The following is a 98,496-nucleotide window of genomic DNA, read 5'->3' on the forward strand; positions in this document are numbered from 1 at the left end:
TGACGTCCTCCAGGCCGAGGCGGTCCGCGGCGGTGGTGGGCGGGAGCATCACGGCGGTGGACAGGCGCTGCTCGCGCCTGATGCCGCCGAGGATGCCGATGACGGTGTACGACTGGCCCTGGAAGAAGATCGCCGGGGAGTCCTGCACCCGGCTGATCCCGAGCAACCGTGCCGCCTGGTCGCCGAGGACCGCCACCTGGGCGTGCCGGGTGATGTCGCCGGCGTCGTAGAACCGTCCCGAGGTCATCGCGCCGCGTACCCCGGCGGGCAGGTCGGCCGAGGCGGCCACCACGGCAAGGGTCTGGCCGGAGACGTCGCCGGGGGCCTTCACGTCGTTGGACCGCACCTGGACGCTGTTGGTCAGCGGGGAGTCGGCGAGGGCGGCGGCCGAGTCCACTCCGGCCAGCCGCCGGACCGCGTCGGTCCCAGACCAGTCCACCAGCGGCTCGTCGTCCGAACCGGCTTCCACAGGCGGCACGGTCACGGTCACCGAGGTCGCGGTGAGCGCGTCGAACCGGCCGACGATCTGGTTGCCGGCCGTGGAGGCCACCCCGATGGTGATGACCAGCGTGGTGATGCCGAGTACGGTGCCGAGCGTGGTCAGGGCGGACCTGACGGGACGTGCCATGACGCCCGCGAGAGCTTCCGTCCACAGGTCACGGGGGTCCATCCAGGGGCGTTCGATGCGGGTCCCGGCCGGTGTCGCCTTCGCCCTCGTCCCCGCCCTCGTCAGCCCCCTCGTCGCGAGTTTCACTCGGTCTCCTGAGTGAGGCGGCCGTCGGTGATGCGGACACGCTGGCCCGCGCGGCGGCTGACCGTCTCGTCGTGGGTGATGAGCACCAGGGTCATGCCCTGGGCGCACAGGTCGTCGAAGAGTTCCAGTACGGCGAGGGTGTTCTCGCTGTCCAGGTTGCCGGTCGGTTCGTCGCAGAGGAGCAGCGCGGGATCGCTGATCAACGCCCGTGCGATGGCGACGCGTTGGCGTTCGCCGCCGGAGAGCCGGTCGGGCCTGAAGCCCGACCGGTGTCCGAGCCCGACCCGGTCCAGCGCCTCCCGGGCGCGGGCCAGCCGGGTACCGCGCCCGAGCCCCGGGCGCGGCCTGCGGTACGCCTCGGCCAGCATGACGTTCTCGTCGACGGTGCGGTACGGGAGGAGGTGGAAGGACTGGAACACGAACCCGATGCGGCTGCCGCGCAGCGCGGTGCGTTCGAGGTCGCCGAGCCCGGTGGTCTCTACGCCGTCGAGCCGGTAGGTACCGGAGGTGGGCCGGTCGAGCAGACCCAGCGTGTTGAGCAGCGTCGACTTCCCCGAGCCGGAAGGGCCGACGATCGAGAGGTGTTCGCCGCGCCGGACGGTCAGGTTCACGCCGCGCAGTGCGCGCACCGGGGGTTCGGAGTCAAAGGTCCGCTCCACACCGGTGAGTTCGATGACGGCGGACGCATCGGAGACGACGGGGATGGAGACGGTGGCGAGGTCGGGGACCGGGACAGGGTCGGGGGTCATTCGCCCACCACCACCTTGTCGCCCTGCTCCAGCGTGCCGCTGGTCGGCTTGACCTCGACGAGACCGGCCGCGGAGAGCCCGACGGTGACATGGACGTCGCTCAGTCTGCCGCCGCGCTCGACCTGCACCCGGACGTTTCCGTCGGACGAGGTGCGGATCGCGGCGAGCGGCACGACCAGCACCTTGCCGTCCGAGGCACCGATCTTGATGGTCACCCTCACCGCGGCTTCGGCCTCGTCGGCCAGTTCGCCGGAGTCGGGTACGGAGATCCGCAGCTGGACCGGGGCCGAGGAGTCGGTGGCGGAGGTGCCGGCGGATTCGCTCCCGGTGTCCCCCGACGTCGTACCGGTGGATCCCTCGCTGTCCCCGTCCGAGCCCGTCGCCGTGGTCGTCGAGGACGCGGCGTCGGCGCCAAGCGCCGACACGGTGCCCCTCGCCTTCTTGCCGTCCGTCGTCGTCATCTCGACGGCCATGCCCTTCCTCAGCAGTTCGGCGTCCGAGCCGGGGACGACCGCCTGTACCTCCAGGTCGGAGCTGGTCACGGTGCCGATCGGGCCGGACGCGGTGTCCCCCGTCTTCACCGTCACCTTGTTCAGCCGTACGGGCAGCTTCGGAAAGAAGACGACCTCGCCGGCCGGGACCTTCGTCCCGTAGGAGGCCTGGAAGGTGCTGAGCGCGGCGTTCGCCATGTTCAGCGCCTTCCTCGCGGAATCGAGCTGCAGTTGGTGGATCTGTGCGTCGGTGCTGGACTGCGGGTTCGGCGAGCTCGCACTGCCGCTCGCGCCCGCATCCGTCCCCGCCGCTGTCCCTGTCTCCGTTTCGTCGCCGCCGCTGCTGCTGCTCGCGCTGTTGGTCGTGAGCAGCGTCTGCTGGGCGGCGGACACCGCCTGCTGCAACTGGCCCAGTTGCTGCTCGTCGTCCGCGCTGGGCTTCTGGGCCTCGTACCCCTTGCTCGAGTACCAGCTGGTGACCGCCGCCGCGGTGCCCTGGCCGTAGTTGCCGCTGATCGATCCGGAAAAGAATCCGAGCCGGTGCAACGCTTTCTGGAGCTGCTTCACATCGTCGCCGGAGGCACCCGGGCCCAGCGCCCGGTACATCGGTACGGTTCCGCTCAGCGCGAGCACCGGACGGCCGTTGACCGTCATCAGTACGTCGCCCTCCTTGACCTTGGTGCCGGCGACCGGTGCCTTGGTGATCCGCTGCTCCGCGCCCTCGCCGGCCGCGGTCGCGGACGCCCCGGTGCCGACGGCGCCGGCCAGCGCGAGCGGACGCGGCGAGGCGAACTCGACGGACCCCGACGCCACCACGGTCGCGGTGAGGGACTGCCGCTGGACGGCCACGGTCACCGGGCCGGCCTTCGGCGCGGTGTGCGCGGCGGCGGCGTCGGCGGGCGAGCGCACCTGCGTGCCGGCGATCCAGCCGCCCGCACCGACCAGGACCACCGCGCCGACCAGCGCGCCCAGGTGCTTACGGCTGCTGAACCGGCTCATGCGTTGTCGCCGTAGTACGGGTGGGCCTTCTCCTTGGGGAAGTACGCGGCCCGGAACTTCTTGCCGCACTCCAGGTCCTTCAGGGAGAGGTCGATCTCCTTGGTGAGCAGCGGCAGCGCCTCCGCCTTGGACATGCTGAAGTGGTTCTCCGGCACGTTCTGCTCCATCCGCACCATGTCGGACATACCGGTCGGCTGGGTGGTGCTGACCGGGATGCCCTGTGCCTTCAGGCAGGTGGCGTACCCCTGGGCGAGCTGCACCAGTTGGGCGTCGCCGTTGAGCTCAAGACCGTTCGCGCGGTTCGCCTCCGCCTTGGCGTTCTCCGCCTTTTTCTGCTCGGCGGCGCTCAGCGCGTGTCCGTTCACGGCTATCGACGCCTTGAGTTCGCAGCCGCCGATCTTCTCGTCCGCCTTGGACTTGGCCTGGGGGCCCGTCAGCGCCTCCTCGTACGCCTTCTGCTGGGCGGGGGTGAACCCCTTCTCGTCGTCGTCGGCGACGCCGTCGGTCCGCTTTTCTCCCGCCTTCCCTCCGGGGTTGCTGAAGGGGGCATTGGGGTCGTTGGGGTAGACGGCGGCGGCGTAGTTGCCGAACCCGTACTTCTCCCGGGACTTCTTCGCCGCCGCGTAGTCCTCCGCGTCCAGCCCTACGTAGGCAGCGTCGCCGCCGGCCGCCGCCACGTGCGGTGTGTAGGTGAAGCCCTGCTTCTTCATGCAGGCCGCGAGGGTGTTCTGCTGGATGTACGTCTTCTTGGTCTCGGCGTCCGCGCCGTCCGGGACGGTGAGCTGCACTGCCCCGTCGGCGTTCGTCGTACTGTCGTTCGCCGCGTTCGCTCCGCCGGCCGTGGAGTCGGAGCTCGCGCCGGTCTTGTCGCTCGAACCGCCGCAGGCGGCCAGGAGCGGCAGCAGGCCGATCGCCAGGACGGTGGCCACGGAGACGCGGACCCTCTTCGGCATGTTCGTGTGTGCGCTCATGGTGGATGAGGCTGGACCCGCGGTGTGATGGGAACTGGCCCGGAGTGTGATCAAACGGCAACAGCCGATGGGCGGCGACAGGACGTCCGGTTCGCCCACCCGCCCGCGAGTATGTGATCGTCCGGTAACAGCAGCGGCCTGGCCTGGTGTTGTACGGATACTGAGCACATGCCACGTGTCCTGCTCATCGAAGACGATCGCGCTGTTCGTGAGGGTGTCCAACTCGCGCTGCGCCGCCAGGGGCACGACGTCGCCGCCGCCGGGACGGGTGAGGACGGGCTGGAACAGCTGCGGTCGTTCCGGCCGGACGTCGTCGTCCTCGATCTGATGCTGCCCGGCATGTCCGGGCTCGACGTGTGCCGCCGGATCCGCGGGGTCGAAGACCAGGTTCCGATCATCATGGCGACGGCCCGGGGCGACGACGTGGACATCGTGATCGGACTCGAAGCGGGAGCCGACGACTACGTCGTAAAGCCCGTCCAGGCACGCGTGCTCGAAGCCCGTATCCGTGCCGTCCTGCGACGGGTCGGCGGCACACCCTCCGACGGAACCACGCCGAAGACCGAAACCCATGGAGAACTGACCATCGACCGGGCCGCGTTGACCGTCACCCACCAAGGCGCACCGGTCGCCCTCGCTCCCTCCGAACTACGGCTCCTGCTGACCCTCTCCGCCTCGCCCGGTCAGGTGTTCAGCCGGCAGCAGCTCCTGGAAGCCGTCTGGGAACACAGCTACCACGGCGACTCACGGCTGGTGGACGCCTGCGTCAAACGGCTGCGCACCAAGATGGGCGAGCCTCCGGGACAGCCGCGCTACATACAGACCGTGCGCGGCTTCGGCTACCAGTTCCGGTCACGGTGAAGGCGCCCCCGCCGCTGCGCGGCCTGCGCGTCCGACTGCTGGTGGCCTTCCTGCTGGTCGCCGGCGTCGCCACCCTGACCACCGGCGCCCTGACGTTCCGGGAAGCGCGCACGGGGGTGCTCCAGCAGAGCCAGGACGGGGTGATCGCGCAGTTCCGCGACCATGTCGACTCCCTCGCCGCCGACCTCGACTTTCCCCCGGACCAGAACCAACTGAACCTGTTCGCACAGCAGTTGGCGCGCTCCGAACCGTCGAAGAACTGGCGCGTGCTGGCCACCTACGGCGGCCTGAGCGCCACCTCCTCACCGCAGGACCCGTTCGAGCAGCTGACGCCCGACCTGCGCAAGGCCGTGGCCTCCGGCGGGAACACCGTCTTCCAGCGGGTGACCAGACACAGCAGCCCCGCACTCGTCGTCGGCCTGCCGGTCACCTTCGGCACCGCGGAGCAGCCCACGTCCGACCCGTCCGGGCTCGCCGTCTTCCTGACGGTGCCGCAGACCACCGAACAGGCCTACGTCCAGGCCCTGGTCCCCGCCATCGAGCGAGCCACGGTTCCCGCGCTGGTCCTGGCCGTCCTGCTCGCACTGCTGGCCGCCCGTGGCGTACTGCGGCCGGTACGCGAGCTGCGCCGGGCCACCCGCAGCATCGCCGAGGGCCACCTCGACACCCGGCTCGCCGTCAACGGCTCCGACGAACTCGCCGACCTCTCCCACACCTTCAACGAAACCGCCGCCGCCCTGGAGGAGTCGGTCGCCGAACTGCGCCGCATGGAGGCACGCGCCCGCCGCTTCGCCGCCGACGTCTCCCACGAACTGCGCACCCCGCTGGCCGCCATGTCCGCGGTCACCGACATCCTCGACGAGGACGCGGCCCGGCTCGCCCCCGACACCGCCACCGCCGTACGACTCATCAGCGAGGAGACCGTCAAGCTGGCCCGCCTGGTCGAGGACCTGATGGAGATCTCCCGCTTCGACGCGGGCGCGGCCAGTCTGCACCTGGACGAGATAGACCTCGCGGACTCCATCCGGCGCACCCTCGCCTCCCGCGCCTGGCTGGAGACGGTCGAGGCACGGCTTCCACCGCCGGGCACACTCCGCGGCAGCCTCGACCCGCGCCGCCTCGACGTGATCGTCGCCAACCTGGTCGGGAACGCCCTCCGGCACGGCGGACGCCCCGTACGGCTGGACCTCTACGAGTGGGAACACCCGGACGACGGGCAGCGGGCGGTCATCGAGGTGCTGGACAGTGGACCGGGTATCCCCGAAAGCGTCCTGCCCCACGTCTTCGACCGCTTCTACAAATCGGATACGGCCCGCACCAGGACCGAGGGCAGCGGCCTCGGACTCGCCATCACCGCGGAGAACGTCCACCTGCACGGCGGCACCATCCAGGCGGCGAACGGCGCGCACGGCGGCGCCGTCTTCACCGTAGAGCTCCCGCTGCGACAGGACGAGCCACCACCAGTACCGGCCGAACCGGCCGAGGGGAGCCATCCGTGAGCCCTGTCCACCGGGCCGTCCGGCCCGCGCTGCTTCTTCTCGCGGGGGCGCTCCTGCTCGGCGCCTGCGGCATCCCCACGACCGGTGTGGTGGGCTCGGGGGAACCCGGCACCGGTGTCCGGTCGACCGTCACGCTCTACTTCACGGGCAAGGGCGGCCTGGTCGCGGTCCCCCGCAGGATCCCCCAGCGGCCCGGCGTCGAAGCGGCCGTACGACTGTTGTTCCAGGGCCCGACCAGACCCGAACTGAGCAGAGGCGTGGGCAGCCTGCTGCGGAAGCTGAAGAAGGATCCGACGGTCCGGGCCGATGGCGCCGAGGTGTCGATCGAGCTGCGCTTCGACGACCCGGCGGATTTCCCGGGCACCGTCAAGCCGCTGTTCGGGAACGCACTCGCTCAGGTGGTCTGCACCGCCGCCGGCGCCCTCCACGCCGAAGACCCGCACGTCGCATCGGTGGAGGTGGTCATCAAGGCCACCGTGGGAGGCGCCAAGTCCCGGTGGAGCGCCGAAGGGCGCGACGCGCGCTGCCCCGCATAGGCCCGGAGGTCTACAACCGCCTCCCGTTCCGGGGTCCGTGTCCACCGCGAGGAGGCAGAGGAGGCGCAGGCCGTCGTCCCGGTACTGCTCGTAGAGCGCAGCACACACGTCCCTGGACGTAACGATGCCCCGCCGACCGGCATGGTCGACGGGGCATCACCGGTGTGGCGTCGGAGTGCGTCAGCCGATGTAGCCGGCGACGTCCGCGATCACATTGGTCGTGCTGTTGGTGTAGAAGTCCACCTTGCCGTCGGAGCCGACCGGCGCGATCACCTGGTTGGAAATCGTCTTGCCCTGTACCCAGTTCAGGTTGGAGGCCGTCGGGCGGCTGCCGCCGTCGGCGAAGGCGGTGAGGTAGCCGCTGCCGGTGGTACCGGTGACGGTGACGGTGAGTACGACCGCCTTGACGCCGGCCGGGATGCCGTCGGCGCCGGAGATCTGCAGGGCCAGGGTCTTGCCCGAGCCCAGGGGTGTGGTCGTACGGGTGTCCAGCAGGCGCAACGGGGTGACCGTGTCGAAGGCCGAGCCGCTGGTGGAGAAGTAGCCGGAGACATCGGCGATGACGTGGCTGGTGCCGTGGACGTAGATGCTGACGTTGCCGTCGCTCGCGATCGGCACGACCACGAGGTTGGGGATGGTGGTCCCGGTGGCCGACCAGTTGACGTTGGAGGCGGTCGGGCGGGTGGCGCCTTCGGGATAGGCCTCCAGGTAGCCGCCGCCGACGGTCTGGGTCGCCGTCAGGTTGAGCACGACGGAGGTGGCGCCGGTCGGTACGCCGCCGTGGCCGCGGACCTTGAGGCTGACCACCGCGTTGGAGATCTTGGTGGTGGTGGAGATGCCGACCTTGGAGCGGGTGTCCAGCAGGCGGGCCGGGGCCAGCGCCGTGTACTTCGAGCCGGTGGTGCCGCTGGTGTAGTAGCCCTGGACATCGGCGATCAGGTGGGTGGTGCTGTTGGTGGAAAGGTCCACCACACCGTCACCGGCCACCTTGACGGTCGCCGAGGCCGCGATGGTCTGGCTCGCTCCGGTCCAGTTGAGGTTGCTGGTCGACGGCTTGGTGGTGCCGTCGGCCCAGGCCGTCACCGAACCGGCGCCGGTGGTGCCGGTGACCGTGAGGTTGAGCACGACACCGGTGACGCCGCTGCTCGGAATCCCTCCGACGCCCTCGACCTTGACCGGAGCGGTACCGCCCGCGACCAGGGGCTTGGTGGTCGGGATGGAACTGAGGCCCCAGCCGGTGCCGTTGCGGGTGTCCAGCAGGCGCTTGGGGCTGCTGAGCGGGTGGAAGGTCGAGGCTCCCGTGGCCGCCGTGCCCTTGGCCGCGCACAGTGCGGTTGTCAGGCCGGCCTCCTTGGGCGAGCCCAGGCCGGTGACCTCGTCGTAGCCGGCCGCCGACGTGAAGCCGGTGGCGTAGGTGGAGTTGTTGCCGCTGGTGACGTCCCAGAAGTTCGTCGGGTAGCTGCTCCGCGCGGCCTTGTAGAGGGCGTTGTTGAGGAAGCCGACCTGCCCGTTTGCCTGGCAGGCCGTGCCGGCGTTGGCCTGGACGATCGCGGCGGCCCAGGTCGGGGCCGCGCCGCTGGTGCCGCCGATGATGGCGGGGAGGGGGCTGGAGGACTGACTGTTGTCCTGGAGGTAGATCGGGTAGCCGTTGTGCGGGTCCGCCAGGGCGGAGACGTCCGGAACGGCACGCTTGGTGGTGGTGGCGACACCGCCCTGGTACACGACGGGAGCCCAGCGCGAGGAGACGCCGCCACCGGTACCGCCGGTGTCGTTGTTCCACGTCGTCTGGGTCGCGCTGCTGCCCGAACCGGTCATCGTCGTACCACCGACGCCGGTGACATAGGGCTGGCTCGCGGGGTCGTCGACGGCCTTGGCGGTGGAGCCGGTGGCGCGGTAGCAGTCGCTGGAGCCGTCGTCGCCCGAGGCGGCGACCACGCTCTGGCCCTGCGCGGCGGCCTCCGCGAAGACGGTGTTCTCGGCGTTCGCGGTCGCGCTGCTCTCGACCGCCTCGCACTCACCCCAACTGGTGGAGATGACCTGCGCCTGGTCGTCGGTGACCATCCGCTGGTAGACGTCGAGCACGTTCTGGTCGGTCGCGGACGCGGCGTCCGGGCCCTGGTAGTCGATGATGCTCGCGCCGGGCACCAGACCGATCAGGTCATCGATGTCGAGCGCGGACTCCACGCCGACCGATCCGTCGGTGGCCGGTGCGCCGGCCCCTGACGTCGTATCGACGTACACGGTGGAGACCGAGGTGCTGGTGCCGACGCAGGACTGGTACGCGGCGATACTGCCGGCGTCGACGTTCTCCAGCTCGAACACGGCCACGGTCTGCCCCGCACCCACGGTCGCGGAACTGGTCATCCCGTAGGTACCGGCCAGCTTGCCGGGGCTGTAGTAGTCGGTGCCGTCGACGAGGCCCGAGCCGGTGAAGTCGGCGCAGAGCGCCGGGCTGTACGCGTTGGCGGTCACCGTGCGCGAGCCGCGTCCGGAGACAGTGGTGGAGGCAGAGCCGGTCCTGCTCGCGCGACGCGCCGCAGTGTGGTGGCCGGCGACGGTGTTGACACTGCTCAGACCGACGACCCCGGTCACCGACGCCGCCACGTCCGCGGGCAGGGAGGGGGCCGACGTGTTGAGGTAGTCGGTGGTGCCGTCCTTGAGCCGGACGTTCCGGAAGCCGGTGGCGAAAGCGCGGGACGCCTGTGCGGCGGTGGCGGTGACCGGTATCGACAGGCCGTCCGGGCTGACCTTGCCGGGAGCGAGACCGGCCGCCTTCAACGCCCGTGAGACCCCGGCGATGGTGGCCCGCGTAGGACCGAAGACCGAGGCGAACTGCCCCTTGGCCAGGTAGTGGTGGTACTGGGCGTTCCCCGGTGTGGACACCGCGGTGACGAAGTCCGCCAGCGACTGCGGGTCACGCGGGGCCAGGTTCACACTGAGGTGCAGCGTGGTCCCCGACGCGGTCGCGCCGGTCACCGTCGCACCCGCGGGAACACGCGGAGCGGTCCCTATTCGCTTGGGTGCGTCCGATCCGGGCGTTCCCGTTTGGGCGACCGCGCCGTTGGCGGTCGCGGTGACGACGGTGAGGGCGACGGCAGCGGTGGACGCCGCCATGATCACCCTGGCCCGTCTGCCGGTCCTGACTGCCGCGGGTCCGGGACGTCCCGACGCGGCGTGGGCCTTCTTGGCCATGCAGAAATCTCCTAGAAACTGACGCACCATCACACCTGTGGCCGTGACGATGGCCGAAGCGTCACTCGGGCCGACGGGTGCATCCGTGTCACCAGGAGCGCAGGAGCTATCCCCCTTAACCGAAGTGTGCGCATTTCTTATCAGGACTGGACAGTTGCTGTCTCTGTTCGCCCGGGAACCATGAGCGGATCTTTACGCCACCGCCTCGGGGTGAGCGTGTGCGCCACGTCGTCGAGAGCCGCTGCCTGTCGTCGGACGATCTGGCCGCTGCTCTACGCGGACGCCCTGAACGAACGTCGCGAACGCGGACCGTCCCACGAGCAGCGCGCAGCCTCCCGCGGGACCTCGCTGTCGTGAACCGCTGTCCCGCCATACGCCGTTCCGGACAGGTCGCCGACCTCGACGCAGTTGTTGCCGGCGCCGTCGGAGTATGACGACTTGAACGAGCCCGCGCCGGCCGGTGAACTCGGGGGCCACTTGGGTACGGGAGGGTCATCGGCTGATCTCTCGCATGAGTTGCCGCAGGAACACCGGCGTGTCCTCCGGCGGCAACGCCGAAACCGTGAGGGTGTCGGGCTTTCCCGTCGCCGCTGCCACTGGCGAGCGTGTGTCCATCGGGGCGGAACGCCACCGATTCCACCCCACCGGTGCGCCCTGTCAGGCCGTGCCGGAGTGGGAGCCGACGGCAGCGAAGAGACTGGCGGTGGCTTCCGCTTCCCTGAAGAAAAAGGTTCAACCGAACCCAAGACGCCAGCCCCATTCATGAGGTCCGGGACCTACGAGACACCTTGCTCGACGGCGCTCATGACCCACACGCCACAACGCCTTGGGGGCGACTGGCCTTTCCTTTCCTTGGGTGATTTTGAAAGTCACGTAGGTGTCACCGGCCTTAACCGAGGCCGTGGAGCGCCAACTACCGCGCTGCCAGCGGGTTGCCGACCGCGCCCCCAGCCGGAGCACATTGATCGCGGGATTGCCCGGATACAACAACCCTGCAGCCCCGAGCAGGCCCCGTGACCGCACGACGGATCAGGACCCGCTTGCACGATCGCTGCACACTTGGCCACCACATGACCACCACGCCGAACCCGACAGGCCGACACCGATCGGCGATACAGAACAAGAGGGAAGGTCACAGCCCTGCGAGCCGAAACGCCCACTGGCCGTCGACCCCAGGACCTACGCATTGCGATGCGTGGACCACAGGTGCCCGATCAGCCCGGATCCCAAGGCCACCCGAAACAAGAAACCCCAGGTCAGATCCCTGACCTGGGGTTCACCTCGGAGCCGCCTTCGGGATTCGAACCCGAGACCTACGCATTACGAGACCGTGAGCGATCATGTCGCCTCGTGACAGCATATGACACAGCATGCCATCGTGCCCGATCAGACCACATGCCCCACGTTGAGCACGCGTAACTCATGCCGAACAGTCCACAGGCGTCCGGCCACCCCTTGGCCATCCCGGGCCCCACCTGCGCCACACCTCGGTAGTTACACATGGCAGTTGTCGGACATCGACAAACCAGTGGCAGGAGGCAACTTGCTGGGCTGCGCTTCACGGGGTGGGTTGGTCGAGCCAGTCCGCGTAAGTCGGTCCGGCAAGGGTCGCGTGCGGGCCGGGGAGCAGGCCGCCGTTCTCGAACAGGTCCCGGTCGGAGTTGGCCGGGTCACTCACTTCCTCGATGCGGGACGGGCTGCCCTGCCGAGCGGCCAGCAGGCGTGCCGCGTCGGCCAGGTTCTCCGCTCGGGGGCCGGCGATCTCCGGGTACGGCACACCCGTGGGCTCCTGATACGCATCGGTGGCGACCTCGACCAGTTTCTCGGCGACGGTACGGGCGGCGACGAGTTGGGTGCGCATCTTGGGCACATAGGCGACCTCGCCCTGGGTACCCCAGCCGACCAGTTGTTCAACGAACTCGTGGAACTGCGCGGCCCGCACAATCCGGGTGGGGAGCGGGCCGGCCAGCGCTGCTTTCTCGTGGGCCAGTTTGGCCGCGTTGTAGCCGGTGGTGGAGCCGTCGATGCCGATGATCGACACCACCACCATCCGGCGGACGCCGGTCTTGTGTCCGGCCTGGTGCAGGTTACGAGCGGTGGTGGTGAAGAACTCGGTGGCCACCGCCTGCTCGGGCGAGGGTGTGCTGGACACGTCGATGACCACTTCGACGCCGTGCAGGGCTTCGGCCAGGCCATCCCCGGTGACCACGTCCACGCCCAAGGAGCGTGAGATGGGCACGACTTGGTGGTCGCGTTCCTCAAGCACCCGCGCAACGTGCCTGCCGACACGGCCCGTCGCTCCGACGACTGCGATCCTGGTGGGCTTCTGCATGATGGCTGCCTTCCGTGGACAGTTCCGATGATGGGCTTTCAACTCGATGACGGAGCGCGGCGCGAGAACGTGACCAGCTCCGTCGGAGATGCTCGGCAACCTCCCCCCTTCCGACGCCGGGGCACCGGACTACTGGGCCGACAGCTTCATCCCGCCCCACACGCACCAAGGCCGCGCGATCGAACGCGGCCCCACCGTGGAGGGCAGGGAGCAAATCTCTGCGCCGATCAGCACCGATGAGACCGTCAACCTGTCCCCGACCGCACGCTCCGGCACTGGGCCCGGCCCGACATCACCTACCTGCCCCGGACTTGCTTGCGGTCATTGGGCTGGAGGGGGCGCGTAGCGGGGGTCGCGGTCGCCGGAGTAGGTGACAGCCATGGTCAGCCGAGCGGGACCGGGGCCGACGTTGCGGTAGACGTGGTCTCGATCGCCGCGCATGCGCAGGGCGTCGCCCGCTTCGAGGGTGAAGTCGGCGCCGCCGACCTCGACCTCCAGCCGCCCCTCGTAGAGGTGGAGCAGTTCTCGTGTTCCTGGCGGATGCGCGGGGGAGCTCATCTCATCGTGCTCGGCGATGAGAAAGTCCCAGAACTCGATGAACGGGGCCTGGCCGTCATTGACGAGCAGCCGCCCCACACTGTGCTGTCCAGCGCGGTGAACCTCGGCGTCGGCCGCGCGCACCACCTGGCCGAGTTCCTCGGGCGGCTCGACGAGACGGCCGATCGAGGTGCCCAGAGTGGCGCTGATCCGGGCGAGCGTGGCGACGCTGGGGTTGGTGCGGCAGGTCTCGATCTGCTGCAACATCCCCCGACTGACCCCCGACCGTGCAGCCAGGTCATCCAGCCGCCAGCCCCGCAACCGTCGCATCGCCCGCAGGTTCGCGGCCAGTGTCCGGCCCACGATCTCCGCTGGATCCTCCATTGACAGCACCCCTTCCAGCACTCAATATATCGGATCAGAAGAAAGTATATTGCCTCTGATTCTCGCAAGGAAGGCCCACGATGAAGACGATCTCCCACTCGATCGAGATCAACGCTCCGGCCGCGGAGGTCTGGGAAGTGCTCACTGACCTGGCCGCCTACTCGGACTGGAATCCCTTCATCCGCGAGGCGTCCGGCCACGTCACAGTCGGTCAGCGGCTCACGCTGAAGATGTTCCCCGCCGACGGGAAGCCGATGACGTTCCGCCCACGCGTCCTGGCTGCCGACCCCGGCGTGGAGCTGCGCTGGATCGGCCACTTCGTCCTGCCCGGCATCTTCGACGGCGAGCACCGCTTCACGCTCACCACCACCGCGACCGGCGGCACCGAGCTCCTGCAAACCGAGAAGTTCTCCGGCCTTCTGGTCCCCTTCACCGCCAAGACCATCTCCGCCACCCGGCAGAACTTCGCCGCCCTCAACCAGGCCCTCAAGACCCGCGCCGAAAGCCGATCGCAGCCACACCCCGCACCCGCGCCCACCGCGACCGACCAACCTCGGTAGCGTGAAGCTGATAGCCCCAGCTGGGTTGCATCCGTAGACGCCTGCGGTCGCGGAAGGTCTCGATGCAGGCGAAGAACTCGGTGAGCGCCGCCGGCCCGACCGGGCCGGCGGCGCTCACCGATCCGGACGAGACACTGAACGAAACCAGTTGACGGCGTCGGACCTCGACCCTCGGCAGGTCCAGATCGCCGGACAGCAATGGTTCATCGGCGAGGCCGTACGCGGGTGCCGGCACCGCGCGACCAGGCGCGGAGGCCCAGGACCACCCCGGGCCGGGGCAGGCCGGCAGGGAATGGTCAACTGGCCTGGGCGGTCGGCATGATGGTGACCTGCTGGCGGTTGGCCCTCGGCGGGAGGGACGCGACGAACCCGACGGTCCGCGCGATGTCCTCGGGCGCGAGCCACTCCATGGCTTCCTTCGATCCCTCCAGCCAGGCACGAGCGCCTTCGTCCCTGACGTGGCTCTGCAGCTCGATACCGACGATGCCGGGCTCGATCGCCGAGACACGCACCTTCTTCGCACCCAGCTCGACCCGCAGGTGCCGGGAGAGGTGGGTGACGCCACCAGAAGGGCGGCGGGGCTCGTTGCGCCGCCTAATGGGGCGGCGCCCAGGACGCGATGTGCTCGAACTCCACCTTGCAGGACAGCCACAACCACGGCGCGCGATTCGGCCTTCGCCAGCGACCCCGCAGCCTCTTTCCCTGCACCACCGCTGCACGGATGGCCACCCCTTGGCCACCCCGCGCGCAGCCCATGCTGACTCACACATCAGCTACTTTCCAGGACACCTCAGGTCAGGACCGGCACTCGGCCCCGGCTCCGCATTACCGACGCCAGACAGTGAACCTCCGACCTACACATTCCATGCACGGGCGGCGGAAGCGCCATGCCCACACATTTCAAGGCCAAGAAAACGAAGAAACCGCAAGTCAGAGGAATGACTTGCGGTTTCCCATGGAGCCGCCTTCGGGATTCAAACCCGAGACCTACGCATTACGAGGGCGACAGAGATCGTGATGGAGTGTGCCTCATGGTCGCATCAGATCCTGTTTTTGCAGATCAGAGCGACGATCATGGTCCTCCTGCTCGTATGCCGTGCTGCACTGTCCACAGGCGTCCGCGCTCCCCTTGCGCTCCCCACCCCTCGGCGAGATGAGACCTCCGCCCTGAGCAACTCCTCGTTAGCACCACGCTGGCACAGCTTGTCGAGATCGCACATACGAGATGATCGCCGTCATTCGCAGACCCCTCGCCCGCATTCTTCACGCCGATGAGCACAGCAGCAGCAACAGCAGCTCGACGAGGGACGGCCCATGTCCGTCTTGGGTGTCGCAGCCGTCAGCACTTCAATGCCTGCGGGCTCCGGTATGTCGATTTGGAGCAGCTTGAGCAGGTCGGCTGTGACGACTCGGTGGGCGTTGCCCAGACGCAGGACCGTGCACGGATACGGGCCACGCTTGGCGAGCTCGTACCCCGTGGTCCGGCTGAGGGACGGCGCACGGTTCGCCGTCTCCAGGTCCACGGCCACAGGCAGCGCGAGCAGTTCCTCACGCGTCAGCCCACGGGATGCGTCTTCACGCTTGGTGATCACAGAAGATCTGCACCCCGCGAGACAATCCGCCATCTGCCTCCAGGCAGGCCTTGAAGCCGCAGAATCGCCCACCCAATAACAAAAGTTTTGTTAAAGTGGCTCCATGGCGACTTCTCCCGACCCTGTTCCCGGCGAAGGCCCCGTCCGCCCGGTCTCCGTCTCCCTCCACGAAGGCACCATCGCCGCCCTCAAAGCCCGCACCGGCAAGCGCGGCATGTCCGCCTACGTCGAAGCCCTCATCCAGCGCCAACTCGAGCGGGACCGGCTGCGCGAACTCATCGAGGACGCGGAGACCGAGCACGGGCCGGTGGATCAGGCAGCGATCGAGGCCAAGCGGGCACTCCTGCGCGGCAACGCAGCCGGCTCGGCGGACGCCGCGTGAGCGGCACCCTCGTCCTGGACTGCGAAGGCCTGTCCAAACTCGTACGCCGCACACCCGAGCTCACCGAATGGCTGGCCGCAGCCGAGGCCGAGGACATCCGCGTCATCACCAGCTCCGTTACCCCCGTCGAAGCCCGCGACCCCAAGACCAACCAGGCCCGCTTCGACTACGCCGTCTCTCGCGTCAACATCATCCCGCCCACCGAAGTCATCGCCCGCCACGCCAGCAAACTCCTCGCCGCAGCCGGCCTGCACGGCCACAAATACGCCCTCGACGCCATCGTGGCCGCCACCGCGATGGCCTCCCCCTCACCCGTGACCATCCTGACGTCGGACCCCGAGGACCTCCTCTTGCTGTGCGGCCCCGACGTCCGCGTCATCAAGATCTGACCCGTACGATCCCCCATGCAGATCCACAAGAGCGTCGACGGTTTCCAAACGTGAGTTTCGGCAGTCAACTGAAACACGCCGTCAGGACGGCTCACGGGAGTGGGCGTGAGGGACGCCGATTCGTTGTTCAAGCTCAGCCAACATCGTCTCGAGTTCAACCATCTTCCGGTCGGATTCTTCCTCACGCAGATACTCGCAAAGGTCGTTGGCCCGCCGGTGCTGAGCGGCCGCTCCTGACGGATCGCCACACGCGGCCAGTGTGGCACCGTACACCGAAGCCAGGATTGCGGTCCGGTACTTGTCCAGCCACGTGGTCTCCGGAACGTACTTGTCCAGGATGGCCAGTGCCTCACGGGCGTGCTCACAGGCCTGTTTGGGCTTGCTCCCGGTCAGCTCCAGTTCAGCCAGCACACACAAGATCCGCGACTTGCTCTCGCGGCGGGCGTTCCTTTCCTCGGGGGCCATCAAGTCGTGCTGCCGGAGCGCCTGTTCGGCCCTCCGGATCCCGGGGTTGAGAGTCCGCTTGCTCGGACCACGCGCCAGAGCTTTGCCTAGATGGGCGGTGGCCAGATCGCGCAGCGCGTCGGCGTGCTGGGGGCGCTCGGCCTCCTGATACTGGTGTTCCAGTTCCTCGTACATCTGCAGAGCCTGGGACAGGGTCCTGATGCCCTCGTCCCACTGCCCGGCGTCGGTATAGCGACGGCCGAGTACGACCAGCGCTAGAGCATAGTCACGGTCCCATCGACCACTACGCTCCTTGATCAGGCCATGGAAGAGATCCCGGGCCCCGACAGCCGACCGGACCGCTTCGTCGAACTTCTGGACATCGCCCTGACGACGGGCCAGCACACGTAGGGCTATGGCCTTCGCCTCGGTGATCTCCCAGGAATGCAGCGGAGGTCCGGCGGATTCGGGCGGCAGATCGTCCGTCACCAGGTCCAGGGCGTCGACGGCGTACTGAAGAGCCTCACGCCACCGGCCGAGACGCGCCAGCGAGTTCGACAGGTTGCACATGGCCTGACTGAGGTACCGGTTGTGGGTGCGGTCGGGGCGATCGTGCCGCAACTGCTCATAGGCCTGGACGGCCTCACGGGCAGAATCCAGCGACTCGGTGAACCGCCCGACCTCGTAGTTGCGCACTCCGAGGTTGCTCAGCGCATGAGCCTTGTTCAACAGGCACTCGTGCGAGTCGTCGGAACGTGCCAGCGCATTGAACCACTGGACCGCCTGCCAGGCGTGGTTGTGCGCCTTGCGCCGCTGGCCGGCGTCGGCCAGCACTCTGGACAGAAGCCGGTTCTCGGTGCCCAGGTTGAACCGTGTCTCACGGCTGTGCGGTGCCGCGGCGGTGTAGAACTCCAGCGCCTTGCTGCGCAGGACGATAGTCATGGCCTGCAGTGCGTCTGGGCAGGCTTCCTCCAGTTCCTTGGCGGCCTCGGCCGCGAGCCGCTCCGCGGGGAGCTGCTGAAAGACCGTCTCCAGGGCGGCCGCGAGGGATCTTCCGGTCGGATTGTCCGTGGTCTCCAGAGCCTTCCTGACCAACCTGATCAGGGCGGGCGCGTGCTCCTGGAGCGCATCGTGCAGCGCCCGGTAGAGCACAGTGTCCGGCGACTGGTGCGTCTCCTCGCCGAAGACCGCGTAGTTCATCGTCCGCAGGGTGGACAACGCCTGCTGGGCCGCGTCGTCGGGCGAGCGGTCCGGATCCAGATCGAGCAACCGGGAGATCAGTTCCGGGAAGTCACAGACCATCTTTGACACGAGGTGCTGGGCCAGCCGCATCGGTCGCAGGGCGCGCAGCGCGCCGTACCCGGAGATCCGCTCCTGGAAGAAGCGTACGAAGCGGCGGCGGGTCTGTTCGGTGGCGTCCCCCAGGTCGGGCACCAAGCGCAGCAGGCGCGCGGCCTCGCTCTCTTGATGGCCCTCGGTGTCGCCGCCGGCGAACGCCAAGCTGGCCACAGCCACCACCCGGTCGAGCAGGACCGGGTCCGTCGGCAGGCCCGCCTTCTCCGCGTGTTTGATCCAGTCCTCTCGTTCCAGGTCGAGGGCCTGCTCGTAAAGGGCCTCCGCACGAGACGTCGTCCGGATCGTTCGGGGTGTGCCACGCCATTCCGGGTACCGGGTCCGGCGTACGTCGATCAGTGCCAGGATGAGGATGAACAGACAGTTGGCGAAGTCCGGATCGCTGAGGTCAGCGGAGGCCTCTCCGTCCGGTACGACGTCCGCCGCTTCCCCGTGGGCTTCGCGTTCCTTGAGCAGAAAGGCAGCGCGGGCCTGTTGGTAGATGCGCTTGCGGGCGCCGGGGTCCGGGTACCCGACCTGGAACGGATGTTCCTCGGCCAGTTCGGCGTAGCGGCGCCTGAAGGCGCTCCACCACTCGCCCTCGTGGCGGGCGAGTGCCAGCACCCGGATACGTCCCGAACCACCCCGGTGACGCAGCAAGGCGTCGAGCTGACCCACCTTGCCGTCCGAGTTGTCGACCACGACGAGCCGGTTCTCGTCCAGCCTCATCAGGCCCGACACGTCCTTCGCCGGCGGCGCCAGCAGACCCGCGACCCAGCCCTGGGCAACCATCCGAGCACAGAACTCACGGGCCAGCCGGGTCTTGCCGACAGCCGGGTCGCCGACGAGGAGCCGCACCGACAGCTTGGTGGCCCCGGAGGCCGGGACTGTGCACCAGTCCATCAACCGGCCCAACTCCTCCTCACGCCCGCAGAAGTCCACGACCTGGTACCGGGCACGCAGCAGGTCTGCCGCCGACCAACTCTCGGGCAGCGGGTCGTAGGCGGGTTCCAACACTTTCTGTCCCACCCACATCGGCTCGAACACCACAGGGCCCACGCCGTCCTCCGCCAGCAGGTCCAGAATGCCCTTCTGGCCCTCAAGCAGTTGAACGGGGATCACCTTGAGCCGTCCCTCCACGCTGTGGTGCCACTCGTCGAGCAGGCCGAGCAGATTCCCCTCCCCGAGCAGTGCCGCGCCCGAGGCACCGCGCCACAGAGCACCGCCCCCGACCCCGACGAGGGGGGTACCGCTCTCGACTTGGAAAGCATGGTGCCAACTGGGTTTCTCCTCACCGGTCACCGTTCCCGTCCAGGGGATCAGCTTTCCGTAGGCGTGTTCCAGATTGGCCTTGCCATCGGCGTCGGCCAGTTCAGGAAAACCGAGGACATCCGCTGGCAGTGGGTCAGTACCGGTCAGCCGCCCCCACCGCACCGGTTCGGCCGTCTTCAGCCCGAACGGGTCGTCCTCCTCTGTGCTCAGCAACGCGAAACCGTCGTCCCCGGCTCCTGAGAAGCCTTCGCTACGCGCCACTACGTGGAAGCACACGGGCTGACTCGCCCGCAGACGTCCCTGATGCGGCCCGGACTCGGGCACTCGCACTTCCACCGGCTCGGCGACCTCGCCTACACAGTGGGCGGCCGTGAGCACCAGTCGCGGCGCGACCAGATAGCCCGAGGACTGTGCCCGACCCGTCCGCAGGAACGCCGTCCGCCGCAACTCAGGGGAGATCATGGCGTGCTCCCTGGACATACGGGCGCGAAATCTTAAGGCTCGGATCGACCCCAAGCCGGAGCAACACACGCTGGACGGCGCAATGGCCCCGATCTATGCCCGTCTCCGCATTGACGACCCAGAACTTCACACCCCCCGAACCATGAAGGTCCCGGGTGGCCAGCACGGTCGCCTCGACCTCGATCTCCTCCACGCGGAACCGAGGCCCGCCTCTGCTGTCGCCGTCCCGCTGCGCAGTCTCCAGAGAGTCACGCAGCGCGGTGATCATCTGTGCCAGCGTTATGTCACGTGATTCCTGCTCCGACACAGGCCCTCCTCATACGACATACGTCGTCGCCCCCCAGGGAACGGCCGTTGACGTCTCAAACATCGTCCCGACCGCACCACATGTCCAGCAGCCGAACGTCCCGGCCGGACCGCCGAAGGTCCCGGTTTCGCCGCCGCCGGCCGGGACCGTCTGGAACCGCATCTGCCCGTCCAGCGGATTCGCCGCCCACTGAAAAAGGCCAGTTCACAGGCCTGGACTACCAAATCCGGATGCGCACCCCTTGCACTCCCCTCCCCCGGCAGCCACCCCACAAGCTGACCAACCATCAGGAGTGCTACGCAAAAGACCAGGTCAGAGTGCATCTGACCTGGTCTCAGCTGGAGCCGCCTTCGGGATTCGAACCCGAGACCTACGCATTACGAGACCGTGAGCGGTCGTGTTGCGTGGTGCCCGGTCGTGCTGCCCCGTGACGTTCTGCCTGATCAGAACACGTGCGGCTGATTGGTCTGTGTTACCTCGTATTACGCCGTCCAAAGGCGTCCGGCCACCGGGCGGCCACCGTAAGCGCCACGGCCGCGAACGCTGCCGCCTCATGCACCCGCCACACCGTTTGTGGCACCCCTACAAGCAACAGAGGATTCACACTCAGGCGCTCGGCCTTCGAATCCTTGCAGGGATCAGCATCGAGAGCGACGGCAGCAGCCGCGGAAGCGACAATATCCGCTCACCGCCGGGCACTGATCAGGAACGCGTTGTGGGCCCCTCAATCGAGGGGCCCACAACCTCAGGGTGACATCATCGGAGCGCAGGGACTATCGCTGCGGTCGATTCCGCCGGATCCCCGCGAGCAGCGCCACAGCCGCGATGACCATCAGCATTATGCGCGCGCTGATCGCGATATCCCCCATCTCGACAATCCGGTTCCGAAGAACCGGCAGTTGAGTAATGCAGAATATTCCGACACTCAACGCCCAAACGCCGAAATAGCGCGGTTTCTCGACAGCCTTGATTCGAGGTGGGTACCAACCGGTGAGGAGGACCACGCCTCCGAGCAGGCTGAGCGCACACCCTATGGCGAAGGCCACATAGTCCACGAGTTGATTCACACTCATTTCGTCATTCCGTGCCGACAGAGGGATAACCGAATTTGATCTTGAGCTTCGCGCCCTTGTGCGGATGGTTCGCCAGGTGCGTCTGGAGGATCGCACTGAGCTTCCAATAGTAGGCCGCAACAGCTTCCGCGAGGATGGCGGCAAGGGCTCCGTACCCCGTGTACCAGGCAACGCCGCCTATCGCCACGCCCACGAGTGCAGTCGTTGCCGAACGATCATTGAAATGGTTGACCAGCTTGGCCTCCCGCTGATGAGTCATGTCGATCTCGTAGCCCCACCAGTGCCAGTGATGCCCGTTGTAGTTGTGCTTGCTCAGACCCGAGAGGTCGAGGCACGTGACAGGGTTCCCGGAGCAGTATTCGTAGCCGTTCGCGTTTCCGCCGTAGACGGCGTCCCGACTCATGAAGCGACCGGTCGTCGGGTCGAAAAGGCGAACACCCATAACCAGGAAGCCACTGAGCGTCTGGCCTGATCGCTGATACGCGCCGAGCGATCCGTAGCCCGTGGCCTGGGTTTCGTCGAGTGCGTTTCCGTATTCGTCGTAGTTCTGGACCGTGCTGGCCTGGGTCGCGTCCAGAGGTTGCTGGACAATGACGTCGCCGTGGATGTCGGCGAGTTGCAGGACAGTGTCACCGGACACGGATGTCGTGGCCCCCAGGACGCCGGCCAGATCCTTGACGTCACGGCTGACGGTGCTGCCGGTGACGGTCCAGGTGGGGCTGTCGGATGTGTTGCCGTAGTGGTTGGTGGTGCTGCTCGACGTGGTCCAGGTGCCGTCGGTGCCCTGGGTCTGGGCGGTCTGGACGGCGAGGCGTCCGGCGGCATCCAGGTTCCAGGCGTTGCGGCTGGTGCCGACGGTCTCCGAGGCGACCAGGTCGTTCGTGTAGTACGTCAGGGTCGTGTCACCACTGGTGGTGGTGCGCCCGAAGGAGTCGTACGCGTAACCGGAGTTGACCAGGCGGTCGGCCGAGTCGTAGGTGTACGACGTGCTGGTGGCCGTGGTGTCGGAGGTGCTGCTGTCGCAGTCGTCCGAACTCGTGGTCAGAGCCGTGCGGTTGCTGTCCGTGTCGAAGGTGTAGGCGCGGGTGGTGCAGCCGGTGCCGGAGGTGTCGGCTGCCTTGGTGAGGCGGCCGACGGTGTCGTAGGTGTAGTCGGTCTGAGTGGTGGAGCCGGCGGTCTGGGTGTGGCCTGCCTGGCGGCCGGTGACCGTGTAGTCGGCGGTGTCGGAGGCGACGGTGGTGCCGTCCGAGGCGGTGTACTCGCGGCCTGTCTCCTGGCCGGCCGGGTCGGTGGTGACGGCGAGGGTGTAGTCGCCGGGCAGGGTCTGTGTCACCAGGGTGCCGTCGGCGTCGTAGGTGCCGGTGAAGGTGCCCGCGACCGAGTCGGTGAGGGTCTTCAGGTTGCCCGCGGTGCCGTAGGCGTAAGTGACCGTGGAGGGCGCCGAGTCGGTGGACTTCACCGGGCGGTCCAGGTTGTCGTACGCCGTGGTCGCGGTGTTGCCCGCGCCGTCGCCGTAGGAGGTCTGCCGCCCGAGCGTGTCATAGCCGTACGCGATGGTTTGGCCGTTCGACGTCTGGGTGGCGAGCTGCCCGTTGTCCTCGTCGTACGAGTACGTCGTGGTGGGGGTGTCCTCGCCGGTGCCGCCGGTGACGGCCGTCTTGGTCACCCGGCCCGCGCCGTCCACCGTGTTGGTGGTGGTGCGGGTCACGCTGTTCGCGGTCTCCGCCTTGGTCGCGACCTGGCCCCAGCGGTCGTAGGTGTAGATCGTGGTGACGGCCTCGGTCGGGTTGCTGCCGCCGCCGGTGATGGCGGCTGCGGGGGCGGTCTTGCAGAGCAGGCCGTCCCAGACGGCGGAGGCGCAGGCGCCCGACGCGCTCGCGCTGAAGTAGGTGTAGTCGAGCGTGTCCGCGTCCGAACCGGACGAGCCGACGGTGCGGGTGGTGGCCACCTGACCGGCATCATTGTAGGTGGTCACGGTGGTCGACGTCTGGGCGCCGTCGGTGGCCTTCTCCTGGCCGGTGGACCAGTCATAGGTCGTGGTCACCGTGGCGGTGTCGGCGTCCGTCGCGTAGCCGGGGATCGCCGCGCCGGTCACCTTGGAGGTGACCAGGTTGGAGACGGCCGCGTCCGACGGCTTGTTCTGGTCGTAGGTGTACGCCGTGTGCGCCCGAGCCGGGATCACCGTGCCGGCGGCCAACGTGGACTCAGCGGTGGAACCGGTCAGTTCCTCGGTCAGGGTGACCTCGTGGAGCGGGCCGTACTCGTCGATGAGGCGCTGCCCGTCCGCGGAGTACTCGGAGACCGTGGCCAACAACTGGGCGCGGTCGGCGGTGGACAGGCCGGTCAGGCCCAGTTCGGCCAGTTCGTCGGCGCCGCCGCTGAGCGCCAACTCGCGGTTCGCGGCAGTGAGTTCGGCGACCGTGTTGCCATATTCGTCGTACTCGGTCGTGGTGATGGCTCCGCCCGGCTTGGCGGTGTTGGTCTCCTCCCCGTTGGCGTTGATGTAGGTGATGGTGGCGCGGTCGTACGCCGTTGATGTCAGGTCGGTGCCGGTGCTGGAGGTGGGGACGCTGTCGGCCGGGAAGACGGCGGTGGCATCGGTGGGTGCCTCGTCCTGGGCCCAGGTGCCGACCGTGCTGGTGTCCATCTGGTAGGGCGCGGTGGTGCCGGAGAGCGGGACGTCGTAGACGACGGTGGTGGCCGCCGTGCCGGACGTAGTGCTCTCGCTGCCCTCGGCGAGGGCGGAGCGGGAGGCGCTGAGCAGCATCCCGGTACCCGCGGTGAGGGCGGAGCCGGCCGTGCCGTAGGTGAAGGTCCAGGGCAGCTGGCCCGGCTGGGTCAGGGTTTTGACACGGCCGTCGGAGTCGTAGGTGTACTCCGTCTTCAGCGCGGGGCTGATACGCGGGTCCCAGACCTGGCGGAGCTCGCCGTCGGAGGCGTACGCGTACGACGTGATGGTCTCGGCCGTGGCGGCGGAGGCGCCAGGGTCGGTGGCCCAGAGCTTGATGGACTTGACCTGGCCGGTGTAGTCGCCGAGGGCGGAGCTGGTGGCGGTGGTGCTGGTTGCGTAGACGTACTCCAGAACCCGGCAGCCCTTCGTGGACGGCGTCGCCTGGCAGGTGGCGGCCGTGACGGCGCCGGTCGGGGAGATCACGTACTTGGGACGGGCCAGGGTCTGGCTGCCCGAGGTGACAGTCTCGGAGACGGTGGTGACCGTGGTGTTGTCCACGGCGGTGGCGGAGGAGGACAGGGTCCAGGTCGTCGCCGCGCTCGCCGCCTTCGCGAACACCGCGGTGTCGGCGTCGGTGTCGGTCAGCGTGAACGTCGAGCCGGACAGGCTGCCGGTCAGGGTCAGATCCTCCGAACCGGCTTGCGGCTGCCAGCCGCCGCCCGACGTCGCGGTGAAGGCGACGGACGAGCCGTCCGCGCTCAGCAGCTCGACGGAGGTGCCGGAGGTCTTGCGGATCTGGGTGTAGTCAATCGCCTCGGCCGAGACCGAGGAGGTCCAGCCGGGACCGAAGATCTCCGCCTGGCCCTCGTCGTCGGTGTCGTTGGCGCGCGAGGAGTACGTGCGCTCCACATCGGCGTCGAAGGCCGAGGCGTCCGTGGCCGACAGGGTGTAGTCACCGGTGAGTTCGTTGACCTCACCCGGGCCGACCTGCGCGGTCGGGGCGGTTCCGGCGTCGCGGTCGAGGGTGACCTCGACGGTCTGGGAGTACCCGGTGGTGGTGCCGTCGGTGAAGGCGGCGCGCAGGTCGATCACGCCGTCCTCGGAAAGCGAGGAGACCGTGTTCCAGACCAGCTTGGCGGCGCTTCCGCTGGTGACGGCGACCGGCCAGGCGGAGACTGCCGTGCCGGAGGCGGTGACGTCACCGACCGGGACGGTGTGCCAGGAGTCCGTCTCGCCACGCCGGTACTGCCAGGTGACGCCGGTGTAGGTGGTCAGGCCCTTCGCCGACAGGGTGAGGCGGCGGGCGGTCGTGTCGCCAGCGGCCGGGGAGAGGATGGCCGCGCCGTCCGCGCCTACGCCGAAGGAGTAGGCGGTGGTGGCTGCAGAAAGGTTCCCTCCGGAGTCGACGGTGCGGACGTACAGCGTGTGCCAGCCGTCCGCCGGGTCGATGGAGACGGTGAGCGCGTCACCGCCGTTGCCGTTGTCGGTGTCCAGCTTCTTGTTCGCCAGACTGCTGTTGTCCAGGCCCCAGTAGTATCCGGCGCCATCGCTGGAGGAGGTGTCCAGGGTGCAGGTCACCGCGCTGTCGGCCTTGGCCGTCCAGCCGTTCTGCGTGTAGGTGTCACACGTGACGGTGGGCGCTGCCGGCTTGGCGACGTTCGGCACGAAGTAGATGTACGACGACCAGGCGCCGTAGTCGGTGCCGTCGTAGCCCCGCACCCGCATCCGCATGTGCTGTGCGGGCAGCGCGCTGGCGCTGGGCACGGCGTACGTGGCTGTGCCGCCTGAGGCGACGCTGGAGCTGGTGAAGGTCGTGGAGTACGCGCTCTCGCTGCTGTAGGCGGGGTCGTTGGTGACCTCGAACTGCCCCTTGACCGACGAGCCGTCGACGTCGGTGACCTTCGCGGAGAGGGTCGGGGTGTAGGTGGTGATGTACCGCTTGCCGCTGTACGCGTTCACCGAGCTCGGCGAGATCGCCAACGCGCCTGTCGTGGCGTATGAGTTGTAGGTGACTGTCAGGTGCGGCTCGACAGAGTTGTCGCCGGAGGCGTAGTTCGCCGAGCGGAACCGGCGCCAGGTCAGTGAGTCGCTCTCGTCCGCGCCGCGCACCTGAAGGCCGTAGTTGGTGGAACCGTCCGCCCAGGCCTGGACGATGGCGTCGATGTCGAAGTTCATCGTTCCGGCCGGGCAGTCGGTGCTGGAGTAGCCCTTGGCCGCCGTGTTGGTGATCGCACCGGTCGTGGTGGTGGAGGGCTGGGCGGACCAAGTAACGTCCGAGGACGACCAGGAGGAGGTGATCCGGCGTACCTGCGTGCCCGCGCCCGAGGTGGAGCAGGTCGAGGAGTAGTACAAGTACAGGGCGAGGTTGGTGTCGGTGATGTGCTTGCCGGCGAACTTCGACACGTCGAACTTCAGGTACGAGCGCGCCACGTCCGTGCCCGCGTCGTACGTGCCCGACTTCAACTCGGTCGAGGAGACCTGGGAGTCGGTGTAGTCCGGGGTCTGCACCCAGGTGTCCGTGGTCACCGCGAGGGTGGAAGTGGGGTCGACGGTGACCGGGTAGGTCAGGTCCTGGTCGAAGTAGTCCGCGTCGGGGGTGAGGACCAGGGTCTGGGAACCGTCGTCGGCCGTCTCGACCTTGGTGTCCACCTTGGCCTGGTGCTCGGACTCACCCGAGGTCTCGTCCTTGGACGAGTCCCACATCATCGGCGCCGGAGCCTCGGCGACCAGCTTGCCGTCGGTGTCCTTCAGCAACAGATGGCCGGAGTCGGCGATCGACAGCTTCAACCCGTCGAGCTTCAACGGGATCCGGTACGACGTGCCGTCCGCCGGAGCGGCGTCCAGCTGCAGGTTCTCCGAGAAGCCCTGGGCCAGTGCCGTCACCGACAGGGTCTGGCCGTCGCCCAGGGCGTAGGAGGCGGTGTTGTCCTTCACCGCAGGGGCGGGCAGTTTGCTCTCCCAGTCCAGCCCGAAGGACGTACCGTTCTTGCCCACGCTCGCCAGCGAGGTGTCACCGCCGTCGGAGACCGTGATGTCCGCCGCCGCGACCGCGGGTTCGAGCGCCGGGCCGGTGTCCGACAGATCGGTGTCGATGTCCTTCCAACTACCGTCCACCTGTTGCCGTATTGGCCCAGCGTAGGTGGAGGTCTGCAACTCCCCGGACGGCAGGGCGTACGTCGTCGAGGTCGCCGTACGCTCGGACGTCACCTCGATGTTCCGGTCCTGAAGCCGCGCCATCAACAGAGCCGCCGCCACCGAATCCGCCGACGAGGCCGCCGACTTGGAGGTGTCCGATGCGGCCGTCACGCTCGTGGTAGCCGCCGTGTCGGAAGCGAACGCCGCCCCCGTCTCCCACGACACCAGCGCGGTCTCCGCCGCGAGTACGGCGGCCACCACCCATGCCGTCCGTCTCAATCCCCCATGGGATGCCCACCCTTTGACAGCTGGGTGGACCTGTCTCCCCTTGAGTCTCATCACCACTCCTGACATCCACTCGTGGCACTCATTGCGCACGAGTGGACGAGATCAAATGTCAGGCCCTTGTGAAGCGGGTACTTGGGACGAATCAAGAGATCGTCAAGGTAAACCCATGGCGCTTTGTTGGCTCTTGACGTACGCGTGGCGACTGAACCTATTCCACCAGTTTCCTGTATCTCTCCCCTGCGGCGCCTGTCGAACAAATCCCACATGTGAGGCGAAGTCCGTCAAGCGCGACTGGCTTGAAAGGTGGCATTCCAGTGAAGATCGTTATTATTCTGTGACGCCTTCACAGGTGCGGCCCAGCCCGAAGTAAGTGGCAGCAAATCCCACCGTGTATGCCGTCACCGGCCCACCCCCGAAAATCTCCCCACTGCCCCGGTGACGCTGTGAAGTAGCAGGTCCCGGTGGTGTGGCCGCTGATGCTGTTGTGCGGGGAGAGCTATCTGGCCGGGTGTTGGGACGACACGCTGCGCTTCGCCGAGGCGGGCCTGGAACTCGTCGAGGCCTACGGGTACCTGGAGTTCGTCTGTTACCTGAAGTACAGCAAGGCCTTGGCCGCCGCCGCACTGGGCCAACCGAACGTGGCGGAGGAGCCGTTGGAGTGGATGCTGTTCTGGTCGCTCCCGCGCCAGGCCTTCATCGTGCCGCAGCACGTGTACCGGGTGCGGACGCTCGCCGCCATTGGCCGCGGCGACTACGAGACCGCGTACACCGAGGCGGTCGGAATAAGCCCACGCGGCGTGGAAGGCGGTACCGCCCAGCAGTTGCAACTGTTCGTGGTCTACGACCTGTTCGGTGCGGCCGCATCGAACAGGCCCGGGAATTCGTCGACGCGACGCTGCGCATGGACATCGCGAAGATCTCCTCGCGCTGGGCGCTGCTCGTGGCCGGGGCCCAGGGGCTGGTGTCCGAGGGGGAGGTGGCGAACACCCACTTCGAACGTGCTCTCGCGGCGGCGCCCGAGGATCTGTGGCCCTTCGAGCGTGCGCGGGTGCTGCTGGCCTACGGCGAGCACCTGCGCCGGGAGCGGGCCACCGTCGAGTCGCATGTACACCTGGTCGCCGTGCTGGCGCTGTTCGAGCGACTGCGGGCCGCACCGTGGGCCGAGCGCACCCGGAACGAACTGGGAACGACCGGCATGTCCCGGCGCCAGACAGGCTCGACGGACATCGGGCTCACTCCACAGGAACTTGCAGATCGCCGTACTCGCGGCCTCAGGGCTGACGAACAAGGGGATCGGCGAACGACTGCGCCTGTCCGCCCGCACGGCCGGCGGACACCTCTACAACGTGCTCCCGAAACTCGGCATCACCGCCCGCGCCGGCCTGCGCGACGCGCCCACTGCCCTCACGGCACATGAGGAGCTGCGGCCTTGGCATCTCACCAGACAAGTCCCGCCCCAAACCAGGCTCCGTCGAATCACGCCAAGACATGCGCACCTGTCCCATCAGGGCAGGCGAGAAGGCGGTCGATCCCGTCGTCGCCGACGGGATTGCGGCAGACCAGCACGACTGCGTGGCCGACGACATCGAACCGAATCCGGAAAGCAGGCCGAGCCTGGGCATCCAGCAGGATCTCGAACATAGCGCCAGTGTCGGCACCATCGTCGCCGAACCATTCAGGCGCTGGCCCGACTTCGCCGGAGGCGGGCCGGCAGAGGCCGAGAAGGCGGTTGACCAGAAGCCAGCCAGCTCCAGCAACGGCTCGCCAGGAACCACGGGGCCGCACTCGCACCCGCTGAGCAGCACAGGACGACAGCCTGGCAGTGCCCGGCAACGAAGCGAGTGGCAGTTGGAACACTCGATTGTCGAGTCGACACAACAACCTTTCCCCTGCGTGCCCCCAGTTGCACGACTGAGCAGGAGCCGGTCTGCACGCTTGGCCACCAAATGGCCACCACGCCATTCCGAACAGGCCGAGACGGATCGCCAACGAACGACAAAAGGCCAGTTCACAGCCTTGCAGGGCGCAATCGCTACCGGCCGTCAACCTGGAACCTACGCATTACGATACATAGACCGCATATGCCCGTTTAGCCCGAATTCCAAGGTCAGCGAAAACAAAAAACCCCAGGTCAAAGACTTGACCTGGGGTTCACTTTGGAGCCGCCTTCGGGATTCGAACCCGAGACCTACGCATTACGAGTGCGTTGCTCTGGCCATCTGAGCTAAGGCGGCGCGCTGTCCGCACCATGGTGCGATCAGCAACGTCGGAAAGTCTACACAGTTTCTGGGGGTGCTCCGTACACCCCCGGGCCGCACCCCCGCCCGCAGCCGCGCCGACGCTACGAGCAGCGCTTTCCCTCCGCCGGCGGGGTTCCGCGAAGCAGATATGTGTCGATCGCGGAGTCAATGCATGTGCTGCCGCGGCCGTAGGCGGTGTGGCCGTCGCCGACGTACGTGAGGAGGCGGGCCGAGGAGAGCTGGCGGGCCAGGGACTGGGCCCAGCGGTACGGGGTCGCCGGGTCGCGGGTCGTGCCGACGACCACGATCGGGGCGGCGCCCTTCGCCTCGATGCGGTGCGGTTCGCCCGTGGCCTTGACCGGCCAGTACGCGCAGTTCAGGGAGGCCCAGGCGAGGCCGTCGCCGAAGACGGGGGACGCCTTCTCGAAGGAGGGGAGCGCGTGCTCGACCTGGTCGGTGGTCGAGAACGCGGCCGGGAGGTCGAGGCAGTTCACGGCGGCGTTGGCGAACATCAGGTTCGAGTAGCGGCCGTCGGCGTCACGCTCGTAGTAGCTGTCGGAGAGGACGAGCAGGCCCGCGCCGTCGTTCTCCTTCATCGCCGACGTCAGCGCCTCGCGCAGCTGCGGCCAGGCCGCCTCGTCGTACATCGCCGCGATCACGCCGGTGGTGGCGAGCGCCTCGCCGAGTTTGCGGCCGTCCGCGTCGCCGGTGGGGATCGGGTGTGCGTCGAGCTTGCGGAAGAAGGCCTTCAGGTTGGTCCCGACCTTGGCGGGCGTCGTGCCCTTGCCGCCGAGCGGGCAGTCCGGCTGCCGTACGCAGTCCTTCGCGAAGGACTGGAACGCCGTCTCGAAGCCCGCCGTCTGGTCGAGGTTCATACGGCGCGCGGGGAGGGACGGGTCCATCGCGCCGTCCAGGACGACGCGGCCGACCCGGTCGGGGAAGAGGCCCGCGTACGTCGCTCCGAGGAACGTCCCGTACGACGCCCCCACGTACGTCAGCTTCCGGTCGCCCAGCACCGCCCGCAGGATGTCCATGTCCCGGGCCGCCTCGACCGTGGAGACATGGCGCAGTACGTCGGGCGAGTGGGCGCCGCAGCCCTCCGCGAACTTCTTGTACTCGTCGACGAGCCGGGTGGTCTCCCGCTTGTCGTCGGGGGTGGTGTCGGTCTGGGTGAACGTGTCCATGGCCCGGCCGTCGAGGCACTCGACGGGCTCACTGCGGGCGACGCCCCGGGGGTCCATCGCGACCATGTCGTAGCGGGCGCGGACCGTGGCCGGGTAGCCGATCCCCGCGTACTGCTGCAGATAGCCGACCGCCGAACCGCCCGGCCCGCCGGGGTTCACCATCAGCGAACCGAGCGGCTTGCCCTTGCCCGTGGCCTTCTTGCGGGCGACCGCGAGCCGGATGTCCCCGGTGGTGGGCTTGGCGTAGTCCAGCGGCGCCTTCATCGTGGCGCACTCGAAGCCGGGGACACCGCAGGTGCGCCAGCTGAGCTTCTGCCCGTAGTACCGCGTGAGCGTGGACGGCGTCGACTGCGGCAGCGCGGCGAGCACCACGGCCGCGGCCGGACTCGCCGCTGTCGTCGAACTCCCCGAGGAGCACGCGGAACACGAGGACACGAGGAGCGCGGCCACGGCGAGCAGCGCGCCGCCGGTCCGAGGGCTTCGGCGGGCCCGACCGGGCCGACTGGGTTGGCGGAGGGAGCGCCTGATGTGCATCAGACGATCGTAACGTTGCGCAACCAATTGAACGCCCTGTGTACACAATCCACCCCGGACGAGTTACGTCGTCAACCTCACACCCAAAAGATCAGCCCGCTCTGAGCGCCAAGGTCATCGCCTCCACAGCGAGCAGCGGTGCCACATTCCGGTCGAGCGCCTCTCTGCACGCGCCGATCGCGTCGATACGGCGCAGCGTGGACTCCGGGGAACCGGCGCGGGCCAGCCGCTCCAGGGCGTCCTCGGTGTCCGCGTTGGCGATCGCCACCCGCGAGCCGAACTGGAGGGCAAGTACGTCACGGTAGAACGCGGTGAGGTCGGTCAGCGCGAGGTCGAGACTGTCGCGCTGCGTACGCGTTCTCCGGCGCTTCTGCTTGTCCTCCAGGTCCTTCATCACGCCCGCCGTACCCCGGGGCATCCGGCTTCCCTGGCCACCGCCCATCGCCGCCTTCATCTCCTCGGTCTCCTTGCCGTCCACCTCCTCGGCCAGCTGCTTGGCGTCCTCCGCGGCGGCGTCGACCAGCTCCTGCGCGGCCTTGAGACAGCCGCCCACGTCGTCGACGCGCAGCGGCAGCTTCAGCACGGTGGCCCGGCGCTCGCGCGCGGCCGGGTCCGTGGCGAGGCGGCGGGCCCGGTCGACATGGCCCTGGGTGGCCCGCGCGGCAGCCGCGGCCACGGCCGGTTCGATGCCCTCCCTGCGTACGAGCATGTCGGCCACGGCGTCCACCGAGGGCGTCGTCAGGTTCAGGTGTCGGCAGCGGGAGCGGATGGTGGGGAGGACGTCCTCGATCGAGGGGGCGCAGAGGAGCCAGACCGTGCGGGGGGCGGGTTCCTCCACGGCCTTGAGGACGGCGTTGGCCGACTTCTCGTTCAGCCGCTCGGCGTCCTCGACGAGGATGATCTGCCAGCGGCCGGTCGCCGGCGAGGTGAAGGACTTCCGGACCGTGTCCCGCATGTCGTCGGCGAGGATCTGGGTGCCCACGGCGGCGACCGTGGTGACGTCTGCGTGGGTGCCGATCAGCGCCGTATGACAGCCGTCGCAGAAGCCGCAGCCGGGGCTGCCGCCGAGCGCGCGGTCGGGGCTCACGCACTGGAGCGCGGCGGCGAAGGCCCGCGCCGCCTGGTTGCGTCCCGCGCCGGGCGGGCCCGTGAACAGCCAGGCGTGGGTCATCTTCGACGCCTCCGGCGGGGGCGTGCCGTTGGTCGCCGCGGTGACGAAGGCGTCGGCGTCCCGAGCGGCGGCGTCGAGCTGCTCGCTCACCTTCTCCTGACCCACCAGGTCATCCCACACGGTCATGGGTCACCGGCCCTTTCGTCACGCCTCGGGTTACGCGATCCATTGTGCGGGCCACCACTGACAACGCGTGCCGGGGCGGTCAACGAGAGCCGCGGGGGCGGAGTACGGCGCCCCCGCCGTCAGCCTCTGCGTCCCCGGCCGCGGCCCCGCCCGCGACCCGTGTCGTCGTCCTGGTCGAAGTCGCCGGCCTCGTGCGGGCCCAGCAGTTCGTCGGCCAGTGAGGGGAGGTCGTCCAGCGGAGTCTCCTCGGCCCAGTCGGGGCGCGGCCGGCGTCGGGGGGTGCCCTGCTCGTCGACCTGGGGCAGTTCACGGGTGCGGTCCTCGGTCCGGTCGGCCTGCCCGGCCGGACGCTCGTCGCGGAAGAACCCTTCGGGTACCCGGTCCGACGGATCCTCCCCGCGCACCGGCGGCAGCACCGCGGTCTCGTCCGCCGCACCGACCGGCGGCAGCACGGCGGTCTCGTCGGCGGTACCGGACGGCACGGGCGGCAGTACGGCCGTCTCCTCGGCGGCGGACACCGGCGGCAGGACCGCCGTCTCGTCCGCCGCTCCCTCGGGAGCGGGCGGCTGCGGCAGCTCCGCCGTCGCCTCGGAGTCGCGCGCCGCGGAGTCCGCGGACACCGACCGCAGTACGGCCGTCTCGTCCCGGGAACCGGAACCGGAGTCCACCGGCCGCAGCACAGCCGTGTCGTCCGCCGATCGCCCAGCGGTACCCGCGCTCACGCCCGACGGCTTCACCAACGGTGTCTGCACGGTCGACGCCTCGGACCTGGTCTCCGGAGCGGCGGGAACCGCCGGAACCGCCGGCTGCCGTACGGCCACCTCCGCGGCGGCCGCAGCCTCCGCCGCCAGGCGGCGTGCCTCCTCGGCCGCGAGCAGCGCGGCCTCGGCCTTGCGCTGCTTCTCGCGGCGCCGCTCCTCGGCCTCGGCGCGCAGCCGGGCCTCCTCCTCGGCCTGCTTGCGCAGCCGGTCGGCCTCGGCCCTGCGGCGGGCCTCCTCGGCGGCGCGGGCCTCTTCCTCGGCGAGGAGGCGGGCCTTCTCCTCCTCGGCACGCCTGCGCGCTTCCTCGGCGCGCTGGCGGGCCTCCTCCGCCTGGCGCTCGGCCTCGCGGCGCTGGGCCTCCTCCAGCTCGCGCCGCTTGCGCTCCTCCTCCTCGGCGCGCAGCTGGGCGAGCCGCTCCTGGCGCTCGCGCTCCAGGCGCTCCTCCTCTGCCTTGCGGGCGGCTTCTTCCTCGGCCTTGCGGCGGGCCTCCTCCTCGGCGGCCTTGCGCGCTTCCTCCTGGGCCTTGATCTCGGCCTCGGAGAGCGGCAGGACCGTGTCGAGGCGGTGCCTGATCACGGTGGTGACGGCCTCGGGCTCCTGGCCGGCGTCGACCACCAGGTAGCGGCCGGGGTCGGCGGCGGCCAGCGTGAGGAAACCGGACCGTACGCGCGCGTGGAACTCGGCCGGCTCCGACTCCAGCCGGTCCGGCGCCTCCGTGAACCGCTCGCGGGCGGTCTCCGGGGCGACGTCCAGCAGGACGGTCATGTGCGGGACGAGTCCGTCGGTGGCCCACCGGTTGATGCGGGCGATCTCCGTCGGGGAGAGGTCGCGGCCCGCGCCCTGGTAGGCGACGGACGAGTCGATGTAGCGGTCGGAGATGACGACCGCGCCGCGCTCCAGGGCGGGCCGTACGACGGTGTCGACGTGCTCCGCGCGGTCGGCCGCGTACAGCAGGGCCTCCGCGCGGTGGGACAGTCCCGCCGACGACACGTCGAGCAGGATCGACCGCAGCCGCTTGCCGACCGGTGTCGCCCCGGGCTCGCGGGTCAGTACGACCTCGTGTCCCTTGCCCCTTATCCACTCGGCGAGGGCCTCGGCCTGGGTTGACTTCCCGGCGCCGTCGCCGCCCTCCAGGGCGATGAAGAAGCCGGTGCTCGCGGGCACGGTGTCGGGGTCGTCGCCGCCGAGCAGCGCGTCCCGCAGGTCGTGCCGCAGGGGTACTCCGGAGCGGTCGTCGACCTTGGCCAGCACCAGGGCGGCGACGGGCAGCAGCAGTGCGCCGACCAGCATCAGCGTGAACGCGGCACCGCCGTGCGCGAACACGAACTTGCCGTTCTCCAGGCGGTGCGGGCCGATCAGCGCCGCCACCAGGGGGGCGATCAGCGCGCCGAGCGCCACGGAGACCCGTACGACCGCGTGCAGGTGCTCGGTCGTACGTGCCCTGCGGTAGTCCTCGGCCTCCTGGTCGAGGAGGGTGTGCCCGGTGTTGGCGGCCACGCCCGCGCCGATGCCGGCCAGGGCGACGATCAGCAGCACGGTGGTGAGGTCCGGGACCAGGCCCGCGGCGAGCAGCGCGATGCCGGTGAAGGCGATCGCGAGCGTCAGCAGGCGGCGCCGGGACAGCGTGGGCAGCAGGGCGGGCGCCGTACGGATGCCGAGCACGACCCCGCCGGTCAGCCCGAGCACCAGCAGCCCGAAGGTCACCGGGCCGCCATGGAGGTCCTTGGCCTGGAGCACGGACACGGAGACGGCGGCGGAGATCGCCCCGGCGACGGCCGCGCAGGCGACCACAAGCAGCGCGATCGCGCCCGTACGGCCCTTGTCGATGCCGTTGCCCGTCCTGGGGCGGCGCAGTCCTTCGAGCGGCGAGCGCGCGCGTGGGGTACGGGTACCGGGTACTTCCAGGGCGGTCAGCACGGAGAGGGACGCGGCGAACAGTCCGGCGGCGACGTACGAACCGAGCGCCGCCTGGTGCTGGGCGAACCAGGCGACGCCCGTGCCCAGCAGGTTGTTGAGCAGCGCGGCCACGACGAGGGCGGCGGCGGCGAGCGGGATCGCCACGAAGCTCGTGCGCAGCGACAGCCGTCGCAGGGCGTCCATGTGGTCGGGCAGTGGCCGGACCGTGGCGCCCTCCAGGGGCGGGGCCGGCAGCAGGGCGGGCGCCGCGCTCTCGCGGCACACCGTCCAGAAGCGCTCGGCGACTCCGACGACGAAGGCGGTCACCAGGAGCACGGCCAGTGCGTTGTCCGGGGTCCAGTCGATCCACAGCGGGGCGACGATGAGCAGCGCGGTCCGCAGACCGTCCGCGCCGACCATGGTCCAGCGCCGGTCGAGGGGTCCGTCCTGCGAGGTGAGCGAGGTGAGCGGGCCGAGGAGCACCGCCCCGAAGAGCAGCGTCGCCAGGATGCGTGCCCCGAAGACGGCCGCCACCGCGAACGCCACACCCCGATAGCCGCCGCCGAACGAGCCCTGGGCGATCGCCGATTGGAGGGCGAGCACGACCAGGACCAGCAGGGCGAGGATGTCACCGACACCCGACACGAACTGCGCGCTCCACAACCGCTTGAGCTGTGGCTGGCGCAGCAGGGCGCGGACGGCACGCTCGCGGGAGTCCGCGACAAGGGCGTCGTCGGGGGCCGGCTGGTGGGCCGTTGGCTGCTCGGCTGGCGTCATGCTTTCAGCCTATCGGCAGCCGCCGACATCAAGCCGCGCCCGCCCGGACCTGCGCACGCCCCGACACCAAAGTGATGCCGGGGCGTTCGTCTCACGACCTTGCGGTGGAGGAAGCGTGCGCTCCTCCTCGGGTCAGTCCTCGGACGTCACCTTGGAGGTGGCCGTCTTCTTGGCCGTCGCCGTCTTCGCGGCCGTGGTCGTCCTCTTGGCGGCCGTGGTCGTCTTGGCGACGGCCTTCTTGGCCGTCGTCGTCTTCTTCGCGGGCGCCTTCTTGGCCGCCGTCTTCTTCGCCGGGGCCTTCTTCGCCGTCTTCTTGGCGGGCGACTTGGCCCGCTTCTCGGCGAGCAGCTCGTAGCCGCGCTCCGGGGTGATCTCCTCGACGCTGTCGCCGGACCGGAGGGTCGCGTTGGTCTCGCCGTCGGTGACGTACGGCCCGAAGCGGCCGTCCTTGACGACGACGGGCTTCTCGCTGACCGGGTCCACGCCCAGTTCCTTCAGCGGCGGCTTGGCGGCGGCCCGGCCGCGCTGCTTGGGCTGGGAGTAGATCTCCAGCGCCTCTTCGAGGGTGATCGTGAAGAGCTGGTCCTCGGTCTGCAGCGAGCGGGAGTCCGTGCCCTTCTTCAGGTACGGCCCGTAGCGCCCGTTCTGCGCGGTGATCTCCACGCCTTCGGCGTCCTTGCCGACGACGCGCGGCAGCGACATCAGCTTGAGGGCCTCGGCGAGCGTCACCGTGTCGGGGGTCATCGACTTGAACAGCGAGGCCGTACGCGGCTTGACGGCGTTCTTGCCGGTCTTCGGGGTGCCCTCGGGGAGCACCTCGGTGACGTACGGGCCGTAGCGGCCGTCGCGGGCGATGATCTGGTGGCCGGACTCGGGGTCGGCGCCCAGCTCGAAGTCGCCGCTCGGCTTGGCGAGGAGTTCCTCGGCGTACTCGACGCTCAGCTCGTCGGGGGCCAGGTCCTCGGGCACGTCGGCGCGCTGGTGGTTCTCGGAGTCCTTCTCGCCGCGCTCCACGTAGGGGCCGTAGCGGCCGACGCGCAGCATGATGTCGTTGCCGACCGGGAAGGACGACACCTCGCGGGCGTCGATCGCGCCCAGGTCGGTGACGAGTTCCTTGAGGCCGCCCAGGTGGTCGCCGTCGCCGTTGCCGGCCTCGGCGGCGCCCGTCGCCTCGCCCTCACCGAAGTAGAAGCGGCGCAGCCACGGCACGGCCTGTGCCTCGCCGCTGGCGATGCGGTCGAGGTCGTCCTCCATCTTGGCGGTGAAGCTGTAGTCGACGAGCCGACCGAAGTGCTTCTCCAGGAGGTTGACCACGGCGAAGGACAGGAAGGACGGCACCAGGGCCGTGCCCTTCTTGAAGACGTAGCCGCGGTCGAGGATGGTGCCGATGATCGACGCGTACGTCGACGGGCGGCCGATCTCGCGCTCTTCGAGCTCCTTGACGAGGCTGGCCTCGGTGTAGCGGGCCGGGGGCTTGGTGGCGTGCCCGTCGACCGTGATCTCCTCGGCGGCGAGCGCGTCGCCCTCGGCGACCTGGGGGAGCCGGCGCTCGCGGTCGTCCAGCTCGGCGTTCGGGTCGTCGGCGCCCTCCACGTAGGCCTTCAGGAAGCCGTGGAAGGTGATCGTCTTGCCGGAGGCGCTGAACTCGGCGTCCCGGCCGTCGGAGGAGGTGCCCGCGATCTTCACGGTGACGGAGTTGCCGACCGCGTCCTTCATCTGGGAGGCGACGGTCCGCTTCCAGATCAGCTCGTAGAGCTTGAACTGGTCACCGGTCAGGCCGGTCTCGGCCGGGGTGCGGAAACGATCACCCGAGGGGCGGATCGCCTCGTGCGCCTCCTGGGCGTTCTTGACCTTCCCGGCGTACACACGCGGCCGGTCCGGCAGGTAGTCGGCACCGTACAGCTGCGTCACCTGGGCGCGGGCGGCGCTGACGGCCGTCTCGCTCAGGGTCGTGGAGTCCGTACGCATGTAGGTGATGTAGCCGTTCTCGTACAGCTTCTGCGCGACCTGCATGGTGGCCTTGGCACCGAAGCCGAGCTTGCGGCTGGCCTCCTGCTGGAGGGTCGTCGTACGGAACGGGGCGTACGGCGAGCGTCGGTACGGCTTCGACTCGACGGAGCGGACCGCGAAGTCGGTGTTCTCCAGCGCGGCGGCGAGGGCACGGGCGTTCGCCTCGTCGAGGTGGAGGGTGTTCTCGCTCTTGAGCTGACCCAGGGAGTCGAAGTCACGGCCCTGCGCGACCCGCCTGCCGTCGACGGCCTGGAGGCGGGCGACAAGGGACGACGGGTCGCTCGCGTCACCGGCCCGGCCGGTGGCGAAGGTGCCCGTCAGGTCCCAGTACTCAGCAGAACGGAACGCGATGCGCTCGCGTTCCCGCTCGACCACGAGCCGGGTCGCGACGGACTGGACCCGGCCGGCCGACAGGCGCGGCATGACCTTCTTCCACAGGACCGGCGAGACCTCGTAGCCGTAGAGGCGGTCGAGGATGCGGCGGGTCTCCTGTGCGTCGACCAGCGGCTGGTTGAGGTCGCGCGGGTTGGCCACGGCGGCGCGGATCGCGTCCTTGGTGATCTCGTGGAACACCATGCGCTTGACCGGGACCTTGGGCTTCAGGACCTCCAGGAGGTGCCACGCGATGGCCTCGCCCTCGCGGTCCTCATCGGTGGCGAGGAAGAGTTCGTCGGAGTCCTTGAGGAGGTCCTTTAGCTTCTTGACCTGGGCCCGCTTGTCGGCGTTGACCACATAGATCGGCGCGAAGTCGTGGTCGACGTCCACGCCGAGGCGGCGGACCTCGCCGGTGTACTTCTCGGGCACCTCGGCGGCGCCATTGGGAAGGTCACGGATGTGCCCGACGCTCGCCTCGACGACATATCCGGGGCCGAGGTAGCCCTTGATCGTCTTCGCCTTGGCAGGGGACTCGACAATGACGAGTCGGCGGCCGCCGTGTGCGGTCTCGCTGGTCGGGGACAACTTCGCTCTTCTCTCCGGTCGACGCTGGGGCCTCCCCTGGGGCAAGCGGGGCCGCTTGGTCCCGGGGTCGGGTCATGGTGACGCTGCGGAGTGTGACGGTACATCCCGCCCCCGTGTCAAACGGGAAAAGCCCGCAACGGCCACTCGAACGGTAACCCGACTACCGCCATTCCTGCCGCCCGGAGTACCCACCGGCCTTTCCGGGGTGATCCGGAGGGCGATCCCCCGGTTACCGGCGCCCCGGCTCGGGTGCGGTGCTCAGACGTGCAGGAAGCACCAGGTTCCGAGGAGGAGCGCGACGAGCGCGACGACGCCCGCGAGGGTCGCCGATGCGACCTGGTTCACACCCTGGGCGACAGGTTCACGGTGCCGCACCCTGACCGCGGTCCACAGCAGCAGCGCGCTTCCGAACAGGGCGAACACCAGCCCCGCGAAGATCGCCGGCCCGCTCTCCATGCGTGTCCCCTCCCGCCCCGGATACCCCGGTCCGGGAGGCTGGCAGCCGTGAGCGACGGGCAGGCCAACCCCCGGTGAATTCGCGGCGCACAACCCTCAGGCGGCCGTGCCCGAGGACGATATCGCCCCGGTCGTCCGCGAGTGGTCCGCCTGGCCCACCGTGCACACGACCGAGTTGAATCCGGCCTTCCAGTTGTTCTCGTCGGACAGATACCCGTAGACGGAGCGGTCGGATCCGGGTGCCCAAGTCGACTCGAACTTGTTGCCGCACAGCTTGTTCCCCTGCTGCAGCGCCTCCTCGAACGCCATGGTCTTCGGAGCCGTCACAAAACCGATCACCTGGTCCGTGTGCTGATCGGCGCAGTCGGCCAGGGTCGCGGTGAAGTACGTCTTGTGGTCGACGTACAGCCAGCAGTCGCCGACGCTCATCTCGGTGGTCCACACGTTCGACCCGGTGTCCCGGAAGCGCCCTATCTCGCCGCCGATCGGCACATGACGGCCGAGTACGAGACACGCCGTACCGCCCCCGGCCGCCCCGAAGCCCGCCTGTGTCGGCGTCAGGGCGTAGACGTCCGCGTCGGCCAGGGAGTCGGCCGCCGCCTTCGCCTTGCCCGCGCACCGCTCGGCCCCGTGGTCGCGGGCGTCGGCGAAGTCGCTCGCCGTGTCGACCGCCATCACCTGGCCGTCCGGAACGTCGTGCGCGCAGCTCACGACCCCGAGGTTGGGCCGCGACCGGAACGCCGTCCCGGTCCACACCGCGTGCACGCAATCGCCGGTCTGCAGCGCCTTCTTGAGCCCGACCTCCTGGCCGTACGGATACTCGGAGCCCGTCGGCGACGCCGACACGGACGGGGACGCCTTCTTCGTCGCCGCCGTGTCCTTGCCGCCGGTCAGCGTGGTCACCGCCCACACCCCGCCCGCGACCACCAGCGCGACCGCCGCCACGAGGGCGACGACCACCGCGACCGGCTTCCGGCGCCGGCTCCCACCGGGCGGCCCGCTGCCGACGGCTCCCGGGCCGCCGGGATACGTCGGCCCCTGACCGCCCGCGTACGGCGGCGGGACCGCGCCGCCCTGGTAGGGCTCCTGCCGGGCACCGGGATAGGCCCCCTGGTAGGACATCGTGGGGCTGTTCGCGTACGGATTCCACTGGCCGTACGACCCGCCCGAACCGGCCTGCCCCTGCGGGGCGTACGGCGACGCGGGGCCGCCCGGGGTGTTCGGCGTGTTGGGGGTGGGCGGTGCGCCGGGCGTCTGCGGGGTGTTCGGGGTGCCCGGCGTGAGCCGGCCCGCGGGCGTGAAGCCCCCCAGGGCGGCCGCGGGCCGATCACCGTACGGCGCGGGGCTCTGGTGGGTGGCCCCGGGGCCACCCGGCGTTCCGGGGCCGTAGGGACCGCCGCCCACGGCGTATCCGGGCGGGCCGCCCTGCACCTGGCCCTGTGGTCCGGCAGGGACATGGCCCGGAGGTCCGAAGCCGGCGCTGCCCGGCGGCCGTTCGGGGGTGGACCAGCCGCCCGGTGCCGGGCCGAAACCCTCCGGCACCGGCGTGTGCCCCGGTACCGGACCGGCCGACAGCGCGACCCGCTCCAGACCGTGTGCCGCCGTCTCCGGTGTGGACCTCAGGACCGGGTCCTTGACCAGCAACCCCTGGAGCACGGGCGCCAGTTCGCCCGCGCGGACGGCGGGCGTGGGCTCCTCGCCGAGCAGGGCCGTGAGGGTCGCGTAGTCGCCGTGTCGGTCGAAGGGGCCGCGGCCCTCGACGGCGGCGTACAGCGTGGCGCCCAGGGAGAACAGGTCGGCGGCCGGGGTGGGCGGCTCGCCGCGGGCCCGCTCGGGGGCGAGATAGCCGGGGGTGCCGAGGATGCCTGCGGTGGCGGTGAGCCGGGGTTCGCGGGACTCGGGCTGGAGCGCGATGCCGTAGTCGGTGAGCAGCACGCGCGCGTACGGATCGCCCGAAGCGTTGGGCGCCAGAAGGATGTTGGCCGGTTTCACGTCCCGGTGCAGGATGCCGATGCGGTGCCCGGCGGTGAGCGCGTCGAGGACCGCGAGGCCGATGCGGGCGACCTGCGCGGGCGGCAGCGGGCCGGAGCGCCGGACGACCGCCTGGAGGTCGACGCCGTCGGGGACGTACTCCATGACGATCCACGGCAGGCCCTCGTGGATCACCACGTCGTGCACTGTCGCCACATGCGGGTGGCCGCGCAGCCGGGCGGCGTGCCGGGCCTCGCTGCGGGCCCGCGCGATGCGGTGCGCGGGCTCGCTCGCGTCCCTCGGGACGTCCGGCAGCGAGATCTCCTTGATGGCGACCTCGCAGGCCAACTCCTCGTCGTACGCGAGCCATACGCGCCCCATGCCGCCGGCGCCCAGCGTGCGCAGCAGCCGGTAGCGGCCGTTGACGATCCTGCCCTCACCCTGCTCCGGCGTATCCCCGGCCATCACGCCTCCCCCGAGACGGCGCGCCTCCCCCGAGGACGCGTGGAACCTGTCTCCGAAGGTAGCCTCGCACCCGCCACTGACAAGAGGGCCTTTCCGTACCAATCCCACCGATCCCGCCGGGCGGGAACACAGGCGGCCCAGTGGTGCGGACAGGCCTCAGGCGTGACGGGCGCGGGCGCGGCGCGAGGCCGGAAAATCGGCGAACCGGCCGCCGCGGGCGGTCAGTCGGTGGACTCCAGGAACCCCTGCTCCACCAACAGCCGGATCTGCGCCGGTGTCCGGTCGCGGAGCAGCACCGGGTCCTCGCCCACGAGTTGGGCGATCGCATCCAGGATGCGGCCCGCGCTCAGGCTGCCGTCGCAGACGCCGGCGAAGCCCGCGCCGACCGTGTCCACCTTGGTGGCCCGGCGCATGCCGCGGTGCTGGCGCAGCACGACGTGCTCGGGGTCCTCGGCGCCGGGCAGGCCGACCTGTTCCTGGATGACCTCGTCGGCGAGCCTGAAGTGGGCGGCGAGCAGGGCCGCGTCGTCAAGGGCGCGCAGCCGGTCGACCCGGTCGAAATGAGCGCGCACGGTGTCGCCGAGCGGCTGCTCGACCGGGTGCGGCCACTCCTCGACGGTGATGGAGGGTGCGTCAGACGCCGTCCTGCGCAGCGTGATCCAGCCGAAGCCCACGGCTTTCACCTTGCGCGCCTCGAACTCGTCGAGCCACGCGTCGTAGAGCGCCTCGTACGCGGCCGGGTCGCCTCGGTGGTCGCCGGCGTCCCTGAGCCACAACTCGGCGTACTGGGTGACGTCCTGGACCTCGCGCTGCACGATCCACGCGTCGCACCCGCGCGGCACCCACGACCTGAGCCGGTCCTGCCAGTCCTCCCCCTCCACGTGCTGCCAGTTGGCGAGGAACTGCGCGAATCCGCCCTCGCGCAGATGATCCCCCGCCCGCTGAACGAGCGACCGGCACAGATCGTCCCCGCCCATCCCGCCGTCGCGGTAGGTGAGCCGGGCGCCGGGCGAGATCACGAAGGGCGGGTTCGAGACGATCAGGTCGTACGTCTCGTCGTCGCGGACCGGGTCGAACAGCGAGCCCTCGCGGAGGTCGGCCGCCGGTGCGCCGGACAGCGCCAGGGTGAGCGCGGTGATGTGCAGGGCGCGCGGGTTGACGTCGGTGGCCGTCACGCGCGTGGCGTGCTGTGCCGCGTGCAGGGCCTGGATGCCGGAACCGGTGCCGAGGTCGAGCGCCGCGGCCACCGGCGTCCGTACGGTGATGCCCGCGAGGGTCGTGGACGCGCCGCCCACCCCGAGGACGACGGCTTCCTCCCGGCTGCCGATCCCGCCGGCCCCGCCGACGGCGCATCCCAGGTCGGACACGATGAACCAGTCCTCGCCGCCGGGCCCGCCGTAGGGCCGTACGTCCACGGTCGCGGCGACCTCGTCGCCGCCCACGGGCGCCAGCCAGCCGCTGTCCACGCACGCGGCGACGGGAAGGACGTCCCGTACGCGTGCGTGCGGGACGGGCTGCTGGAGCAGGAACAGGCGGACCAGGGTCTCCAGCGGGGTGTCGCCCCGGGTCGCGCGGAGGGCCGGCAAGGTCTCGCTGCGGGCCAGCGCCGCGTACGCGGGGGCGCCGAGCAGGTCGAGCAGTCCGTCGGCGGTGAAGGAGGCGCCGAGCAGGGCGTCCCGGAGCCGGGCGGCGACCTCGGGGCGGTCGGCTGCGGGCAGCGTGGGCGGGGTGGAGTTACTCACGCCCCCATTGTGGCCGCTCCGGCCGACAACGTGCCCGCGCGTGCGAAGGCCCCGGCACGCACGCGTACCGGGGCATCTTTCAGTCACTGAAAGATCGCCTCCTACAGGAGGCGCCGTTCACCGGGCGAGGTCATGCGGTTCCGGACGAGGCCGACGCGGACGCCGACTTGCAGGCCTCCTGCTTGGTCATGGCCTTGCCGACATCGCCCTCTTCGAGGGTCTTCAGGGCGTCGTTGCCGCTGCTGCTGAGCTTGTCCAGCGAGGTCGCGATGCCCTTGAGGCCGTCCGCGAACTTCGCCTGGTCCTTGACGTCGAGCCCGTCGACCTGCTTCTTCAGGGCGGCGTACGACGCGGAGATGTCGTTGAGCTCCTTGACGGCGTTCTGCTGCTTCGTCGCGCCGTTGTCGACGTCCGGCGCGCCGGCGCTGTTCACGGCGGCCCCGATCGCCTTGTAGGCGTCGGACATGTCCTGGAAGGCCTGCGAGTCTGTCTGCCGGACCTGTGCCGGGGTGCTGTTGTCCGAGGTCTCCTTCTGGATCGCCGTGTTGGCGGCCTCGATCTTCTTCGCCTGCGGCTGTACGGCGAGGCAGACCTGCTTGGCCCAGGAGCCCAGCTTGGCGTCCGTGTCGTCGCCGCTGCCGCCGCATCCCGACAGCGCCAGTACCAGTACCGCACCGCCGGACAGTGCGGCCGCGAGCTTCTTGTTCACCGGATTGGTCCCTTCCATGGCTCTCGGCCCCGGAACATACACGCCGCACAGGCCGCACCCCCGGACCCAAGGACCGATAGGGGAGCTTTTGGGACCATTTGCGCCAAGCGAGAGAAGGCTCACGGCGAGGCCCTGAACACACACAGAACGGGCGGGCGGCGCCCACAACTCGCGCCGCCCGCCCGCCTTTTGATCGGGTTGATCGGGACCTCGCAAGAGCCCCCGAATCGGGCCCCGTAGGACCGCCTACGAAACCACCGCGGGATCCGCCGACTTGGTCGTCCGTTCGGCATCACCCTCGTCCCCCACGGCGATCCCGCGCCGCTTGGAGATGTACACCGCGACGACGATCACCAGGAACGCGAGCACCGCGATCGCGATGCGCACCCCGATGTTCTTGTCGGCGCCGTAGCTGAACTTGATGACCGCGGGCGCGATGAGCAGCGCGACGAGGTTCATCACCTTCAGCAGCGGGTTGATCGCCGGACCGGCGGTGTCCTTGAACGGGTCGCCGACCGTGTCGCCGATCACCGTGGCGGCATGGGCCTCGCTGCCCTTGCCGCCGTGGTTGCCGTCCTCGACGAGTTTCTTCGCGTTGTCCCAGGCACCGCCCGAGTTCGCGAGGAAGACCGCCATCAGCGTGCCGGTGCCGATCGCGCCCGCGAGGAACGAGCCGAGCGCGCCGACCCCGAGCGTGAACCCGACCGCGATCGGGGTGAGCACGGCGAGCAGGCCCGGCGTGGCCAGTTCGCGCAGCGCGTCCTTGGTGCAGATGTCGACGACGCGGCCGTACTCCGGTGTCTCGCTGTAGTCCATGATCCCGGGGTGCTCGCGGAACTGCCGCCGCACCTCGTAGACCACGGCCCCCGCCGACCGCGAGACCGCGTTGATCGCGAGCCCCGAGAAGAGGAAGACGACCGCGGCGCCGACGATGAGCCCCACCAGGTTGTTGGGCTGGGAGATGTCCATCATCAGGTTGAGCGGCGCGCCCGCTCCCGAGACCTTCTCGCCCACATCGTGTGCGCCGGTGACGATCGCGTCCCGGTACGACCCGAAGAGCGCCGACGCCGCCAGGACGGCGGTGGCGATGGCGATGCCCTTGGTGATGGCCTTGGTGGTGTTGCCCACCGCGTCCAGGTTGGTGAGCACCTGCGCGCCCGCGCCCTCGACGTCGCCGGACATCTCGGCGATGCCCTGCGCGTTGTCGGAGACCGGCCCGAAGGTGTCCATGGCGACGATCACACCGACCGTGGTGAGCAGCCCAGTGCCGGCCAGCGCCACCGCGAACAGCGCCAGCATGATCGAGGCGCCGCCCAGCAGGAACGCGCCGTAGACGGCGAGACCGATCAACAGGGCGGTGTAGACGGCCGATTCGAGACCCAGCGAGATGCCCGCGAGGATGACGGTGGCCGGACCGGTGAGCGAGGTCTTGCCGATGTCCATCACGGGACGGCGGTTCGTCTCCGTGAAGTAGCCGGTCAACTGCTGGATCAGCGCGGCGAGCACGATGCCGATGGCCACGGCGACGAGCGCGAGGATCCGCGGATCGCCGTCCTTGACCTTGATCGCCGCGTCGGTGACCCCGTCGAGGTCGGCGTAGGACGACGGCAGGTAGACGAAGACCGCGACCGCCACCAGCACGAGCGAGATCACCGCGGAGATGAAGAACCCCCGGTTGATCGCGGACATGCCGCTGCGGTCGGCCCGGCGTGGCGCCACCGCGAAGATGCCGATCATGGCGGTGATCACACCGATCGCCGGCACGAGCAGCGGGAAGGCGAGCCCGGAGTCGCCGAACGCCGCCTTGCCGAGGATCAGCGCGGCGACCAGCGTGACGGCGTACGACTCGAAGAGGTCGGCCGCCATACCAGCGCAGTCGCCGACATTGTCGCCCACGTTGTCGGCGATGGTCGCGGCATTGCGCGGGTCGTCCTCCGGAATACCCTTCTCGACCTTGCCGACGAGGTCGGCGCCGACGTCGGCCGCCTTGGTGAAGATGCCGCCGCCGACCCTCATGAACATGGCGATGAGGGCCGCGCCGAGGCCGAATCCCTCCAGCACCTTCGGCGCGTTGGCCGCGTACACCAGCACCACGCAGGAGGCGCCGAGCAGACCGAGCCCCACCGTGAACATGCCGACGACGCCGCCCGTGCGGAAAGCGATCTTCATTGCTTTGTGCGAGACGGCGGTGAGATCCTTTTCCGGCTCACCCTCCGCCGGGGTCGCTTCCCGGGCCGCCGCGGCGACACGGACATTACTGCGCACGGCGAGCCACATACCGGTATATCCGGTGGTCGCCGAGAACGCCGCACCGATCAGGAAGAAGATCGATCGCCCGGCGCGCTGATTCCAGTCGTCCGCGGGCAGCAGCAGAAGCAGGAAGAACACGATCACGGCGAATACGCCGACCGTGCGCAACTGGCGTCCCAGATAGGCGTTGGCGCCTTCCTGGACCGCTGCCGCGATCTTCTTCATGCTGTCGGTGCCCTCACCGGCCGCGAGTACCTGGCGGACCAGGATGCCCGCGACCACGAGCGCTGCGAGTGCCACGACGGCGATCACCATCACGAGGATGCGGTTGTCGTGGGTCAGGACTGCGGCTGCGAAGGTTGTGGGGTGGTCCAACTGCTGAGGGGTAGAAAGCCCCGCCATTCGTCCTCCTTGACGCCTGTGCTGAGCTCAAGAGATGTGGACGGATTGTAGGTACCGGAACCTGATCAAAACAGTGCGCGGCAAACGGAATTGGCCTTCGCATAGTAATGCCTTAAAAGCATTGGCGCTTGATCAAATTGTCGGTGGATTGATCGTGAATGAATTCACGAAAACGCTGTCGTGATCACTGTACGACTGCCACCCGGGGCCGGACATGCCGAAGGGCCCTACTCAGTAGGGCCCTTCGGGGTAATGATATCGGGGCGGAACGGCTCAGAACTCAGGAGAGCGGCGCGGCCGGCGGTGTGGTCGGCCAGGTCATGCGGATCGATCCGCCGTGCTCTCCCGCGGTGACCTCGACGTCGTCGACGAGCCCACTGATGACAGCGAGGCCCATCTCGTCCTCCTCGGTCTCCGCGTCCGGATCCTCACCCAGCGCCCCGGGCGCCTTGTCGCCGGGGGCCGAGCGTGGTGCCTCGTCGCCGACCTCGATGGAGAACTGCTTCTCCTCCTCGATCAGCAGCACCTTCACCGGAGAGGTGATTCCGCCGCTCTGGTGCAGCCCGACGGCACGGGTGCAGGCCTCGCCGACGGCGAGTCTCACCTCGTCGAGTACGGCCTCGTCCACTCCGGCCCTCCGCGCCACCGCTGCCGCCACCAGTCGGGCGGTCCTGACGTGCTCGGGCAGCGCGCTGAAGCGGAGTTCAACGGTGGCCATGCATCCCCCTCGGGACTACGGGCGTGCTGTCGGAGGGCCGGGCTGCCGAAAGCCCGGTCCACCGGTCGTCTATACGGCCGATCGGGGAGCGGTCGCTGGCCGCTCCCTGAACGGTCGGTCAGTCGGTGGCCGCCACCGCTTCCTCGACCGAGGTGTGAATCGGGAACACCTTGGTGAGGCCGGTGATACGGAAGATCTTCAGAATGCGCTCCTGGTTGCAGACCAGGCGCAGCGAGCCCTCGTGGGCACGCACCCGCTTCAGGCCGCCGACCAGCACACCGAGCCCGGTGGAGTCGAGAAAGTCGACGCCCTCCATGTCGACGACGAGGTGGAAACTCCCGTCGTTCACCAGCTCGACCAGCTGTTCGCGCAACTTGGGCGCGGTATATACGTCGATTTCGCCACCGACCTCGACGACCGTACGATCGCCGACGGTACGGGTCGACAGGGACAGGTCCACGGATCCTCCAGCACCTTGCTATCGAGCGGTCATCCCATGGGACACCTCGGCAGAGCCCCCAGGACGGTTCGCCAGCCGCGATGGCATTCAATCACTTACCGCAGGGCGTGCACGACGCCTTGGCTCCATTGTCCGTCACGCCAGTGACACACTCGGTGCCGATGGCCAAGAATCAGCGATCCGATCGACCCTCGGCGAACCCCGTGTCCGGGCTCTCGCCGGGCACGGTTCTGGACCGGCTCGCGTCCGGACCGAGCCGGGCTTCGCGCATCACTCATACGGAGCACTTGCCCCCACGTGAGGGCCGCCATGCCGTCTGGCCTGACCGGATTCGTGCGGAGGTGATCGCCACCGTCCAGGAAGCCGGTATCGAACACCCCTGGGCCCACCAGGCACAGGCCGCCGAGCACGCCCTCGACGGCGAGTCAGTGATCGTTGCCACAGGCACCGCTTCGGGCAAGTCGCTGGCTTATCTGGTACCGGTCCTCTCGGCGCTCCTCGACGGCTCCGAGGCGCCGAACGGCCGCGGCACCACCGCCCTGTACCTGGCCCCCACGAAGGCCCTGGCGGCCGACCAGCTCCGTTCCGTGAAGGAACTTTCACAACCTCTGGGCAATGCCGTTCGCCCGGCCGTGTACGACGGCGACACTCCGTTCGAAGAGCGCGAGTGGGTACGCCAGTACGCCAACTACGTCCTGACCAACCCCGACATGCTCCACCGCGGCATATTGCCCTCGCACCCGCGCTGGTCCTCCTTCCTGAAGTCCCTGAAGTACGTGGTCATCGACGAGTGCCACACCTACCGGGGCGTCTTCGGCTCCCACGTCGCCCAGGTGCTGCGCCGCCTGCGCCGCCTCTGCGCCCGCTACGGCTCCTCCCCCGTCTTCCTCCTCGCCTCCGCCACGGCCGCCGAGCCCTCGGTCGCGGCCCGCCGCCTCACCGGCCTCCCAGTGGTCGAGGTCGCCGACGACGCCTCACCCCGCGGCGAGTTGGTGTTCGCCCTCTGGGAGCCCCCGCTCACCGAACTGCACGGCGAGAAGGGCGCCCCGGTCCGCCGTTCGGCCACCGCCGAGACGGCCGACCTGCTGACCGACCTCACCGTCCAGGGCGTCCGCTCGGTGGCCTTCGTACGCTCCCGGCGCGGCGCCGAGCTGATCGCCCTGATCGCCCAGGAACGCCTCGCCGAGGTCGACCGTTCACTGGCCCGGCGGGTCGCCGCCTACCGGGGCGGCTACCTCCCCGAGGAGCGGCGCGCCCTCGAACGCGCCCTCCACTCCGGCGAGTTGCTCGGCCTCGCCGCCACCACCGCCCTCGAACTCGGCATCGACGTCTCGGGGTTGGACGCCGTCCTGATCGCCGGCTACCCCGGCACCCGCGCCTCCCTGTGGCAGCAGGCGGGCCGCGCCGGACGCTCCGGCCAGGGCGCCCTGGCCGTCCTGGTGGCCCGCGACGACCCCCTGGACACCTTCCTCGTCCACCACCCGGAGGCCCTGTTCGACCAGCCGGTGGAGTCCACGGTCCTGGACCCGGACAACCCGTACGTCCTGGCCCCCCACCTGTGCGCGGCGGCGTCGGAACTCCCGCTCACCGACGACGACTTGGAACTCTTCGGCCCGGCCACTGCGGACCTGCTGCCGCAGTTGGAGGCCGCGAAGCTGCTCCGCCGCCGGGCGAAGGCCTGGCACTGGACGCGCCGGGAACGGGCCGCCGACCTCACCGACATCCGCGGCGGGGGCGGAAGCCCGGTACAGGTCGTCGAGAACGGCACGGGCCGCCTGCTGGGCACGGTCGACGAGGCCGCCTCCCACACCACCGTCCACGAGGGCGCGGTCCACCTCCACCAGGGCCGCACATACCTGGTGCGCTCCCTGGACCTGGAGGACTCGGTCGCACTGGTCGAGGAGGCGAACCCTCCCTATTCGACGGTCGCCCGCGACACCACGGCGATCTCCGTCCTGGAGACGGACATCGAACTCCCCTGGGGTCAGGGCCGCTTGTGCTACGGCTCGGTCGAAGTCACCAACCAGGTCGTCTCCTTCCTCCGCAGACGTGTCATCACCGGCGAAGTCCTCGGCGAGTCGAAACTCGACCTCCCTCCTCGTACGCTCCGCACCCGCGCGGTGTGGTGGACGGTCACCGAGGACCAGCTCGACGCCGCCCGCATCAACCCCGAGATCCTCGGCGGCGCCCTGCACGCCGCCGAACACGCCTCGATCGGCATGCTCCCCCTCTTCGCCACCTGCGACCGCTGGGACATCGGCGGAGTCTCGGTGCCCCTGCACCCCGACACGCTGCTGCCGACGGTCTTCGTCTACGACGGCCATCCCGGCGGCGCGGGCTTCGCCGAGCGCGCCTTCCACACCGCCCGCGCCTGGCTCACCGCCACACTCCAGGCCATCGCCTCCTGCGAGTGCGACGCCGGCTGCCCGTCCTGCATCCAGTCCCCCAAGTGCGGCAACGGCAACGAGCCGTTGCACAAGCGGGGGGCGGTGCGGTTGCTCACGGAGCTGTTGCGGGAGGCACCGGCATCGCAGGGGACGGTGCGGGCGCCGGTGGCGGCACAGGCCCCGCAGGTCCCGCCCGTGCCCTGACCTCCGCCGCGAACGGTCCCAGGCCGGCCGCCGCCGTCACGTCCGACGTCTCCCCCACGACCGCGCACCGCACCAGCCGCGTCCCCTGCGCCCGAGCCACCCGCTCCGCCCGGGCACAGGCCCCCGCACCGCCCTCCGCCCAGTGGTCGGCCGCCGCGAGGGCCGCGAGATCCGCACCGCCGGCCGCGCGATGCCGGGCCACGACGGCCTGCCCCAGGGCGAGCACGACCCCGAACACGACACACATCACGGCCATCGCGCCCAGGCTCCACACGGTGGCGGACCCACGGTCCGAGTCCGGGCCCGGATGCCGGAGTCTCCTGCGCCCCAGAGCGGGCATACGACACCTCACGGCCCCGGCCTCCCCTCGCCCACCGTCTCCTCCGCCACCGCCACGGCCTCCTCCCGCACCTCGAAGGGCAGGCCGCCGAGCATCGGTGGCTTCGCGACCACGGCCACATGGACCTGGTCGCCCTCCCGGGAGACGGTGATCCTCGCGTCACGCGGTGCCGTGTCCCGGGTCACCCGGACGACCGCGTCGGCAGGATCCTGCCGGGCCGCCGCACGGGCGCCCGACCGCGCCGCGTCCACGCACTGGATCTGGGCGGCCACCACCAGGAGCCCCCACACCAGCGCCATCGCGAACATCACCAGCACGGGCAGGACCACGGCCGCCTCGGCCGTCACGAACCCCCCGTCGCCGCGCGGGCGTTCACACCTTCGCATCGAGGGCCCGCTTCACGATGTCCTGGAGCTCCGTGCTGACCGCTCCGCTGGTCACCACCTTGTAGAGCACCACGGCGAACGCCACCGCCGCGACCAGCCCCATCGCGTATTCAGCCGTGGCCATACCGGCGTCCCGGCGCGCTACGGCGCCGAGCCGCGCCCGTACCCGTACCGCTCGGACCACCCGTACCGCCGCTGCCCGTACTCCCTGCACTGCCTTGTACATCTCAACCCCCGTGAGGTTCCTGTCGGTTCAGTTGCTCGATTGCCTGGCTGCTCGATTGCTTGGTTGCTTGGTTGCTTGGTTGTCGGATCAGCCGCCGCCCCTTCCCGTCGCCCCGCCCGCGAGCCCGATCACCACGGGCAGTACGCCGACCGCGATGAACGCGGGCAGGAAGCACAGCCCCACCGGTGCGGTGATCAGGACGGCCGCCCGCCGGGCCCGTGCCGTCGCGGTGCGGGTCCAGTCGGCGCGGGCCTCCGCCGCGAGCCGTGCGACCGGTCCGGCGGCGGGGAGCCCCGACTCGTCGGCCCGTTCGAGCAGCCTCGCCAGCGGGCCGGCGCCCGGGAGCGCGGCCAACCTCCGCCAGGCGTCGGCCGGTTCGCCACCGAGCCGTACCTCCGCCGCCGCCCGCGCCAGCCGTTCCCCCACGGGTCCCGCGAGGGCCTCTCCCACCGCTTGGGCGGCGATCACCGGTGAGGCCCCGGCGGCGATGCAGGCGGCCAGCAGATCGGCGGCGAGCGGGAGTTGGCGGGCGGCCGAGGCCGCATCCCGCTCGGCTCCGCTGTCGCCGCCCATCTGCCTACGGCGCCACCGCCGCAGCCCGAGTGCGACAGCCCCGCCCACCACGACTCCGGCGACCCCACCGACCAACACCCACCCGGCACCCACGACTCCCGCCACGGGCAACCACCGCCGCGCGACGTCCCGAGCCTCGAACCGCCGCCCGGCGACCGGGACTTCGCGAACCTCCCGGCCCTCCCGCATCTCGCGAGCTTCCCGGGGCAGCAGCCCGGCCAGCCGTCGCCGAGCCCGCCGCTCGCGCCGCAGCGCGTCCAGCCACCGCACCAACCACCCCACGACCAGCAACGCCCCCAGGGTCACCCCCAGCCTGTGGACAACTTCCGCACTCACGCGGTCCCCCCTTCTCCGGCTCCGACACACGGCGACCTCGCTCACGCCGCCTCCACCCCGCCCACGATCCGCAGCGCCCACCACATCCCCAGGCCCTCCAGCAACCCCCCGACCAACAGGCACCCCAACCCCGCCCCGCTGTGCAGCAGCACCCGCAGCGGATCGGCGCCCATCGCCGCGCCGAGCAGCAGGCCGAGCACCGGCAGTCCGGAGAGCATCACGGCGGTGGCCCTGGCGCCGGCCAACTGGGCGCGCAGATCGGCCCGTTGGTCCCGGTCCGCGCGCAACGCCCCTTCGAGCCGGTCGAGTCCCGCGGCGAGTCCGGCCCCCTGGTCCACGGCCACCCGCCAGCACGCGGCGAGCCCCAACAGACCGTCCGCGCCCGGCTGTCGGGCCGCCGAGGTGAGCGCACCCGGCACGTCCCCGCCGAACCGCGCCGCCGCCAACACCGCGGCCTGCGCCTCCCCGAGCCCGCCGGAGTCGAGCGCGGCCCGCAGCAACGCCTCCCCCGGCTGTCGCCCGGCGCGCACCTCCCCGGCGAGCGTCGAGCACAGCGCGATCACCGCGTCCCCGCACGACTCCCGCGCCCGCCGGGCCTCCCCGGCCAGCCGCACCCGCCGTAGCAACGGCACTCCGACCGCCCCCGCGACGACCGGAACCACCGAAGCCCCCAGTACCGCCACCACCAGTCCGACGCCCAGCGACCACCACTCGGCTCGCAACCGGCCCCGGATCCGCCGCAGTTCACCGGCGGCCCGCTCCCACGAGGGCGGCCCGACGCCCACCACCCCACCGTCCGCGAAGAGCAACTGCGCCCGCCGCGCCCCGGACTGCCGCCCACCCATCAGCCAGACCAGGGCCCCCACGCACACCGCGGCCGCCCCGACCGACATCTCACCCGTTCCCATGTCCATCACCACTCCCGCTCGCCGTAGTCGGCCCCGCAAGCCCCCGACCCCCTTCGCCCCCACCCCGAATCAACTCCCGCAACCGCTCCCACCCCCGCTCGTACGCGAACGCCTCCGCGCCCCACCGCAGCGCCGGTACCGTGCACACCAGACCCGACGGGTCCCGCTCCAGGACATGGACCTCGGCGATCCGGCGCCGCCCGGCCCGGTCCCGTACGAGGTGCAGGACCACCGACAGCGCCGCCGCCAACTGGCTGTGCAGGGCGGCCCGGTCGAGGCCCGCGGCCGTGCCCAGGGCCTCCAGGCGGGCGGGGACATCGGCCGCGGCGTTCGCGTGCACGGTTCCGCAACCGCCCTCGTGGCCCGTGTTGAGCGCGGCGAGCAAATGGACCACCTCGGGGCCGCGGACCTCGCCGACGACGAGCCGGTCCGGCCGCATCCGGAGGGCCTGGCGAACCAGGTCCTGGAGCGTGACGAGGCCGGCGCCCTCCTGGTTGGCGGGTCTGCTCTCCAGCCGTACGACGTGCGGATGGTCCGGCTTCAGCTCCGCGGAGTCCTCGGCGAGCACGATCCGCTCACCGGGCCCCACCAGCCCGAGCAGCGCGCTCAGGAGCGTCGTCTTGCCGCTTCCGGTGCCGCCGCTGATCAGGAAGGACAGCCGGGCCTCGATCACGGCCCGCAGGATCCGGTCGCCGCCCGGCGGGACCGTGCCCGCCGCGACCAGCTCGCCGAGCGTGAACGCGCGCGGTCGTACGACACGGAGCGACAGACAGGTGCAGCCGACGGCGACCGGGGGCAGCACGGCGTGCAGGCGTGTCCCGTCGGGCAGCCGGGCGTCGGCCCAGGGCCGTGCGTCGTCCAGCCGGCGTCCGGCCACCGCGGCCAGGCGCTGCGCGAGGCGTCGTACGGCCGCCGCGTCCGGGAAGGTGACGGCGGTCAGTTCCAGGCCGCCGCCCCGGTCGACCCACACCCGGTCCGGGGCCGACACGAGGACGTCGGTCACCGAAGGATCGGCGAGCAGGGACTCCAGTGGCCCACTGCCGACCAGCTCGGACCGCAACTGCTCGGCCGCGCCCAGCACTTCGGCGTCCCCCAGCACCCGCCCCTGCTCCCGCAGCGCCTGCGCCACCCGCGCGGGCGTCGGCTCACCCCCGCTCTCGGCCAGCCACCGCCGCACACCGTCGAGCATCCCGCCGGGCATGCCCGGCGCCGGGCCGAGGCCACTCCCCACCAGCCCGCTCATGCGCCACCCGCCTCGACCAGCGCCCGCTCCCAGAACTCCCGGCAGAACCGCGCCAGTGGCCCCCGTCCGGCCGCCCCCGGCGGCGCCTTGGCCTCGTGGGGTCGCAACAGGCCCGATTCGAGCGGCACTTCGCCCGCCAGTGGCAGTCCGAGCAGACGGGCCACCTCCCGGTCGTCGAGGCCGGGGGCGTACGGCCCGCGGACGGCCACGCGCAGATCGCGCAGGACCATGCCGACGGCGGACGCCACCCGGCCGGCCGCGGCGACGGCGCGCAGCTCGGCGGGGACCACCAGGAGGCCCAGGTCGAGTTGGGCGAGGGCCTCGGCGACGCCGTCGTCGATGCGGCGCGGCAGGTCGACCACGACCGTGCCGCCGCGCCTTCTGGCCGCCGCGAGCACCGCGCGGACGGCCTGCGGCGGGATGGCGACGCAGTCGCCGCGGTCCCAGCTGAGCACCCGGAGCGAGTGGAGTTCGGGGAGTGACTCCTCCAGGGCGCCGCCGCCGACCCGGCCGCGCGAGGCGGCGAACGCGGGCCAGCGCAGGCCTTCCGCGCTCTCTCCGCCGAGGAGTACGTCGAGTCCGCCGCCGAGGGGATCCGCGTCCACCAGGAGGGTGCGCAGTCCCTCCCGCGCGGAGGTGACGGCGAGGGCGCACGCGAGCGTGGACGCTCCGGCCCCGCCGCGGCCCCCGATGACCCCGACGGTGAGCGCGGGGCGACCGACGCCCTCGGCCACGTCGGCGATGCGGTCGACGAGCCACTGCTCGCCGTCGGGCAGCATCAGGACGTGGTCGGCGCCGATCTCGACGGCCCGCCGCCAGACCCCGGAGTCGTCCTGGTCCCGGCCGACCAGTACCACCCCGTGCCGACGGGCGGCCCCGCGCACCCGTCGTGCGGCGTCGTCGCCGACCAGGACGAGCGGCGCCGTCTCCCAGCCGCCGCGGTGCTTTGGGACCCCGGGATGGACCTCGGGTGTCGCGCCGGCCGCCGCGCACAGGCGCAGCAGGTCGTCGAGGAGTTCGGCGTCCTCGGTGACGATCAGTGGTCCGCCCTGTCGGCCGCCGGCGGCGGGTGGCGGATCGTGTGTGACAGTTCCGGCCATTCTTTCCATCCCCCATCGATGTGTCTCTCGCGTGGCCCCTGCGGTCCCGCGATTCCCAAACGTGCGAAGAACCGGCGATCGGCCTCCATATGCACGGCCGACAGAAACCGGCCGAACGCGTCCGACAAACGGAACCGGCCATGAACTCGCCGCGAGCGAGGATGCGTTGGAATCACGGTGCGGGCATCACGGAAATCGTGTGGATCTTGGTCGAAAACTGTGGACAACGCAGGGCCTGTGAATATCGCCGTCACCCATACCGGTGACCCCCGTACTGGCCTCTGTGCGAGTTCCGCAGCGCAGCCCCACAGCTACGCACAGTGACGGGCTCTGGGCATGAAAAAAGGCGGCCTCAGCCACCTCGGGATCGCCTCACGGCCACACACAGGAAGGGAAAACGGGTCCGGACATGCGACGACCCCCACCGGGGGGGAGAGTGGGGGTCGCCTTCACGGCCGACTCGGGGGGGGGAGGAGCCGGACCGCGTTAGCACGGTCGCGAACGATCCGTGACTTCCATGGTGTACCCGAGAGCCCTCTCAGGCAAACCCACGCGCCACACCTTACGCCGAATGGGCTGCGCCTATGCTCTGGGTTGTGGAAAACCACTCCTTGCCCCGCACAGCAGCCTTCTTTGACCTGGACAAGACGGTCATTGCGAAGTCGAGCACGCTCACCTTCGGCAAGTCCTTCTACCAAGGCGGACTGATCAACCGCAGGGCCGCGCTGCGTACCGCCTATGCGCAGTTCGTCTTCCTCGCCGGCGGCGCCGACCACGACCAGATGGAGCGGATGCGCAAGTACCTGTCCGCACTCTGCCGCGGCTGGAACGTCCAGCAGGTGAAGGAGATCGTCGCCGAGACCCTGCACGACCTGATCGACCCGATCATCTACGACGAGGCGGCCTCCCTCATCGAGGAGCACCACCGCGCCGGCCGCGATGTCGTGATCGTGTCCACGTCGGGCGCCGAGGTGGTCGAGCCGATCGGTGAACTCCTGGGCGCGGACCGGGTGGTGGCGACCCGCATGGTGGTGGGCGACGACGGCTGCTTCACGGGCGAGGTGGAGTACTACGCCTACGGCCCGACGAAGGCCGAGGCCGTCAAGGAGTTGGCCCAGTCCGAGGGCTACGACCTCGACCGCTGCTACGCCTACAGCGACTCGGCGACCGATGTGCCGATGCTCCAGTCCGTGGGCCATCCCCATGCTGTGAACCCGGACCGCACGCTGCGCCGCGAGGCACTCGCGCGCGGGTGGCCGATTCTGGACTTCAACCGCCCGGTCCGGCTCAAGCAGCGGCTGCCCACACTCTCCGTGCCGCCCCGCCCAGCGCTCGTGGTGGCGGCGGCCGTGGGTGCCGCGGCGGCCACGGCGGGACTCGTCTGGTACGCGAGCCGACGCAAGGCAGCGACCTTTTAAGCCGGTTAATGACCCTTTGGGCGCAAAAGTAAAGAAGCGCGGCAAGGGGTTCCACTTCCTCCGGCGCGGGAGTACAAAGGACTCAACGGCCCGCGAGACCAAGGACATCCGAAAGGATCACCTTAATAACGCATTTGGCCCCACGGACCGCGCATGAACACCGGGCACCCACGCGACGTCGACCCGTCGATTACGGGCCAGCCGCACCAGGCGACGGGCAATGTTCCCGACCTGATGGGCAATATTTCGAGGACGCTTGGTAACCCGGTGGAACATGCCAGCGGCGGTACGAATCCTCGTACCGCCGCAACCCGTAACGGCCCCCTCCACAGGGGGCCGTTTTCCCGTGTCAGGCGGCTCCGCGCTGCAGCGCCTCGCACACCGCCGTCGACTCGCGCGCCCCCAGTTCGACGGCGCGCCCGCAGTGCTTGATCCACGCGGCCATGCCCTCCGGAGTGCCGGAGACATAGCCGTCCAGCGCCGCCAGATAGGCCGCGCGCCCGAGCTCGGCGTGGCCGACCTCCGCCGGGCACACGGACTTCGGGTCGAGGCCGCTGCCGATGAGGACGATCCGCTCGGCCGTGCGCGCGACGAGTCCGTTGCGGGAGGTGAAGGGGCGCAGCGCGAGCAGCTCGCCGTGCACGACGGCGGCCGTCACCAGCGCCGGCGCCGAACCGCCCGCGATGATCAGCTCCGAGAGCCCGTCCAGACGCCCCGAGACCTCGGCCGCACCGGGCAGCGGCAGTTCGACGAGCGGCTCGTCGACCGGCTCGCCCTCCTGGCGCGGCCGTCCGACATCGCCCTCCTTGCTCGCGGCGGCCACCAGGTGCAGCCGGGCGAGCACCCTGAGGGGCGACTGCCGCCAGATGGACAGCAGTTGGCCCGCCTCGGCGGACAACCGGAGGGCCGCGCCCATCGTCCGGGCCTCCTCATCACCACTGAAGTCGGTGCGCCGACGGACCTCTTCGAGTGCCCAGTCGGCCCCGGACAGCGCGGCGGAGCCACGCGCCCCGCGCAGTGCGGCCTCGGCGGTGATCTCGTTGCTGCGGCGCCGCATGACCCGATGCCCATAGACCCGGTCCACGGCCTTGCGCATGGACTCGACGGACTCGGCCACTCCGGGCAGCGTGCCCAGGGCCGCGAGCGGATCGGCGGTCGCACCTGTCGTACTCATGAGTACGACAGTAGCCATTCCGGTGGCGCGCCCCACGATGGAGTGGTCTTCTTCACGCACACCTGCCACATACAGCTACAACCTGACTACTCTTCGTGAACATGAAAATTGCTTTCGTGGGGAAGGGCGGCAGCGGAAAGACCACCCTGTCCTCCCTGTTCGTCCGCCACCTCGCGGCCACCGCCCAGCCCGTCGTCGCCGTCGACGCGGACATCAACCAGCACCTGGGCCCCGCGCTCGGCCTGGACGAGGCGGAGGCCGCCGCACTGCCCGCACTGGGCGAGCACCTCCCCCTGATCAAGGACTACCTGCGCGGCGGCAACCCGCGCATCGCCTCCGCCGACACGATGATCAAGACCACCCCGCCCGGCACGGGCTCCCGGCTGCTGCGGGTACGTGAGAACAATCCGGTCTACGACACCTGCGCGCGCTCGGTGGAACTCGACGGCGGCGCCGCCCGTTTGATGGTCACGGGCCCCTTCACCGACGCCGACCTGGGGGTCTCCTGCTACCACTCCAAGACGGGAGCGGTGGAGCTGTGCCTGAACCACCTGGTGGACGGGCGCGACGAGTTCGTCGTGGTGGACATGACGGCGGGCTCGGACTCCTTCGCCTCCGGCATGTTCACCCGCTTCGACATCACGTTCCTGGTGGCCGAGCCGACCCGGAAGGGGGTCTCCGTCTATCGCCAGTACAAGGAGTACGCCCGCGACTTCGGAGTCGTCCTGAAGGTTGTCGGCAACAAGGTGCAGGGTCAGGACGACCTCGACTTCCTCCGCGCCGAAGTCGGCGACGACCTGCTGGTGACGGTGGGGCACTCGGACTGGGTGCGCGCCATGGAGAAGGGCCGCCCGCCCCGGTTCGAGCTCCTGGAGGACGCCAACCGCCGCGCCCTGCGCATGCTGGAGATCGCCGCCGACGCGACGTACGAACTGCGCGACTGGGAGCGCTACACGCAGCAGATGGTGCACTTCCACCTGAAGAACGCCCGGAGTTGGGGCAATGAGCGCACCGGGGCCGACCTGGCTGCGCAGGTCGACCCCGGGTTCGTGCTCGACGAGAGTGTCACCGCCACCGTGTGAGGCGCGCCCTTCCTCGACCGCCTACTGCTTGACCGCCGGCGCCCCGGGCACACCCTTCGGGGCCGGCGCGGGGTGGCCGGTCAGGAAGGACGCCCAGCCGGGCTTCGGTGCCTCGCCGACGTTCAGGGTGCGCAGCTTCGCCAGGGTTCCCGGATCCTGGGCGTCCAGCCAGTCGGCCAGCTGCCGGAAGGAGACGCAGCGCGTCTCGGGCTTGTTGCAGACCTTCTCGATGACCTCGTCGAGGGCACGCATGTAGGTGCCGCCGTTCCAGGACTCGAAGTGGTTGCCGATGACCAGGGGCGCGCGGTTGCCGTCGTAGGCCCGGTCGAAGCCCTTGAGCAGGCCGTCACGCATCTGGTCGCCCCACTGCTCGTACTTGTCGGGGTCGCCCTGGGTCTGCGTGCCGGACTGGTTGACCATGAAGTTGTAGTCCATGGTCAGCTGCTCGTAGGAGTGGCCCGGGAAGGGGACGAGCTGCATGGACAGGTCCCACAGCCCCTCCTTCTTCTTGGGCCAGATCTGGTCGTTGACCCCGCTGGTGTCGTAGCGGAAGCCCAACTGGCTCGCCGCCTTCATGAAGTTGGCCTGGCCCTCCAGGCAGGGGGTGCGGGCGCCGACGAGTTCCTTGTCGTAGTCGAAGGGCAGCGGAGCCGCCTTCTTCATCCCGGAGTTGGTCTTCCAGCTCTTCACGAACTGCTTCGCCTGGGCGATCTCGCTCTTCCACTCGGCGACCGACCACTCGCCGACCCCGCCGTTCTTGCCGCAGAAGTGACCGTTGAAGTGGGTGCCGATCTCGTTGCCCTCCAGCCACGCCAGGCGCAGCTGCTTCACGGTGTCGGAGATGCCCTGCTCGTCGTTGAAGCCGATGTCGGAGCTGCCCGGCGAGTGCTCCGGGGGCTTGTAGAGGTCGCGCTTGTCCTCCGGCAGCATGTACACGCCGCTGAGGAAGTACGTCATGTTCGCGTGGTTGGCCTTGGAGACCTTGCGGAAGTGGGAGAACAGCTTCTGGCTGTCCTCGCCGGCTCCGTCGAAGGAGAAGACCACGAACTGCGGGGGCTTCTGACCGGGCTTGAGCCGCTCGGGTCTGGGCAGATGCGGCTGCGCCCCGGTGTACGACGTGGAGCCGTCCCCGATCAGGCGGACTCCGCTCTTGGGTGCCGGGGCGGGCGCCGCCTTGTGCGGACCGTGCGCTCCGTGCGGGGAACCGTTGTCACCGATCGCGCAACCGGCGAGCGACGCGGCACAGGCCGCGGCGATCACGGCGCCCGCGGTGATCCTCTGGGTGGCGGCCATGTCCGCCCACCTTCTTCCTTCGTTCGGACCGACGCCGATCAGGGCGTTTTCTGGCGATGTGCCGGGACTCCCGGCAGCGCCGCCAAGGTCGCATGGGCCGAAGGCGGGATTAGTACGACAAGCCGATGAAATTCCCACTTCACTCTTCGAGGTGACTTATTAACCCATTTGCCCGCAAAGTCTATGCTTGACCTTTACTCTGCATTACGATCCATTTACCGAGCGTTGAGATATCCCGCCGCTGCACGCCGTGACCCACGGCCGCGACCGACCCCCGCCATCGACGGGGACCACCAGTTCCGCGACCGCGCTGCCCCGGAGGAGACGGGAAGACATGTCAGCCTGCGTACCCACCCGCGCCACCGACTCGGACACGAATCGGACGAAGCGCGTCCACCCGCCCCACAGCCCGCCGCCCCCGCACCGCCGCTTCCGCATCGCGGGCGCCGATGTGTCGGCCTCCATCGCGGTCTTCCTGATCGCCCTGCCCCTGTCCCTCGGCATCGCCCTCGCCACCGGCGCGCCCCTCCAGGCCGGCCTGGTCGCCGCCGCCGCGGGCGGACTCGTCGCCGGACTGCTCGGCGGCTGCCCCCTCCAGGTCAGCGGCCCGGCCGCCGGACTCACCGTGGTCACCGCCGACCTGATCCACCGTTACGGCTGGCGGACGACCTGCGCGGTCACCGTCCTCGCGGGCCTGGCCCAACTCGCCCTGGGCTGTGTGCGCGTGGCCCGCACCGCGCTCGCCGTCAGCCCCGCGATCGTGCACGGCATGCTCGCCGGCATCGGGGTCACCATCGCCGTCGCCCAGCTGCACATCGTGCTGGGCGGCACGCCACAGAGCTCGGTCCTCGCCAACCTCCGCGCCCTGCCCGCCCAGTTGGCGGACCTGCACCCCGCCGACGTGGCGATGAGCGCGCTGACGCTGGCCCTTCTGCTGCTGTGGCCGCGCGTCCCCGGCCGGCTGGGGCATCTGATGCGCAAGATCCCGGCCGCGCTCGTCGCCGTCGCCGGAGCCACGCTCACCGCCTCCCTCGCCGGGCTGAGCCTGGCCAAGGTCGACCTGCCCTCCTGGAGCAGCCACGCGCTGGCCGGACTGCCCGAGGGCCCGGTGCTCGGCATCGCCGCCGCCGTCCTCACCACCACACTGGTGTGCAGCGTGCAGTCGCTGCTCGGCGCGGTCGCCGTGGACAAGCTGGTCGCCGGGCGGCCCGGGCTCTCCGCCCGCGTCGGCCGCTCCGACCTGAACCGCGAACTCCTGGGCCAGGGCGCCGCCAACATCGTGTCCGGCGCGCTCGGCGGACTGCCGGTCGCGGGAGTGGCCGTACGGAGTTCCGCGAATGTGCAGGCGGGTGCCGTGAGCCGGAACTCCACGATGCTGCACGGCGTTCTCGTAGTGATCGCCGCGCTGCTGATGGTCCCGGTGCTGGAGCTGATTCCCCTCGCTTCGCTCGCCGCACTCGTGATGGCCGTCGGTATCCAGATGGTGTCCCTGCACCACATCCGCACGGTGACCCGCCACCGGGAAGTGCTGGTCTACGCCGTCACCACCCTCGGCGTGGTCTTCCTCGGTGTCCTGGAGGGCGTGCTCCTCGGAGTCACCGTGGCCGTCGCCGTCGCCCTCAACCGCCTCGCCCACACCCGCATCACCCACGACGAGAAGGAAGGAGTCCATCACGTACACGTCCGAGGGCAGTTGACGTTCCTCGCGGTGCCGCGGCTCAGCCGCACCCTGCATCTCGTACCCCAGGGCGCCCACGCCGTCGTGGAGTTGGACGGTTCGTTCATGGACCACGCGGCGTACGAGTCACTGCAGGACTGGCAGAACGCGCACACCGCGCGGGGAGGCTCCGCCGAACTGACGGGCCGCCGTACGGGAGTCCGCGCCGATGCGACGAGTGCGGAAACCTGCCGCTGTCATCCCTGGACACCCTGGCGTGAGCACCGGTGCGAGCGACCGCAGTCGGCGCCCCGCGGCGGCGGTCCCGGCTCCGGCCATCAACTCGCCCGTGGCATCAGCGCGTTCCAGCGCAACACCGCACCCCTCGTGCGGAATGAGCTGGCCCGACTGGCCAGGGAGGGGCAGCAGCCTTCGCAGCTCTTCCTGACCTGCGCCGACTCGCGGCTGGTCACGTCGATGATCACCTCCAGTGGTCCCGGCGACCTGTTCGTCGTGCGGAACGTGGGCAACCTCGTGCCGCCGCCCGGCGAGGAGAGCGGCGACGACTCGGTGGCGGCGGCGATCGAGTACGCGGTGGACGTGCTGCGCGTGAGATCGATCACGGTGTGCGGCCACTCGGGGTGCGGGGCCATGCAGGCGCTGCTCAACTCCCGTCCCGGAGAGGCCCGTTCGCCGCTCAAGCGGTGGCTGCGGCACGGGCGGCCGAGCCTGGAGCGGATGGCCGACGACGACCGGTCCTGGGCGCGGCTCGCCGGAAGGGCGCCCGCCGACGCCGTAGAGCAGCTGTGTCTGACCAATGTGGTGCAGCAGTTGGAGCATCTGCGGGGGCACGAGTCGGTGGCGCGGGCCCTGCGGGACAGGGAGTTGGAGCTCAACGGGATGTACTTCCACGTGGGTGAGGCGCAGGCGTATCTGCTGACCGGGGAGGACGAGTTGTTCGATCGGGTGGGGGTGGTGGACGCGTCGGCCTGAACCTCGTTCACCCGGCGTCCGTGGGTACGAGAGACTCCCGCCACGCAGATCCGCCCACGGGTCCGATGACAGGTCTAAACCAATATTTCGACGACCCTTGTCATCGGACCCCCGGGTCTGATGAGCTGGCCCGGGACACAACGGACACCCTGGGAAAGGCAGATGCCGTGAGCAACGAAAGCCTGGCCAACCTGCTCAAGGAAGAGCGCAGGTTCGCACCCCCCGCGGACCTGGCGGCGCACGCCAATGTCACGGCGGAGGCGTATGAGCAGGCCAAGGCTGACCGGCTCGGCTTCTGGGCCGCGCAGGCCCGCCGCCTGAGCTGGGCCAAGGAGCCGAGCGAGACGCTGGACTGGTCGAACCCGCCGTTCGCCAAGTGGTTCAAGGACGGCTCGCTCAACGTCGCGTACAACTGCGTGGACCGGCATGTCGAGGCGGGCAACGGCGACCGGGTCGCCATCCACTTCGAGGGCGAGCCCGGCGACAGCCGCGCGATCACCTACGCCGAGCTGAAGGACGAGGTCTCCAAGGCCGCGAACGCTCTGCTGGAGCTGGGAGTTCGGAAGGGCGACCGGGTCGCCGTCTACATGCCGATGATCCCGGAGACGGCGGTCGCGATGCTGGCCTGCGCGCGCATCGGCGCCGCCCACTCGGTGGTGTTCGGCGGCTTCTCGGCGGACGCGCTCGCGACCCGGATCCAGGACGCGGACGCCAAGGTCGTCATCACCTCGGACGGCGGCTGGCGGCGAGGCAAGCAGTCCGCGCTCAAGCCGGCCGTGGACGAGGCCCTGACCAAGGTGGACAACGTCGAGCACGTGCTCGTCGTACGGCGTACCGGGCAGGAGGTCGCCTGGGACGACAGCCACGACGTCTGGTGGCACGAGATCGTCGACCGGCAGTCGACGGAGCACACGCCGGAGGCGTTCGAGGCGGAGCAGCCGCTGTTCATCCTGTACACGTCCGGTACGACGGGTAAGCCCAAGGGCATCCTGCACACCTCCGGCGGCTATCTCACCCAGGCCGCGTACACCCACCACGCGGTCTTCGACCTCAAGCCGGAGACCGACGTCTACTGGTGCACGGCCGACGTCGGCTGGGTCACCGGCCACTCGTACATCGTCTACGGCCCGCTCGCCAACGGCGCGACGCAGGTCATGTACGAGGGCACCCCGGACACCCCGCACCAGGGCCGCTTCTGGGAGATCGTGCAGAAGTACGGGGTGACGATCCTGTACACGGCGCCGACCGCGATCCGTACGTTCATGAAGTGGGGCGACGACATCCCCGCGAAGTTCGACCTCAGCTCCCTGCGGGTGCTGGGCTCGGTCGGCGAGCCGATCAACCCTGAGGCATGGATCTGGTACCGCAAGCACATCGGCGGCGACAAGACCCCGATCGTGGACACCTGGTGGCAGACCGAGACCGGCGCGATGATGATCTCGCCGCTGCCGGGCGTGACGCAGACCAAGCCCGGTTCCGCGCAGACGCCGCTGCCCGGCATCTCCGCGACCGTCGTCGACGACGAGGCGGGCGAGGTCCCGAACGGCGGTGGCGGTTACCTGGTCCTCACCGAGCCGTGGCCGTCGATGCTGCGCACGATCTGGGGCGACGACCAGCGGTTCCTCGACACGTACTGGTCGCGTTTCGAGGGCAAGTACTTCGCCGGTGACGGCGCGAAGAAGGACGACGACGGCGACATCTGGCTGCTCGGCCGGGTGGACGACGTGATGCTCGTGTCCGGGCACAACATCTCCACCACCGAGGTCGAGTCGGCGCTCGTCTCCCACCCGTCCGTCGCCGAGGCGGCCGTGGTCGGCGCGGCCGACGAGACGACCGGCCAGGCGATCGTCGCGTTCGTCATCCTGCGCGGCACGGCGAACGCGGAGGACGAGAACCTCGTCAACGACCTGCGCAACCACGTCGGCGCCGTCCTCGGACCGATCGCCAAGCCCAAGCGGGTCCTGCCGGTGGCCGAGCTGCCGAAGACCCGCTCCGGCAAGATCATGCGCCGCCTGCTGCGCGACGTGGCGGAGAACCGTCAGCTCGGCGATGTCACGACCCTGACGGACTCCACCGTCATGGACCTCATCCAGGCGAAGCTCCCGGCGGCGCCCAGCGAGGACTGAGCGGTACGTCACTCAGCGGTACGTCCGTGAGGGGTGCCCGGCGCAGCGCGCGCCGGGCACCCCTTTTAGGTAAACTAAACAAAACGTGACCCTCATGGTGTGCCGGGAAGTCTGGTCGGCGAGTAGATCCGTCCTGCCCACCGACCGGAGGTTCCCCCGATGGCCGCGCCCCGCCCCACCCCCGCCCGCAAGGTGCTCGGACGCCTGTCCCTGCCCGAGCGGAACTTCGTCGCGGAGGCGCTGCGCACCGAGACCGTCGGCGGTGTCCTCCTCCTGATCGCCGCAGTCGCCGCGCTGATCTGGGCGAACGTCCCCGCCCTGCACGACAGCTACGAGAGCGTCAGCCACTTCCACCTGGGCCCCGCCGCCCTCGGCCTGCACCTGTCGATCGCCCACTGGGCCGCCGACGGCCTCCTCGCGGTCTTCTTCTTCGTCGCCGGCATCGAGCTCAAACGCGAACTCGTCGCCGGCGACCTGCGCGACCCCAAGGCCGCCGCCCTGCCCGTCGTGGCGGCCCTGTGCGGGATGGCCGTACCGGCACTCGTGTACACGCTGACGAACCTCACCGGCGGCGGCTCCCTCCAGGGCTGGGCGGTGCCGACCGCCACCGACATCGCCTTCGCGCTCGCCGTCCTCGCGGTGATCGGCACCTCCCTGCCGAGCGCCCTGCGCGCCTTCCTGCTCACTCTCGCCGTGGTCGACGACCTGTTCGCGATCCTGATCATCGCGATCTTCTTCACCGCCCGCATCGACTTCGTTGCGCTCGCCGGGGCCGTCATCGGCCTGGCGGTCTTCTGGCTGCTGCTGCGCCGGGGCGTGCGCGGCTGGTACGTGTACGTCCCGCTCGCGCTCGTCATCTGGGCGCTGATGTACAACAGCGGCGTCCACGCCACGATCGCGGGCGTGGCGATGGGCCTGATGCTGCGCTGCACCACCCGCGAGGACGAGAAGCACTCCCCGGGCGAGCACGTCGAACATCTCGTACGGCCCCTGTCGGCGGGCCTGGCCGTCCCACTGTTCGCCCTGTTCAGCGCCGGGGTCGCGATCTCGGGCGGCGCGCTGGGCGACGTATTCACCAAGCCCGAGACCCTCGGTGTGGTCCTCGGGCTGGTCGTCGGCAAGGCGGTCGGGATCTTCGGCGGGACCTGGCTGACGGCCCGTTTCACCCGGGCCTCGCTCAGCGACGACCTCGCCTGGGCGGACGTGTTCGCGGTCGCCTCGCTGGCCGGCATCGGCTTCACCGTGTCGCTGCTCATCGGGGAACTCGCGTTCGACGGCGACCAGGTGCTCACCGACGAGGTCAAAGCCGCCGTACTCGTGGGCTCGCTGATCGCGGCCCTGTGCGCGACCGTGTTGCTCAAGCTGCGCAACGCCCGGTACCGCAGGATGTACGAGGACGAGGAGCGCGACGAGGATCTCGACGGCATCCCCGACATCTACGAGCAGGACGACCCGGCGTATCACCTGCGCATGGCCGGACTCCACGACCGCAAGGCAGCCGAGCACCGCAGGATCGCCGCGGAGAAGGCCGCCGAACAGCGGCGCGGGCCTGCCGAAGTGGCGGGCGGGGCAGGCGAGGACAACGACGGTCCGGCATGATCTGACGAGACGGTACAAACACATGCCGGTACAGACACATGCGGAAGAGGGAGTACGCGATGAGCGCACCCGACGGCAGCCCGGCCGGCGCCGAACGCAGCATCGGCCAGCTGTTCGCCTCGGCGACGACCGAGATGTCCGCGCTGGTGCACGACGAGATCGCGCTGGCCAAGGCGCAGCTCAAGCAGGACGTCAAGCGCGGGGCGGTGAGCGGCGGCGCGTTCACGGTCGCCGCGGTGGTCCTGCTGTTCTCCCTGCCGATGCTCAACTTCGCGCTGGCGTACGGCATCCGTACCTGGAGCGGCTGGAACATGGCGCTCTGCTTCCTGCTCTCCTTCGCGGCGAACGTGCTGGTCGCGGTCGTCCTCGGCCTGATCGGCGTGGCCTTCGCGAAGAAGGCCGCCAAGAGCAAGGGCCCGCAGAAGGTGGCCACGTCGGTCAAGGAGACCGCCGGGGTCCTCGGCAACGCGAAGCCGCATCCGCGCGCGGCGATCGAGGACCGTGTCCCCGAAGCCATCGAGGCTGTGGCACGCTCGTCCTCATGACGGACCCCGCCCATCCTTGGGCACAACCTGCTTCGGTCGTACGGCTCGCCATTCCCGGCGGGCGCCAGGTGACTCACCGGGATGTCGCGGCCAACGGCGCCCGCTTCCACATCGCGGAGGTGGGCGACGGGCCGCTGGTGCTGCTGTTGCACGGGTTCCCGCAGTTCTGGTGGACCTGGCGGCACCAGCTGGGCGCACTGGCCGACGCCGGGTTCCGGGCCGTCGCCATGGACCTGCGGGGCGTCGGCGGCAGCGACCGCACCCCGCGCGGCTACGACCCCGCCAACCTCGCCCTAGACATCACCGGCGTGATCCGCTCCCTCGGCGAGCCGGACGCCGCGCTGGTCGGTCACGACCTCGGCGGCTATCTGGCGTGGACGGCCGCCGCGATGCGCCCCAAGCTGGTGCGCCGGCTCGCGGTCTCCTCGATGCCGCACCCCCGGCGCTGGCGCAACGCGATGCTGTCCGACGTCAGACAGTCCGCGGCGAGCTCCTACATCTGGGGGTTCCAGCGCCCCTGGCTCCCCGAGCGGCAACTCCTCGCGGAGGACGCCGAGTTGGTGGGCAAGCTGATCCGGGACTGGTCCGGCCCGCAAGTGGCGGACGACGACGCGATCGAGGCGTACCGGCGGGCGATGCTGATCCCGTCGACCGCGCACTGCTCGATCGAGCCGTACCGCTGGATGGTGCGGTCGATGGCGCGCCCGGACGGCATCCAGTTCAACCGGCGTATGAAGCGGCCGGTGCGGGTGCCGACGCTGCATCTGCACGGCTCGCTCGACCCGGTGCTGCGCACCCGCAGCGCCGCGGGTTCCGGGGAGTACGTCGAAGCGCCGTACCGGTGGCGGCTGTTCGACGGTCTCGGGCACTTCCCGCACGAGGAGGAGCCGGCGGTCTTCTCGACCGAACTGGTCAACTGGCTCAAGGATCCCGAACCCGATCGGTGACCGAGCCGTCGCGCCCGGTATCCGGACTTGAACACCTGTACTACGAACGGCCACTTGCCTCGCGCATACGCCAATTGGGGCCCCAAGGGGCGGTTATCGACCTTGGGGCAGGGGCAGAGGTCGGGGTATGGGCTGGACGCACGACTACAGTGACGCAGCACGCAATCGCCGCTCAGACCACGGTCTGAGCTCCCACCAACGGGGCGCCCCGCAACTCCAGGGCACAGACCTCAGGGTGGGGATCCCGCGCATTCTGCGCCGCCGGGCCCGCTGGGTCTCGGTACGGCTGCGTCATCCCCGAGGCTGACGCACCCACCTTTGCAAGGCCGGGCTCACAGCGCGCAACTGTCGCTGTCCACCTGCTCGTTGGCACTGCGCCCCTTGACGATGTCCGGCTGGATCTCGTCGGCGGTGAGCGCGTACCCGGTGTCGGGGTCGTCGAGGGACTTCGCGAAGACCACGCCGTACACCTTGCCCTCGGGCGTGAGCAGCGGGCCGCCGGAGTTGCCCTGACGGACCGTCGCGTAGAGCGAGTACACATCGCGGCGGACCGTGCCGCGGTGGTAGATGTCCGGGCCATTGGCCGTGATGCGGCCACGCACGCGTGCCGCTCGGACGTCGTACGAGCCGTTCTCCGGGAAGCCGGCGACGATCGCGCCGTTGCCGCTGTCCGCGTCCTTGGTCGCGAACTGCAGGGAGCGCGCCTTCAGGTCCGGTACGTCGAGTACGGCGATGTCGCGGTGCCAGTCGTAGAGGACGACCTTGGCGTCGTACTTGCGGCCCACGCCGCCTATCTGGACGGTGGGTTCGTCGACGCCGCCCACGACGTGCGCGTTGGTCATGACGCGGCGGTCGCCGAAGACGAAGCCACTGCCCTCCAGGACCTTGCCACAGCTCTGTGCGGTGCCCATGACCTTGACGATGGACTGCTGGGCGCGGGTGGCGACTTCGCTGGAGGCCAGGGCCGGGTCGGGCGGCTGGACGTCGTTGATCGGCTCGTTGGCGAACGGGCTGAAGACCTGCGGGAAGCCGTTCTGCGCGAGGACGGAGGAGAAGTCCGCGAACCAGGTGTCGGCCTGCGCGGGCAGCGCCCGGGACACCCCCAGCAGCACCTTGGAGCTGCGGACCTCCTTGCCGAGCGTCGGCAGGGTGGTGCCGGCCAGCGCCGAGCCGATCAGCCAGGCCACCAGGAGCATCGCCAGGACGTTGACGAGGGCGCCGCCGGTCGCGTCCAGGGCGCGGGCCGGGGACCAGGTGATGTAGCGGCGCAGCTTGTTGCCGAGGTGGGTGGTCAGGGCCTGTCCGACGGACGCGCAGACGATGACGACGATCACCGCGACGACGGCCGCGGTGGTGGAGACCTCCGCGTTGTCGGTCAGCGCGTCCCAGATGACGGGCAGGGTGTAGACGGCGACGAGGCCGCCGCCCAGGAAGCCGATCACCGACAGGATGCCGACGACGAACCCCTGGCGATAGCCCACGATCGCGAACCACACGGCGGCGACCAGCAACAGGATGTCCAGCACATTCACGAGCGACACCTTGTCATGACCGCCAGTCGAGGGGGACCTGCTTCTCGCGGTCCCAGGGGCGCTCCCAGCCCGAGTAGTGCAGCAGGCGGTCGATGACCCCGGCCGTGAAGCCCCAGACGAGGGCCGATTCGACCAGAAATGCCGGACCCAGGAAGCCGCTGGGGTGCGACACGGTGACCCTGTTGGCCGGATCCGTGAGATCCGCCACGGGGACCGTGAACACGCGCGCCGTCTCGTTCGGATCGACCACCCCGACCGGTGTCGGCTCCCGCCACCAGCCCAGCACCGGCGTCACCACGAAGCCGCTCACCGGGATGTACAGCTTGGGCAGCACCCCGAAGAGCTGCACTCCGGCGGGGTCGAGCCCGGTCTCCTCCTCGGCCTCGCGGAGAGCGGCCCGCAGCGGGCCGTCGCCCGTCGGGTCGCCGTCCTCGGGGTCGAGGGCGCCACCGGGGAAGGACGGCTGCCCCGCGTGGGAGCGCAGCGAGCTCGACCGCTCCATGAGCAGCAGCTCGGGCCCGCGCTCGCCGTCCCCCCCGCCGAACAGGATCAGCACCGCGGACTGCCGGCCCGCCCCGTCCTCCGGCGGCAGGAACCGGCTCAGCTGGAGCGGTTCGACCGTCTCCACCGCGTGCACCACCGGGTCCAGCCAGCCCGGCAGGCCCTCCTTGCTGAGCCCCACGCCCTGGGCATTGCTCGCGCGTGTCATCCCCCACCCCCGTTCACACCGGTCAACGCCCGATACCTCCGAGATCGTTCCGCCATCCGGCCTCCGATGCCGTCGTCATGCCGATCCCAGCGGCGGCGCCGGTTTGCCGCCCGCGTCCAGATAGGCCTGCGGAGGGTTGAGGCGCTGGCCCGGATAGCCGCCCTTCTCGTACTTGAGCAGCTTCTTCGCCTTCTCCGGGTCGGTCTCGCCCTCGCCGTACGCCGGGCAGAGCGGGGCGATGGGGCAGGCGCCGCAGGCGGGCCTGCGGGCGTGGCAGATGCGGCGGCCGTGGAAGATCACGTGGTGCGAGAGCATCGTCCAGTCGCCCTTCGGGAAGAGCGCTCCCACGGCGGCCTCGATCTTGTCCGGCTCGGTCTCCCCGGTCCACTTCCAGCGCCGTACGAGCCGCTGGAAGTGCGTGTCCACGGTGATACCGGGGCGCCCGAAAGCGTTGCCCAGCACCACGAAGGCGGTCTTGCGGCCGACCCCGGGCAGCTTGACGAGGTCTTCGAGCCGGCCCGGGACCTCGCCGCCGAAGTCCGCGACCAGGGCCTTGGAGAGGCCTATCACCGACTTCGTCTTGGCCCGGAAGAACCCGGTCGGCCGGAGGATCTCCTCGACCTGCTCCGGGTCGGCGGCGGCCAGGTCCTCGGGGGTCGGGTACTTGGCGAACAGGGCCGGTGTCGTCTGGTTGACCCTCAGGTCGGTGGTCTGGGCGGACAGGACCGTGGCGACCACGAGCTGGAAGGGGTTCTCGAAGTCGAGCTCCGGGTGGGCGTACGGATAGATCTCGGCCAGCTCGCGGTTGATACGGCGGGCACGGCGGACGAGGGCGGTCTGCGACTCGCTCTTCCCGCTCTTCACGACAGCCACCCGCTTTACCCCCTTTGCCGCTTTCCTGCCGCCGTCAGGGCTCTGTTCGCCCACGGCGGAATCACGAGGTACAACCATCCGCCCAGCCCCCTTGGCCTGTGCTCTCACCGGCGATTTGGACACCCGGCCAGCCTAGAGCCCGGCACTGACATCCGCCCCGGACCCCGAAGATCAGCCCCCAATTGGACCCCTGCCGCTTACCTCGGGACACCTGTACGGCATCCTTGTGACAGATCACACTGTTTGGACGGTCCGGCAAAATGGGGAGCACGGTCCCCTGGTACCAAGGGGGAGCACCATCCCCTGAGCAGGTCGACAAGGAGAGAACTCGTGGACGACGTTCTGCGGCGCGCCCCGCTCTTCGCGGCGCTCGATGACGATCAGGCCGCGGAGCTGCGCGCCTCCATGAGTGAGGTGACCCTCGCGCGCGGGGACTCCCTCTTTCACGAAGGCGACCCCGGCGACCGGCTCTACGTGGTCACCGAGGGCAAGGTGAAGCTCCACCGCACCTCCCCCGACGGCCGCGAGAACATGCTGGCCGTCCTCGGCCCCGGCGAGCTGATCGGCGAACTGTCGCTGTTCGACCCGGGCCCGCGTACCGCGACCGCCAGCGCGCTGACCGAGGTCAAGCTGCTGGGCCTGGGCCACGGCGACCTCCAGCCCTGGCTGAGCGCCCGCCCCGAGGTGGCCTCCGCGCTGCTGCGCGCGGTCGCCCGCCGACTGCGCAAGACCAACGACGCGATGTCCGACCTGGTCTTCTCGGACGTCCCCGGCCGCGTGGCCCGCGCCCTGCTGGACCTCTCCCGCCGCTTCGGCGTGCAGTCCGAGGAAGGCATCCACGTGGTGCACGACCTCACGCAGGAGGAGCTGGCCCAGCTGGTCGGCGCCTCCCGCGAGACGGTCAACAAGGCCCTCGCCGACTTCGCGGGCCGCGGCTGGCTGCGCCTGGAGGCCCGCGCGGTGATCCTGCTGGACGTCGAGCGGCTGGCGAAGCGCTCGCGCTAGATCGAATCGCACGTCTTCTTACTGAAGGGCCCTGCCTCACGGCGGGGCCCTTCCTGCGTCGCCGAGTCGGGGCCCGGGAACCGGGGGCGGGAGATCGGGAGCCGGGGGCACCGCCGGGCATCTGGGCGGTGGACGGGACGCTCGCCCCGGCCCGCCGCGACGGAGTGCGGGCGCAGTCGACGATCTCGGCCCGCGGCCGGCCGACGAGTACGCGCGTGCACGGCGTGAAGGCACCGCACCCGGACGGCATCGCCCGGATCAGGCCGTCAGATCAGGCCGTGTTCCTCCAGGTAGTCCAGTTGGGCGCGCACCGACAGTTCCGCCGCCGGCCACAGCGAGCGGTCGACGTCCGCGTACACGTGGGCGACGACCTCGGCGGGGCTCCGGTGGCCGTTCTCCACGGCCGTCTCGATCTGGGCGAGCCGGTGGGCGCGGTGGGCGAGATAGAACTCGACGGCGCCCTGGGCGTCCTCCAGGACCGGTCCGTGGCCCGGCAGGACCGTGTGGACGCCGTCGTCGACCGTGAGCGAGCGCAGCCGCCGCAGCGAGTCCAGATAGTCGCCCAGGCGGCCGTCAGGATGCGCCACCACGGTCGTGCCGCGCCCCAGGACGGTGTCCCCGGTCAGGACGGCCTGATCGGCCGGGAGATGGAAGCACAGGGAGTCCGCGGTGTGCCCGGGCGTCGACACGACGACCAGTTCCAGGCCTCCGACCCTGATGACGTTCCCGGCGGCGAGCCCCTCGTCCCCGAGGCGCAGCGCCGGGTCCAGCGCGCGGACCTTCGTGTCCGTCAGCTCGGCGAAGCGGACGGCGCCTTCCGCGTGGTCGGGGTGCCCGTGCGTGAGCAGCGTCAGGGCGATGCGTTTGCCCGCCTTCTCGGCGGTGTCGACGACGTTGCGCAGATGCCCCTCGTCCAGCGGCCCCGGGTCGATCACCACGGCCAGCTCGGAGTCGGGCTCGGCGACGATCCAGGTGTTCGTCCCGTCCAGGGTCATCGCTGACGCGTTGGGCGCGAGGACGTTCACGGCCCGCGCGGTGGCGGGGCCGGTGGAAACCCCGCCCCGCGGCTGGCCGGGGACGGCGGCTGCGTCGGTCATGCGGAGGCTCCACCGGTCGAGAGGTCGGTCGGGATGTGCTTGGTGAACTCCTCGTGACCCGGCCAGGACAGGACGATCTCGCCGTCCTCCAGGCGGGCCAGGGCGAGGACGGGCGTCAGATCGCGCTCCGGGGCCGCCGACAGGGCCTCGGCCGCGCTGCCGTACGGGATCAGCCCGCGCAGGGTCGCGATGGTCGGCGGCATCATCGTCAGGTCGCCCTTGTCGTACCCGGTGGCCGCCTCGCCGGGGACGATCCACACCGTGTGGTCGGCCTCCGTGGAGGCGTTGCGGGTGCGCTGCCCCTCCGGGAGAACGCCGACGAAGAACCAGGTGTCGTAACGGCGGGTCTCGAACTCCGGTGTGATCCAGCGGGCCCAGGCGCCCAGCAGGTCGGAGCGCAGGACCAGGCCCCGGCGGTCGAGGAACTCGGCGAAGGACAGGTCACGGGCGACCAGGGCGGCGCGGTCCGCCTCCCAGGCCCCGCCCGTGGTGTCGCCGACCACGGAGTCGGGGGTGGGGCCGGCGAGCAGGACGCCCGCCTCCTCGTAGGTCTCGCGTACGGCCGCGCACACGATCGCCTGGGCTGCCGTCTCGCCGACGCCCAGCCGGTTCGCCCACCACGCGCGCGTGGGGCCCGCCCAGCGGACGTGACGGTCGTCGTCGCGCGGGTCGACACCGCCGCCCGGGTACGCGTACGCGCCCCCGGCGAAGGCCATGGAGGCGCGTCTGCGCAGCATGTGGACGGCGGGGCCGCTGTCCGTGTCCTTCAGGAGCATCACGGTGGCCGCGCGCCTGGGCACGACCGGCGTGAGCGCGCCCGCCGCGAGCGCGCGGATGCGCTCGGGCCACTCCGCCGGGTACCACTGACCGTTCGCCATGGGCGGAGGCTATCCCGTAGCGCGCGGATGTTCGAGAGGCAGCAACGCGCACTCCGGGACGGCGAACACCGTGGTTACGCCTGCGTCAGCTCCACCTGGATCTCGACCTCGACCGGGGAGTCCAGCGGCAGCACGGCCACACCGACCGCGCTCCGCGCGTGCACGCCCTTGTCGCCGAGGACCTCGCCGAGGAGTTCGCTGGCGCCGTTGACGACACCGGGCTGGCCGGTGAAGTCGGGGGCCGAGGCGACGAAGCCGACGACCTTCACCACGCGCGCGATGCGATCGAGGTCACCGGTGACGGACTTGACGGCGGCGAGGGCGTTCAGCGCGCAGGTGCGGGCCAGTTCCTTGGCCTCCTCCGCGGTGACCTCACCGCCCACCTTGCCGGTGACGGGCAGCTTGCCGTCCACCATGGGCAGTTGGCCGGAGGTGTACACGTAGACCCCGCTCTGCACGGCGGGCTGGTACGCGGCGAGCGGCGGGACGACCGCCGGCAGAGTCAGGCCGAGTTCGGCCAGCCGGGCCTCGACGGCGCTCATGCCTTCTCCCGCTTGAGGTAGGCCACCAGTTGCTCGGGGTTCGGCCCGGGCACGACCTGGACGAGCTCCCAGCCGTCCTCGCCCCAGGTGTCCAGAATCTGCTTCGTGGCGTGGACGAGCAGCGGCACAGTCGAGTATTCCCACTTGGTCATGCGGCCGACTTTAGCGGCTGCGAACCGGTCGCCCGTGGTCGCGTTGTCCACAGCCTCCTGCTTGGTTCGGGCGCGGACTGGTTAGGCTCGAAGACGTGAGCAGGCTCCAGGTCGTCAGTGGCAAGGGCGGTACCGGCAAGACCACGGTGGCCGCGGCCCTCGCGCTGGCCCTGGCCACCGAGGGGAAGCGGACGCTTCTCGTCGAGGTCGAGGGTCGCCAGGGCATCGCGCAGCTCTTCGAGACGGAGACGCTGCCCTATGAGGAACGGAAAATCGCCGTCGCTCCCGGGGGCGGGGAGGTGTACGCGCTGGCCATCGACCCCGAACTGGCCCTTCTGGACTACCTCCAGATGTTCTACAAACTCGGCGGCGCGGGCCGCGCCCTGAAGAAACTCGGCGCGATCGACTTCGCCACCACGGTCGCGCCCGGCCTCCGGGACGTACTCCTGACCGGCAAGGCGTGCGAGGCAGTGCGGCGCAAGCACAAGAGCGGGCGGTTCGCCTACGACCACGTCGTGATGGACGCCCCGCCGACCGGCCGCATCACCCGCTTCCTGAACGTCAACGACGAGGTTGCCGGGCTCGCGAAGATCGGCCCGATACACAATCAGGCGCAGGCCGTGATGCGGGTCCTGAAGTCCCCGCAGACGGAGGTGCACCTGGTGACGCTCCTGGAGGAGATGCCCGTCCAGGAGACCGCCGACGGCATCGCCGAGCTCCGGGCGGCGCGGCTGCCGGTGGGCCGGATCATCGTGAACATGGTGCGGCCCGAGGTACTGGACGCGGCCGAGCTGGATCTCGTACGGGCCCTGCCGCGCACCGCCGTCGCGCAGTCCCTGTCGGCCGCCGGGCTCGGCGGGGCGCGGCGCGGCGGCAACGCCGAGAAGCTGGTGGATCCGCTGCTCGCGCAGGCGGAGGAGTACGCCGCGCGGTACGCCCTGGAGCACGAGCAGCGGGCCGTGCTGGGCGCGCTGGACCTGCCGCTGCACGAACTGCCCCTGCTCGCCGAGGGCTTGGACCTGGCGGGCCTGTACGAACTCGCCACCGAGCTGCGGAAGCAGGGGATGTCATGAGCCCGGACCAGGAGCAGGGGCCCGACGGCGGCCGTCGGCTGTCCCCCGCGCGCGTGCTCGACGTCGACCCGCTGCTCGACGACCCGGAGACCCGCATCGTGGTGTGCTGCGGCTCGGGCGGGGTCGGCAAGACGACCACCGCGGCGGCGCTCGGACTGCGGGCCGCCGAGCGGGGCCGCAGAGTCGTCGTCCTGACCATCGATCCGGCCCGCCGGCTCGCCCAGTCCATGGGCATCGACTCGCTCGACAACACCCCGAGGCGGGTGAAGGACGTCGACGGGGACGGCGAACTGCACGCCATGATGCTCGACATGAAGCGCACCTTCGACGAGATCGTCGAGGCGCACGCGGACCGCGAGCGGGCCGCCGCGATCCTGAACAACCCCTTCTACCAGTCGCTCTCGGCGGGCTTCGCGGGCACGCAGGAGTACATGGCGATGGAGAAGCTGGGCCAGTTGCGCGCCCAGCACGACTGGGACCTGATCGTGGTGGACACCCCTCCGTCTCGCTCGGCCCTGGACTTCCTGGACGCGCCGAAACGTCTCGGCTCGTTCCTGGACGGCAAGCTGATCCGGCTGCTGACCGCGCCGGCGAAGCTGGGCGGCCGGGCCGGGATGAAGTTCCTGAACGTCGGCATGTCGATGATGACCGGCACCCTCGGCAAGCTGCTCGGCGGTCAACTGCTCAAGGACATCCAGACGTTCGTCGCCGCGATGGACACCACATTCGGCGGGTTCCGCACCCGCGCGGACGCGACGTACAAGCTGCTGCAGGCACCCGGGACGGCGTTCCTGGTGGTCGCGGCCCCGGAACAGGACGCGCTGCGCGAGGCCGCGTACTTCGTGGAGCGGCTGGCGGCCGAGGACATGCCGCTGGCCGGTCTGGTGCTCAACCGGGTGCACGGCAGCGGAGCCGCCCGGCTGTCGGCCGAGCGGGCACTCGCCGCGGCGGAAAATCTTGAGGAGTCCCGCATTGTCGATCAGGTGGGCGGGAAAGCTGGACTTCGTAACTCTCCCGACACGTACGGCAGTTCAGAATCTTCCGGTACCGGATCTCCCGGTACAGGATCTCCCGGTTCCCGGGCAGCAGCTCGTGACGAAGGCTCCCCCGCCGCCACGGACGACGAGCGCCCCGCCGACAAGCGACCCGACGACGAGCCATCCGTCGACCGACTCACCGCAGACCTGCTCAGGCTGCATGCCGACCGGATGCGGCTGCTCTCCCGCGAGCAGCGCACACGTGACCGCTTCACCGCGCGCCACCCCGAGGTGGCCGTCGCCGAAGTGGCCGCGCTGCCCGGCGATGTGCACGACCTCGCGGGGCTGCGGGACATCGGGAACCGGCTCGCGGCCGGTCGGCCGGAGCTGCCCGAGACGAAGGTCTGACGCGGACCTCCGGGCACGTACCCCCGGGGATCGCCCGAGGTCGGCCCCGAGGGGACCGGTGGGGGTCAGCCCACCGCCGCGTAGTTCTCGTAGATCTCGTCGTCGTCGAGGGGGATGATGCCGACCCCTCGCTCGTACTCGATGCGCGCGGTCTCCAGTAGCCGGCGCCATGAAGTGACAGTGGGCCGCCTGCGCAGCAGTGCGCGGCGCTCCCGCTCCGTCATTCCTCCCCACACGCCGAATTCGACGCGGTTGTCGAGCGCATCGGCGAGGCACTCCGTGCGTACCGGACATCCGGTGCACACTGCCTTCGCCCTGTTCTGCGCTGCTCCTTGAACGAACAGTTCATCCGGATCGGTAGTGCGGCAGGCCGCCTGCGCACTCCAGTCGGTTACCCAGCCCATACCGGCGCCGTCCTCTCCCGAATCGAGGCTCCCCCACGGCGGCAGCGGCATATTCACCGCCGCCAGTTGAGGACGTTACGGAAGGTGGGCACAGCGCAACACCCCCTTCGGGCCCAATCTTGAATGGCCCGAACGGACTATGGGTAAGCGGCAGATCACCCGGGGGAGTGAGCCCGCGACATACGTGACTTTCCCGGCAGACCGGGACAGTTGCCTTGCGTCACAACGGACGCCAGGTGACACAGGAGGCGGATTCGGACACGCCTCCCACAAAAAAACAGGAAACGACCGGAACGATTCGGGGTCGCCGGACGTATTGATACGTGACCGCTCTGCTGTGACAGTTGAGAGCAGCTTAGGCCAAGGCCTATACACCTGTCCGGCGAATGAGAACGTAGACGGCTCCTATTGCCGCGCCGTCATGTTCCCGGGACGAGTCCGCCGTTCACTGCGCGGTCGTAGAGCCCTTGACGCCCTGCCTACGACAAGGCACTTGCCCATGGATGTCACGATCCCGCACCCGAACATCCCGAGACCCACCCGCTCCCCCGGGACGCCCTGGGTGAGGGATTAGGCTGCCCCCATGCCAAAAAAGCGCTCGGGTGGTGGTCTGTCCCCTCTGCAGCAGGCCACCAAGTTCCTCGGTGTCAGTGTGCTCGCCGGTGCCGTCATGGCCGGAATCGCGTTGCCCGCGGCCGGAGCGCTGGGGCTCGCGGCCAAGGGCTCGGTCCAGGGCTTCGACGACATCCCGGACAACCTGAAGAGCCCTCAGCTGAGCCAGCGCACCACGATCCTGGACAGCAAGGGCAACCAGCTCGCCACGGTCTACTCCCGTGACCGCACGGTGGTGGAGCTCAAGGACATCTCGCCGTACATGCAGAAGGCGATCGTCGCGATCGAGGACTCGCGCTTCTACCAGCACGGCGCGATCGACCTCAAGGGCGTCCTGCGCGCCCTGAACAAGAACGCGCAGAGCGGTGGCGTCTCCCAGGGCGCCTCCACGCTCACGCAGCAGCTGGTGAAGAACTACTTCATCGAGGAGGCCGGCGACGACCCGACGAAGGTTGCCGAGGCCACCCAGCAGACGCTGGGCCGCAAGGTCCGCGAGCTGAAGTACGCGATCCAGATCGAGGAAAAGCTCGGCAAGAAGAAGATCCTCGAGAACTACCTGAACATCACCTTCTTCGGAGAGCAGGCCTACGGCGTCGAGGCCGCGTCCGAGCGCTACTTCTCCAAGCACGCCAAGGACCTGAACCTCCAGCAGTCGGCGCTGCTGGCGGGCATCGTCCAGTCACCCACGCGCTACGACCCGATCAACGACGAGGCCGAGGCCAAGAAGCGCCGCAACACCGTGCTGGCCCGCATGGCCGAGGTCGGTGACATCTCCAAGGCGGAGGCCCTGGCGGCCGAGAAGACCGACCTCGGCCTCAAGGTCAGCCAGCCGAAGAACGGCTGCATCACCGCGGTCAAGGGCGCCAGCTTCTTCTGCAAGTACGTCGAGAAGGTCTTCCTGAGCGACCCGGTCTTCGGCAAGACCAAGGAGGCCCGGGCGAAGATCTGGAACCAGGGCGGCCTCACGATCCGCACGACCCTGGACCCGCAGGCCCAGGACTCGGTGCAGGCCTCGCTCAAGGACCACATCTACAAGTCGGACAAGGTCGCCGCGGCGGCCACCCTCGTCGAGCCCGGCACCGGCAAGATCCTCGGGATGGGCCAGTCGAAGCCGTACGGCTACGGCAAGAACGAGACCGAGTACAACTACTCGGTCAACGCCGACATGGGCGGCTCGAACTTCGGCTTCCCGACCGGTTCGACGTTCAAGCCGTTCGTGGCGGCGGCCGCGCTGGAGCAGGGCCTGCCGGCCACCCAGCAGTACCCGGCGCCGTACTCGATGGACTACCCGAGCCCCGTCTCGACCTGCAGCGGCAAGAACTGGGTCAACACGGACGGCGCGACGGTGGAGAACGAGAGCGAGTCGGAGAAGGGTCCGTACGCGCTGAAGGAGGCAATGGCCAAGTCGGTCAACACCTACTTCGTGCAGATGATCTCCGACATCGGTCTGTGCCCCGTGGTGAGCATGACCAACAAGCTCGGGGTCGTGCAGGGCAACGGCGACAAGATCCCCGAGGTCCCGGCCATCGCGCTCGGCTCCAAGGGCCTCTCGCCGCTGACGATGGCCTCCGCGTACGCGGCCTTCGCCAACGAGGGCACGTACTGCACTCCCATCGCCATCGAGTCCATCACCCAGAAGGTGGGCAACGAGCAGAAGTCGCTCGCCGTCCCCAAGTCCACCTGCTCGCGGGCGATGAGCAAGAAGACCGCCGACACCATCAACACCGTGCTGCGCGGCGTGGTCGACTCCGGCACCGGCCAGGAGGCCGGCCTCACCGACCGCCAGAGCGCCGGCAAGACGGGTACGACGGACTCCCGCAAGAACGCCTGGTTCGTCGGCTACACGCCCCAGCTCGCGGGCGCGGTCTGGGTCGGCAGCGCCAAGCAGAACGTCGAGATGACCAACATCCGCATCGGCGGCGTCTACCACGCCGAGGTCTACGGCGCCGACACCCCCGGCCCGATCTGGAAGGACGCCATGACCGGCGCCCTGGAGGGCAAGCAGGTCGAGAACTTCCAGCTCGTCAACATCCCCGACCCCGTCAAGGACAAGGGCAACAACGACGGCAAGAACAACGACAACGGCGGGAACACCAACGGGGGCAACACCAACGGCGGTACGACCGACGGAGGCACCACCCCCACCCCGACGTTCTCCTTCCCGGACGGCTTCATCCAGGGCACGACGAACGGCGGCAACAACGGAAACGGAAACGGCGGCAACGGGGGATAGCCCGGACACCTCCCGCGGCCGTCGGCCGTTCAGGCTCCGCGTCCATGACGACGGGGGCGCCCCCTGTGGAGGGGGCGCCCCCGTCGTCGTAGAAACACGTTCGCGGGTCAGCCGGCGAGCAGCTTCTTCACCACGGCGGCGACGCGACCGCCCTCGGCCAGTCCGGCCACCTTCGGGTTCACGATCTTCATCACGGCGCCCATGGCGCGCGGGCCCTCGGCGCCGGCCGCCTTCGCCTCCTCGACGGCCTGGGAGACGATCGCGGTCAGTTCCTCGTCGCCGAGCTGCTTGGGCAGGTACTCGGCGAGGACCTCGCCCTCCGCCTTCTCCTGCGCGGCCTGCTCCGGGCGACCACCCTGCGCGAAGGCGTCCGCGGCCTCGCGGCGCTTCTTCGCCTCCTTGGTGATCACCTTGAGGACCTCGTCGTCGGAGAGCTCGCGCTTCTCCTTGCCCGCGACCTCCTCCTTGGTGATCGCGGCGAGCGTCAGCCGGAGCGTGGAGGAACGCAGCTTGTCGTGCGCCTTGATCGCGGTGTTGAGGTCTTCCTGCAGCTTCGACTTGAGCGTGGTGGTCATACGTCTGATTCTCGCAGGTGCGCGACCGGCTCCGCCCGCCGATTTACCGGGTCCCGGCCGACGGGGTGTCAGGCGTGTCAGCGGGGTCTGACACGATGGAGGCATGCGCGCGCGATACGGAGTACCCCTGGGAATTGCGGCGGCCGGCGCCGCCGGTCTGGTCTACGCGGCGGGCTTCGAGGCCCGCTCCTTCAGACTGCGCCGGGTCACGGTCCCGGTCCTGCCCGCCGGGATGCGCCCGCTCAGAGTCCTCCAGGTCTCCGACATCCACATGGTCGGCGGCCAGCGCAAGAAGCAGCGCTGGCTGCGCTCGCTCGCGGGCCTGCGCCCCGACTTCGTGATCAACACCGGCGACAACCTCTCCGACCTCGAGGGCGTCCCCGAGGTCCTGGACGCGCTCGGCCCGCTGATGGAGTTCCCGGGCGCATACGTCTTCGGCTCGAACGACTACTACGGCCCCACCCTCCGCAACCCCGCCCGGTACTTGTTCGAAAAGACCGCGGGCCGCCACGGTCTGAACGGCAACCCGCCCATCGTGGGAGCCGTCCACAACCCGTGGGAGGACCTGCGGGACGGCTTCGACGCGGGAGGCTGGCTCAACCTCACCAACACGCGCGGCACGCTGAAGATCGAGGGCGCGTCGGTGGAACTGACCGGCCTCGACGACCCGCACATCAAGCGCGACCGGTACGAGCGCGTGGCGGGCGGCCCGTCTGACGACGCCGACTTCTCGATGGCCGTCGTGCACGCGCCGTACCTCCGGGCCCTGGACGCGTTCGCGGCCGACGGCTACCCCCTGATCCTCGGCGGCCACACACACGGCGGCCAGCTCTGCATCCCGTTCTACGGCGCCCTGGTGACCAACTGCGACCTCGACACCGACCGCGTGAAGGGCCTCTCCACGCATACGGCGGAGGGCCGGACGTCGTACCTGCACGTGTCGGCGGGGTGCGGGACCAGCCGGTACACACCGGTGCGGTTCGCTTGTCCGCCGGAGGCCACGTTGATGACGTTGGTGGGGCGGGAGTAGGCAGGCGATATACCGTCGCGCCGCCGGGGGGCTCGCGGGCCGTGCGGCTCGGCCGGCCCGCGTAGCTCGTGCGGCCCACCCGTATCGCCCGGTTCGTCCCCTCTGTCTAGCGTGAGGGCATGACCGCTCCGATACCCAGGGACATCCCGGACCTCCCCGCGGTACCCGGCATGCCCGCGCTGTTCGCCTCACCCGTTCCCGCCACCGCGGTGGTGGCTCCGTACCGTCGCCCGGCGGCGGCCGTGTACCGACTGCTGGTCGCACTGGTGGCAGCGGCGGCGGTGGCCGCCGACCTGTTCCTCGGCAGCCCGATCAGGGTCCTGACCTACTTCACGATCCAGAGCAACATCCTGCTGGCCCTGGTGATGCTCGCCACCGCCCGCCGGGCGTGGACGGCCCGCCGCCCCCTCTCCGCCCTGGTGACGGGCGCGGCACTCCTCTACATCACGATCACCGGCCTGGTGTACCACCTGATCCTGGCGCACGCGTCGACCCCGTTCGCCATGACGGGCGGGACGACGGCCCCCACAGGCTGGCAGGCGGTCACGAACCAGATCCTGCACACGGTGACACCGATCGCGGCGGTACTCGACTGGCTGCTGCTCACCGCACCCGGCCGGCTGCACCTGCGGATGGCGGCGACGTGGCTGCTGTATCCGCTGACGTACCTGGCTGTGTATCTGGCCCGGGGCGAACTGATCCTCCCCGGCACACCGGGCCGCTACCTCTACACGTTCCTGGACGTCGAGCACCACGGTTACAAGAGCGTCCTCGGCAACGCCCTTCTCCTCGGCCTCGCCTTCTACGCCCTCTCCGTCCTCCTCGTGGCCCTCGACCACGCCCGCCCCAACCCGATCCGCCACCGCGCCAAAGCCGGATTTCGTCTCCAGCCACCGGTGGGCTAAAGTAAACGATGTCGCCGCGATGAGCAGCAACACCGGCAAGATGAGCGGCGACATCGGGGTGTAGCGCAGCTTGGCAGCGCGCTTCGTTCGGGACGAAGAGGTCGTGGGTTCAAATCCCGCCACCCCGACAGCAGGTCAGAGGCCCATTCGCTTGATCGCGAATGGGCCTCTTTCATGCCCGGGGGGCCAAACAGGGGGCCAAAGGGATTGAGTCAGGCCACCGCGTCGCCCTCGGCCTGGTCCCCCGTGCTCCCCTCTTCCTGATCTTCAGCGAAGATCAGGTCCATGGCTTCAGCCCCCTGCGTGATCACAGGCCGGAGCTGCTTGCGGTAGACCGCTTCTGTCGTCGTCTGGCTGCTGTGACCGACCAACAGCGCGATCCGCTCCAACGGGATGCCGTGATCCGAGAGCAGGGACACGAAGCTGTGCCGGAGTTCCCGCGGGGTCCACTCCGGCTTCATCCCCGCCTTCTTCACGATGGCCTTGAAGTCGCGCCGGACGTTGGCGGCATCGAGCGGCTCGCCGCTCCGGGTCGTGAAGACGCGGCCGGTCGGGTCCCACTCCTTCCCCTTCGACGCTCGTTCCTGCTTCTGCCACCTCCGGTGCTCTTCGAGCACGTCGACCACCTGCTTCGGGAGAGCGATGGTCCGCCGGCTCTTCCTGGTCTTTGTCTCCCCGTGCTTGCGCACCGAGCGCCACACCGCGACGTGCGCCGGGATGTCGCCCTTCGTCTCAAGGAAGACGTGATCCCAAGTGAGGGGCCGCGCCTCTTCCGTGCGAACGCCGCTGAGCAGCGAGAGCACGAGGTACGCGTACAGCCGTGACGGGCGTGCCGCAATGAGGACGGCTTTCGCCTCGTCCAAGTTCAGTGCCTTACTCGGTCGACCGGGGCGCCCTTCCGGTGCGGTGACGAGAAGAGCGACGTTGCGCGCTGCCTTGTCCCGGCGCTGAGCGTGCGCGGTGGACCGGCGCAGGATGGCGAGCAGGTCACGCAGGCTTCGCGTCGCGAGGAACTCGGCCCTGTCGTCCAACCAGTCGTCGACGTCGTCCGCGCTGAGTTCCTTCAGCTTGGCCTTGCCGATGAACGGGATCAGGTGCTTGTTCGCCATCGAGCGGTTCTTGCCGATGGTGCCCTTCTCGTCGCGCCCCTTGAGTCCGCGCTCCAACCAGTCGTTCACCGCGTCCGCCACGGTGTAGTTGGCCGGCGCCTTGACGCCGGTCTGTACCTCCTTTTTCAAGTCCCGGATCTTGTTGCGGACTTCGGTCTTCGTCTTGCCGTACACCTTCGGTCGACGGCGCTTGCCGTTCGGGGCGTGCCCCAAAGAAACGGCGCCCACAAAGCTCTTCTTCGCGGGGTCCCAATAGATCGTGTCCGCACCGTGTCCCGCCTTGGTGGCGCGTTTCGGGGTCTCAGTCATGCTGCGTTGCGCCTCCATAGGACAGGGCCGCGCCCCGGGAGGACGCGGCCCTGTTGTGGTGTGTGGTTGGGAGTTCAGGCGGTGGCTCTTGCCTCGCGCTTGAGAAGTTCGACGTACTCCGCGATGTAGTCAGGCGGCACGAGTCGACGTCGACCGATGCGAACGGTCTGGAGTCTTCCGAGCCGTATCTCCTCGTAGACCATCGAGCGGCCGATCCGGAGAACTATCGCGGCCTCTTCGGGCCGGTAGAGGACTTGTTCAGCAGACGCAACGGCGGTGCTCATGCGGCGGTGCCTCCTCGGCAGGGAGTCAGGGGCGGTGGCCCCCTTCCTGTCAGGTCCGCTACTTCCGCTACCTCCGCTACCGCCCTGTTCAGGGGCATGATCGTGGTAGCGGATATGGGTAGCGGTAGCGGATGGAGCCGCTACCGGCCCCGGGATCGTGGCCGCGGGGCGGGTAGCGGACGGGCGGCGCGGTAGCGGATGCGGAGTACCGATCCGCTACCGGTTTTAGGCTTCTGACCTGCCCGGTAGCGGAGGTAGCGGAAGTAGCGCACTTTCCGCGGGGGGAGGGCAGTACCGCTGCCACGCGTCGTGAAGATCGGACGCGTAATAGCCCTTCATGACGCTTCCGCCGGCCTTGATGTTGCGGGCCGCGATCGGCGAGTTGTCCGCGGTCATGTACTCGCGCAGCATCCGTGAGAGGCCGCGGGCATCAAGCGGCTTGCCGCTCATGTCCGCCCACGGCGCCTCTTCGAGGCTGTGCAGCCTGTCGAGGATGGCGACGGTGGGCAGGCGGTCGATGCCGTTGAGCACGTAGTCGCGCAGGTCGATCAACAGGCGAATTCCGACGCTGCCCTTGTCGCTGGTCTTGGCTGCGTTCACCAGCTCGATGCACGCAGCGCGGGCCCGCTCCGGCCACGTGCCGCCCGCCGCGTCGGCCACCGCGAGCAGGGGCTCCCATACGTCCGCGGGCCGGTCGCTGATGCCGTCCGGCAGCTCCGGGAACACTCCGTCGACCAGGTGGCGGATGGACTGTGCCCAATTGGCGAGCCGGTCGCGCAGTTCGTGTCCTTCCTTCTCGTGGATGCGCTGCCGGAAGGGTTCGACCTGCTCGTTCGGTGCGCGGCGCCGCATGCGGACGATGACCGAGCGAGTCAGGATCGTGTCGGGCAGCGAGCCGAGCCCGGCGACCGCGACCCCGCAGAACGACGGGAACTCCTGTACCTGCTGATTGGAGCCGTCGCCCACACAGCGCCACATGACGCCGGAGCGTCGGTGGCCTGCGTTCAGAAAGCCCCGGAGCTGTTCGTTCTCTCCGGCCTTGGGCCCGAAGACCGTATCGATCTCGTCGAACAGGATCGTCGGCCGTCCCTCCATCCCGGACACCGCACGGAACAGCGCGGACGCGGATGCGTTGACCGCGACCATCGGTTGCGGCACGAGGGTTTCCACGATCTCCAGAGCGCGGGACTTGCCCGACCCCGGCTCCGGCGACAGGAACGCGAGTCGCGGTGTGGAGTCGAAGCAGTCGAGCAGGTGCGCGTGCGCGTCCCACAGCGTCACGGCGACGTACGCGGCTTCGAGCGGGAAGATGTTGAAGCGTCGGTGGAAGGCTTCTACTTCATCGAGCAGTGCGGAGCCGTCCATGACGGGTGCCGGCGAGTTGGCGCTCATGCCGCCTGCCTCCCTTCCTGGTTGGTGCGGAGCGGGCATACGTCGCGGTGTGCGCTGTGGTCGTCGATCAGGGCGAGCACCTTCGTGTGACCGACGGCGCTGCGGTCCCTGCCGCACAGGCACTTCGAGGTGGCGGTCGGTACGGCGCGGCCGGGTGCGGAGATGCGCAGCCATGCGACCGGGTACCGTCCGTCTCCCTGCTGCGAGTCAGGGCCAACAGCAGTGCGGACGCCCTTGCGGGCGGCGCCTGTCGGCTCGCCCACGGCCGGACCGAGCGCGGCTTGTGCGGCGGCGCGCGGGCCGGAGTGGGGACCGGGGAGGCTCTTCAGGAGGGGGCGAGAGGGGGCGCTCATGCCGCCCTCCGGTGCTGGTTTCGAGCAATCGACCAGTTCAGACCGCTGCGAATGGTCGCCTCACACGATCGCGGCGAGAGACCGGCCTGCTCCCCCGCCCACTGAAGAGCCTCTTCAACCTGCTCCCTGGGAAGGTCGCCCGACGCGATGAACCGCCCCAAGGCTCGCGCCGCCCGGAGCAACGTGGCGTTGCGCTCGCCCTCCGGTGCCGTGCGAACGCTCGCGGTTTCCGCATTCAGGCCCGCTGCCGCGTAGCGAGAGGCTCGTACAGCCGACGGTGCAGCCGTGAGTGCCCGCGAAGACTGACGGACCGTCAGGCGGGCGCACAGCCAATCCGGCAAGGGCGCGGGCGGCACGTCGTTGACGATCGCGTACGCGCCCGCGCTGGTGATGCTGCCGGGCGCAACGACGTAGCCGCCCCATCCCCGGGTGTCGATGCGCTTACCGAGCCGTCCAGCCGTGTTGCCGAGCCGGACACCGGGCGGCGCCGCGAAGTACAGGTGGACCCCACCGCCCGCGGTCCGCACCGTACGCGTGGTGGGGACGGCATACCCGGCGCGCTCGCAGAGCGCCGTGAAGGTCGTCACGCCGTTAGGCGTGTCCGTACTGCACTTGCGCTTGGGCATGTCGAGGTCGACAACGACCAGCCCGGACGGGCCGGTCGCAATGCCGACGTTGAACGGGAGGTCGCCCCATGCCCGGCGGATGCGGTCCGGGTCGATCGTGGCGCGTTCTTCCCACTTGCGGTGACCGCCGGCGCAGTCTCCGATGCCGGGGCAGACGTCTTCACCGTGTAGGGCGGGGCGCTTGTCACCGGGGCGAAGAGGCAGGACTGCCCATCCTCGCTCGGCAGCGTCCAGTGCGGCGTAGAGGAGGTGACGGTTCATGCTGCGGCCCTTCCTTCGAGGCGAACAGCTACATGCGCATCGAGGAGCAAGGCGTAAGCGTGGTAGGCCTGTTGCGGCACTACGCCATTGCCAAGGATCTTCAGTTGTTCCTTGCGCGGGATGCCGTCAACGGCCGTGACCCAACCAGCGGGCAGACCCATGAGCCATTCCGCGAACGCTGGCGACAAGCGGCGGTTGCCGCGCGTGCCGGGCTCGGTCGGGCACGGTGCCGCACGGCCGATGACGTGCTCCCACCTACGGATGGCGGGCCCGTAGTCGGTGCCGTCACTGGCCACCCATCGGTCATCGAGCCGTACGGCCTGGCCGGGCAGGTAGTACCTGCCCGACGTGTCGCGCTGGTTCGGACCGCCGTGCGGACCGTCCGACGCCTTCGGGGTGGGCAGCAGGTTGACGACCACCTCGTTCAGCGGGCGCGCGTTCCTGCCGAGCAGGCTGCGTACGGCGTCCGTCAGGGTGCTCCCGTATCCGTTTCCGTACGGTGTTCCGTCGGCCCTGAAATTCGCAGTCCCCCTCGAATCGGCCGCTGTGGGCGTGGGGAACAGGTTCACCCCTGTGGGGGTACCGGCAGTTTCGTGACCGCGGTGCGCAGGTTCATCCCACCCTGTCGTTTCGGTGAGGTGCCGGGTCCGCCAGTGCCGTCCGCCGTGGTCGGGGTCGGCATCAGCGGGATAGGCAACTGCGAACCAGCGATCCCGCGGGTGCGGGGCGCCGATTTCGGGGTCACCAGCTCGTAGACATGTCCACCGCGCGTCATACCCGAGCGCGGCCAGGTCCGCGGCGACGACGTCCAGCCCCCGTGAGCGGAGCGCCGCCACGTTTTCCAGGAAGACGAGGCGCGGTCGAAGCTCGCCCACAGCTTCAGCAACGTTTTTCCAGACCCGAGACCACTGGCCATTGATCCCGTCCCTTCGTCCAGCGTTGGAGATGTTGCGGCACGGGAATCCCGCGCCGATGACGTCGGGGGTGTACAGGTCACGGACGCGCCGCCAGTCGACGGCGGTGATGTCTCCGAGGTTGGGCACCCCGGGGTGGTGCACGGCGAACACGGCCGCGGCGTGCGGGTCGTTTTCCGCGAACGCGGCGACCTGGCCGCCGATCCCGGCACGGATCGCCGTTTCGAGTCCGCCGTAGCCGGCGCACAGCGCCAACATGCGCGGCCAAGGCCGACCGCGCCTCATCTGGGTGGCGCGGGCCGGATGGCCCTCGCCGATTGCACGACGTTGGGTCATGCTGGGGGTCTCCTTGTTCTGTTGGAGGGACAGGAGAACCGGGGCGGGCGCAGGCTTGTGGTGAGACGGCGCCCGCCTCGGGCGTAGCTAGCCGCGGAATTGGTTGCGCTTGAAGACGGCCTTGCGGATGTGGAACGTGTTGCCGCCGCTGTGGCCGCTCGCGCTGAAGACCTGCACGGCGACCCAGCCACCGAAGATGACGGCGGCGAGAGTGACGAGCTGGGTGATGAGCGCTGTCAGCGCGGTGATGAACGCGGTGAGCAGGAACAGACCGCCGCAGACAGCGCCGAACCCGATGCCTCCGAGGGCGATGTTCACCGCCGCGCGGGAGACGGGCGGCTTACCCGCGAAGGGTTCGGGCTTGGCGGGTTCGAGGGAGTAGCCGGTGACGACGCGGCCGTCCGGTAGGACGATGCTCGTCACTGACGGGATCGCGCCCGGGTGCATGGGCACGAGCGGTGAGGACGGCACGGGGGCGAGCGGGATGGGCCGGTGGACTTCCACGGTCGCCTCAAGGTGGCCGGGTACGAGGGGCTTGAAGGGTTCGTTCACGACGGGTCCTCCTGTCAGGTGCCGAGCGATGCAAGGAAGCGAGCGAACGCCCGGACCAGGTCACGGACCGGGCCGTCAGCACCGGTCCCGGCGGTGAAGAAACCGAAGAGGAACAGGACCACCGCGGCGCCCGCGCCGGTCGCCTTGGTCTTGACGGCGACGAAGGCGGCGATACCGAACAGCAGCACCGCCGAGAAGGTGAGAATCATCGGGTGGCCCCCGGACGGGGTCCGTCGGTGCCGGCGCGGTAGACGCGGGCCCAGCGGTTGTAGAGCCAGCGGCCGACGCGTATGCGCTTGCCGGTCGCCTTGCAGCGGCGGCAGTCCTTCCCGCGCTTCATGCGGCCCTTGCGGTCGGTCTTCATCCGGAAGCCCCATCCGCTGCACTTGCGGCAGTTGCCGAACGGGGAGGCGGCACACACAGCGACGTAACACAGTGTCACGCCAAGCATGAGAGTGATAGCGAGCAGGGCAGGGGTCATCACGGGCCCTTCCAGGCGGGTTTCAGGGGTTTCCGCAGGTGGGCCGCTATCCGCTAGCGGCCTGATCGGAGCAGGTTTGGGGTGCTAGCGGAGCCGCTATCGATAGCGGGGTGTGCTGCTATCGATAGCGGCCCCGGACAGTCAGCCCGCGTCCCGCTTCTCGTCACGCTCCGCAACCGCAGCCGTGATGTGAGAGCGGTCGACGCCTCGCTTGTTGGTGAACTTGCCTTCGATCCGGCGGCCCACCTGGACGGTGGCAATGCCGTTCGGCTTCAGAGCTGCGGCGAGCGCTTCGGGGTCCCAACCGTCGTAGACCTCCGGCCGCAGTTCGGCGAGCCGGGACACGACGGTCTCGGACCACACCTTGGGTTCATCGGCAGGGATGACCGCGAGGATGTCGGCGAGCAGGTCGTACGACGTGCTCGCGTCCGTCTCCGGCTCTTCCCCGAGCGCGTGCCCGGACAGGGTGCCGGCGGCTTCGCGCAGCTTGCGGGCGCGTGCGGCGATACTCTCCGCGTTGGGCGCGTCCACGTACACCGAGCCGACGATCCGGGCATCCGAGCCTTCGCCCACGAAGTAGTGAATGCCCTTGTCGCCCCAAGAGAACATGGTGGCGCGCACGCCCCGCTTGTACGCGGACGTGCCCAGAACCATGTCGTTCTCCAACTGCCCCATGACCTTCAGGCAGAACCGAGCCGACGCGTTGGCGGAAATGCCCGTGGGCAGCGCCTTCGCGTCCGGCCGCTGCGTAGCGAGCAGCAGCACGATCCCGGTAGCAGGACCTCGTTTGACCAGGTCAGTGCAGATCTCTTCGAGTTCCTTGCCGTACTTCTCGTGCTCGAACCAGACCTGGCACTCATCCACCCCGACCACGATCGGGTGCAGCCCCAACGACTTCTTGTTGGCCAGTTCGGACGTCACCTTGGACTCGGGGCAGATGTCCCGCGGCAGCGAACGGATCACCTTTGCCCTGCGCCGCAGTTCGTCGCGCAGCGCGCGCAGGTCGCGCAACGCGTACTCGATGTCCCCCTCTTCGTCGCCGGCGCGGTGGCGGTGAGCGACGCGCTCGCCAACCGGGTCCAGGTCGCCAGTGCCCTTGAGGTCGTACGTGTGCAGTTCCGCCCGCGGGTCCAACGCGGCAATGAGCAGCAGCAGGCGGAGCAGGAAGGTCTTGCCCATGCGCGGAATCGCGCCGATGACGGCCGCGATGTACATGAGGGTGATCTCGACCCAGCGTCCGCGCTGGTCAGTGCCGAACGCGACCGGCTTGAACAGATCCGTACTGCCCGACTTCAGCAGCGGCCACGCAGGCTTCTTGGCCTTGGACATGTCCTGATCCCCTACCCACAGCACCAGGTGCCCGGTGTGCTGGTCGGGCACTGCCTCCGGCCACACGCAGCCCAGCGGGCGGCGCAGACCAGAAGCGAGCCGCTCGCGCCGCTCGATGATGTCCGTGACCGTGACGCCGTACGGGAGGTTGCCCTCCGCACGCCATCCCGGACCGTCGCGAGTGATCGGGGCGGTGAACTCGAACCCGTCGCGCCCCTTGCCCTGCGCCTGGTTGATGGCGGGGATGCCGAGCGAGCCGAGCGACCGCAGCACGATGTCTGAGGTGAGCTTGACTGCCTTGGGCAGTTCCACCGCGCGGTGGATGACCGGGGCGTCCGCCTTGCGGCCGGCGACCCCGAGCGCCATGACGACCGCGCCCACCGATACCGCCTGAAGCCAGTCGGGGGCGAGCACGTACAGGGCGAGCGCGGCACCGAGCCCGGTGAACATGGCGAGCACGGTCACGAGGGCGCGCAGTCGGACCCGTCCGTCGCGCTGCCGCGACAACTTCAGGTACTCGGCAGCGTCCTCGCGCCGGACCGCGGCGAGTCGGACCGGCTCGCCTTCACGGTCGGCCGCCCACCGCATCGTGCCGCCGACGAACTTTGCGGCACCGGAAGGGGCTTGGAGAGTCAGGCGAGCGGCGTAGACCGGGGAGCGAAGCGCGTGGTAGCCGACCGAGTGGGCATAGTGCCGGGCCACCCACGCCGCGGCGGTCTTCAGTTCCGCCACGGACTTCAGCCACAGCGGAACGACCGGACGGCGCTGTGCGGCGAGCAGCCGACCGAGGTAGCCCGGACCGGCCGCTTTGACGGTCGGCTGGTCGACGACCATGCGGGCGGTCGGGTCGGGGTCGGCCGACTCCTTGTGGCGCGCGTCCAGGTCGCGGAACGCGTCGAGGTCGCGGGTGTTGTTGGAGTCGGTCACGTGGATGATGTCGTCGGCCGACGGGGTCGGGTCGGAGTCGGCCGACTGGTCGCGGGCCGACCGTGCCTTATCGAGGTCGACTACCTCTCCCCCGGAGTCGGCCGCCATGTCGGCTTCGAGGCGGTGGAAGAGTTCGTTCTCGTCGTCGGGGTGCTTCACTGAAGGTTCCTTCCAATGGGAGGCAGAGCGGGGTCCGGCCGTCGCTGTAGGAGGTGGGCGGACGGACCCCGAACGGCGGTGCTACGGGGGTGGCATGGGGAAATCTGAGTTCAGGACACGGCCGTGCGATTGGTGCGGCAAGCCGGTGCAGCAGCCAGAAAGCCGCTGGCGAAGGCGACGTTTTTGCAGCAAGGCACACCGCCGCAGGAACCGAATCGCGGAAGCTGTCTGGGAGTTCCTGGACTTCTGGTAGGTCACGCGGCGCGCTGTTCCTCGGGATAGGCGCAGGGCACGCACATGCCGAGCGAGGTGGGGATGACGTATCCCGCATCCGTGCGGCACTGCGGGCAGGTGCGGCGGGCGCGCATCGCCTTGGCGAGCGCGGCCCGCTTGCCCGGCGTCATCGGCCGGACGGGCTTGGCGCGGTCGACGCGGTAGAGGTAGGCGACCAGCGGGCCGCGCCTGTAACGCGGGCGCATGATCTGTGCCGCGATCGACTGCCCACCGGGACGTAAGCCGCGGGCCCGTAACTGCCGTTTGGTGGCCAGTCCGTCGGGGGCGTAGCGCCACGGGTAGGTGGGCAGTCCGTACGTCGCGCCGGTCGGGTCGAAGCACTTGCCGTACATCACGCAGCCTCAGCCGCTGTGCCGTCGCCCTCCGAGTCAGCCACGGAGTGCAGCGGGCGACCGTCGGCACGCTCAGCCTGCAACTGGTCGCGCAGCTTGCGAGCGTTGGCCTGCGAGACGTGCACGGCAGTACGGATGCGATCCGCAGTCAGCTCCGAGTCGGCCCACTCTGCGGTGGCCGTACGCGCTTCGGTGAGGAGTTCCTCGAAGGTGCGTTGCGGCTTGGCCTTGGCCTTGGAGTTCGTCTGCCGGCGCGGGCGCGGCTTGGGGTCGGCCGGAGGTACCGGCGGGGGCACGGCGGGCGCCTCGTGCTCGGAGGCAGGGGCCAGATCGCCCATGCGCAGCATCACGCGCTCGCGCCGCGGGGTCTTCGAGCGCCACTTGCGGCCGTAGCGCTCGCGCAGGTCCGCACGGGCCAACTGCCGTTCCTTCTCGCGCGTCAGTGCCTCCGAGTAGGAGGTGACCTCCCACAGCGTCATGCGGCGCCACAGAGCGAACGTCGACGGGAACGCGAGCAGCCACCGAGAGAACCGGATCTTTTCCATGCGCCGCCCGGTGGCCGCGCCGATTCGTGCGGCGTAGATGTGCGCGCCGATCTCGGAGAAGACCACCCACAGCAGCGGCATGGTGCCGTGCGCGACCTTCGCCGACAGGGAGTGTCCGGCCGCGATGTTCAGACCGCACGTGATCAGCGTCAGCACCCAGGGCACGAACCGCACCCACGCCAGCGCCATGTCCATCCGGATAAGAAGGAGGTTGGCGACGGTGAACACCGGGATGGACACATCGATACCGACCGGCAGCATCCACGGAGCGGAGAACCCCCAACCCGCCGCAGCAACCGAGACCGCGTCGAAGGAGGAGATCAGACCGAGCGCGCCGACGCCAGCCGCGGCGAGAGCGCCGATACCGGCAAGCCCCATCTCGGGATTCGTCAGCGGCGGCACCCCGGACGGCGGGGCTTCGGGAGCGGGGGTTGGAGTGGTCATGCCGCTGCCCCCGTCCCGCCGTGCGTACCGGCACGGCCGGCGCGGCGGCCGTTGGCCGTCTCGCTCTGTGGGGTCAGGTCCAGGGCGGTAAGCCAGTCGGCACCCGAGCGCTTGGCCGCGTACATCTGCTCATCCGCCAACCGCAACAGCGTCGACAGGTCCACGTCGTCGGTACGCGGGTCGTAGGCCACCGCGCCGATGGAGGCACCGACCGTGAGCGGGCGGCCGTCGACGGTGACCGGCTGCTCGATGGCGCGCGTCAACTCGCCCAGCGTCCACGACAGATCGGCGAGACTGAACACGCGAGCGACCGCGGCGAACTCATCGCCCCCCAGGCGCACCACGATGCCCCCGTTGACGTCGGCCCATTCCGCGAGCCGCCGGCCAGTGGCCGCGATGACCGCGTCCCCGGCGGCGTGCCCGTAGGTGTCGTTGATCTCCTTGAACCTGTTGAGGTCGATGATGTAGACCGCGCTAGGACCGCCCGCCAACACCTTCAGGGCGCGCTCAGCGAACGCGTCACGGGTGAACAGGCCGGTCAGCGGGTCACGCCGGGCGGTCTCGATACGGCGGTGTAGGCGCAGCGCGTGCAGGGACCATCCGGCCGCCATCGGCAGTCCGGCCGCAGCGGCAAACAGCAGCTCACTCATGCCGCAACTCCCTTGCGCGCCGCGCGCCGGCGGGCGGGGCGGACCAGGGAGACGACGTCGAACAGGTCCGGGTTGTCCTTGATGACCTGCGCCGCGATGCGGATCAGGTCGTCGGGCATCTCGGGGTGCTCAGCGAGGATGTCGCGCGCCGCGTCCAGACGGGCCGCGCGCTCTTCGTCGCTCTCGCCCTCGACCCCGAGCCACAGCTCAACCGGGGTACCGAGCGCGAGTTCCGCGAAGTCCTCAGCGGATACGGCCTGTTGACGGCCGATGTACGTGCGCATGGAAGGCTCCTGAAGTGGGAGGGACATAGAGCCGGAGCAGCCGCAGGCGTTTGGTGAGACGGCGGCTTTTCCGGAAGAACCCGAGCCGCAGCGCGGCAGGGGAAAGCGCCCCCGGACCGAGTCGAACGGTCCGTACGACCATCGGGGCGGTAGAGCGATCAGCGGTTGCGGACGCGGCCGGAGACGCTGTCTGCGGACACGTTCAGGTGGCGGGCGCCGGAGACCTCGACATCGCCGGAGATGCTGTGGGCGCTGACGTGCCCGGCGGCGGCGCTGGTGGCCTGGACCTCGACATCCCCAGAGGTGGTGTTCAGGGCGGCGCTGCGACCGTCGTACAGCCGGACCTTGATGTCGCCGGACACCGAGTGCGCGTTGATCTGCTCGGTGGCCCGACCGACGCGGATATCCCCTGAGGTGGTGTTGGCTCGCAGCTCACGGACGCCATCAACTCCGAGGTCACCGGAGACGGAGCGGAACTCCATACGGTCGACGTAGCCGTAGACCTCGGTGTCCGCAGACTGCGAGACGACCGCCAGGGAGGACTGAGCAGGCAGGCAGACCGTGACTTCGATCGGACTGACGGTCGGCATGTCGGCCATACCGCCGGAGACCACGCGACCGTTGATCCGGACCGTGCCGCCAACGACGTTCATGCTGCGGACGCTCTGAATGACGGTGCCGCGACGACCCTGCACAATCACGCCGTTCGGCATTTCCGGCACCTCGATGCCGAATGCCTGCCCGTTCTGCTGAATGCGAGCCCGGTTGACCGCGTCGGCCGCGGGCCCCGTGCTGTCGACGGTGTGCAGCACTACGCGAGCGGTGATCAGGCTCTCGAACACCTGGACACGGACGCTGCCGACCGGCAACGACAGTCCCAGCACGATCGGGCCGGAGGTCTCGGAGTCGAAAATGCGCTCAGTCATGGGTAAGCCCCCAAAGGCTTGTTGGAGTGGGACACGACGTGCGCAAACAGGCGGAACGGCCGCGGCAGTGAAGTGGTGAGACGCGGCCGTCCCGCAGAGCCCCTCACGCTGCAAAGCAGCGGAGCGGCGGAAGTTCAGGTGGTGCGTGTCTCCTTCATCGCGACCGCGCTCCCGTGTCAGGTAGAGCTGTCCGGCCTCGAAGTAGGCGTATGGAGACGTGACCTTTCGGTCTAAGCCCTCCGGTGAATGCCAAGGCGCCGGGTCGCCTCCCCCCGTCCGATGCGGGGCTCCTGGTCGTGCGGTCTTGCAGGTCAAGCGCTTACGGGTGCAGCCGACTGAGCCCTTTCGGGCTTGCCGTACCAACTCGTAACAGCATGTACTAGCACGCACCATGGCGCAAGAGGTCGCCAGAGATTCGTGCTAGGTCGTACTAGGGGTGGGTACGCTCGATGGCGTGATGAGCGCTGAAATCTCGAAAGACGACCCAAGACCAGAGTCCGAGCAGGCGGCCGACATCCTGCGGCAAGAGATCCTGCGTGGCGACATCAAGCCCGGTGGGCATGTGGGCTCCGTGCGAGACTTGACCGAACGGTTCAAGATCTCGGGAATGACAGTGCAGCGGGCCCTTGCGATCCTCCGTGAGGATGGGCTCATCATGACGACGTCGCGGGGCAGCTATGCCCGCGACCCGGAGCAGGCCGGCGAAGGCAGCGGAACCAACGCGGTTGTCGACGTTCCCGAAGTGCTGCGCCGGCTCGAACATCTCACCTCCCAAGTCTCGGAACTTCGCGGCAGGGTCGAAGCTCTCGAAAGTCGCTCCGAACCGGGTGGTTCGTGATCTGCAACCAGCATGCGTGGAACGGGAGTTGTGAGGTAAGTGACAGCCCGGGGACGGCAGAGCAGGGGAGGGGACATGCCCGGTGACACCCCGCTGTCACCTTCCCTGTCCCCCCGGCTCGCGCGCGAGACTCGGAGCAGGTACTCGGAGGAGGGCGCATGACCGACGACAGGCCCGCATGGGCGCGACGGATCGCGGCTGAACGCGCGGCGCGCGACTGGTCGCAGCGTGACGCAGTCAGAGCTCTACGGGCGCACGCTCCGACGGAGCTGCCGGCGGAAGACAGCATGATCCGCCAGTGGAAGCGCTGGGAGTCCGGCCAGACACCGAACGACTTCTATCAACCGATCATCGCGGCCGTGTTCGGCACCGTGACCCATGCGCTCTTCCCGGCGCCATCGCGGCGAGACGGAGACAGGGAGATTTTGGCGGCGAGCGGCATGGAGACGTTGGAGATCGTGAGCCGGCTGAACCGGTCCGATGTCGACAGCGCCACGCTCGACGCTCTGCGGATCACCACCGATCGGCTGTGCTCGGAGTACCCGTACATGCCGAGCGGGCAGCTCATCATCGAGGGGCGCCAGTGGTTGCGGCGCGTCGTCGAACTCCACACGAAGAGCCTCACGCTTGCCCAGCACCGCGAGGTGCTCGCGCTCTCTGGGTGGCTCGCCCTTCTGGTCGGCTGTGTCGAGTACGACATGGGGGACCGCCACGCTGCCGAGTCGACGCGCCGGGCGGCGCTCTCGCTCGCGACCGAAGCCGACCACCCCGAGGTCGCCGGATGGGCGCACGAGATGCGCGCCTGGTTCGCGCTCACGACCGGCGACTACCGCGGCGTGATCTCAGCAGCGCAGGCCGGAGGTGAGGTGGCGCCGCACCACAGCGTGGCGGTACAGCTCGCAGGCCAGGAAGCCAAAGCATGGGCGCGGCTCGGAGACCGTCGGCAAGTCGAGGTAGCCCTCGACAAGGGGCGGCGCCTGCTCGAAGGGATGCCGCACCCCGAGAACCTGGACAACCACTTCGTGGTGGACCCCGCCAAGTTCGATTTCTACTCGATGGACTGCTACCGCCTGGTCGGTGAGGACAAGCTCGCGCGCACGCTCGCCGACGAAGTGCTGAGGGCAGGAACGGACTTCGACGGAACCGAGCGCTCACCGATGCGGAACGCGGAAGCGCGGGTCACGCTCGGAGTCACGGCAGCGCGTGAGGGCGACTTGGAGCAGGCACTCATCATGGGAGAGCGGGCTCTCGAAGGGGACCGTCAGTCGATGCCGTCGCTCATCATGACGAGCCGGGAACTCGCTGCCGAGATGAAGCAGCGATACTCCTCAGAACCCGCCGCACAGGAGTATCTGTCTCGACTGCGTGCACTCGGACAAGTGGCACCCGGTTTCCTGCCGCAGTAAGTCTGTTCGGTGACCTTCCGTGCCGAGGCGAAGCGAGGATCACTGTCAGTGCAGTCTCGTAGGATGTCGGCGTCATCTGAACGGTGACCCTCTGACGGCGGATCAAAACTGACTCACTTCGTGGCATCCATACCAACCTGATCTTGATTGGAGATCGGG

Annotated in this window: 81 protein-coding genes, 2 tRNA genes and 2 pseudogenes; 25 read left to right on the forward strand and 60 right to left on the reverse strand. The window is 69.7% G+C overall.

Features of this window, described 5'->3' with window-relative positions; translation table 11 throughout:
* The 4 genes from AB0I51_RS37410 to AB0I51_RS37425 all read right to left on the reverse strand — a co-directional run.
* A partial coding sequence (locus tag AB0I51_RS37410) for an ABC transporter permease (protein ID WP_362982846.1) occupies positions 1–754 on the reverse strand: 754 nt, incomplete at its 3' end.
* Positions 751–1,503, reverse strand: coding sequence for an ABC transporter ATP-binding protein (locus AB0I51_RS37415; RefSeq protein WP_362982847.1), 753 nt, complete (start codon positions 1,501–1,503; stop codon positions 751–753). The genes AB0I51_RS37410 and AB0I51_RS37415, both read right to left, overlap by 4 nt.
* On the reverse strand, positions 1,500–2,993 hold the full coding sequence (locus AB0I51_RS37420; protein ID WP_362982848.1) for a peptidoglycan-binding protein: 1,494 nt from the start codon (positions 2,991–2,993) through the stop codon (positions 1,500–1,502). The genes AB0I51_RS37415 and AB0I51_RS37420 overlap by 4 nt, the downstream gene beginning before the upstream one ends.
* Positions 2,990–3,964 carry a hypothetical protein gene (locus AB0I51_RS37425; RefSeq protein WP_362982849.1) on the reverse strand — a complete coding sequence of 325 codons (975 nt, stop codon included), beginning with the start codon at positions 3,962–3,964 and terminating at the stop codon, positions 2,990–2,992. Before AB0I51_RS37425 ends, AB0I51_RS37420 begins: the two co-directional genes overlap by 4 nt.
* 168 nt (positions 3,965–4,132) lie before the next feature.
* On the opposite strand from AB0I51_RS37425, the gene AB0I51_RS37430 reads away from it, so the two are divergent.
* Genes AB0I51_RS37430 through AB0I51_RS37440 form a run of 3 tightly spaced genes read left to right on the forward strand, consistent with a single transcriptional unit; the run spans position 4,133 to position 6,860 of the window.
* Positions 4,133–4,825 carry a response regulator transcription factor gene (locus AB0I51_RS37430; RefSeq protein WP_362982850.1) on the forward strand — a complete coding sequence of 231 codons (693 nt, stop codon included), beginning with the start codon at positions 4,133–4,135 and terminating at the stop codon, positions 4,823–4,825.
* The gene (locus tag AB0I51_RS37435) at positions 4,822–6,324 is read left to right on the forward strand and encodes a HAMP domain-containing sensor histidine kinase (RefSeq protein ID WP_362982851.1); all 1,503 of its coding nucleotides are present in this window, start codon (positions 4,822–4,824) and stop codon (positions 6,322–6,324) included. The genes AB0I51_RS37430 and AB0I51_RS37435 overlap by 4 nt, the downstream gene beginning before the upstream one ends.
* The gene (locus tag AB0I51_RS37440; protein ID WP_362982852.1) at positions 6,321–6,860 is read left to right on the forward strand and encodes a hypothetical protein; all 540 of its coding nucleotides are present in this window, start codon (positions 6,321–6,323) and stop codon (positions 6,858–6,860) included. Before AB0I51_RS37435 ends, AB0I51_RS37440 begins: the two co-directional genes overlap by 4 nt.
* Before the next feature lie 180 nt (positions 6,861–7,040).
* Here the strand turns inward: AB0I51_RS37440 and AB0I51_RS37445 are convergent, their stop codons facing one another.
* The 4 genes from AB0I51_RS37445 to AB0I51_RS37460 all read right to left on the reverse strand — a co-directional run bounded on the left by AB0I51_RS37445 (position 7,041) and on the right by AB0I51_RS37460 (position 13,305).
* On the reverse strand, positions 7,041–10,052 hold the full coding sequence (locus AB0I51_RS37445; protein ID WP_362982853.1) for a S53 family peptidase: 3,012 nt from the start codon (positions 10,050–10,052) through the stop codon (positions 7,041–7,043).
* A 272-nt stretch (positions 10,053–10,324) separates the two neighbouring features.
* On the reverse strand, positions 10,325–10,816 hold the full coding sequence (locus AB0I51_RS37450) for a DUF397 domain-containing protein (protein ID WP_362982854.1): 492 nt from the start codon (positions 10,814–10,816) through the stop codon (positions 10,325–10,327).
* A 794-nt stretch (positions 10,817–11,610) separates the two neighbouring features.
* Positions 11,611–12,384: an NAD(P)H-binding protein gene (locus AB0I51_RS37455; RefSeq protein ID WP_362982855.1), complete on the reverse strand. Its 774-nt coding sequence runs from the start codon at positions 12,382–12,384 to the stop codon at positions 11,611–11,613.
* 321 nt (positions 12,385–12,705) lie between these two features.
* Positions 12,706–13,305: an XRE family transcriptional regulator gene (locus tag AB0I51_RS37460; protein WP_362982856.1), complete on the reverse strand. Its 600-nt coding sequence runs from the start codon at positions 13,303–13,305 to the stop codon at positions 12,706–12,708.
* Positions 13,306–13,385: 80 nt separating this feature from the next.
* Here AB0I51_RS37460 and AB0I51_RS37465 point away from each other — a divergent pair, with 80 nt between their 5' ends.
* The gene (locus AB0I51_RS37465) at positions 13,386–13,865 is read left to right on the forward strand and encodes an SRPBCC domain-containing protein (RefSeq protein WP_362982857.1); all 480 of its coding nucleotides are present in this window, start codon (positions 13,386–13,388) and stop codon (positions 13,863–13,865) included.
* 296 nt (positions 13,866–14,161) lie between these two features.
* On the opposite strand, the gene AB0I51_RS37470 is transcribed toward AB0I51_RS37465, so the two are convergent.
* Positions 14,162–14,635, reverse strand: a complete 474-nt coding sequence (locus AB0I51_RS37470; protein ID WP_362982858.1) for an SDR family oxidoreductase — start codon at positions 14,633–14,635, stop codon at positions 14,162–14,164.
* 603 nt (positions 14,636–15,238) lie between these two features.
* Positions 15,239–15,490, reverse strand: a pseudogene (locus AB0I51_RS37475) (hypothetical protein); the annotation flags it as partial.
* Positions 15,491–15,560: 70 nt separating this feature from the next.
* Between AB0I51_RS37475 and AB0I51_RS37480 the strand changes: the two are divergent.
* Both AB0I51_RS37480 and AB0I51_RS37485 read left to right on the forward strand, forming a co-directional pair.
* The gene (locus AB0I51_RS37480; RefSeq protein WP_362982859.1) at positions 15,561–15,839 is read left to right on the forward strand and encodes a hypothetical protein; all 279 of its coding nucleotides are present in this window, start codon (positions 15,561–15,563) and stop codon (positions 15,837–15,839) included.
* Positions 15,836–16,228, forward strand: a complete 393-nt coding sequence (locus tag AB0I51_RS37485; RefSeq protein ID WP_362982860.1) for a PIN domain-containing protein — start codon at positions 15,836–15,838, stop codon at positions 16,226–16,228. Before AB0I51_RS37480 ends, AB0I51_RS37485 begins: the two co-directional genes overlap by 4 nt.
* 81 nt (positions 16,229–16,309) lie before the next feature.
* On the opposite strand, the gene AB0I51_RS37490 is transcribed toward AB0I51_RS37485, so the two are convergent.
* The 4 genes from AB0I51_RS37490 to AB0I51_RS37505 form a co-directional block, all read right to left on the reverse strand.
* Complete coding sequence (locus AB0I51_RS37490; RefSeq protein WP_362982861.1) at positions 16,310–19,738, reverse strand: trypsin-like serine protease; 3,429 nt, start codon at positions 19,736–19,738, stop codon at positions 16,310–16,312.
* Entirely contained in the window at positions 19,725–20,045 is a 321-nt protein-coding gene (locus tag AB0I51_RS37495; protein ID WP_362982862.1) for a trypco2 family protein, read from the reverse strand. Before AB0I51_RS37495 ends, AB0I51_RS37490 begins: the two co-directional genes overlap by 14 nt.
* 773 nt (positions 20,046–20,818) lie before the next feature.
* Entirely contained in the window at positions 20,819–21,118 is a 300-nt protein-coding gene (locus tag AB0I51_RS37500) for a hypothetical protein (protein ID WP_362982863.1), read from the reverse strand.
* A 4-nt stretch (positions 21,119–21,122) separates the two neighbouring features.
* On the reverse strand, positions 21,123–27,203 hold the full coding sequence (locus tag AB0I51_RS37505) for a DNRLRE domain-containing protein (RefSeq protein ID WP_362982864.1): 6,081 nt from the start codon (positions 27,201–27,203) through the stop codon (positions 21,123–21,125).
* A gap of 1,112 nt (positions 27,204–28,315) precedes the next feature.
* Between AB0I51_RS37505 and AB0I51_RS37510 the strand changes: the two are divergent.
* Positions 28,316–28,534: pseudogene (locus tag AB0I51_RS37510) on the forward strand (hypothetical protein); the annotation flags it as partial.
* Positions 28,535–28,688: 154 nt separating this feature from the next.
* Here AB0I51_RS37510 and AB0I51_RS37515 read toward each other — a convergent pair.
* From AB0I51_RS37515 to bldG, 13 genes are all read right to left on the reverse strand, one after another.
* The gene (locus tag AB0I51_RS37515) at positions 28,689–28,853 is read right to left on the reverse strand and encodes a hypothetical protein (RefSeq protein ID WP_362982919.1); all 165 of its coding nucleotides are present in this window, start codon (positions 28,851–28,853) and stop codon (positions 28,689–28,691) included.
* 516 nt (positions 28,854–29,369) lie between these two features.
* A tRNA-Thr gene (locus tag AB0I51_RS37520) sits at positions 29,370–29,446 on the reverse strand.
* 107 nt (positions 29,447–29,553) lie between these two features.
* Positions 29,554–31,170, reverse strand: a complete 1,617-nt coding sequence (locus AB0I51_RS37525; protein WP_362982865.1) for an alpha/beta hydrolase — start codon at positions 31,168–31,170, stop codon at positions 29,554–29,556.
* Positions 31,171–31,261: 91 nt separating this feature from the next.
* Positions 31,262–32,467, reverse strand: coding sequence for a DNA polymerase III subunit delta' (locus AB0I51_RS37530; RefSeq protein ID WP_362982866.1), 1,206 nt, complete (start codon positions 32,465–32,467; stop codon positions 31,262–31,264).
* Between the two features lie 119 nt (positions 32,468–32,586).
* The gene (gene tmk / locus AB0I51_RS37535; protein ID WP_362982867.1) at positions 32,587–35,901 is read right to left on the reverse strand and encodes a dTMP kinase; all 3,315 of its coding nucleotides are present in this window, start codon (positions 35,899–35,901) and stop codon (positions 32,587–32,589) included.
* Between the two features lie 132 nt (positions 35,902–36,033).
* Positions 36,034–38,871 carry a type I DNA topoisomerase gene (gene topA / locus AB0I51_RS37540; protein ID WP_362982868.1) on the reverse strand — a complete coding sequence of 946 codons (2,838 nt, stop codon included), beginning with the start codon at positions 38,869–38,871 and terminating at the stop codon, positions 36,034–36,036.
* 258 nt (positions 38,872–39,129) lie between these two features.
* Positions 39,130–39,327, reverse strand: coding sequence for a hypothetical protein (locus AB0I51_RS37545; RefSeq protein ID WP_362982869.1), 198 nt, complete (start codon positions 39,325–39,327; stop codon positions 39,130–39,132).
* 96 nt (positions 39,328–39,423) lie between these two features.
* Entirely contained in the window at positions 39,424–41,763 is a 2,340-nt protein-coding gene (locus AB0I51_RS37550; protein WP_362982870.1) for a protein kinase, read from the reverse strand.
* A 221-nt stretch (positions 41,764–41,984) separates the two neighbouring features.
* On the reverse strand, positions 41,985–43,505 hold the full coding sequence (locus AB0I51_RS37555; RefSeq protein ID WP_362982871.1) for a class I SAM-dependent methyltransferase: 1,521 nt from the start codon (positions 43,503–43,505) through the stop codon (positions 41,985–41,987).
* Positions 43,506–43,635: 130 nt separating this feature from the next.
* Positions 43,636–44,232, reverse strand: a complete 597-nt coding sequence (locus AB0I51_RS37560; protein ID WP_362982872.1) for a small secreted protein — start codon at positions 44,230–44,232, stop codon at positions 43,636–43,638.
* Positions 44,233–44,460: 228 nt separating this feature from the next.
* Positions 44,461–46,866, reverse strand: coding sequence for a sodium-translocating pyrophosphatase (locus tag AB0I51_RS37565; RefSeq protein ID WP_362982873.1), 2,406 nt, complete (start codon positions 46,864–46,866; stop codon positions 44,461–44,463).
* A 280-nt stretch (positions 46,867–47,146) separates the two neighbouring features.
* Positions 47,147–47,584: an ATP-binding protein gene (locus AB0I51_RS37570; protein WP_362982874.1), complete on the reverse strand. Its 438-nt coding sequence runs from the start codon at positions 47,582–47,584 to the stop codon at positions 47,147–47,149.
* A gap of 118 nt (positions 47,585–47,702) precedes the next feature.
* Entirely contained in the window at positions 47,703–48,044 is a 342-nt protein-coding gene (gene bldG, locus AB0I51_RS37575; RefSeq protein WP_003975386.1) for an anti-sigma factor antagonist BldG, read from the reverse strand.
* Positions 48,045–48,124: 80 nt separating this feature from the next.
* Between bldG and AB0I51_RS37580 the strand changes: the two genes are divergently transcribed.
* Positions 48,125–50,635 (forward strand): DEAD/DEAH box helicase, encoded by a 2,511-nt coding sequence (locus AB0I51_RS37580; protein ID WP_362982875.1) that lies wholly within the window; start codon positions 48,125–48,127, stop codon positions 50,633–50,635.
* Here the strand turns inward: AB0I51_RS37580 and AB0I51_RS37585 are convergent.
* The 7 genes from AB0I51_RS37585 to ssd all read right to left on the reverse strand — a co-directional run bounded on the left by AB0I51_RS37585 (position 50,544) and on the right by ssd (position 55,747).
* On the reverse strand, positions 50,544–50,975 hold the full coding sequence (locus AB0I51_RS37585; RefSeq protein WP_362982876.1) for an Rv3654c family TadE-like protein: 432 nt from the start codon (positions 50,973–50,975) through the stop codon (positions 50,544–50,546). The two genes, AB0I51_RS37580 and AB0I51_RS37585, sit on opposite strands and share 92 nt — an antisense overlap.
* A gap of 8 nt (positions 50,976–50,983) precedes the next feature.
* Positions 50,984–51,361: a TadE family type IV pilus minor pilin gene (locus tag AB0I51_RS37590; protein WP_362982877.1), complete on the reverse strand. Its 378-nt coding sequence runs from the start codon at positions 51,359–51,361 to the stop codon at positions 50,984–50,986.
* Positions 51,348–51,587 (reverse strand): DUF4244 domain-containing protein, encoded by a 240-nt coding sequence (locus AB0I51_RS37595; RefSeq protein WP_362982878.1) that lies wholly within the window; start codon positions 51,585–51,587, stop codon positions 51,348–51,350. Before AB0I51_RS37595 ends, AB0I51_RS37590 begins: the two co-directional genes overlap by 14 nt.
* 87 nt (positions 51,588–51,674) lie before the next feature.
* Positions 51,675–52,496, reverse strand: a complete 822-nt coding sequence (locus tag AB0I51_RS37600; protein ID WP_362982879.1) for a type II secretion system F family protein — start codon at positions 52,494–52,496, stop codon at positions 51,675–51,677.
* A 41-nt stretch (positions 52,497–52,537) separates the two neighbouring features.
* Entirely contained in the window at positions 52,538–53,410 is an 873-nt protein-coding gene (locus tag AB0I51_RS37605) for a type II secretion system F family protein (protein WP_362982880.1), read from the reverse strand.
* The gene (locus AB0I51_RS37610) at positions 53,391–54,647 is read right to left on the reverse strand and encodes a TadA family conjugal transfer-associated ATPase (protein ID WP_362982881.1); all 1,257 of its coding nucleotides are present in this window, start codon (positions 54,645–54,647) and stop codon (positions 53,391–53,393) included. The genes AB0I51_RS37605 and AB0I51_RS37610 overlap by 20 nt, the downstream gene beginning before the upstream one ends.
* A complete protein-coding gene (gene ssd, locus AB0I51_RS37615; protein WP_362982882.1) occupies positions 54,644–55,747 on the reverse strand; it encodes a septum site-determining protein Ssd in 1,104 nt (367 codons plus the stop codon). Before ssd ends, AB0I51_RS37610 begins: the two co-directional genes overlap by 4 nt.
* A gap of 584 nt (positions 55,748–56,331) precedes the next feature.
* Here ssd and AB0I51_RS37620 point away from each other — a divergent pair.
* Positions 56,332–57,165, forward strand: a complete 834-nt coding sequence (locus AB0I51_RS37620) for an HAD family hydrolase (protein ID WP_362982883.1) — start codon at positions 56,332–56,334, stop codon at positions 57,163–57,165.
* 349 nt (positions 57,166–57,514) lie between these two features.
* Here the strand turns inward: AB0I51_RS37620 and AB0I51_RS37625 are convergent, their stop codons facing one another.
* Positions 57,515–58,339, reverse strand: coding sequence for an oxidoreductase (locus AB0I51_RS37625; RefSeq protein WP_362982884.1), 825 nt, complete (start codon positions 58,337–58,339; stop codon positions 57,515–57,517).
* Positions 58,340–58,440: 101 nt separating this feature from the next.
* On the opposite strand from AB0I51_RS37625, the gene AB0I51_RS37630 reads away from it, so the two are divergent.
* Positions 58,441–59,421 carry an ATP-binding protein gene (locus tag AB0I51_RS37630; RefSeq protein WP_362982885.1) on the forward strand — a complete coding sequence of 327 codons (981 nt, stop codon included), beginning with the start codon at positions 58,441–58,443 and terminating at the stop codon, positions 59,419–59,421.
* A 21-nt stretch (positions 59,422–59,442) separates the two neighbouring features.
* Here AB0I51_RS37630 and AB0I51_RS37635 read toward each other — a convergent pair whose 3' ends face one another.
* Positions 59,443–60,714 (reverse strand): hypothetical protein, encoded by a 1,272-nt coding sequence (locus AB0I51_RS37635; RefSeq protein ID WP_362982886.1) that lies wholly within the window; start codon positions 60,712–60,714, stop codon positions 59,443–59,445.
* Between the two features lie 334 nt (positions 60,715–61,048).
* Between AB0I51_RS37635 and AB0I51_RS37640 the strand changes: the two genes are divergently transcribed.
* The 6 genes from AB0I51_RS37640 (at position 61,049) to AB0I51_RS37665 (ending at position 68,888) form a co-directional block, all read left to right on the forward strand.
* Positions 61,049–63,364, forward strand: a complete 2,316-nt coding sequence (locus AB0I51_RS37640; protein ID WP_362982887.1) for a SulP family inorganic anion transporter — start codon at positions 61,049–61,051, stop codon at positions 63,362–63,364.
* Between the two features lie 167 nt (positions 63,365–63,531).
* On the forward strand, positions 63,532–65,490 hold the full coding sequence (gene acs, locus AB0I51_RS37645; RefSeq protein WP_362982888.1) for an acetate--CoA ligase: 1,959 nt from the start codon (positions 63,532–63,534) through the stop codon (positions 65,488–65,490).
* 159 nt (positions 65,491–65,649) lie between these two features.
* Entirely contained in the window at positions 65,650–67,089 is a 1,440-nt protein-coding gene (gene nhaA / locus AB0I51_RS37650) for a Na+/H+ antiporter NhaA (RefSeq protein ID WP_362982889.1), read from the forward strand.
* Between the two features lie 59 nt (positions 67,090–67,148).
* Entirely contained in the window at positions 67,149–67,634 is a 486-nt protein-coding gene (locus AB0I51_RS37655; RefSeq protein WP_362982890.1) for a phage holin family protein, read from the forward strand.
* Complete coding sequence (locus tag AB0I51_RS37660; protein ID WP_362982891.1) at positions 67,631–68,581, forward strand: alpha/beta hydrolase; 951 nt, start codon at positions 67,631–67,633, stop codon at positions 68,579–68,581. The genes AB0I51_RS37655 and AB0I51_RS37660 overlap by 4 nt, the downstream gene beginning before the upstream one ends.
* 127 nt (positions 68,582–68,708) lie before the next feature.
* Positions 68,709–68,888 (forward strand): hypothetical protein, encoded by a 180-nt coding sequence (locus AB0I51_RS37665; RefSeq protein WP_078623198.1) that lies wholly within the window; start codon positions 68,709–68,711, stop codon positions 68,886–68,888.
* Positions 68,889–68,913: 25 nt separating this feature from the next.
* Here the strand turns inward: AB0I51_RS37665 and AB0I51_RS37670 are convergent, their stop codons facing one another.
* From AB0I51_RS37670 to nth, 3 genes are all read right to left on the reverse strand, one after another.
* Entirely contained in the window at positions 68,914–70,113 is a 1,200-nt protein-coding gene (locus AB0I51_RS37670; protein ID WP_362982892.1) for a MarP family serine protease, read from the reverse strand.
* A gap of 13 nt (positions 70,114–70,126) precedes the next feature.
* The gene (locus AB0I51_RS37675; RefSeq protein ID WP_362982893.1) at positions 70,127–70,822 is read right to left on the reverse strand and encodes a CoA pyrophosphatase; all 696 of its coding nucleotides are present in this window, start codon (positions 70,820–70,822) and stop codon (positions 70,127–70,129) included.
* Positions 70,823–70,897: 75 nt separating this feature from the next.
* Positions 70,898–71,773, reverse strand: coding sequence for an endonuclease III (gene nth, locus AB0I51_RS37680; RefSeq protein ID WP_362982894.1), 876 nt, complete (start codon positions 71,771–71,773; stop codon positions 70,898–70,900).
* 252 nt (positions 71,774–72,025) lie between these two features.
* Between nth and AB0I51_RS37685 the strand changes: the two genes are divergently transcribed.
* Positions 72,026–72,700 (forward strand): Crp/Fnr family transcriptional regulator, encoded by a 675-nt coding sequence (locus AB0I51_RS37685; protein WP_019063754.1) that lies wholly within the window; start codon positions 72,026–72,028, stop codon positions 72,698–72,700.
* A gap of 266 nt (positions 72,701–72,966) precedes the next feature.
* On the opposite strand, the gene AB0I51_RS37690 is transcribed toward AB0I51_RS37685, so the two are convergent.
* The 4 genes from AB0I51_RS37690 to AB0I51_RS37705 all read right to left on the reverse strand — a co-directional run bounded on the left by AB0I51_RS37690 (position 72,967) and on the right by AB0I51_RS37705 (position 75,369).
* Positions 72,967–73,797, reverse strand: a complete 831-nt coding sequence (locus AB0I51_RS37690; protein WP_362982895.1) for an MBL fold metallo-hydrolase — start codon at positions 73,795–73,797, stop codon at positions 72,967–72,969.
* Positions 73,794–74,675 (reverse strand): NUDIX hydrolase, encoded by an 882-nt coding sequence (locus tag AB0I51_RS37695; protein WP_362982896.1) that lies wholly within the window; start codon positions 74,673–74,675, stop codon positions 73,794–73,796. Before AB0I51_RS37695 ends, AB0I51_RS37690 begins: the two co-directional genes overlap by 4 nt.
* Before the next feature lie 74 nt (positions 74,676–74,749).
* On the reverse strand, positions 74,750–75,217 hold the full coding sequence (locus AB0I51_RS37700; protein ID WP_362982897.1) for a RidA family protein: 468 nt from the start codon (positions 75,215–75,217) through the stop codon (positions 74,750–74,752).
* Positions 75,214–75,369: a DUF4177 domain-containing protein gene (locus AB0I51_RS37705; protein WP_345038500.1), complete on the reverse strand. Its 156-nt coding sequence runs from the start codon at positions 75,367–75,369 to the stop codon at positions 75,214–75,216. Before AB0I51_RS37705 ends, AB0I51_RS37700 begins: the two co-directional genes overlap by 4 nt.
* Positions 75,370–75,464: 95 nt before the next feature.
* On the opposite strand from AB0I51_RS37705, the gene AB0I51_RS37710 reads away from it, so the two are divergent.
* Both AB0I51_RS37710 and AB0I51_RS37715 read left to right on the forward strand, forming a co-directional pair.
* Positions 75,465–76,442 carry an ArsA-related P-loop ATPase gene (locus tag AB0I51_RS37710; protein WP_362982898.1) on the forward strand — a complete coding sequence of 326 codons (978 nt, stop codon included), beginning with the start codon at positions 75,465–75,467 and terminating at the stop codon, positions 76,440–76,442.
* Positions 76,439–77,827 (forward strand): ArsA family ATPase, encoded by a 1,389-nt coding sequence (locus AB0I51_RS37715; protein WP_362982899.1) that lies wholly within the window; start codon positions 76,439–76,441, stop codon positions 77,825–77,827. Before AB0I51_RS37710 ends, AB0I51_RS37715 begins: the two co-directional genes overlap by 4 nt.
* A 65-nt stretch (positions 77,828–77,892) precedes the next feature.
* Here AB0I51_RS37715 and wblA read toward each other — a convergent pair whose 3' ends face one another.
* Complete coding sequence (gene wblA / locus AB0I51_RS37720) at positions 77,893–78,231, reverse strand: transcriptional regulator WblA (RefSeq protein ID WP_019063745.1); 339 nt, start codon at positions 78,229–78,231, stop codon at positions 77,893–77,895.
* 583 nt (positions 78,232–78,814) lie between these two features.
* Between wblA and AB0I51_RS37725 the strand changes: the two genes are divergently transcribed.
* Entirely contained in the window at positions 78,815–81,076 is a 2,262-nt protein-coding gene (locus AB0I51_RS37725) for a transglycosylase domain-containing protein (RefSeq protein ID WP_362982900.1), read from the forward strand.
* 107 nt (positions 81,077–81,183) lie between these two features.
* On the opposite strand, the gene AB0I51_RS37730 is transcribed toward AB0I51_RS37725, so the two are convergent.
* A complete protein-coding gene (locus AB0I51_RS37730) occupies positions 81,184–81,651 on the reverse strand; it encodes a GatB/YqeY domain-containing protein (protein WP_019070304.1) in 468 nt (155 codons plus the stop codon).
* A gap of 103 nt (positions 81,652–81,754) precedes the next feature.
* Here AB0I51_RS37730 and AB0I51_RS37735 point away from each other — a divergent pair, with 103 nt between their 5' ends.
* From AB0I51_RS37735 to AB0I51_RS37745, 3 genes are all read left to right on the forward strand, one after another.
* Positions 81,755–82,681, forward strand: coding sequence for a metallophosphoesterase (locus AB0I51_RS37735; RefSeq protein ID WP_362982901.1), 927 nt, complete (start codon positions 81,755–81,757; stop codon positions 82,679–82,681).
* Positions 82,682–82,800: 119 nt separating this feature from the next.
* Positions 82,801–83,586 (forward strand): Pr6Pr family membrane protein, encoded by a 786-nt coding sequence (locus AB0I51_RS37740; protein ID WP_362982902.1) that lies wholly within the window; start codon positions 82,801–82,803, stop codon positions 83,584–83,586.
* Positions 83,587–83,640: 54 nt separating this feature from the next.
* A tRNA-Pro gene (locus AB0I51_RS37745) sits at positions 83,641–83,714 on the forward strand.
* 84 nt (positions 83,715–83,798) lie between these two features.
* Here the strand turns inward: AB0I51_RS37745 and AB0I51_RS37750 are convergent.
* The 15 genes from AB0I51_RS37750 to AB0I51_RS37820 form a co-directional block, all read right to left on the reverse strand.
* Entirely contained in the window at positions 83,799–85,004 is a 1,206-nt protein-coding gene (locus tag AB0I51_RS37750) for a site-specific integrase (protein WP_362982916.1), read from the reverse strand.
* A 74-nt stretch (positions 85,005–85,078) separates the two neighbouring features.
* Positions 85,079–85,288 carry a helix-turn-helix domain-containing protein gene (locus AB0I51_RS37755; RefSeq protein WP_362982903.1) on the reverse strand — a complete coding sequence of 70 codons (210 nt, stop codon included), beginning with the start codon at positions 85,286–85,288 and terminating at the stop codon, positions 85,079–85,081.
* A gap of 225 nt (positions 85,289–85,513) precedes the next feature.
* Positions 85,514–86,680 carry a DUF3631 domain-containing protein gene (locus AB0I51_RS37760; protein ID WP_362982904.1) on the reverse strand — a complete coding sequence of 389 codons (1,167 nt, stop codon included), beginning with the start codon at positions 86,678–86,680 and terminating at the stop codon, positions 85,514–85,516.
* On the reverse strand, positions 86,677–87,033 hold the full coding sequence (locus AB0I51_RS37765; protein WP_362982905.1) for a hypothetical protein: 357 nt from the start codon (positions 87,031–87,033) through the stop codon (positions 86,677–86,679). The genes AB0I51_RS37760 and AB0I51_RS37765 overlap by 4 nt, the downstream gene beginning before the upstream one ends.
* Positions 87,030–87,920 carry a bifunctional DNA primase/polymerase gene (locus tag AB0I51_RS37770; RefSeq protein WP_362982906.1) on the reverse strand — a complete coding sequence of 297 codons (891 nt, stop codon included), beginning with the start codon at positions 87,918–87,920 and terminating at the stop codon, positions 87,030–87,032. Before AB0I51_RS37770 ends, AB0I51_RS37765 begins: the two co-directional genes overlap by 4 nt.
* On the reverse strand, positions 87,917–89,170 hold the full coding sequence (locus tag AB0I51_RS37775; protein ID WP_362982907.1) for a DNA cytosine methyltransferase: 1,254 nt from the start codon (positions 89,168–89,170) through the stop codon (positions 87,917–87,919). The genes AB0I51_RS37770 and AB0I51_RS37775 overlap by 4 nt, the downstream gene beginning before the upstream one ends.
* 87 nt (positions 89,171–89,257) lie before the next feature.
* On the reverse strand, positions 89,258–89,722 hold the full coding sequence (locus tag AB0I51_RS37780) for a hypothetical protein (RefSeq protein WP_362982908.1): 465 nt from the start codon (positions 89,720–89,722) through the stop codon (positions 89,258–89,260).
* Positions 89,723–89,736: 14 nt separating this feature from the next.
* The gene (locus AB0I51_RS37785; RefSeq protein ID WP_086748407.1) at positions 89,737–89,931 is read right to left on the reverse strand and encodes a hypothetical protein; all 195 of its coding nucleotides are present in this window, start codon (positions 89,929–89,931) and stop codon (positions 89,737–89,739) included.
* On the reverse strand, positions 89,928–90,203 hold the full coding sequence (locus tag AB0I51_RS37790; RefSeq protein ID WP_362982909.1) for a hypothetical protein: 276 nt from the start codon (positions 90,201–90,203) through the stop codon (positions 89,928–89,930). Before AB0I51_RS37790 ends, AB0I51_RS37785 begins: the two co-directional genes overlap by 4 nt.
* Before the next feature lie 141 nt (positions 90,204–90,344).
* Positions 90,345–92,618: a cell division protein FtsK gene (locus tag AB0I51_RS37795; RefSeq protein WP_362982910.1), complete on the reverse strand. Its 2,274-nt coding sequence runs from the start codon at positions 92,616–92,618 to the stop codon at positions 90,345–90,347.
* A 254-nt stretch (positions 92,619–92,872) separates the two neighbouring features.
* Positions 92,873–93,244, reverse strand: coding sequence for an RRQRL motif-containing zinc-binding protein (locus AB0I51_RS37800; protein ID WP_362982917.1), 372 nt, complete (start codon positions 93,242–93,244; stop codon positions 92,873–92,875).
* Complete coding sequence (locus tag AB0I51_RS37805) at positions 93,244–94,233, reverse strand: DUF2637 domain-containing protein (RefSeq protein WP_362982911.1); 990 nt, start codon at positions 94,231–94,233, stop codon at positions 93,244–93,246. The genes AB0I51_RS37800 and AB0I51_RS37805 overlap by 1 nt, the downstream gene beginning before the upstream one ends.
* Positions 94,230–94,883, reverse strand: a complete 654-nt coding sequence (locus AB0I51_RS37810) for a GGDEF domain-containing protein (protein WP_362982912.1) — start codon at positions 94,881–94,883, stop codon at positions 94,230–94,232. The genes AB0I51_RS37805 and AB0I51_RS37810 overlap by 4 nt, the downstream gene beginning before the upstream one ends.
* Positions 94,880–95,167, reverse strand: a complete 288-nt coding sequence (locus tag AB0I51_RS37815; RefSeq protein WP_362982913.1) for a hypothetical protein — start codon at positions 95,165–95,167, stop codon at positions 94,880–94,882. Before AB0I51_RS37815 ends, AB0I51_RS37810 begins: the two co-directional genes overlap by 4 nt.
* A gap of 158 nt (positions 95,168–95,325) precedes the next feature.
* Positions 95,326–96,051 carry a DUF4097 family beta strand repeat-containing protein gene (locus AB0I51_RS37820; protein WP_362982914.1) on the reverse strand — a complete coding sequence of 242 codons (726 nt, stop codon included), beginning with the start codon at positions 96,049–96,051 and terminating at the stop codon, positions 95,326–95,328.
* A 499-nt stretch (positions 96,052–96,550) separates the two neighbouring features.
* Between AB0I51_RS37820 and AB0I51_RS37825 the strand changes: the two genes are divergently transcribed.
* Positions 96,551–96,931 carry a GntR family transcriptional regulator gene (locus AB0I51_RS37825; protein ID WP_362982918.1) on the forward strand — a complete coding sequence of 127 codons (381 nt, stop codon included), beginning with the start codon at positions 96,551–96,553 and terminating at the stop codon, positions 96,929–96,931.
* A 158-nt stretch (positions 96,932–97,089) separates the two neighbouring features.
* A complete protein-coding gene (locus AB0I51_RS37830) occupies positions 97,090–98,337 on the forward strand; it encodes an XRE family transcriptional regulator (protein ID WP_362982915.1) in 1,248 nt (415 codons plus the stop codon).
* Positions 98,338–98,496: the final 159 nt, after the last annotated feature.

Origin of the sequence: Streptomyces sp. NPDC050549, assembly GCF_040655035.1 — a bacterium.
In the GTDB taxonomy this organism is placed as follows: Bacteria; Actinomycetota; Actinomycetes; order Streptomycetales; family Streptomycetaceae; genus Streptomyces.

Coding starts and splice junctions, on each gene's coding strand:
- AB0I51_RS37610 (WP_362982881.1), bottom strand. CDS start 54,647: ATGAGCGGGCTGGTGGGGAGTGGCCTCGGCCCGGCGCCGGGCATGCCC.
- AB0I51_RS37805 (WP_362982911.1), bottom strand. CDS start 94,233: ATGACCACTCCAACCCCCGCTCCCGAAGCCCCGCCGTCCGGGGTGCCG.
- AB0I51_RS37750 (WP_362982916.1), bottom strand. CDS start 85,004: ATGACTGAGACCCCGAAACGCGCCACCAAGGCGGGACACGGTGCGGAC.
- AB0I51_RS37705 (WP_345038500.1), bottom strand. CDS start 75,369: ATGACCAAGTGGGAATACTCGACTGTGCCGCTGCTCGTCCACGCCACG.
- AB0I51_RS37500 (WP_362982863.1), bottom strand. CDS start 21,118: ATGAGTGTGAATCAACTCGTGGACTATGTGGCCTTCGCCATAGGGTGT.
- AB0I51_RS37695 (WP_362982896.1), bottom strand. CDS start 74,675: ATGGCGAACGGTCAGTGGTACCCGGCGGAGTGGCCCGAGCGCATCCGC.
- AB0I51_RS37755 (WP_362982903.1), bottom strand. CDS start 85,288: ATGAGCACCGCCGTTGCGTCTGCTGAACAAGTCCTCTACCGGCCCGAA.
- AB0I51_RS37715 (WP_362982899.1), top strand. CDS start 76,439: ATGAGCCCGGACCAGGAGCAGGGGCCCGACGGCGGCCGTCGGCTGTCC.
- AB0I51_RS37620 (WP_362982883.1), top strand. CDS start 56,332: ATGCTCTGGGTTGTGGAAAACCACTCCTTGCCCCGCACAGCAGCCTTC.
- AB0I51_RS37465 (WP_362982857.1), top strand. CDS start 13,386: ATGAAGACGATCTCCCACTCGATCGAGATCAACGCTCCGGCCGCGGAG.
- AB0I51_RS37460 (WP_362982856.1), bottom strand. CDS start 13,305: ATGGAGGATCCAGCGGAGATCGTGGGCCGGACACTGGCCGCGAACCTG.
- AB0I51_RS37455 (WP_362982855.1), bottom strand. CDS start 12,384: ATGCAGAAGCCCACCAGGATCGCAGTCGTCGGAGCGACGGGCCGTGTC.
- tmk (WP_362982867.1), bottom strand. CDS start 35,901: ATGACGCCAGCCGAGCAGCCAACGGCCCACCAGCCGGCCCCCGACGAC.
- ssd (WP_362982882.1), bottom strand. CDS start 55,747: ATGGCCGGAACTGTCACACACGATCCGCCACCCGCCGCCGGCGGCCGA.
- AB0I51_RS37635 (WP_362982886.1), bottom strand. CDS start 60,714: ATGGCCGCCACCCAGAGGATCACCGCGGGCGCCGTGATCGCCGCGGCC.
- AB0I51_RS37550 (WP_362982870.1), bottom strand. CDS start 41,763: ATGGCCGGGGATACGCCGGAGCAGGGTGAGGGCAGGATCGTCAACGGC.
- AB0I51_RS37665 (WP_078623198.1), top strand. CDS start 68,709: ATGGGCTGGACGCACGACTACAGTGACGCAGCACGCAATCGCCGCTCA.
- AB0I51_RS37800 (WP_362982917.1), bottom strand. CDS start 93,244: ATGTACGGCAAGTGCTTCGACCCGACCGGCGCGACGTACGGACTGCCC.
- wblA (WP_019063745.1), bottom strand. CDS start 78,231: ATGGGCTGGGTAACCGACTGGAGTGCGCAGGCGGCCTGCCGCACTACC.
- AB0I51_RS37660 (WP_362982891.1), top strand. CDS start 67,631: ATGACGGACCCCGCCCATCCTTGGGCACAACCTGCTTCGGTCGTACGG.
- AB0I51_RS37515 (WP_362982919.1), bottom strand. CDS start 28,853: ATGTTCGAGATCCTGCTGGATGCCCAGGCTCGGCCTGCTTTCCGGATT.
- AB0I51_RS37760 (WP_362982904.1), bottom strand. CDS start 86,680: ATGAGCGCCAACTCGCCGGCACCCGTCATGGACGGCTCCGCACTGCTC.
- AB0I51_RS37590 (WP_362982877.1), bottom strand. CDS start 51,361: ATGCGAAGGTGTGAACGCCCGCGCGGCGACGGGGGGTTCGTGACGGCC.
- AB0I51_RS37415 (WP_362982847.1), bottom strand. CDS start 1,503: ATGACCCCCGACCCTGTCCCGGTCCCCGACCTCGCCACCGTCTCCATC.
- AB0I51_RS37730 (WP_019070304.1), bottom strand. CDS start 81,651: ATGACCACCACGCTCAAGTCGAAGCTGCAGGAAGACCTCAACACCGCG.
- nth (WP_362982894.1), bottom strand. CDS start 71,773: ATGGTTGTACCTCGTGATTCCGCCGTGGGCGAACAGAGCCCTGACGGC.
- AB0I51_RS37490 (WP_362982861.1), bottom strand. CDS start 19,738: ATGATCTCCCCTGAGTTGCGGCGGACGGCGTTCCTGCGGACGGGTCGG.
- AB0I51_RS37530 (WP_362982866.1), bottom strand. CDS start 32,467: ATGACCGTGTGGGATGACCTGGTGGGTCAGGAGAAGGTGAGCGAGCAG.
- AB0I51_RS37560 (WP_362982872.1), bottom strand. CDS start 44,232: ATGGAAGGGACCAATCCGGTGAACAAGAAGCTCGCGGCCGCACTGTCC.
- AB0I51_RS37480 (WP_362982859.1), top strand. CDS start 15,561: ATGGCGACTTCTCCCGACCCTGTTCCCGGCGAAGGCCCCGTCCGCCCG.
- AB0I51_RS37525 (WP_362982865.1), bottom strand. CDS start 31,170: ATGCACATCAGGCGCTCCCTCCGCCAACCCAGTCGGCCCGGTCGGGCC.
- AB0I51_RS37765 (WP_362982905.1), bottom strand. CDS start 87,033: ATGAGCGCCCCCTCTCGCCCCCTCCTGAAGAGCCTCCCCGGTCCCCAC.
- AB0I51_RS37640 (WP_362982887.1), top strand. CDS start 61,049: ATGTCAGCCTGCGTACCCACCCGCGCCACCGACTCGGACACGAATCGG.
- AB0I51_RS37740 (WP_362982902.1), top strand. CDS start 82,801: ATGACCGCTCCGATACCCAGGGACATCCCGGACCTCCCCGCGGTACCC.
- AB0I51_RS37420 (WP_362982848.1), bottom strand. CDS start 2,993: ATGAGCCGGTTCAGCAGCCGTAAGCACCTGGGCGCGCTGGTCGGCGCG.
- AB0I51_RS37595 (WP_362982878.1), bottom strand. CDS start 51,587: ATGTACAAGGCAGTGCAGGGAGTACGGGCAGCGGCGGTACGGGTGGTC.
- AB0I51_RS37570 (WP_362982874.1), bottom strand. CDS start 47,584: ATGGCCACCGTTGAACTCCGCTTCAGCGCGCTGCCCGAGCACGTCAGG.
- AB0I51_RS37565 (WP_362982873.1), bottom strand. CDS start 46,866: ATGGCGGGGCTTTCTACCCCTCAGCAGTTGGACCACCCCACAACCTTC.
- AB0I51_RS37785 (WP_086748407.1), bottom strand. CDS start 89,931: ATGATTCTCACCTTCTCGGCGGTGCTGCTGTTCGGTATCGCCGCCTTC.
- AB0I51_RS37700 (WP_362982897.1), bottom strand. CDS start 75,217: ATGAGCGCCGTCGAGGCCCGGCTGGCCGAACTCGGCCTGACTCTGCCG.
- AB0I51_RS37585 (WP_362982876.1), bottom strand. CDS start 50,975: ATGCCCGCTCTGGGGCGCAGGAGACTCCGGCATCCGGGCCCGGACTCG.
- AB0I51_RS37430 (WP_362982850.1), top strand. CDS start 4,133: ATGCCACGTGTCCTGCTCATCGAAGACGATCGCGCTGTTCGTGAGGGT.
- AB0I51_RS37625 (WP_362982884.1), bottom strand. CDS start 58,339: ATGAGTACGACAGGTGCGACCGCCGATCCGCTCGCGGCCCTGGGCACG.
- AB0I51_RS37735 (WP_362982901.1), top strand. CDS start 81,755: ATGCGCGCGCGATACGGAGTACCCCTGGGAATTGCGGCGGCCGGCGCC.
- AB0I51_RS37790 (WP_362982909.1), bottom strand. CDS start 90,203: ATGACCCCTGCCCTGCTCGCTATCACTCTCATGCTTGGCGTGACACTG.
- AB0I51_RS37450 (WP_362982854.1), bottom strand. CDS start 10,816: ATGAATGGGGCTGGCGTCTTGGGTTCGGTTGAACCTTTTTCTTCAGGG.
- AB0I51_RS37690 (WP_362982895.1), bottom strand. CDS start 73,797: ATGACCGACGCAGCCGCCGTCCCCGGCCAGCCGCGGGGCGGGGTTTCC.
- AB0I51_RS37825 (WP_362982918.1), top strand. CDS start 96,551: ATGAGCGCTGAAATCTCGAAAGACGACCCAAGACCAGAGTCCGAGCAG.
- AB0I51_RS37775 (WP_362982907.1), bottom strand. CDS start 89,170: ATGACCCAACGTCGTGCAATCGGCGAGGGCCATCCGGCCCGCGCCACC.
- AB0I51_RS37445 (WP_362982853.1), bottom strand. CDS start 10,052: ATGGCCAAGAAGGCCCACGCCGCGTCGGGACGTCCCGGACCCGCGGCA.
- nhaA (WP_362982889.1), top strand. CDS start 65,650: ATGGCCGCGCCCCGCCCCACCCCCGCCCGCAAGGTGCTCGGACGCCTG.
- AB0I51_RS37725 (WP_362982900.1), top strand. CDS start 78,815: ATGCCAAAAAAGCGCTCGGGTGGTGGTCTGTCCCCTCTGCAGCAGGCC.
- AB0I51_RS37425 (WP_362982849.1), bottom strand. CDS start 3,964: ATGAGCGCACACACGAACATGCCGAAGAGGGTCCGCGTCTCCGTGGCC.
- AB0I51_RS37655 (WP_362982890.1), top strand. CDS start 67,149: ATGAGCGCACCCGACGGCAGCCCGGCCGGCGCCGAACGCAGCATCGGC.
- AB0I51_RS37605 (WP_362982880.1), bottom strand. CDS start 53,410: ATGGACATGGGAACGGGTGAGATGTCGGTCGGGGCGGCCGCGGTGTGC.
- AB0I51_RS37810 (WP_362982912.1), bottom strand. CDS start 94,883: ATGAGTGAGCTGCTGTTTGCCGCTGCGGCCGGACTGCCGATGGCGGCC.
- AB0I51_RS37675 (WP_362982893.1), bottom strand. CDS start 70,822: ATGACACGCGCGAGCAATGCCCAGGGCGTGGGGCTCAGCAAGGAGGGC.
- AB0I51_RS37815 (WP_362982913.1), bottom strand. CDS start 95,167: ATGCGCACGTACATCGGCCGTCAACAGGCCGTATCCGCTGAGGACTTC.
- AB0I51_RS37580 (WP_362982875.1), top strand. CDS start 48,125: ATGGCATTCAATCACTTACCGCAGGGCGTGCACGACGCCTTGGCTCCA.
- AB0I51_RS37770 (WP_362982906.1), bottom strand. CDS start 87,920: ATGAACCGTCACCTCCTCTACGCCGCACTGGACGCTGCCGAGCGAGGA.
- AB0I51_RS37470 (WP_362982858.1), bottom strand. CDS start 14,635: ATGTGTGAGTCAGCATGGGCTGCGCGCGGGGTGGCCAAGGGGTGGCCA.
- AB0I51_RS37830 (WP_362982915.1), top strand. CDS start 97,090: ATGACCGACGACAGGCCCGCATGGGCGCGACGGATCGCGGCTGAACGC.
- AB0I51_RS37545 (WP_362982869.1), bottom strand. CDS start 39,327: ATGGAGAGCGGGCCGGCGATCTTCGCGGGGCTGGTGTTCGCCCTGTTC.
- AB0I51_RS37630 (WP_362982885.1), top strand. CDS start 58,441: ATGAAAATTGCTTTCGTGGGGAAGGGCGGCAGCGGAAAGACCACCCTG.